Source organism: Streptomyces klenkii (genome assembly GCF_003626645.1).
Classification (GTDB): domain Bacteria; phylum Actinomycetota; class Actinomycetes; order Streptomycetales; family Streptomycetaceae; genus Streptomyces; species Streptomyces klenkii.
Genome location: NZ_RBAM01000002.1, coordinates 1 through 112,960, shown reverse-complemented (window position 1 = coordinate 112,960; position 112,960 = coordinate 1). Strand labels below are relative to the sequence as shown.

General features: G+C 71.9%; 105 protein-coding genes and 1 pseudogene (1 of these 106 cut by a window edge). 42 read left to right on the top strand and 64 right to left on the bottom strand.

The features are described 5' to 3' along the window. The 5 genes from D7231_RS03870 to D7231_RS03850 form a co-directional block, all read left to right on the top strand. On the top strand, positions 1-814 hold the 3' portion of the coding sequence (locus D7231_RS03870) for a class II fumarate hydratase (RefSeq protein WP_194962068.1). Its footprint begins 581 nt before the window's first position; the window shows 814 of its 1,395 coding nt (coding positions 582-1,395); the start codon falls outside the window, past its left edge; the stop codon is at positions 812-814. Between the two features lie 125 nt (positions 815-939). Next, entirely contained in the window at positions 940-1,644 is a 705-nt protein-coding gene (gene fomD, locus D7231_RS03865; protein WP_120753509.1) for a cytidylyl-2-hydroxypropylphosphonate hydrolase, read from the top strand. Between the two features lie 187 nt (positions 1,645-1,831). Then, positions 1,832-2,509: a class I SAM-dependent DNA methyltransferase gene (locus tag D7231_RS03860; protein WP_120753508.1), complete on the top strand. Its 678-nt coding sequence runs from the start codon at positions 1,832-1,834 to the stop codon at positions 2,507-2,509. 544 nt (positions 2,510-3,053) lie between these two features. Continuing rightward, on the top strand, positions 3,054-5,237 hold the full coding sequence (locus tag D7231_RS37380; RefSeq protein WP_391474058.1) for a SpoIIE family protein phosphatase: 2,184 nt from the start codon (positions 3,054-3,056) through the stop codon (positions 5,235-5,237). A gap of 204 nt (positions 5,238-5,441) precedes the next feature. After that, entirely contained in the window at positions 5,442-6,905 is a 1,464-nt protein-coding gene (locus D7231_RS03850; RefSeq protein ID WP_120753507.1) for a catalase, read from the top strand. A gap of 16 nt (positions 6,906-6,921) precedes the next feature. Here the strand turns inward: D7231_RS03850 and D7231_RS38090 are convergent, their stop codons facing one another. The 3 genes from D7231_RS38090 to D7231_RS03835 all read right to left on the bottom strand — a co-directional run bounded on the left by D7231_RS38090 (position 6,922) and on the right by D7231_RS03835 (position 14,194). Next, a complete protein-coding gene (locus D7231_RS38090) occupies positions 6,922-9,189 on the bottom strand; it encodes a protein kinase domain-containing protein (RefSeq protein ID WP_120753506.1) in 2,268 nt (755 codons plus the stop codon). An 8-nt stretch (positions 9,190-9,197) separates the two neighbouring features. Then, the gene (locus D7231_RS03840) at positions 9,198-11,834 is read right to left on the bottom strand and encodes a protein kinase domain-containing protein (RefSeq protein ID WP_147449684.1); all 2,637 of its coding nucleotides are present in this window, start codon (positions 11,832-11,834) and stop codon (positions 9,198-9,200) included. A 101-nt stretch (positions 11,835-11,935) separates the two neighbouring features. Continuing rightward, positions 11,936-14,194 (bottom strand): transglycosylase domain-containing protein, encoded by a 2,259-nt coding sequence (locus tag D7231_RS03835; protein ID WP_120753504.1) that lies wholly within the window; start codon positions 14,192-14,194, stop codon positions 11,936-11,938. 317 nt (positions 14,195-14,511) lie between these two features. On the opposite strand from D7231_RS03835, the gene D7231_RS03830 reads away from it, so the two are divergent. The 3 genes from D7231_RS03830 to D7231_RS03820 are packed head-to-tail and all read left to right on the top strand — an operon-like array spanning position 14,512 to position 18,226. Continuing rightward, positions 14,512-15,036, top strand: a complete 525-nt coding sequence (locus D7231_RS03830) for a PadR family transcriptional regulator (protein ID WP_120753503.1) — start codon at positions 14,512-14,514, stop codon at positions 15,034-15,036. Beyond that, the gene (locus D7231_RS03825; RefSeq protein ID WP_120753502.1) at positions 15,033-15,740 is read left to right on the top strand and encodes an ABC transporter ATP-binding protein; all 708 of its coding nucleotides are present in this window, start codon (positions 15,033-15,035) and stop codon (positions 15,738-15,740) included. Before D7231_RS03830 ends, D7231_RS03825 begins: the two co-directional genes overlap by 4 nt. Beyond that, a complete protein-coding gene (locus tag D7231_RS03820) occupies positions 15,737-18,226 on the top strand; it encodes an ABC transporter permease (RefSeq protein WP_241999557.1) in 2,490 nt (829 codons plus the stop codon). Before D7231_RS03825 ends, D7231_RS03820 begins: the two co-directional genes overlap by 4 nt. A gap of 55 nt (positions 18,227-18,281) precedes the next feature. Here D7231_RS03820 and D7231_RS03815 read toward each other — a convergent pair whose 3' ends face one another. Then, on the bottom strand, positions 18,282-19,232 hold the full coding sequence (locus D7231_RS03815) for a hydrogen peroxide-inducible genes activator (RefSeq protein WP_120753501.1): 951 nt from the start codon (positions 19,230-19,232) through the stop codon (positions 18,282-18,284). 165 nt (positions 19,233-19,397) lie between these two features. Here D7231_RS03815 and D7231_RS03810 point away from each other — a divergent pair, with 165 nt between their 5' ends. Continuing rightward, entirely contained in the window at positions 19,398-19,952 is a 555-nt protein-coding gene (locus tag D7231_RS03810; protein ID WP_120753500.1) for a peroxiredoxin, read from the top strand. A gap of 11 nt (positions 19,953-19,963) precedes the next feature. Next, entirely contained in the window at positions 19,964-20,503 is a 540-nt protein-coding gene (locus tag D7231_RS03805; protein ID WP_120753499.1) for an alkyl hydroperoxide reductase, read from the top strand. A gap of 61 nt (positions 20,504-20,564) precedes the next feature. Here the strand turns inward: D7231_RS03805 and D7231_RS03800 are convergent, their stop codons facing one another. The 4 genes from D7231_RS03800 to D7231_RS03785 all read right to left on the bottom strand — a co-directional run bounded on the left by D7231_RS03800 (position 20,565) and on the right by D7231_RS03785 (position 25,881). After that, positions 20,565-22,076, bottom strand: a complete 1,512-nt coding sequence (locus D7231_RS03800; protein ID WP_120753498.1) for an AI-2E family transporter — start codon at positions 22,074-22,076, stop codon at positions 20,565-20,567. A gap of 149 nt (positions 22,077-22,225) precedes the next feature. Continuing rightward, complete coding sequence (locus tag D7231_RS03795; RefSeq protein ID WP_120753497.1) at positions 22,226-22,948, bottom strand: aggregation-promoting factor C-terminal-like domain-containing protein; 723 nt, start codon at positions 22,946-22,948, stop codon at positions 22,226-22,228. Positions 22,949-23,381: 433 nt separating this feature from the next. Continuing rightward, a complete protein-coding gene (locus tag D7231_RS03790) occupies positions 23,382-24,704 on the bottom strand; it encodes an RNA 5'-3' helicase PhoH2 (protein WP_120753496.1) in 1,323 nt (440 codons plus the stop codon). Positions 24,705-25,119: 415 nt separating this feature from the next. Beyond that, positions 25,120-25,881, bottom strand: a complete 762-nt coding sequence (locus tag D7231_RS03785) for an isoprenyl transferase (protein WP_030367510.1) — start codon at positions 25,879-25,881, stop codon at positions 25,120-25,122. A 110-nt stretch (positions 25,882-25,991) separates the two neighbouring features. On the opposite strand from D7231_RS03785, the gene mgrA reads away from it, so the two are divergent. Continuing rightward, complete coding sequence (gene mgrA, locus D7231_RS03780) at positions 25,992-27,038, top strand: L-glyceraldehyde 3-phosphate reductase (protein WP_120753973.1); 1,047 nt, start codon at positions 25,992-25,994, stop codon at positions 27,036-27,038. A 328-nt stretch (positions 27,039-27,366) separates the two neighbouring features. Here the strand turns inward: mgrA and D7231_RS03775 are convergent, their stop codons facing one another. From D7231_RS03775 to D7231_RS03765, 3 genes are all read right to left on the bottom strand, one after another. After that, complete coding sequence (locus tag D7231_RS03775; protein ID WP_120753495.1) at positions 27,367-28,596, bottom strand: MFS transporter; 1,230 nt, start codon at positions 28,594-28,596, stop codon at positions 27,367-27,369. Between the two features lie 123 nt (positions 28,597-28,719). Continuing rightward, entirely contained in the window at positions 28,720-29,301 is a 582-nt protein-coding gene (locus D7231_RS03770; RefSeq protein WP_120753494.1) for a TetR/AcrR family transcriptional regulator, read from the bottom strand. 52 nt (positions 29,302-29,353) lie between these two features. After that, a complete protein-coding gene (locus tag D7231_RS03765) occupies positions 29,354-30,079 on the bottom strand; it encodes a prepilin peptidase (RefSeq protein ID WP_120753493.1) in 726 nt (241 codons plus the stop codon). Positions 30,080-30,139: 60 nt separating this feature from the next. On the opposite strand from D7231_RS03765, the gene D7231_RS03760 reads away from it, so the two are divergent. Then, positions 30,140-30,559, top strand: a complete 420-nt coding sequence (locus tag D7231_RS03760; protein WP_120753492.1) for a DUF192 domain-containing protein — start codon at positions 30,140-30,142, stop codon at positions 30,557-30,559. A 101-nt stretch (positions 30,560-30,660) separates the two neighbouring features. Here the strand turns inward: D7231_RS03760 and D7231_RS03755 are convergent, their stop codons facing one another. From D7231_RS03755 to D7231_RS03695, 13 genes are all read right to left on the bottom strand, one after another. Further along, the gene (locus D7231_RS03755) at positions 30,661-31,989 is read right to left on the bottom strand and encodes a hypothetical protein (RefSeq protein WP_120753491.1); all 1,329 of its coding nucleotides are present in this window, start codon (positions 31,987-31,989) and stop codon (positions 30,661-30,663) included. A gap of 223 nt (positions 31,990-32,212) precedes the next feature. Beyond that, a complete protein-coding gene (locus D7231_RS03750; RefSeq protein WP_120753490.1) occupies positions 32,213-33,406 on the bottom strand; it encodes an RNA-guided endonuclease InsQ/TnpB family protein in 1,194 nt (397 codons plus the stop codon). Between the two features lie 94 nt (positions 33,407-33,500). Continuing rightward, the gene (locus tag D7231_RS03745; protein ID WP_241999556.1) at positions 33,501-34,148 is read right to left on the bottom strand and encodes an OmpA family protein; all 648 of its coding nucleotides are present in this window, start codon (positions 34,146-34,148) and stop codon (positions 33,501-33,503) included. Positions 34,149-34,155: 7 nt separating this feature from the next. Continuing rightward, a complete protein-coding gene (locus D7231_RS03740) occupies positions 34,156-34,737 on the bottom strand; it encodes a hypothetical protein (protein WP_120753489.1) in 582 nt (193 codons plus the stop codon). Positions 34,738-34,850: 113 nt separating this feature from the next. Continuing rightward, positions 34,851-35,549 (bottom strand): pilus assembly protein TadG-related protein, encoded by a 699-nt coding sequence (locus D7231_RS03735; RefSeq protein ID WP_120753488.1) that lies wholly within the window; start codon positions 35,547-35,549, stop codon positions 34,851-34,853. An 89-nt stretch (positions 35,550-35,638) separates the two neighbouring features. Beyond that, on the bottom strand, positions 35,639-35,803 hold the full coding sequence (locus D7231_RS03730; RefSeq protein ID WP_120753487.1) for a Flp family type IVb pilin: 165 nt from the start codon (positions 35,801-35,803) through the stop codon (positions 35,639-35,641). Positions 35,804-35,988: 185 nt separating this feature from the next. Beyond that, positions 35,989-36,885, bottom strand: a complete 897-nt coding sequence (locus D7231_RS03725) for a DUF5936 domain-containing protein (RefSeq protein WP_120753486.1) — start codon at positions 36,883-36,885, stop codon at positions 35,989-35,991. A gap of 70 nt (positions 36,886-36,955) precedes the next feature. Next, positions 36,956-37,903, bottom strand: coding sequence for a type II secretion system F family protein (locus D7231_RS03720; protein ID WP_120753485.1), 948 nt, complete (start codon positions 37,901-37,903; stop codon positions 36,956-36,958). Positions 37,904-37,917: 14 nt separating this feature from the next. Then, a complete protein-coding gene (locus D7231_RS03715; RefSeq protein WP_120753484.1) occupies positions 37,918-39,261 on the bottom strand; it encodes a TadA family conjugal transfer-associated ATPase in 1,344 nt (447 codons plus the stop codon). Next, positions 39,258-39,746, bottom strand: a complete 489-nt coding sequence (locus D7231_RS03710) for a TadE/TadG family type IV pilus assembly protein (protein ID WP_241999555.1) — start codon at positions 39,744-39,746, stop codon at positions 39,258-39,260. Before D7231_RS03710 ends, D7231_RS03715 begins: the two co-directional genes overlap by 4 nt. Next, positions 39,743-41,431 carry a CpaE/TadZ family protein gene (locus D7231_RS03705; RefSeq protein ID WP_120753482.1) on the bottom strand — a complete coding sequence of 563 codons (1,689 nt, stop codon included), beginning with the start codon at positions 41,429-41,431 and terminating at the stop codon, positions 39,743-39,745. The genes D7231_RS03710 and D7231_RS03705 overlap by 4 nt, the downstream gene beginning before the upstream one ends. A gap of 21 nt (positions 41,432-41,452) precedes the next feature. Further along, positions 41,453-42,178 carry a Flp pilus assembly protein CpaB gene (cpaB, locus tag D7231_RS03700; protein WP_120753481.1) on the bottom strand — a complete coding sequence of 242 codons (726 nt, stop codon included), beginning with the start codon at positions 42,176-42,178 and terminating at the stop codon, positions 41,453-41,455. A gap of 70 nt (positions 42,179-42,248) precedes the next feature. Further along, complete coding sequence (locus tag D7231_RS03695; RefSeq protein WP_120753480.1) at positions 42,249-43,154, bottom strand: hypothetical protein; 906 nt, start codon at positions 43,152-43,154, stop codon at positions 42,249-42,251. Positions 43,155-43,522: 368 nt separating this feature from the next. On the opposite strand from D7231_RS03695, the gene D7231_RS03690 reads away from it, so the two are divergent. Further along, on the top strand, positions 43,523-45,232 hold the full coding sequence (locus tag D7231_RS03690) for a chitinase (protein WP_120753971.1): 1,710 nt from the start codon (positions 43,523-43,525) through the stop codon (positions 45,230-45,232). A gap of 96 nt (positions 45,233-45,328) precedes the next feature. On the opposite strand, the gene D7231_RS03685 is transcribed toward D7231_RS03690, so the two are convergent. Next, complete coding sequence (locus D7231_RS03685; protein ID WP_120753479.1) at positions 45,329-46,186, bottom strand: S1 family peptidase; 858 nt, start codon at positions 46,184-46,186, stop codon at positions 45,329-45,331. Between the two features lie 352 nt (positions 46,187-46,538). Here D7231_RS03685 and D7231_RS03680 point away from each other — a divergent pair, with 352 nt between their 5' ends. Further along, positions 46,539-47,846 carry a M14 family metallopeptidase gene (locus tag D7231_RS03680; protein WP_120753478.1) on the top strand — a complete coding sequence of 436 codons (1,308 nt, stop codon included), beginning with the start codon at positions 46,539-46,541 and terminating at the stop codon, positions 47,844-47,846. Between the two features lie 102 nt (positions 47,847-47,948). On the opposite strand, the gene D7231_RS03675 is transcribed toward D7231_RS03680, so the two are convergent. From D7231_RS03675 to D7231_RS03660, 4 genes are read right to left on the bottom strand one after another with little or no spacing between them, the layout of a single operon-like run. Next, positions 47,949-49,469, bottom strand: coding sequence for a GntP family permease (locus D7231_RS03675; protein WP_120753970.1), 1,521 nt, complete (start codon positions 49,467-49,469; stop codon positions 47,949-47,951). 51 nt (positions 49,470-49,520) lie between these two features. Continuing rightward, entirely contained in the window at positions 49,521-49,961 is a 441-nt protein-coding gene (locus D7231_RS03670) for a RidA family protein (protein WP_120753477.1), read from the bottom strand. Then, the gene (locus D7231_RS03665; protein ID WP_120753476.1) at positions 49,958-50,728 is read right to left on the bottom strand and encodes an IclR family transcriptional regulator; all 771 of its coding nucleotides are present in this window, start codon (positions 50,726-50,728) and stop codon (positions 49,958-49,960) included. Before D7231_RS03665 ends, D7231_RS03670 begins: the two co-directional genes overlap by 4 nt. Continuing rightward, on the bottom strand, positions 50,725-51,999 hold the full coding sequence (locus D7231_RS03660) for a sugar kinase (RefSeq protein ID WP_422396670.1): 1,275 nt from the start codon (positions 51,997-51,999) through the stop codon (positions 50,725-50,727). The genes D7231_RS03665 and D7231_RS03660 overlap by 4 nt, the downstream gene beginning before the upstream one ends. 191 nt (positions 52,000-52,190) lie before the next feature. Between D7231_RS03660 and D7231_RS03655 the strand changes: the two genes are divergently transcribed. The 5 genes from D7231_RS03655 (at position 52,191) to D7231_RS03635 (ending at position 57,361) form a co-directional block, all read left to right on the top strand. After that, positions 52,191-53,498 carry an alanine racemase gene (locus D7231_RS03655; protein ID WP_120753475.1) on the top strand — a complete coding sequence of 436 codons (1,308 nt, stop codon included), beginning with the start codon at positions 52,191-52,193 and terminating at the stop codon, positions 53,496-53,498. A gap of 140 nt (positions 53,499-53,638) precedes the next feature. After that, positions 53,639-55,243 carry an N-acyl-D-amino-acid deacylase family protein gene (locus D7231_RS03650; protein ID WP_120753968.1) on the top strand — a complete coding sequence of 535 codons (1,605 nt, stop codon included), beginning with the start codon at positions 53,639-53,641 and terminating at the stop codon, positions 55,241-55,243. A 76-nt stretch (positions 55,244-55,319) separates the two neighbouring features. Next, complete coding sequence (locus D7231_RS03645) at positions 55,320-56,531, top strand: pyridoxal phosphate-dependent aminotransferase (protein WP_120753967.1); 1,212 nt, start codon at positions 55,320-55,322, stop codon at positions 56,529-56,531. 109 nt (positions 56,532-56,640) lie between these two features. Continuing rightward, complete coding sequence (locus tag D7231_RS03640) at positions 56,641-57,060, top strand: SCO4983 family protein (RefSeq protein ID WP_120753474.1); 420 nt, start codon at positions 56,641-56,643, stop codon at positions 57,058-57,060. Between the two features lie 55 nt (positions 57,061-57,115). Continuing rightward, positions 57,116-57,361, top strand: coding sequence for a CopG family transcriptional regulator (locus tag D7231_RS03635; RefSeq protein ID WP_120753473.1), 246 nt, complete (start codon positions 57,116-57,118; stop codon positions 57,359-57,361). Here the strand turns inward: D7231_RS03635 and D7231_RS36920 are convergent. From D7231_RS36920 to D7231_RS03630, 3 genes are all read right to left on the bottom strand, one after another. Next, positions 57,358-57,516 (bottom strand): hypothetical protein, encoded by a 159-nt coding sequence (locus tag D7231_RS36920; protein ID WP_199739301.1) that lies wholly within the window; start codon positions 57,514-57,516, stop codon positions 57,358-57,360. The two genes, D7231_RS03635 and D7231_RS36920, sit on opposite strands and share 4 nt — an antisense overlap. 645 nt (positions 57,517-58,161) lie before the next feature. Continuing rightward, on the bottom strand, positions 58,162-58,365 hold the full coding sequence (locus D7231_RS36130) for a hypothetical protein (RefSeq protein WP_147449683.1): 204 nt from the start codon (positions 58,363-58,365) through the stop codon (positions 58,162-58,164). Continuing rightward, entirely contained in the window at positions 58,328-58,789 is a 462-nt protein-coding gene (locus tag D7231_RS03630; RefSeq protein WP_120753472.1) for an ATP-binding protein, read from the bottom strand. The genes D7231_RS36130 and D7231_RS03630 overlap by 38 nt, the downstream gene beginning before the upstream one ends. Positions 58,790-58,917: 128 nt before the next feature. Here D7231_RS03630 and D7231_RS03625 point away from each other — a divergent pair, with 128 nt between their 5' ends. Further along, positions 58,918-60,222, top strand: a complete 1,305-nt coding sequence (locus tag D7231_RS03625; protein ID WP_120753471.1) for an NsdA family TPR-like regulatory protein — start codon at positions 58,918-58,920, stop codon at positions 60,220-60,222. A gap of 8 nt (positions 60,223-60,230) precedes the next feature. Here D7231_RS03625 and D7231_RS03620 read toward each other — a convergent pair whose 3' ends face one another. The 5 genes from D7231_RS03620 to D7231_RS03600 form a co-directional block, all read right to left on the bottom strand. After that, positions 60,231-60,764, bottom strand: a complete 534-nt coding sequence (locus D7231_RS03620; RefSeq protein ID WP_120753470.1) for an NUDIX domain-containing protein — start codon at positions 60,762-60,764, stop codon at positions 60,231-60,233. A 107-nt stretch (positions 60,765-60,871) separates the two neighbouring features. Beyond that, positions 60,872-60,997 (bottom strand): hypothetical protein, encoded by a 126-nt coding sequence (locus tag D7231_RS38085; RefSeq protein ID WP_277875535.1) that lies wholly within the window; start codon positions 60,995-60,997, stop codon positions 60,872-60,874. Positions 60,998-61,214: 217 nt separating this feature from the next. Continuing rightward, entirely contained in the window at positions 61,215-62,135 is a 921-nt protein-coding gene (locus tag D7231_RS03610) for an FRG domain-containing protein (RefSeq protein WP_120753468.1), read from the bottom strand. Positions 62,136-62,508: 373 nt separating this feature from the next. Next, a complete protein-coding gene (gene msrA, locus D7231_RS03605) occupies positions 62,509-63,174 on the bottom strand; it encodes a peptide-methionine (S)-S-oxide reductase MsrA (protein ID WP_120753467.1) in 666 nt (221 codons plus the stop codon). 30 nt (positions 63,175-63,204) lie between these two features. Then, a complete protein-coding gene (locus tag D7231_RS03600) occupies positions 63,205-64,302 on the bottom strand; it encodes a hypothetical protein (RefSeq protein ID WP_120753466.1) in 1,098 nt (365 codons plus the stop codon). A 131-nt stretch (positions 64,303-64,433) separates the two neighbouring features. Here D7231_RS03600 and D7231_RS03595 point away from each other — a divergent pair, with 131 nt between their 5' ends. Then, entirely contained in the window at positions 64,434-65,579 is a 1,146-nt protein-coding gene (locus D7231_RS03595) for a cystathionine gamma-synthase (RefSeq protein WP_120753465.1), read from the top strand. A gap of 165 nt (positions 65,580-65,744) precedes the next feature. Here the strand turns inward: D7231_RS03595 and D7231_RS03590 are convergent, their stop codons facing one another. Next, complete coding sequence (locus tag D7231_RS03590) at positions 65,745-66,248, bottom strand: MarR family winged helix-turn-helix transcriptional regulator (protein ID WP_120753464.1); 504 nt, start codon at positions 66,246-66,248, stop codon at positions 65,745-65,747. A 318-nt stretch (positions 66,249-66,566) separates the two neighbouring features. On the opposite strand from D7231_RS03590, the gene ilvA reads away from it, so the two are divergent. From ilvA to D7231_RS03575, 3 genes are all read left to right on the top strand, one after another. Next, a complete protein-coding gene (gene ilvA / locus D7231_RS03585) occupies positions 66,567-67,802 on the top strand; it encodes a threonine ammonia-lyase (RefSeq protein WP_120753463.1) in 1,236 nt (411 codons plus the stop codon). A 192-nt stretch (positions 67,803-67,994) separates the two neighbouring features. After that, positions 67,995-69,062: an ATP-binding cassette domain-containing protein gene (locus D7231_RS03580; RefSeq protein WP_120753462.1), complete on the top strand. Its 1,068-nt coding sequence runs from the start codon at positions 67,995-67,997 to the stop codon at positions 69,060-69,062. After that, positions 69,059-69,919 (top strand): ABC transporter permease, encoded by an 861-nt coding sequence (locus D7231_RS03575; protein ID WP_120753461.1) that lies wholly within the window; start codon positions 69,059-69,061, stop codon positions 69,917-69,919. The genes D7231_RS03580 and D7231_RS03575 overlap by 4 nt, the downstream gene beginning before the upstream one ends. An 87-nt stretch (positions 69,920-70,006) precedes the next feature. Here D7231_RS03575 and greA read toward each other — a convergent pair whose 3' ends face one another. Both greA and D7231_RS03565 read right to left on the bottom strand, forming a co-directional pair. Beyond that, the gene (gene greA, locus D7231_RS03570; RefSeq protein ID WP_120753460.1) at positions 70,007-70,504 is read right to left on the bottom strand and encodes a transcription elongation factor GreA; all 498 of its coding nucleotides are present in this window, start codon (positions 70,502-70,504) and stop codon (positions 70,007-70,009) included. A 278-nt stretch (positions 70,505-70,782) separates the two neighbouring features. Then, entirely contained in the window at positions 70,783-71,193 is a 411-nt protein-coding gene (locus D7231_RS03565; protein WP_120753459.1) for a DUF4307 domain-containing protein, read from the bottom strand. 126 nt (positions 71,194-71,319) lie between these two features. Between D7231_RS03565 and mca the strand changes: the two genes are divergently transcribed. The 3 genes from mca to D7231_RS03550 all read left to right on the top strand — a co-directional run bounded on the left by mca (position 71,320) and on the right by D7231_RS03550 (position 74,586). Next, entirely contained in the window at positions 71,320-72,189 is an 870-nt protein-coding gene (gene mca, locus D7231_RS03560) for a mycothiol conjugate amidase Mca (RefSeq protein WP_120753458.1), read from the top strand. A gap of 4 nt (positions 72,190-72,193) precedes the next feature. Then, a complete protein-coding gene (locus tag D7231_RS03555; protein WP_120753457.1) occupies positions 72,194-72,421 on the top strand; it encodes a hypothetical protein in 228 nt (75 codons plus the stop codon). A 98-nt stretch (positions 72,422-72,519) separates the two neighbouring features. After that, on the top strand, positions 72,520-74,586 hold the full coding sequence (locus D7231_RS03550; protein ID WP_120753456.1) for a thioredoxin domain-containing protein: 2,067 nt from the start codon (positions 72,520-72,522) through the stop codon (positions 74,584-74,586). Between the two features lie 98 nt (positions 74,587-74,684). On the opposite strand, the gene trhA is transcribed toward D7231_RS03550, so the two are convergent. Next, complete coding sequence (trhA, locus tag D7231_RS03545) at positions 74,685-75,443, bottom strand: PAQR family membrane homeostasis protein TrhA (RefSeq protein WP_120753455.1); 759 nt, start codon at positions 75,441-75,443, stop codon at positions 74,685-74,687. A gap of 272 nt (positions 75,444-75,715) precedes the next feature. Here trhA and D7231_RS03540 point away from each other — a divergent pair, with 272 nt between their 5' ends. After that, complete coding sequence (locus D7231_RS03540) at positions 75,716-77,545, top strand: phosphoenolpyruvate carboxykinase (GTP) (protein WP_120753454.1); 1,830 nt, start codon at positions 75,716-75,718, stop codon at positions 77,543-77,545. 50 nt (positions 77,546-77,595) lie between these two features. Here the strand turns inward: D7231_RS03540 and D7231_RS03535 are convergent, their stop codons facing one another. Next, positions 77,596-79,068 carry an FAD-binding oxidoreductase gene (locus D7231_RS03535; protein WP_120753453.1) on the bottom strand — a complete coding sequence of 491 codons (1,473 nt, stop codon included), beginning with the start codon at positions 79,066-79,068 and terminating at the stop codon, positions 77,596-77,598. Positions 79,069-79,203: 135 nt separating this feature from the next. On the opposite strand from D7231_RS03535, the gene D7231_RS03530 reads away from it, so the two are divergent. Further along, complete coding sequence (locus D7231_RS03530) at positions 79,204-80,229, top strand: sulfotransferase family protein (RefSeq protein WP_120753452.1); 1,026 nt, start codon at positions 79,204-79,206, stop codon at positions 80,227-80,229. A 16-nt stretch (positions 80,230-80,245) separates the two neighbouring features. Here D7231_RS03530 and D7231_RS03525 read toward each other — a convergent pair whose 3' ends face one another. The 4 genes from D7231_RS03525 to D7231_RS03510 form a co-directional block, all read right to left on the bottom strand. Continuing rightward, positions 80,246-80,785 (bottom strand): GNAT family N-acetyltransferase, encoded by a 540-nt coding sequence (locus D7231_RS03525; protein WP_120753451.1) that lies wholly within the window; start codon positions 80,783-80,785, stop codon positions 80,246-80,248. Positions 80,786-80,808: 23 nt separating this feature from the next. Further along, entirely contained in the window at positions 80,809-81,336 is a 528-nt protein-coding gene (locus D7231_RS03520) for a hypothetical protein (RefSeq protein WP_120753450.1), read from the bottom strand. 88 nt (positions 81,337-81,424) lie between these two features. Next, entirely contained in the window at positions 81,425-81,937 is a 513-nt protein-coding gene (locus D7231_RS03515; protein WP_120753449.1) for a hypothetical protein, read from the bottom strand. 27 nt (positions 81,938-81,964) lie between these two features. Beyond that, on the bottom strand, positions 81,965-82,528 hold the full coding sequence (locus tag D7231_RS03510) for a class I SAM-dependent methyltransferase (protein ID WP_241999553.1): 564 nt from the start codon (positions 82,526-82,528) through the stop codon (positions 81,965-81,967). Between the two features lie 55 nt (positions 82,529-82,583). Here D7231_RS03510 and D7231_RS03505 point away from each other — a divergent pair, with 55 nt between their 5' ends. Then, on the top strand, positions 82,584-83,372 hold the full coding sequence (locus tag D7231_RS03505) for an AraC family transcriptional regulator (RefSeq protein WP_120753447.1): 789 nt from the start codon (positions 82,584-82,586) through the stop codon (positions 83,370-83,372). Here D7231_RS03505 and D7231_RS03500 read toward each other — a convergent pair. The 3 genes from D7231_RS03500 to D7231_RS03490 form a co-directional block, all read right to left on the bottom strand. Then, positions 83,369-84,625, bottom strand: coding sequence for a DUF2786 domain-containing protein (locus tag D7231_RS03500; protein ID WP_241999552.1), 1,257 nt, complete (start codon positions 84,623-84,625; stop codon positions 83,369-83,371). The genes D7231_RS03505 and D7231_RS03500 overlap by 4 nt on opposite strands. 262 nt (positions 84,626-84,887) lie before the next feature. After that, a complete protein-coding gene (locus tag D7231_RS03495; protein WP_147449682.1) occupies positions 84,888-85,928 on the bottom strand; it encodes a GNAT family N-acetyltransferase in 1,041 nt (346 codons plus the stop codon). 143 nt (positions 85,929-86,071) lie between these two features. Next, on the bottom strand, positions 86,072-87,346 hold the full coding sequence (locus D7231_RS03490) for a L,D-transpeptidase (protein WP_120753445.1): 1,275 nt from the start codon (positions 87,344-87,346) through the stop codon (positions 86,072-86,074). Positions 87,347-87,683: 337 nt separating this feature from the next. Here D7231_RS03490 and D7231_RS03485 point away from each other — a divergent pair, with 337 nt between their 5' ends. Further along, positions 87,684-87,968, top strand: coding sequence for a hypothetical protein (locus D7231_RS03485; RefSeq protein WP_120753444.1), 285 nt, complete (start codon positions 87,684-87,686; stop codon positions 87,966-87,968). Positions 87,969-88,036: 68 nt separating this feature from the next. Here the strand turns inward: D7231_RS03485 and hutH are convergent, their stop codons facing one another. The 5 genes from hutH to D7231_RS03460 form a co-directional block, all read right to left on the bottom strand. Beyond that, positions 88,037-89,581: a histidine ammonia-lyase gene (gene hutH / locus D7231_RS03480; RefSeq protein WP_194962712.1), complete on the bottom strand. Its 1,545-nt coding sequence runs from the start codon at positions 89,579-89,581 to the stop codon at positions 88,037-88,039. A 172-nt stretch (positions 89,582-89,753) separates the two neighbouring features. Further along, the gene (locus D7231_RS03475; protein WP_120753965.1) at positions 89,754-90,866 is read right to left on the bottom strand and encodes a GGDEF domain-containing protein; all 1,113 of its coding nucleotides are present in this window, start codon (positions 90,864-90,866) and stop codon (positions 89,754-89,756) included. Positions 90,867-91,074: 208 nt separating this feature from the next. Then, positions 91,075-92,886 carry a transglycosylase family protein gene (locus D7231_RS03470; RefSeq protein WP_120753964.1) on the bottom strand — a complete coding sequence of 604 codons (1,812 nt, stop codon included), beginning with the start codon at positions 92,884-92,886 and terminating at the stop codon, positions 91,075-91,077. A 125-nt stretch (positions 92,887-93,011) separates the two neighbouring features. Then, the gene (locus D7231_RS03465; protein ID WP_120753963.1) at positions 93,012-95,045 is read right to left on the bottom strand and encodes an FG-GAP-like repeat-containing protein; all 2,034 of its coding nucleotides are present in this window, start codon (positions 95,043-95,045) and stop codon (positions 93,012-93,014) included. 496 nt (positions 95,046-95,541) lie between these two features. Then, on the bottom strand, positions 95,542-95,841 hold the full coding sequence (locus D7231_RS03460; RefSeq protein ID WP_120753442.1) for a hypothetical protein: 300 nt from the start codon (positions 95,839-95,841) through the stop codon (positions 95,542-95,544). 144 nt (positions 95,842-95,985) lie between these two features. Here D7231_RS03460 and D7231_RS03455 point away from each other — a divergent pair, with 144 nt between their 5' ends. Continuing rightward, positions 95,986-96,981, top strand: coding sequence for a helix-turn-helix transcriptional regulator (locus D7231_RS03455; RefSeq protein ID WP_120753962.1), 996 nt, complete (start codon positions 95,986-95,988; stop codon positions 96,979-96,981). A gap of 48 nt (positions 96,982-97,029) precedes the next feature. Here the strand turns inward: D7231_RS03455 and D7231_RS03450 are convergent, their stop codons facing one another. The 3 genes and pseudogenes from D7231_RS03450 to D7231_RS03440 form a co-directional block, all read right to left on the bottom strand. Further along, a complete protein-coding gene (locus D7231_RS03450) occupies positions 97,030-97,824 on the bottom strand; it encodes an enoyl-CoA hydratase/isomerase family protein (RefSeq protein WP_120753441.1) in 795 nt (264 codons plus the stop codon). A gap of 862 nt (positions 97,825-98,686) precedes the next feature. After that, positions 98,687-99,775 (bottom strand): adenylate/guanylate cyclase domain-containing protein, encoded by a 1,089-nt coding sequence (locus D7231_RS03445; RefSeq protein WP_120753440.1) that lies wholly within the window; start codon positions 99,773-99,775, stop codon positions 98,687-98,689. A gap of 229 nt (positions 99,776-100,004) precedes the next feature. Continuing rightward, positions 100,005-100,859 (bottom strand): annotated as a pseudogene (locus D7231_RS03440) (biotin--[acetyl-CoA-carboxylase] ligase); the annotation flags it as partial. Between the two features lie 187 nt (positions 100,860-101,046). On the opposite strand from D7231_RS03440, the gene D7231_RS03435 reads away from it, so the two are divergent. From D7231_RS03435 to D7231_RS03420, 5 genes are all read left to right on the top strand, one after another. Then, on the top strand, positions 101,047-102,636 hold the full coding sequence (locus D7231_RS03435; protein WP_120753439.1) for an acyl-CoA carboxylase subunit beta: 1,590 nt from the start codon (positions 101,047-101,049) through the stop codon (positions 102,634-102,636). A 30-nt stretch (positions 102,637-102,666) separates the two neighbouring features. Beyond that, the gene (locus D7231_RS03430; protein ID WP_120753438.1) at positions 102,667-102,876 is read left to right on the top strand and encodes an acyl-CoA carboxylase epsilon subunit; all 210 of its coding nucleotides are present in this window, start codon (positions 102,667-102,669) and stop codon (positions 102,874-102,876) included. Positions 102,877-102,989: 113 nt separating this feature from the next. Further along, a complete protein-coding gene (mmpB, locus tag D7231_RS38080) occupies positions 102,990-103,118 on the top strand; it encodes a morphogenic membrane protein MmpB (RefSeq protein WP_267470921.1) in 129 nt (42 codons plus the stop codon). 133 nt (positions 103,119-103,251) lie between these two features. Further along, a complete protein-coding gene (locus D7231_RS03425) occupies positions 103,252-104,715 on the top strand; it encodes a peptidoglycan D,D-transpeptidase FtsI family protein (RefSeq protein ID WP_120753437.1) in 1,464 nt (487 codons plus the stop codon). Between the two features lie 38 nt (positions 104,716-104,753). Then, complete coding sequence (locus D7231_RS03420) at positions 104,754-105,359, top strand: nucleoside triphosphate pyrophosphatase (protein ID WP_120753960.1); 606 nt, start codon at positions 104,754-104,756, stop codon at positions 105,357-105,359. Positions 105,360-105,375: 16 nt separating this feature from the next. On the opposite strand, the gene D7231_RS03415 is transcribed toward D7231_RS03420, so the two are convergent. Next, on the bottom strand, positions 105,376-105,660 hold the full coding sequence (locus D7231_RS03415; RefSeq protein ID WP_147449681.1) for a hypothetical protein: 285 nt from the start codon (positions 105,658-105,660) through the stop codon (positions 105,376-105,378). A gap of 16 nt (positions 105,661-105,676) precedes the next feature. After that, complete coding sequence (locus D7231_RS03410) at positions 105,677-106,108, bottom strand: hypothetical protein (protein ID WP_120753435.1); 432 nt, start codon at positions 106,106-106,108, stop codon at positions 105,677-105,679. 124 nt (positions 106,109-106,232) lie between these two features. On the opposite strand from D7231_RS03410, the gene D7231_RS03405 reads away from it, so the two are divergent. Further along, a complete protein-coding gene (locus D7231_RS03405; protein WP_120753434.1) occupies positions 106,233-107,066 on the top strand; it encodes a helix-turn-helix domain-containing protein in 834 nt (277 codons plus the stop codon). Next, positions 107,063-107,248 (top strand): DUF397 domain-containing protein, encoded by a 186-nt coding sequence (locus D7231_RS03400; RefSeq protein ID WP_120753433.1) that lies wholly within the window; start codon positions 107,063-107,065, stop codon positions 107,246-107,248. Before D7231_RS03405 ends, D7231_RS03400 begins: the two co-directional genes overlap by 4 nt. Here the strand turns inward: D7231_RS03400 and D7231_RS03395 are convergent. From D7231_RS03395 to D7231_RS03380, 4 genes are all read right to left on the bottom strand, one after another. After that, positions 107,196-108,365, bottom strand: a complete 1,170-nt coding sequence (locus D7231_RS03395; protein ID WP_120753432.1) for a methyltransferase domain-containing protein — start codon at positions 108,363-108,365, stop codon at positions 107,196-107,198. The two genes, D7231_RS03400 and D7231_RS03395, sit on opposite strands and share 53 nt — an antisense overlap. Positions 108,366-108,746: 381 nt before the next feature. After that, positions 108,747-109,598, bottom strand: coding sequence for a helix-turn-helix domain-containing protein (locus tag D7231_RS03390; RefSeq protein WP_120753431.1), 852 nt, complete (start codon positions 109,596-109,598; stop codon positions 108,747-108,749). 15 nt (positions 109,599-109,613) lie between these two features. Further along, positions 109,614-110,135 carry a DUF6879 family protein gene (locus D7231_RS03385; protein ID WP_120753430.1) on the bottom strand — a complete coding sequence of 174 codons (522 nt, stop codon included), beginning with the start codon at positions 110,133-110,135 and terminating at the stop codon, positions 109,614-109,616. After that, positions 110,107-110,349, bottom strand: a complete 243-nt coding sequence (locus tag D7231_RS03380) for a macro domain-containing protein (protein ID WP_120753429.1) — start codon at positions 110,347-110,349, stop codon at positions 110,107-110,109. The genes D7231_RS03385 and D7231_RS03380 overlap by 29 nt, the downstream gene beginning before the upstream one ends. A 186-nt stretch (positions 110,350-110,535) precedes the next feature. Between D7231_RS03380 and D7231_RS03375 the strand changes: the two genes are divergently transcribed. After that, positions 110,536-111,102, top strand: a complete 567-nt coding sequence (locus D7231_RS03375) for a DJ-1/PfpI family protein (protein ID WP_120753428.1) — start codon at positions 110,536-110,538, stop codon at positions 111,100-111,102. 104 nt (positions 111,103-111,206) lie between these two features. Continuing rightward, complete coding sequence (locus tag D7231_RS03370; RefSeq protein WP_120753427.1) at positions 111,207-111,983, top strand: IclR family transcriptional regulator; 777 nt, start codon at positions 111,207-111,209, stop codon at positions 111,981-111,983. Here D7231_RS03370 and D7231_RS03365 read toward each other — a convergent pair. Next, positions 111,941-112,432 carry a hypothetical protein gene (locus D7231_RS03365; protein WP_120753426.1) on the bottom strand — a complete coding sequence of 164 codons (492 nt, stop codon included), beginning with the start codon at positions 112,430-112,432 and terminating at the stop codon, positions 111,941-111,943. The genes D7231_RS03370 and D7231_RS03365 overlap by 43 nt on opposite strands. 405 nt (positions 112,433-112,837) lie before the next feature. Here D7231_RS03365 and D7231_RS38075 point away from each other — a divergent pair. Continuing rightward, a partial coding sequence (locus tag D7231_RS38075; RefSeq protein ID WP_146166841.1) for a biotin carboxylase N-terminal domain-containing protein occupies positions 112,838-112,960 on the top strand: 123 nt, incomplete at its 3' end.

The window sequence follows — 112,960 nt, the reverse complement described above, 5'->3', positions numbered from 1 at the left end:
GGGCCAGGAGTTCGGCGGCTACGCCGCGCAGGTCCGCTACGGCGTCGAGCGGCTGCGCGCCTCCCTGCCGCGGCTGGCCGAACTCCCCCTGGGCGGCACGGCGGTCGGCACCGGCATCAACACGCCGCCCGGCTTCTCCGCCGCCGTCATCGCCGAGGTCGCCCGCACCACCGGGCTGCCGCTGACCGAGGCCCGCAACCACTTCGAGGCGCAGGGCGCCCGCGACGGCCTGGTGGAGACCAGCGGCCAGCTGCGCACCGTTGCCGTCGGCCTCACGAAGATCTCCAACGATCTGCGCTGGATGGGCTCGGGCCCGCGGGCCGGCCTCGCCGAGATCAGCCTGCCCGACCTCCAGCCCGGCTCCTCGATCATGCCGGGCAAGGTCAACCCGGTCATCTGCGAGGCCGTGCTGATGGTGGCCGCCCAGGTCACCGGCAACGACGCGACGGTCGCTACCGCGGGCGCCGCCGGCAACTTCGAGCTCAACGTGATGCTCCCGGTGATGGCGAAGAACGTCCTGGAGTCGGTGCGGCTGCTCGCCAACGTCTCCCGGCTGCTGGCCGACCGCACGGTCGACGGCATCACGGCCGACGTGGAGCGCGCCCGCGAGTACGCGGAGTCGTCCCCGTCCGTCGTCACGCCCCTCAACCGCTACATCGGCTACGAGGAGGCGGCGAAGGTGGCGAAGAAGTCCCTTGCGGAGCGCAAGACGATCCGCCGGGTCGTCCTCGAATCGGGTTACGTGGAGCGGGGCCTGCTGACCCTGGAGCAGCTGGACGAAGCGCTGGACGTCCTGCGCATGACGCGTCCGTAGGCGGGCGGGCGGCGGGAAGAGGGCGCCGCCTGTCAGCGGGGAGACGGCGCCGTGCGTCAGCGGGGAGAGGGACCGTGCGTCATACGTCACGGCGCACCCGCGGCCCCCGCGCCTAGGATCTCCGCATGACAGCGGACGCGGACGCAGAGACGGTGAACACGGCAGGCGCAAGTGCAAGCGCAAGCGCGCTCTGGGCGCCGGGGGAGCAGATCCTCTGGCGCTACCGGGGCAATGCCACCGACCGCGTCCACATCTGCCGCCCCGTCACCGTCGTCCAGGACACCGACGACCTGCTCGCCGTGTGGGTCGCGCCGGGCACCGCGTGCGTGCGCCCGCTGCTGGCCGACGGCACCCCGGTCCACCAGGAGCCGCTCGCCACGCGCTACACCAAGCCCCGCACCACGGGCGTCGCCCCGTGGTCCGGCACGGGCGTGCTGAAGCTCGCCCGGCCCGGCGAGCCGTGGTCGGTCTGGCTGTTCTGGGACCGTGACTGGCGCTTCAAGAACTGGTACGTGAACCTCGAGGAGCCGCTGGCCCGCTGGGCGGGCGGCGTGGACTCCGAGGACCACTTCCTCGACATCGCCGTCTACCCGGACCGCAGCTGGCAGTGGAAGGACGAGGACGAGTTCGCGCAGGCGCAGCAGGCGGGCCTCATGTCTCCCGGGCAGGCCGAGCGGGTGCGCGCCGCCGGCCGGGCCGCGGTCGAGCGGATCGAGGCCTGGGCCGCGCCGTTCGCCGCGGGCTGGGAGGACTGGCGGCCGGACCCGGCCTGGCCCGTACCCGCCCTGCCGGCCGACTGGGACCGTTCCCCGGCCCGGATCCGGGCATGATCGGCGGGGAACGGGCGGGGAATCGGCAGGAAGGCGGCCAACCGCTTGGCACCGGCCCGCCGGGCAACCGTAGGATCGGCCTCCGCGGTACTGCACGGCAGCACGGCACGAACACGGCACGAACAGAGCACGGCATGTGACGCTTGTTCAGGGAATACGGTCAACGGTCACAGGGAGGGCGGGCGCCGTGAGCGGTGACGGGAACCGGCGGGACTACGACGGCTACGCCCGCGCGGGGCTGGACCGCAGCGGTCAGGCGGAGGCCTTCGACGCGATCGGCCACCGCTACGACGAGGCCTTCCCGCACAAGGAGGGCCAGCTCGGCGCGGGCGCCTGGCTCGCGGCCGCGCTGCCGCCCGGCTCCCGCGTCCTCGACGCCGGCTGCGGCACCGGCCTGCCGACCGCGCGGCAACTGACCGACGCGGGCCACCGCGTCGTGGGCGTCGACCTCTCCCCCGGCATGCTGGAGCTGGCCCGGGGCAACGTCCCCAAGGCCGAGTTCCACCTGGCGGACCTGGCGGACCTGCGGGACGGCCGCCTCGGCACGTTCGACGGCGCGGCCGCGTTCTTCTCGCTGCTGATGCTGCCCCGCCCGGAGATCCCGCACGCGCTGCGGATGCTCCACGGGCTCCTGAGACCCGGCGGGTTGCTCGCCCTGTCGATGGTCGAGGCGGACGTCGACGACTACGCGATGCCGTTCCTGGGCAACACGATCCGGGTATCCGGATACCTGCGGGACGAACTGCGCCAGGTCGTGGGCGAAGCGGGTTTCGAAGTCGCCGGGGAGCACTCACTGGCGTACGCCCCGGCGAGTACGGACGTGCCACCCGAGATCCAGCTCTTCCTCAATCTGCGACGCGCCTGACCCACGGTGCACCCGCGCGAGCGGGCGCACGGTCCCGACGGATGGAACCCCAAGCGTGACGGAGCACACCGACTCCCACGGAAACCAGCGGATCGCCGCGGTGCGGCAGGCCGCTGCCCCGGACCCGGAACCGGGCCGCCCGCGGCCGGCCCCCGAGCCGGGGCCGCAGGGCGTGCCGCCCCAGCGGCGCGAGGACGCCCACGCGGGCACGCGCCCGGCCGCGGACGACCCCGCGGGCGCACCCGCCCGTGCGCGCGCACGGGCGGGCTCCCACCCTGAGCCCGGGGGTCTCCCGGACCAGGGCGCCCCGGCGGCTCCGGGCCCGGCGCCCTCGCCCACGGGATCCCGGGCCACCGGGCCCGACGCCGCGCAGCCCGGCGCCACCCGGTCCCCGGCCCCGGCCTCCCGGGCCACCGGCTCCCCGGCCGGCGAGCCCCGGGCCACCCGGTCGCGGGCCGCCGGATCCAAGGCCGAAGGGCCTCAGCCCGCGCGGTCCCGCAGGGGCACCCGATCGCGGGCCGCCGGGTCCCCGGACCGGGAGTCCTTGGACAGCGGGTCCCCGGCCGGCCGGGTCCCGGCCGCAGGCCCCCGCGGCGGCGGATCCCGTGCCCGTACGCCCGAGGCGGCCTCCGCCGCGCTGCCCGCCGTCACGGCTGAGCGGGCATCCGCCGTGGCCGCTGACAACGATGCCCGCGAGCCCGCGGCAGGCGCCCCGCAGCCGGAAGGAGCCACCGCGGCCGCCGACGGCGGCGACGGTGCCCGGGCCACCGCGCCCACAGGCCACCCGGCCGGGCCGGAGGGCACCGCGCCGACGGCGGCCGCCGAGCGCCCCGCCGTCACGGCCGGCGGCCCTGGCGGCGGAAGCGGCCCGGAGCCGCGGCCGAAGGGCGCTTCCACCGCCGCCACGGACACCGCCCACCGCCCGGCCACGGAGGCCGCCGGGGCCGCCGGTCACCCGGGCCCGGCAGGACCCGAGGGCGCCGGCCGCCCGGACGGCACCGGCCACGCCGCCGGAGGCGAGCGGCTGCGGTTCGTCGGGGCCGCCACCCGGCGGATCGCCCGCGGCATCGACCTGGACGAGATCGTGCTCGGCCTGTGCCGGGCCACCGTGCCGACCTTCGCCGACGCCATCCTCGTCTACCTGCGCGACCCGCTGCCGGTCGGCGACGAGCGGCCCGTCGGCCCCGTCGTGCTGCGCCTGCGCCGCACCGACCAGCTGCCCGAGCACGTGCGCGGCACGGGCGAGGGCGACGCCGCGGACCCCGAGGCGGAGCGCCCCGAGCCCGTGCCGGACCTGGCCGGCTGCGCCGCCGAGCGCTGCGAGGTGCGCATAGGGGGGCCGCTCGCGGAGGTGCTGCGGGGCGTCAGACCGGTCTTCGGGGACTCCTCCGCCGCGCGGGCGGCCCTTCCCGAGCTGCTCGGCGACGACCGGCCCGTCCCGGACCGGCAGCGCACGATCCTGGCGCCGCTGCGGGGGCGGCGCCGGGTGATCGGCGCCGCGGTGTTCGTCCGCCGCCCGGACCGGGCCGCGTTCGAGAACGACGACCTCCTGGTGGCGGCGCAGCTGGCGACGCACACCGCCCTGGGCGTCGACAAGGCCGTGCTGTACGGCCGCGAGGTCTACATCGCGGACGAGCTCCAGCGCACGATGCTGCCCGACTCGCTCCCCCAGCCGACCGGCGTCCGCCTCGCCAGCCGCTACCTGCCGGCCGCCGAGACGGCCCGCGTCGGCGGCGACTGGTATGACGCGATCCCCCTGCCGGGCAACCGCGTCGCCCTCGTCGTCGGCGACGTCATGGGCCACTCCATGACGTCCGCCGCGATCATGGGCCAGCTGCGCACGACCGCGCAGACCCTGGCGGGCCTCGACCTGCCCCCGGCCGAGGTGCTGCACCACCTGGACGAGCAGGCCCAGCGCCTGGGCTCGGACCGCATGGCCACCTGCATGTACGCGGTGTACGACCCGGTCGCGCACCGCATCGTGATCGCCAACGCGGGGCACCCGCCGCCGATACTGCTGCACCGCGGCGGCCGCGCGGAGGTCCTGCGCGTCCCGCCGGGCGCGCCGATCGGCGTGGGCGGGGTCGACTTCGAGGCCGTGGAGCTGGACGCGCCCGCGGGGGCGACGCTGCTGCTCTACACGGACGGCCTGGTGGAGTCGCGGATCAGGGACGTGTGGACGGGCATAGAGCAGCTGCGGGAGCGGCTGATCGAGACCGCCCGGCTGACCGGCCCGAACCCGCCGCCCCTGGAGCCCCTGTGCGACGAGGTGCTGGGCATGCTCGGCCCGGGCGACCGGGACGACGACATCGCCCTGCTCGCGGCCCGCTTCGAGGGCATCGCGCCCAGCGACGTCGCGTACTGGTTCCTGGACCCGCGCCCGCAGACGGCCCGCCAGGCGCGCCGGCTGGCCCGCCGCGCGCTCACCCGCTGGGGCCTGGAGGAGCTCACGGACGCCGTGGAGCTGCTGGTCAGCGAGGTGATCACGAACGCCGTGCGGTACGCCGAGCGGCCGATCACGCTGCGCCTGCTCCGTACGGACGTGCTGCGCTGCGAGGTGGGCGACGACGTGCCGCAGCTGCCGCGGCTGCGCCAGGCCCGGCCCTCGGACGAGGGCGGCCGCGGGCTGTACCTGGTGAACCGGCTGGCCCGGCGGTGGGGCGCGACCCGGCTGAGCACGGGCAAGGTGGTGTGGTTCGAGCTGGCGCTGCCGGCGCACGCCCGGTGAGGCGCCCGGCGCCGCCTTCGGAGCTTCGCCCGGCGGTTCGCTGGGCGATTCGCCCGGCGGTTCGCCCGGCGGTCACTCGTACGCGGTGAAATTCTGGACAGTGTCCAGACTCCGGTTGCCGACACCTCGTCGGCGGAGTTGACTGGCGGGGTGGAGGGCGGCACTGCCGCGCGCCCTCACCATCCCCGTACCGGGAGGCGTCCCATGACCGATTCGGCGCAGCAGACCCCGTACACCACGAACAACGTCGGCATCCCCGTCGAGAGCGACGAGCACTCGCTCACCATCGGTGACACCGGCCCCATCCTGCTCCAGGATCACTACCTGATCGAGAAGATGGCCCAGTTCAACCGGGAGCGGGTCCCCGAACGGGTGGTCCACGCCAAGGGCGGCGGCGCGTACGGCACGTTCCGCGTGACCAACGACGTCAGCCAGTACACCAAGGCGGACCTCTTCCAGCCGGGCCGCAGCACGGAGATGCTGGCCCGCTTCTCCACGGTCGCGGGCGAGCAGGGCAGCCCCGACACGTGGCGCGACCCGCGCGGCTTCGCCCTGAAGTTCTACACCGAGCACGGCAACTACGACCTGGTCGGTAACAACACCCCGGTCTTCTTCGTCCGCGACCCGCAGAAGTTCCAGGACTTCATCCGCTCGCAGAAGCGCCGCCCCGACAACGGCCTGCGCGACAACGACATGCAGTGGGACTTCTGGACCCTCTCCCCCGAGTCCGCCCACATGGTCACGTGGCTGATGGGCGACCGCGGCGTGCCGCGCACCTGGCGGAACATGAACGGCTACAGCTCGCACACCTACCTGTGGGTCAACGGCGGCGGCCAGCGGTTCTGGGTCAAATACCACATCAAGACGGACCAGGGCATCGAGTTCTTCACCCAGTCCGAGGCCGACCGGATGGCGGCCGAGGACGCCGACTTCCACCGGCGCGACCTCTTCGACTCGATCAAGGGCGGCAACGCCCCGTCCTGGACGATGTACGTCCAGGTGATGCCGTTCGACGACGCCCCGGACTACCGCTTCAACCCCTTCGACCTCACGAAGGTGTGGCCGCACGGCGACTATCCGCTGATCGAGGTCGGCCGGATGACGCTCGACCGCAACCCCGACGACTTCTTCGTCCACATCGAGCAGGCCGCCTTCGAGCCGTCGAACCTGGTGCCGGGCATCGGCCCGTCGCCCGACAAGATGCTGCTGGGCCGGCTCTTCTCCTACCCGGACACGCACCGCTACCGCATCGGCCCGAACTACACCCAGCTCCCGCCGAACCGCGCGCGCTCGTCCGTCAATTCGTACGCGAAGGACGGCCCGATGCGCTACGAACCGGCGAACGTCGCCCGCCCGTACGCCCCCAACTCCTACGGCGGCCCCGCCGCCGACACCGGCCGCTTCGGCGACATCGCGGGCTGGTACGCGGCGGGCGAGATGGTCCGCGAGGCGTACAAGCTGCACCGCGAGGACGACGACTGGGGCCAGGCGGGCACGATGGTCCGCAAGGTCCTCGACGACGCGGCGCGCGACCGCCTCGTCTCCAACGTGGCGGGCCACGTCAGCAACGGCGTGAGCAAGCCGGTGCAGGAGCGGGCGTTGCAGTACTGGCGCAACATCGACAAGGAACTGGGCGACCGCATCGCCACCAAGGTCAACGGCGGCTGACCGGCCCGGCCGTGGGCTAGGGGGCGTAGCCGGAGAGGACGGTGCCGTCGGGGTAGGCGAGGAAGACCGCCTGCCCCACGGCCAGGGCCTGAGGCGCCCGCCCGGACTTGGACCAGCTGTGGCCGTCGTACCTCTTGCCCTGGCCCAGCCGCGCTCCGCGGTCGGGGCTGTAGGCGTAGAGCTCGTCGTCCGTGGCGATCAGGGCGCGGTCCCCGCCGAGCACCGGCAGGCTGTCCTTGAGGCCTTCGGCCCACAGCTTGTCTCCGGAGGCGAAGTCGTAGCCCGCGAGCTCCCGGTCGCCCTGGACGACGAGCACGCCGCGGTCCCCGACCGCAGGGGCCGCGGTGACGCGGGTGCCGGGGGCCAGCACCGTACGCGGCTCCAGGGTGCGCGCGTCGAGGACCTTGACCCCGACGTCGCCGTTGAGGGCGCACAGGAGGGCGTCCTTGTACGCGAGGGGCATGGCGCACATGAGGCCGGGGCGGCGGGCCGCCTCCTTGCCGTCGCGGGTGCCGAAGGCGTACGTGGTGGTGTTCGACGACAGGTAGACCCTGTCGCCGTGCACGAGCAGGCCGCCGAGGTCGCCCTCCTGCTCTGTCTGCCACAGCTGCTGGTGACCGGCATCGGCGCGGTGGGCCGTGATGCGGGTGCCGGGCACGTCGCCGTCGGCGCTCCAGACGGCGTAGAGGACGCCGTCGGACAGCTCCATCGCGCTGAGGAAGGTGCCGGCCGGTGCCGCAAGCGACCAGCGCTGCCGGCCGCCCGCGGAGTCGACGGCGGTGATGCCGCGGCCCTGCGGAACGTACGCGGTGCCGTCGGCTACGGCGGGGGCGGGCATCTGGGCCTTAGCCCCGCCCTCGGCGGTGATGCTCCACAGCCGCTTGCCCGTCGCCGCGTCCAGTCCCGTGGCGCCGCCGGCGGCGGTGCCGCAGACCAGGGCGGGGCCGCTGAGGGCACAGGCGGTCGCCCCCTCGTCCAGCCGGGTGTTCCACGGCGACCAGCCCGCCGGGCGGGCGGCCCGGTCGCGGGCGGCGGCCCCGAACTCCCGGCTGTGCCCGGCATTGCCGTAGGCCGGGACGACGCGCGCGGTCCCGGTCCCTGGAGAGACCGGGCCTGCCGCTGCCGCAGCGGCGCCCCCGGAGGCGTCCTCGCCGCCGGTGAGCTGCGGGAGCGCAACCGCCGCCCCGACCGCGGCGGCGGCCAGGAACGCGCCGGCACCCGCGAGCAGGACCTTGCGGCGCGAGCGCCTCGGTGCAGGGGGTACGGGCATGCCGGGGGCGTGCCCCAGCTGCGTGGGAAAGTGCGGGACCCCCGGCGGATGCGCGGGCCGCTGCGGTGCGGAGCGTACGGCCGGGGCTCCGGCGCTTGAGGACCCCGGGCCCGCCTCGGCCCGTACGGCGGCTGCCGCCGCCTCCTCGTGCTCGGCGAGCAGGGCCCGTACGGCATCCGGCCAGGCGCAGGGCGGGCCGGACAGCTGCTCCGCCAGTTCCCGCGGCGTGGGGCGGTCGGCAGGGTCGAGGGCGAGGCACGCGGTGACGGTCTCGCGCAGGCCGTCGGGGAGGGCCGCGAGGGTGGCCGGGTCGGCCTCGGCGCGCGAGATGCGGTAGACGACGGCGGCGAGCTCCTGGTCCTCGAACGGGCCGCGGCCGGTCGCGGCGAAGCACAGCACGGCGCCGAGGCAGAAGACGTCGGTCGCCGCGACCACGGCGCGGCTGCCTTCGAGGTGTTCGGGCGCCATGAAGCCCGGCGTGCCGACGATGAGCCCGGCGGTGGTCAGGGCGGTGGCGTCGAAGGCCTGGGCGATGCCGAAGTCGATGAGCCGGGGGCCGTCCGCGGCGAGCAGGACGTTGCCCGGCTTGAGGTCGCGGTGCAGGACACGGGCGGCGTGCACGTCGGCCAGCGCCCGCGCGAGGCCGGCGCCCAGGGCACGCACGGCGCCGGCGGGCAGCGGGCCCGTCCGGGCGACGGCCTCGGCCAGCGAGGGGCCCGCGATGTACTCGGTCGCGAGCCAGGGCAGGGCGGCGTCGGCGTCGCCGTCCACGAGAGCGGCCGCGTACGGGCTGCGGACGGCGCGCGCGGCATCGATCTCCCGGCGGAAGCGGGTCCGGAACTCCGGTGTCAGGTCGAGGTCCTGACGGACCGTCTTGACGGCGACGAGCCCGGGGCCGGCGGCGCCGTCCGTGCGGCGCGCGAGGTACACCTCGCCCATGCCGCCCGCGCCCAGCGCGCTCAGCAGGCGGTACGGGCCGGCCGTGCGCGGCGGCCCGGTGAGTGGTTCCGGCACGTGTTCCCCTAGTGCGGCAGCTCGACCGAGCGGATGGTGCCCTGGTCGTAGACGATGTGGACGACGCCGCCGACGGGCAGGGCGACGGGCGGCCGGACGGACTTGGCGATGTCGACGCCGTTCTTCTTGTCGTAGGCGGGCTCGGAACGGTCGCCGGGGGCGCCCTCGACCGGTGTCCTGAGCGCCTTCCCGCCGGCGAGGGGCATCCGGTGGAGGGCGTCGTTGGAGGCGTACAGCACCTGGTCGCCCACGATCAGCGGCGTGGACACCAGCAGCTCGGGGTTGAGCCCCGGCGCTATCGGGACCGGGCGGAACGCCGTCGGGGCGGTGCCCGTGCGGTCGATGACGACCACTGCCGGGCCCTTGGCGTCCGTCCCGACGAACACCTTGTCGTTCACCGCCGTGATGTGCGGGGCGTTTCCGCTGTTCACGCCCGTCAGGGGCGTGTCCGTGCCCGGGGCGAGCGTGCGGGCGTCGAACCGGTGCATGGTCAGGTGGGTGCCGCCGCGGTCGCCGCTGCGCTCGCCGCACAGCACGGAGCCGCCCTGGACGAGGATTTCGCCGCAGCCGCCCGCCACGGGCTCGCTCTCGCCGCGTTCGGCGCCGGTCGCCGCGTCGTAGGCGCTCACGCCGCGTTCGGAGCGCGCGTAGACGGTGCCGTCCTTGGCCGCGACCGGTGCGAAGTCCTGCTGGAAGGCGCGGGCGAGCTGCACGCTGGCGAGGCGCTTGCGCCACAGTTCGCGGCCGTCGGAGAGGTCGTAGGCGTACAGGTCATAGCCCTGTCCGGAGACGTTGACGCCGACGAAGGCGCGGCCGTCCACGACGAGGGGCTCGCCTTTGAAGGCCCCCGCGCCTTCGGGGCTCTTCTCCCAGCGGACCTTTCCGCTCGCAACGTCCCGGGCCTGGATCCGGCCCCCGGCCGCGACGACGGCCGTGCCGGCGCGGACCGCGGGCGGCAGGCCGCCCCCGGGAATCATGATCAGGCCGGTGGGGCTGATCATGGCCGTGCTCCCGGTCTCCTCCGGCCTCTTGACCGGGTCGTACCGCCACAGCTGCTTGCCGTCCCCGGCACCGACGGCCTCGTAGGAGCCGTCCACGAGCCGGCAGACGAGGGCAGTGGCGTCGGCGGCGCAGCCGAGGGGGCCCTTGGAGAGCCGGCCGGACCACGCGTGCCAGCCCGCGGGGCGGGCGGCGGCGTCCGGGGCCGGGAGTGTGCCCGCCCTGTCGGGGCCGCCCGCTTCGTCGACACCGTCCTGCCCGGCCGCCGCAGGGGTCTTGTTGCCTGCCGCGGCAGCCTCGCCGTCGCCCGGGCTGCCGCCCCGGCCCTGAGAAACCCAGAAGACGGCCGCGCCCCCGACGAGGGCGGCAACGATCCCGGCGATCCCGAACGTGACCACGGCGCGGCCCCGCTTGCGGGCTGCGGGCTGCGGGGCGACGCCCATCGTCGGCAGCCCGTGCAACCCCCCTGCGGGGGCCGGCGGTGCCGTGCGCACATCAGGTCGGCCCGGCACCGCCGGATGCCCCTCCAGGGGATGATCGCCGTCGCGGCGGGAGGACGTACCCGGCACCGAACCCGCAAGGTCCGCCACCTCAAGCCCGCCGCCATGGCGGGCAACCCCCGCGGCGGCGACCGGCGGTGCCGCACCCGCCTCAGGCCCGTCCGGCACCGCCGGATGCCCCGCCGGGGGCTGATCGCCGTCGCGGCGGGAAGAGACGGCCGGCGCCATCGCATACCCCGCCAGGGGGTGCGCGGGCGGAGCCGCCGCCGCGGCCGCTTCCGCGCGGTCGTCGGCGATGCGTTCCCGTACGGCCGCCGGCCAGGCGAAGTCGCCCTGCGCCGGGGCGCCGAGGCGAGCCGTCAGCGCTTGGGTGCCGGGGCGCTCGGCGGGGTCGGGGCGGAGGCAGTCGGCGAGGATGCCCCGGAGGGGGTCCGGGACGGACGACAGGTCGGCCTTCGCCTGGAGGACGCGGTGGAGGACGGCGGCGAGCGGCCCGTCGCCGAAGGGGTCCTCGCCGGTCGCGGCGTAGCAGAGCACGGAGGCGAGGCAGAAGACGTCGGAGGCGGCGACGACGTGCCGGCCGCCCCTGACGTGCTCGGGGGACATGAAGGCGGGCGTGCCGACCATGAGCCCGGTGCCGGTCAGGGTGGTGGCGTCGGGGGTGCGGGCGATGCCGAAGTCGATGAGCCGGGGCCCGTCGGCGGCCAGCAGCACGTTGCCGGGCTTGAGGTCGCGGTGGAGCGCGGGCGCGGCGTGGACGGCGTGGAGAGCCCGTACGAGGTGGGCGCCAAGAGCCTGGACGGTCGCGGCCGGGAGCGGCCCGGCGAGACGTACGGCTTCGGCGAGCGTGGGCCCGGGCACGTACTCGGTGGCCAGCCAGGGCGGGTCGGCGTCGGCGTCGCCACCGGTCAGCCGGGCGACGTGGGGGCTGTCGACGGACCGGGCGACGGCGATCTCGCGCCGGAACCGGGCGCGGAAGCCCGGCTCCCCGGCGAGGTCGGCGCGGACGGTCTTGAGGGCGACCGTGCCCTCGGGTCCGCGGGCGAGGTGGACGTCGCCCATGCCGCCCGAGCCGAGCCGGGCGAGGAGCTCGTAGGGTCCGATCCGCCGCGGCGTCGTCTCCCGCAACGGTTCCAGCACGGCCACGCTCACGTCCCCCAGACGGCTCAGGTACCGAGGTACCGAAAAACCCCGGCCGCTCACCCTACACAGAGGGTGAGCGGCCGGGGCCCGTGGTTAACGGCTGGTCAGTTGTGGAGGGGGTCGCGGTTGCCGTTGGGCTCGAGGCCTCCGCCGCCGGTGGGCGGGATGCTCGGCGGCTTGCTGCTCGGGGTGACCGGCGGGACCGGGGGCCGCGAGGACGGGGGCGGCGACGACGCTCCGTGGGACGGGGTCCGCGAGGACGAGGACGACGGCGACTGCGAGGGCCGCGAGGGCGTCGCCGACGGGCTGTGGGACGGCGGCGCGGAGGGGGAGGACGAGGCGGGCGGGCCCGGGATGGCCGGAACCGTCGTGCTCATGTTGGTGTCGAGGTCGAACTCCTCGGCGTCCGAGCCCTGGAGCGCGTCGGCGGTGTAGGCGGCCCAGATCCGCGCCGGGTACGTGCCACCGTTGACGCGGCCGTTGCCGCCGGTGCCCTTGAGGGTGACCTGCTTGCCGCCCTCGCCCTCGCCGAACAGGCCGATGGCGGTGACCAAGTCGGGGGTGTAGCCGGTGAACCAGGCGGACTTGTTGTCGTCGGAGGTGCCGGTCTTGCCCGCGACCTGGCGGCCGACGCTCTGCACGACGGAGGCCGTACCGTCGTCGACCACGCCCTTGAGGACGGTGGTGACGCCGTCGGCGGTGTTGCGCGAGACCGCGTCGCCGCCGATCGGGTTGTCGAGCGTCAGCTCCTTGCCGTTCTGGGAAGCCGACTTGATGATCGAGGGCGTGACCTTCTTGCCGTGGTGGGCGAGGGTCGCGTAGACGCCGGCCATGTGCAGCGGGCTGTTGCCCATGGAGCCGAGCGACATGGCGGGCTTCTCCACGAAGTCCTTGACCTTGCCGTTCATGCCCATGTCGACGGCGGTCTTCTTCACCTCGGGCAGGCCGACGTCGATGGCCATCTGCGCGAAGACGGAGTTGACCGAGTCGTTCATGGCCTTCTGCACGGGGACCATGCCGTGCGAGTAGCCGTCCTCGTTCTCCGGGGCGAAGTGCTCGTCGGTGCCGACGACAGGGCGCTCGGAGGTCGAGTCGTAGAGGGTGCCCGCGTTGATGCGCACCTTGTTCTGGGTGGTCGACTTGTTCTCCAGCGCCGACGCGAAGATCAGCGGCTTGAAGGTCGAGGCGACCTGGTAGTCCTCGCGGGTGGCGTTGTTGGTCCAGTGCTGGAGGGCGTCGGTGCCGCCGTAGAGGGCGACGACCTTGCCGGTCTTCGGGTCGACGGAGGCGGCGCCGACCTGGACGTTCTTGTCGACCGCGCGGGCCTTGGGGTCGAGGTCGTCGAGGAGCTTGTCCTTGACGGCCTTCTCCAGGGCCTTCTGCTTCTTGTTGTCGACGCTGAGGGTGATCGTCCAGCCGCCGGCGTCGAGGTCGCTCTCGGGGCGGCCGTCCTTGACCAGCTTCTTGCGCATCTCGGCCTTGGCGGCCTCGATCAGATAGCCGTTCTGGCCGGTGAGGCCCTTGGCGGCCGGCGGCTTGCCGGGCTCCTTGAACTGCATCCCGGCGCGCTTGTCCTTGTCGAGCCACTTCTGCTCGACCATCTTGTCCAGGACGTAGTTCCAGCGGGCCTTGGCGTTCTCCTTGCCCGCCGGGGTGGCCACCGACCAGTCGTACTGGCTGGGGGCCTGGAGCAGCGCGGCGAGGTAGGCGCCCTCCTCCAGGGTGAGCTTGTCGACGTCCTTGTTGTAGTACGCGCGGGAGGCGGCCTGGATGCCGTAGGCGCCGCGGCCGTAGAAGCTGGTGTTCAGGTAGCCCGCGAGGATCTCGTCCTTGGACGTCTCCTTCTGCACCTTGAGGGAGATGACCAGTTCCTTCACCTTGCGGGTGACGGTCTGGCGCTGGTCCAGGTAGTAGTTCTTCACGTACTGCTGGGTGATGGTCGAACCACCCTGCTTGCCGCGGCCCATGACGGTGTTGAGGACGCCTCGGGCGGTGCCCATGACGTCGACGCCGGGGTCGGTGTAGAAGTTCTTGTTCTCGGCGGCGACGACGGCGCGCTGGACGTCCACCGGGATCTTGGAGAGCGGGACTTCCTGCCGGTTCACGTCACCGCTGCGCGCGATGATCTTGCCGTCGGCGTCCTTGAAGATGTTGCTCTGCAGCTTGGCCTGGCTGTTGCCCTTGGGGATGTCCACGTAGAGGTAGAGCGCCACGCAGGCTCCCGCCCCGAGGGCGATGAGCGCCACGAAGTAGGCGAGCAGCTTCTTCCACGTGAAGAAGCGGCGTATGCCGGTCTTCTTGGCCTTCTTGCCCTTTGCTGTGCGGGTGCTCTTCTGCGCCCGTCGCGCTTCCGCTCGGCCCATCTCTCCCGTAGCTCCAGTCTTTCCGCCCCCAACCCAGCTCATGAAGCTAACACCGCAACTGTCACCAAACGCCCATTGATCAAGGCTTTGGGGCACGTGACATACAGCACCCCGGCTGGCGGGAACCGGGCGCGGCTCAGCGCGGGAAACCGTACAGGGCTTCGATCATGAACCTTCAACAGCGGGCGTTCTGCGCACGGTCGACCGGTGCGTACGGCAGGCAGGGGACGGCCGCCCCGTCGGCGAGGGGTGAAATCAAGCCAGCTACTCATGGCACGTATACATGCGGTGTATACACACGGTGTACAGTCCCGCTCATGTCCATCGGTCACACTCTGCTCGCGCTCCTGGAGTCCGGTCCGCGCCACGGCTACGACCTCAAGCGCGCCTTCGACGCCCGCTTCGGCCACGACCGGCCGCTCCACTACGGCCAGGTGTACGCGACCATGTCGCGCCTCCTGAAGAACGGCCTGGTGGAGGTGGACGGGATCGAGCACGGCGACGGTCCCGAACGCAAGCGCTACGCCATCACCGACGCCGGCATCACGGACGTGGGGCGCTGGCTCGCCGAGCCCGAGAAGCCCGAGCCGTATTTGCAGTCCGTCCTCTACACCAAGGTCGTCGTGGCCCTGCTGACCGGGCGCGACGCGGACTCCCTGCTGGACGCCCAGCGCGCCGAGCACCTGCGGCTGATGCGCGAGCTCACCCGGCGCAAGGTGAGCGGCGACCTCGCGGACCAGCTGATCTGCGACCACGCCCTCTTCCATCTGGAAGCGGACCTGCGGTGGCTGGAAATCACCGCTGCCCGCCTCGACCAACTGGCCGCGGCGGTGCGCCCGTGACCCCCTCCCCCGCGCCCCCGTCCGGCTCCCTGCTCGCCGCGTCCGGGCTGCACAAGGTGTACGGCCCGACGACCGCGCTGGCCGGTGCGGACTTCTCGGTCCACCCGGGCGAGGTCGTCGCCGTCATGGGCCCGTCGGGCTCCGGCAAGTCGACCCTGCTGCACTGCCTGGCCGGAATCGTTCGCCCCGACGCCGGCACGGTCCGCTACGGGGCGCGCGACCTGTCCGCCCTCCCGGACGCCGAGCGCAGCGCCCTGCGGCGCACCGAGTTCGGCTTCGTCTTCCAGTTCGGCCGGCTGGTGCCGGAGCTGACCTGCCTGGAGAACGTGGCGCTGCCGCTCCGGCTGAACGGCGTCCGGCGCAAGGAGGCCGAGGCGCGGGCCGTGCACCAACTGGAGCAGCTGGAGGTCGCCGACGCCCGCGGCAAGCGGCCCGGCGAGATATCCGGCGGCCAGAGCCAGCGCGTCGCCGTCGCCCGCGCCCTCGTGACCACCCCGCGCGTGATCTTCGCGGACGAGCCGACCGGCGCCCTGGACTCCCTCAACGGCGAGCGCGTCATGCAGCTGCTGACCGGGGCCGCGCGCGACACGCGCGCCGCGGTCGTCCTGGTCACCCATGAAGCGCGCGTCGCCGCGTACTCGGACCGCGAGGTCGTCGTACGCGACGGGCGGGCGCGCGACATGGCGGGGGTGGGGCTGTCGTGAACGGACGGGACGACGCACGAGACGACGCACGCGACGGCGCGCGAGACGACGAGCACGGCCACGAGAACGACCACGAACACGAGGGCGCGCCTCCGCGCCCCGGCCACGGCCCCGCCGACCGGCCCACCGGGCCCACCGGCGCCGCGGCCTGGCTCCGCGACCTGCGCATGGGCGCGCGCTTCACGATCGCCGGCGGCCGCGAGGGGCTGCTGCGCGCGCTGCTCACCGCGCTCGCCGTCGGCCTCGGCGTGGCCGTCCTGGCGATCGCGGCGTCCGTGCCGCACCTGCTGGACGAGCGCGAGCGGCGCACGACGGCCCGCCAGGTGAACACGCCGCTGGAGTTCGAACAGCCGGGCCACGAGCTGCAAAAGGGCAGCGGCACCCTGGTGTACCGCGACGCGAGCACCGAGTTCCGCAACCGGAAGGTCGGCGGCGCGCTGCTGCACCCCGAAGGCCCCGGCGCCCCGCTGCCGCCCGGCGTGACGGACCCGCCCCGGCCGGGCGAGATGGTCGTCTCCCCCGCCCTCGGCAGGCTCCTGGACGCAGGCGACGGGAAGCTCCTGCGCGAGCGGCTCCCCTACCGGACCGCGGGCACCATCGCGCCCGCGGGCCTCATCGGCCCCAGCGAACTCTTCTTCTACGCGGGCGACGACAAGCTCGCACCGGGCGACGGCGCCGTGCGCATCGACCGCTTCGGCGACGGGGAGCCCGGCCCGCCCGCGGACGGCGGGGTCGTCATCCTGGTCGTCCTCGGGTGCGTGATCCTGATGCTGCCGGCCGGCGTCTTCATCTCGGCCGCCGTCCGGTTCGGCGGCGAGGGCCGGGACCGGCGGCTGGCGGCCCTGCGGCTGGTCGGCGCGGACGGCGCCACGACCCGGCGGATCGCGGCGGGCGAGGCCCTGTGCGGCGCGCTGCTCGGCCTGCTCGCCGGTGCCGGGATCTTCCTCTTCGCCCGCGGGTTCGCCCCGCACCTCACGATCCGCGACGTGACCCTCTTCGCGTCGGACGTCACCCCGGCCCCCGTCCAGGCCGCGCTGATCGCCGTCGCCGTGCCCGCACTGACCGTCGTGGTGACCCTGTCCGCGCTGCGCCGCGTCGCCATCGAGCCGCTCGGCGTCGTCCGCGGGGCGCCCGCCCGGCGGCGCAGGCTGTGGTGGCGGCTGCTGATCCCCGCCGTGGGCCTGGCGCTGCTGGTCCCGAGCACGGTGACAGTCGCCTGGAGCCCCTACTACGGGCCGATCGAGACGGCCATGGTCGCCATGGGCGCGGCGCTCCTGCTGATCGGCGTCGCCGTCGCCCTGCCGTGGCTGGTCGAGGCGTGCGTCGCCCGGCTCCGCGGCGGGCCGCTGCCCTGGCAGTTGGCGACGCGGCGGCTCCAGGCCGGCAGCGGGCCGGCCGCGCGGGCGGTCAGCGGCATCACCGTCGCCGTGGCCGGGGCGATCGCCGTCCAGATGATGCTCTCCGGCATGCAGAGCGGCCACGACCGGCCCGGCGGCAGCGTCGCGAGCTGGTCCCGGCTGAAGGCCTCGTACCGCCCGGGCACGCCCGAGGAGATCAACGCGTACACGAAGGCGTTCCGGGCGACACCCGGCGTGCAGGACGCCGTCGCGTTCGTGGAGCAGTACGCGACCGTCCCCGGCAAGGAGCACAGCGTCACCACGGTGCACGTCGCCGACTGCACCGTCCTGCGCACGCTGGCCAGGACCGGCTCCTGCCGCGAGGGCGACGTCTTCGTGGCCGCGGAGAAGGACGGCGACGTCGACACCGCCCACCGCTTCCCGCCGGGCACCGCGCTGGAGATGGACGGCTTCGAGCGGGCGAAGGAACGGGGAACGCCCGCCTACCGGTGGACGGTTCCGGCCTCCGCGCGGATCGTGGAGACCCTCCCCGGGCCGACCGGCGACCACCAGTTCGGCATCCTGGCCACTACCTCGGCCATCGACGCCCGGGCGATCCCGGACGCCAGGACGACCGTGCTGGCCCGGGTGGACCCCGGCGACCGCGACGACTCCATCGAGCGGTTCCGCAACACCGCCGCCGCCATCGACCCGGGCATGCGGGTCTGGCGCCTGGGCGGCGTGGTGAAGGAGAACCACCTCGCCGCCGTCGAGGAGGGGATGACGATCGGCGCCGTCTGCGTCCTCGCGCTGATCGCGCTGAGCATGCTCGTCGGCACGCTGGAGCAACTGCGCGAGCGCAGGCGCGCCTTGTCCGTGCTCGTCGCCTGCGGTACGAGCCGCGCGACGATCGGCTGGTCGGTGCTGTGGCAGACCGCGGTGCCCGTGGTGCTGGGGATGGCGCTGGCCGTCGGGGCCGGGCTCGGCCTGGGGCGGCTGCTGCTCGCGCTGGTCCACGAGCGGGTACGGGACTGGTTCGCGTTCGTCCCGCTGGTCTGCGCGGGGGCGGGGATGATCGTCCTGGTCACCGTGGCGTGCCTGCCCGCGCTGTGGCGGCTGACGCGGCCGGAAGAGCTGCGGACAGAATAAACATTTCTCTCCCACTCGGGTCCCGGCCGCAGGCCGGGACCCGAGTGCTGCCCGCTCACGGTGCCGTGACGCGTACGGGCAGCTTCCGCAGCTCCTTGCGAAGCGCCTCGGCGAACTGCCCGAACTCCCCCTGCCGCGCGGCGCCCGTGCGCATCGCCAGGGCGATCCTCCGCGAGGGCACCGGATCCGCGAACGACCCGGTGGCGAGCTGGGCGTTGCGCTCGGTCTCGACGCGCAGGGCGGTGCGCGGCAGCAGGGTGACGCCCATGCCGCCGCCGACGAGCTGGACGAGCGTGGAGAGCCCGGCCGCGCTGGTCGTGCCCAGGGCGCCGGACGTGCGGCCGACTTCGCGGCAGATGTCCAGGGCCTGGTCGCGCAGGCAGTGGCCCTCGTCGAGGAGGAGCAGGTCGAGCTCGCGCAGCGCCTCGCGCGGGATGTCGCCCCGCCCGGCCAGCCAGTGGTCGCGGGGCATGACGAGCACGAAGTCCTCGTCGAAGAGGGGCAGTTCGGTGACGCCGGGCACGCCGAGCGGCACGGCGAGCAGCAGCAGGTCGAGCCGGCCCTGGGTGAGCCCGTCGAGCAGCGAGGACGTCTGCTCCTCGTGGACCTGGAGGTCGAGGTCCGGGTAGGCGTCGTGGACCAGGCGCAGGACGGCCGGCAGGAGGTACGGCGCGACGGTCGGGATCACGCCGAGGCGCAGGACGCCGGTGAAGGGCGCGCGGGCCGCGTCGGCCTCCTCCATGAGCGCGGCGACGGCGTCGAGGACGGTGCGGGCGCGGACGGCGAGCCGCTCGCCCGCGGGACTGAGCAGCACCTTTCTCGTCGTACGCTCGACGAGCTGCACGTCGAGGACCTCCTCCAGGGCGGAGACGGCCCCGGAGAGCGCGGGCTGGCTCATGCCGAGGGCCGTGGCGGCGTCGCGGAAGTGCAGGTGTTCGGCGACGGCGGCGAAGGCCCGGAGCTGGGCGAGGCTGGGCTGGCGGGGACGGCCGCTCCCCGGGCTCATGGCAGCAGCGGCTGCCGGTGCGGATGACATTTGATAAGCACCTCCGATCAACATCACCCAGTCTAGCTATTTCCGTTATCAATGGTCCCTGTGGCAGGGTTGCTCATGTCCAACCCCGAAGGAAACTCCTGTCACGGAGCTTCCTGCTCGCTGCAAGGAGAGCGCGTGCTCACTGTTGGTGACAAGTTCCCCGAGTTCGACCTGACCGCTTGTGTGGACCTCGACGCGGACAAGGCTTTCGCGCAGATCGACAACAAGACGCACGAGGGCAAGTGGAAGGTCGTCTTCTTCTGGCCCAAGGACTTCACCTTCGTCTGCCCGACCGAGATCGCCGCGTTCGGCCAGCTGAACGACGAGTTCGCCGACCGTGACGCCCAGATCCTCGGCGTCTCCGGCGACTCCGAGTTCGTCCACCACGCCTGGCGCAAGGACCACAAGGACCTGCGCGACCTGCCCTTCCCGATGCTGGCCGACGCCAAGCACGAGCTCATGCAGGCCTGCGGCGTCGAGGGCGAGGACGGCTACGCCCAGCGCGCCGTCTTCATCGTGGACCCGAACAACGAGATCCAGTTCGTCATGGTGACCGCCGGTTCCGTCGGCCGTAACCCCAAGGAGGTCCTCCGGGTCCTCGACGCCCTGCAGACGGACGAGCTGTGCCCCTGCAACTGGTCCAAGGGCGAGGAGACGCTCGACGCGGTCAAGCTCCTCTCCGGCGAGTGAGCTGATCTCCCATGGCGCTCGATGAGCTGAAGTCCGCAATACCGGACTACGCCAAGGACCTGAAGCTGAACCTCGGCTCGGTCATCGGCAACTCCGACCTCCCGCAGCAGCAGCTGTGGGGCACCGTCCTCTCCTGCGCGATCGCGACCCGCTCGCCGATCGTGCTGCGCGAGCTGGAGCCGGTGGCCAAGGCCAACCTGTCGCCCGAGGCGTACACGGCCGCCAAGGCCGCCGCCGCCATCATGGCGATGAACAACGTCTACTACCGCACCCGGCACCTGCTGTCGGACCCGGAGTACGGCAACCTGCGCGCGGGCCTGCGGATGAACGTCATCGGCAACCCGGGCGTGGACAAGGTCGACTTCGAGCTGTGGTCGCTGGCCGTCTCGGCCATCAACGGCTGCGGCCTGTGCCTCGACTCGCACGAGCAGGTCCTCCGCAAGGCGGGCGTCTCGCGCGAGACGATCCAGGAGGCGTTCAAGATCGCCGCGGTCCTGCAGGCCGCCGGCGCCACGCTGGACGCCGAGCAGGTCCTGGCGGACAACGCCTGACCCGCACCTCGCACGTGAGCGGGCCCCGGACGTCGGTGACGTCCGGGGCCCGCTCGCGTGCTCAGCCCGTGGGCTCCGCCGGGGGCGGCGGCCCGTCCGGCGGCGCCGCGGCCAGGGCCTTGTCCCTGGTGTACGCGCGGAGATAGCCGACGACCGTATTGGTGACGGCGACCAGCGGGACGGCGACCACCGCGCCGCCGATGCCCGCCACCAGCGAGCCCGCGACCACCGACAGGACCACCGCGAGCGGGTGGACGCGCACCGCGCGGCCGAGGATGAACGGCTGGAGGACGTGGCCCTCGATCTGCTGCACCGCGAGCACCACGATCAGCACCATCAGGGCCGTGAACACGTCCTTCGTCACCAGCGCCACGACCACCGCGAGCGCGCCGGAGACCACGGCGCCGACCAGCGGCACGAAGGCGAACAGGAAGATGAAGACGGCCAGCGGCACCGCGAGCGGCACCTTGAGGAAGAACAGCCCGATGCCGATGAAGATCGCGTCGATCAGGGCCACTATCACCGTGCCGCGCACGTAGGCCGTCAGCGTCGCCCAGGCCCGCGGGCCCGCGCCCGCCACGCCCTCGCGCGCCGCCGCCGGGAACAGCTTCAGCAGCCAGCCCCAGATCCGCGGCCCGTCGTAGAGCAGGAACAGCGTGCTGAACATCGCCAGCAGGATGCCGGTCAGCACCTCCAGGATCACCTGAACGCCCTCTATGCCGGCGGAGGTGATGTCCTTGGTGTTGGCGCCGATGGCCGTGCTGAGGTTGTCGGCAATGTTGTTGATCTGCGTCTCGGTGACGTGGAACGGGCTGGTCAGCAGCCAGTGCTTCAGGTCCTTGATGCCCTGCTGCACCTGCCCGGACAGGTCGTCGAGGTTGTCCGTCACCTGCCACACCACGAACCAGCCGACCAGGCCCATGACGACGAAGCCGGAGATGAAGGTCATGGCCGTGGCGAGCCCCCGCGGCACGCCACGTCTCTTCAGCCAGGCGACGGTGGGCTGGAGCAGCGCGGTGATCAGCAGGCCGACGACGAAGGACAGCACCACCAGGCGAACGGCGCTGATCACCCGCATCAGCACCCAGAGGGTGCCGGCCAGGATCAGCAACCGCCAGCCGACCTCGGCCGCGACCCGCACGCCCCAGGGGACGGCGGCGACGGGGTCGGGACGGGCGGGGACGGCGGGGGCGTAGCCGGGAGGCGGCGGTACGTGGTCGCCTGCGGCGGGCGCTGCGCCATGGACATGGCTGGCGGCGGACGCTGACCCGGCGGCCTGCGGCTCGCCCGGCCGGCCGGGCATGCCGACACCGGCGCCGGCGCCTCCGGCGTGACCGGAGCTGTCGGCGCCACCGGGGCTGCCCGCGCCGCCGTGGCCGTCCGCGCTGCCGGAACGTATCGGCAAGGAGGTTCGTACGGAATCGGCGGCTCCGAGCGGCTCGGGGGCACCGCCGGCACCGGCGGCGGCGCCTTCCGGCGCACCCTCCGCCTCGGCCGAGCGCTCCTCGAGCCGCCGGGCGAGGCGGGTCAGACCCGCCCCTACGCCGCCGACCCATCGTGGCAATCTGGACATTTCTCTTCCTCTACCCCCACTCCCCCGTGGCCAGGGTGAACGTTACCCGTGCCGCGTCGCCGGGAAGGACGGGACGAGCCCCCGGTCTGCTGGAGACCGGGGGCTCGCTGATGCGGGTGGTGACCGGCGTTACGGCCGGGCGCCGCGCCCTAGTACCACTGGTTGGCCTGCCAGAACGACCAGGCGCCGCAGGGGCTGCCGTAGCGCTCGTTCATATAGCCGAGGCCCCACTTGATCTGGGTGGCGGGGTTGGTCCGCCAGTCGGCGCCGGCCGAGGCCATCTTGGTGCCGGGCAGAGCCTGGACGAGACCGTACGCGCCGGAGGAGGCGTTGGTCGCGGTGTAGTCCCAGGTGCTCTCGTTGTTCACGATGTTGCTGAAGCACTGGAACTGGTCGCCGGGGACCATGGAGCGGGCCATCGCCTGGACCTCGGCGGTGGAGTAGGAGCCCTTGACGGCGAAGGACGACGCGTCGCGCGTGGCGGAGCGGCTGGAGACCTGCTCCTTGTCCTCCTTCTCGCGCTCCTTGGCCTTCTCCTCGGCCTCCTTCTTCTTGGCCGCCTCGTCCGCGGCTTCCTTCTTCGCGGAGGCGTCCTCGGCGGCCTGCTTGCGCGCGGCCTCCTCGGCGTCCTTCTTGGCCGCGGTCTCGGCGGCCTCGGACTGCGTGTCCGCCTGCTGGGTCAGGGAAGCGGCCTGTGCCCGGACGTTCTGTCCTGCGGGGATGTCCGCGAGGAGCGTCGTGTCCGCTGCGGTCGCCTCGACCCGGTCGGTCGTGCCCTGGTCATGGCCTGCAGCGACACCTACGACGGCGCCGACGGTGGTGACCGCGGTGGCGGATGCCACGGCGAATCCCCGGACCGAAATCCGGCTCACACGTTTTCCTTCCAGCATCGCCCGCACGGGTGACCTCGCGAGCGCGATCGTGCCCCTGGCGCTGGCCTCCGTAACGGTCACGGGAGGCGCGGGCCCGTGGGGCCTCCCGCGAGGGAGGTCCGCGTGACGCTCGGGCGGCATACGGCGGCGCTTTTCAGTTCTACGAGCTGGTTGTGCACTACCCCCGGAGGGGCTCCAAGTGCCGTATGCGGGGCCTGACAGGAGGCAGACTCTGCCGGAACGGGAGGCCCGGAGGCAATTCCGGGTTACGTGGGAAAGGTCACACCTCGTTTATGCCGGGGCATTTACGGAAAGCCCGGCGCACGGCAGTGGCGCGCGGCTAAGCTCCTTGGCTTTGCCGCGCGCCACCCCTGAAGACCACGTCACCGTAAGGGACGCGGCACCGCATCGGGAACGGAAGGCACCGGATCCGTCAGATCCTGCCGTCCTCCAGCATTTCGGTCACCAGCGCCGCGATCGGCGAACGCTCCGAACGCGTGAGCGTGACGTGCGAGAAGAGCGGGTGTCCCTTCAGCTTCTCGACGACGGCGACCACGCCGTCGTACCGCCCCACGCGGAGGTTGTCGCGCTGGGCCACGTCATGGGTGAGCACCACCCGCGAGTTGGCGCCGATCCGGGACAGAACGGTCAGCAGGACGTTCCGTTCGAGCGACTGCGCCTCGTCCACGATCACGAAGGCGTCGTGGAGGGAACGGCCGCGGATGTGGGTGAGCGGCAGCACCTCCAGCATGCCGCGCTCGACGACCTCGTCGATGACCTCGGAGCTCGTCACCGCGGAGAGGGTGTCGAAGACGGCCTGGGCCCAGGGGCTCATCTTCTCCGCCTCGCTGCCCGGCAGATAGCCCAACTCCTGCCCGCCGACCGCGTACAGCGGCCGGAAGACCATCACCTTGCGGTGCTGCCGGCGCTCCAGGACGGACTCCAGGCCCGCGCACAGCGCCAGCGCGGACTTGCCCGTGCCGGCCCGGCCGCCCATCGACACGATCCCGATGTCGGGGTCGAGCAGCAGGTCGAGCGCGACGCGCTGCTCGGCGCTGCGGCCGTGGATGCCGAACGCCTCGCGGTCGCCGCGCACCAGCCGCACCGAGCCGTCGGCGGCGACCCGGCCGAGCGCCTTGCCGCGCTCGGACTGGAGCACGAGGCCGGTGTGCACGGGCAGTTCCGCCGCCTGCTCGATGTGGGCGACCTCGGCGGCGAAGAGCTCGTCGACCTGCTCGGCGGTGACGGTGAGCTCCGCCATGCCGGTCCACCCGGAGTCGGTGATGGCGAGCTCCGCGCGGTACTCCTCCGCGAGCAGACCGACGGCCGAGGCCTTGATCCGCAGCGGCAGGTCCTTGGAGACGACCGTGACGTCGTACCCCTCGGCCTGGAGGTTGCGGGCGACCGCGAGGATGCGCGAGTCGTTGTCACCGAGGCGGAAGCCGGCGGGCAGTATGCCCGTATCCGAGTGGTTGAGCTCGACCCTGAGCGTCCCGCCCAGATCGCCGATCGGAATCGGGGAATCCAGTCGGCCGAATTGCACCCGGTACGTATCCAGCAGACGCAGCGCCTGCCGCGCGAAGTAACCGAGCTCCGGATGGTGCCTCTTGGCCTCCAACTCCGTGACCACCACCACGGGCAGCACGACCTCGTGCTCCTCGAAGCGGGACATGGCGCCTGGGTCGGCCAGCAGGACGCTGGTGTCGAGGACGTAGGTGCGCCGGTCGTTCTCACGGCGCTTCTTGCTGGTCACCACGGGTGGACGAACCCCCTCGGGGAGGTCGGGGCGCGACGGCGTCGCCGGGGATTGGGCCGGGGAGCAAGCCCTTCGAGGGCCGGACTGCGGCCCTCCGCGGGCGGAGCCGCGCGGCCGCACAGAGCCGCTCGGTCCGCACGGTCGTCGTCCGTGTGCAAAGGGCCTCCCGGGCGGGCGGCCCCATGCCGCCCGCTGGCAGAGCGACGGTCTTAGGACAGACCGCCGGCCTGGAGGGGATATTCCCGCTGGACCGCTTGACCATGCAACGGCATATGCGGTGACGTGGTGAGCCACCGCTCCGTCAGGAGCCGTACCTAACGCCCTCAGGAGCCGTAGCGCCGGTGCCGCGCCGCGCAGCACCTTGCGGGGGATAACCCCCGCGCCCCCGGCCGGATCCGTTCGCGCTGCAAACGCCTCAGGAGCCGTAGCGCCGGTGCCGGGCGGCGTAATCGCGCAATGCGCGCAGGAAGTCGACCTTCCGGAAAGCGGGCCAGAAGACCTCGCAGAAGTAATACTCCGAGTGCGCGCTCTGCCAGAGCATGAAACCCGACAGCCGCTGCTCACCGCTGGTGCGGATGATGAGGTCCGGGTCGGGCTGGCCGCGCGTGTACAGGTGCTTGGTGATGTGCTCGACATCGACCGTTTCGGCCAGTTCCTCGAACGACGTCCCGTTCTCCGCCGCTTCGAGCACCAGCGACCGCACCGCGTCCGCGATCTCCTGCCGGCCGCCGTAGCCGACGGCCACGTTGACCAGTATTCCGCGGGTGCCGATCGTGTCCTGCTCGGCCTCCTTCAGCACCTGCTGGGTGCGGGCCGGCAGCAGGTCCATCGTGCCCACGTGGTGGACGCGCCAGCGGCCGTCCGCCGCCAGGCCGCGCACCGTGTTCTCGATGATGCCGAGCAGCGGGTTGAGCTCCACGGCCGGGCGGTCGAGGTTGTCGGTGGAGAGCATCCAGAGGGTGACGACCTCGACGTCGGTCTCGGCGCACCAGCCGAGCAGCTCGGAGATCTTGTCGGCGCCCGCCTGGTGACCCTGCTCGGTGGTGCGTCCGTCGGCGCGCGCCCAGCGGCGGTTGCCGTCGAGGATGACGCCGATGTGCTTGGGCACCTGCGCATGGTCGAGGCGGCCTTCCACCCGGCGTGCGTAGAGCCTGTACACCAGGTCGCGCAACTTCACGTTTCCAGCCCCTCCAAGCCACGGCGGTCGCCCCGAGGGCGCCACATTACTGCCCGCGTGTCACGGGAACCCAACTCGGTCTGTCACAAGACCGTGATAGTCAGATGCACATGACCGATTCCACACATTCCGCTCACTATCGAGCGGCCGATAACCGCTACGACACGATGGAGTACCGGCGCACGGGCCGCAGCGGCCTCAAGTTGCCGGCCGTCTCCCTGGGACTGTGGCACAACTTCGGTGACGACCGCAGCCTGGAGTCGCAGCGTGCCATTCTGCGCCGCGCCTTCGATCTCGGGGTCACGCACTTCGACCTGGCCAACAACTACGGGCCGCCGCCCGGCTCCGCCGAGCTGAACTTCGGCAAGATCTTCGCACAGGACTTCCGCCCGTACCGCGACGAGATCCTGGTCTCGACCAAGGCCGGCTATCTGATGCACCCCGGGCCGTACGGCGAGTGGGGCTCGCGGAAATACCTGCTGTCGTCGCTGGACGCGTCGCTGCGCCGGACGGGTCTCGACCACGTCGACATCTTCTATTCGCACCGGTTCGACCCGGAGACCCCGCTGGAGGAGACGATGGGCGCGCTCGCGTCCGCCGTCCAGCAGGGCAAGGCGCTCTACGCGGGCGTGTCCTCGTACAGCGCCGAGCAGACCGCCGAGGCGGCCCGGCTGCTGCGCGGCATGGGCGTGCCGGCCCTCATCCACCAGCCGTCGTACTCGATGATCAACCGCTGGACCGAGGACGACGCGCTCCTGGACACCCTGGAGGCGGAGGGCATGGGCTGCATCGCCTTCGCGCCGCTCGCGCAGGGCCTGCTGACCGACAAGTACCTGCACGGCATCCCGGAGGGCTCGCGCGCCTCGCAGGGCAAGTCCCTGGACCCGGCGCTGCTGACCGAGGACGTGGTGGGCCGGCTGCGGGGCCTGAACGCGATCGCCGGGCGGCGCGGGCAGTCGCTCGCGCAGCTGGCCCTGAGCTGGGTGCTGCGCGACCCGCGGATGACCTCGGCGCTGATCGGCGCGTCGAGCGTGGCCCAGCTGGAGGCGAACGTGGCCGCGCTGGGGGCTCCGAAGCTGACCGAGGAGGAGCTGGCGGAGATCGATGCCCTCGCGGTAAGCACCGAGGGCGTCAACATCTGGGCCCGCCGCGGCTGAGCCCGGGCCGGAGGGTCCGGGTCACACGGATCGTCACCCAGGGTGATGAAGGGGAAAGAAAACGGGCCGGTCCGTGGGGGGGATACGGACCGGCCCGAGGGGGGGTTTCCACCTTAACCGGTCTGAGGCGGTGCTCGTTGCACCGACGAGGGTGACGACCCGCGCGATGCTGACACTGGGTGACTTTTTGATCATGAACGGGCGGGTCCGGGCCGATCCGCCCGAAGGCCCCGGGGGCCCGCCAGCACTGGGCCTACGGCGTAGAACCGGCCATTCCGCGGTCGGCTCCGGAAGGCGCTTGGGCACACTTCGATAACGTCCGGAAAAATCACGGCCGACTTGACGCGGCGATGGGCCCGGGCGCGTCGGAGGGCCGTCCGGGGGACGCGGGGAGCCGTTCGGGGGAGGCTGGGGCGGCAGCTGTCTTCCGGCGGGCGAGGTCGGGGACGAGGGTGACGAGCCCGACGACGGCCAGGGCGGCGCCGAGCCACAGCGGGGCGCGCAGGCCGAAGCCGTCGACGGCCAGGCCGCCGACCGAGGAGCCGATGACGATCCCGAGGGTGATGCACGAGGAGTGGATCGCGTTGACCAGCGGCCCGGCGTTGCCGGCGCGCTGGACGCGGGTGACCATCGCGGGGTTCATGGTGACGCCGACCAGCCCCATGCCCACCGTGAACGCCACCGCCGGGACGGGCAGGTGCGCGGTGAGGGCGAAACCGGCGAGGAAGAGGGCGTTGAGCGCGAGGCCCCACAGCAGGACGGGGACGGCGTGGCGGTCGGCGAGGCGGCCCACGACCCAGTTGCCGGCGACGGTGGCGGCCCCGTAGGCGATGAGCAGGACAGGGACGGCGCCCGCGGAGAAGCCGGTGAGCCCGGTGAGGACCGGGTTGAGGTAGCTGAACGCGGAGAACGTCGCTCCGATGACGAACGTGCTGGTCGAGAGCGTGAGCCAGAGCTTGCGGCGCTTGAAGACGGCCAGCTCCCGGCGGAGACCCCCGCTCTCGGCGGCGCGCTCCACGGCGGGGATGCCGGCGGCGGTGCACAGCGCGGCGAGGGCGGCGAGCGCGGAGATGGCCCAGAAGGCGGCGCGCCAGCCGAAGTGCTCGCCGACGAGCGTGGACAGCGGGAGGCCCAGCAGCGTGCCGAGCATGAGGCCGTTCAGGGCGGCGGCGACGGCGCGGCCGCGCAGCTCGGGGCGGGTGAGCTGGACGCACAGGGAGAGGGAGACGCCGAAGAAGGCCTGCGAGGCGACGCCCGTGACGATCCGGGCGGCCAGCATGGCGCCGTACGTGGTGGCGGTCGCGGCCAGGAGGTTGCCGGCGAGGAAGACGGCGAACAGCACCATCAGGGCGGTCTTCGGCCGCAGGCGCATGACGGCGACGGTGAGGAAGGGCCCGCCGAAGGCCATGGCGAGGGCGAAGGCGGTGATGAGGTAGCCGATCTCCGGAATGGTGGCGCCGAGCCCGTCGGCCATTTGGGGCATCAGTCCGGCGACGACGAATTCGCTGGTCACCATGGCGAAGATGCCGAGGGCGAGGAGATGGACGGCGCGGGGCATGGGTGAGGGTGCTCCTTACGGGAGAAGTTTTAGATCAACCAGTACAAAACTGAGACATGCGGCTACCCGGCAACACGGAGCCCGGGAGACGTGAAGGAAGGGCGGACGGAAGGAAGAAAGGGATCAGAGGGCGTCGAGGGTGGTGCGGACGATGCCCTCCAGGGCGTCACGCCCGACGCCGGCCCGGGCCGAGACGCGCAGGCCGCCGATGGCCGCGATGACGAAGTGCGCGAGCGCGCCGGCGTCCTTGGCCCGGTCGATGTCGCCGTCCCGCTGCCCGGACTCGATCGCGGCCTTCAGCAGCTCGAACCGCCGCTGATAGTCGCGCTCCAGCACCCGGGCCACGTCGGCATCCTTGGCCGCGAGCTCGATACAGGAGTTGACGACCAGACAGCCGCGGCCGTCCTCCGCGTAGAGCACTTCCTCCTCGACGATGGCGTCGAGGAGCGTCCGGAGCTTGTCGCGGACGGGGAGCCCGCTGTCCAGGACGGCCTCGATGTTCTCGTTCTTGTGCTCCATATAGCGGAGCAGGGCGCGCCGGAAGAGGTCGTGCTTGCTCTTGAAGGCGTTGTAGATGCTGCTCCGGCCCAGCCCTGTGGCTTCGCACAGGTCCTGGGTGGAGGTCGCCTCGTACCCGGCGGTCCAGAACGCCTCAAGCGCGGCGTCGACCGCCCGCTCCTCGTCGAACTTCCTCGGTCGGGCCATGATCCGACCGTAGCAGTTTTGGATTGAACGATCCAATAGTTAGGCCGGGCCCTCACCCACTGCACGCCCCGCCGGTCAGCACCCCCACCCAAGCACCCGCGATCATGAACGGGCCGAAGGCCAGGGCGGCCCCACGCCCCGCCCTGCGCGTCGCCAGCAGCGCCATCCCGTACAGAGACCCCAGCAACAGCCCCGCGAAGGCTCCCAGGAACAGCACCTGCCAGCCGTACCAGCCGAGCGCGCACCCCAGCCCCACCGCCAGCTTCACATCACCGAACCCCATCCCGGCCGGGTGTATGAGGAACAGCGCGAAGTACCCGCCGCCCAGGGCCGCCCCGCCGAGCAGCGCCCCCGGCCACGACCCGGCCGCCCCGGGTATGAGGGCGGCCGCGCCGAGCAGCACGGCCGTCCCCGCGGCCAGAGGCAGCGTCAGAACATCCGGCAGCCGCTGCACCGAGCGGTCGACGACGGCCAGCAGCACGGCCGTCGGCGCGGCCAGCAGCCACACCGCGAGCTCGGGCCGGGCCCCGACCACCGCCGCGAGCGCCCCGCACACCAGGGCCGTCACCACCGCGGGCAGCAGCGCCCCCGGGCCGTACCCCTCCCCGCACACCCCGCACCGCGCCCGGCCCAGCCACCCCGCGACCGCGTGCCCGCACGGGCCCGCCGACCGCCAGGGCTCCTCGGGCCCGACGCTCAGCCGATACCCGGCAAGGGGCACCAACTGCCCGGCCACGCCCCCGTAAACGCCCCCGGCCGCAACCAACAACGTCTCCATGACCTTGAGATTACGGACATCCGCACACCCCTGCCCGGGCCTGTGGATAAAGTCCGGAGCATGCCCCGCGCGAAGGACGGCACGGCCCGCCTCCATGTCCCGGAAGGCCCCCCAATCCCCCTGGAGATCGCCGCGTCCTACCGTTCCCGCACCCGGGGCCTCCTGGGCCGCGACACCATCGACGGCGCCCTGCTCCTCACACCGGCCGCGAGCGTGCACACCTTCCGGATGCGCTTCGCCATCGACGTGGCCTATCTGGACCGGAACTTGAAGGTCCTGGCGGTCCGCACCATGCAACCGGGCCGACTGGGCCTGCCACGCCCGCGAGCCCGCCACGTACTGGAGTCAGCGGCGAACACGATGACCAACTGGGGCCTGCGCCCAGGAATCAGCGTCCGCTTCGAACACGAAGGGCAAGGACCCGCAGACGGCGACGGGCAGGAGGGGCGGGGGCGCAGGGGCAGGGGTCCGGGACGCTGACGTGTATTTGCGGGCCCGATGCGCATGAGGGCGCGAAAGGAACGCGGGGAACGGGCCCGTAAATATACGGTCCCGGACCCCTGCCCCGGAGCCCCCGCCCCTCACCCGCCATGCCGGCGCGCACGGCGCCGCGCCACCAGCGTCCAGCCCGCGAGCCCGGCCAGGAGGGCCGAGCCCGTACCGACACCCGCGTATCCGACGACCCGCAGCGCCCCGTCCCGCCCTTCACCCCCGGACGGGACGACACCGGAAACCGGCTTCGAAGCCGGAGCGGCCTCACGAGCCGCCGCCACATCGACGTCAAGCGTCACAGGCACAGCCGCCGAGGCGGCCCCCGCCCCCACCCCCGCACCGGCCCGCGGGCTCAGACTGGCCTGGAGGTAGTACCACCCGGCGAACCGCATCCCCCGCACGGCGTCCCCCACCGCCACGCCACCCCCGTACGCGGCCGGAGGCGTGGCCAGAGAGACCGCCGCGGGCTTGCCCTGGTACCCGGTGGTCCGGTTCATCACATAGCCCCGCGCGGTGTTGTTCAGCCCCAGACGCACCCCGCCGGACACGTACGGCGTGGCTCCGCCGCTCGGGGCCGCGCCGAACCGGGCGCGGGCGAAGAGCTGGCGGCCCGCCGTGACGGCGACGCGGTAGAAGTGGGTCTCGCCGGGGCGGAGCTCGTCCTTCCAGGAGCCGGCGCCCACCTCCGCCGCGTCGTTGAACCCGGACCCGCCGGTGACGGCCTTGCCGGGCCCGTCCGGCATCCGCGGCGCCTGCGAGGCCCAACTACCACCCGAGGAGGACGGACCACCCTGACCATCCGATCGCCCCAAACCCCCCGGACCACCTGAACCACCCGAACCACCCGCCCCCTCCTCCCCCGGCGGCGCCGTAACGTACTGAAGCTCCACCGGCACCGCCGCACCGTCACCCCCCGCCGCATCCCCCCGCTCCAGCACGAACCGGTACGTGCCCGCGGCGGCGCAGGCACTGCCCGGCCGGGGCGCCCGCTCCGCGTAGTCGGCGACGGGATAGGCGCCGCCGGCCGACAGGAACGTGCGGTGCCGGCCGCCACCGCACGACGTCCCGTCCAGCGCCTCCAGGGCCACGTCGATGCCGTCCCTGGGGCCCATGGCGCTGCCCGGCTTCGGGGCGGCCACGGCGGAGACGTACGCGTTCGACGTGCCGTCCAGCTCGACCGTGTAGTGCTTGCGCTCACCGGGCCGGACGGAGTCCTTGTACGTGTGCGGGCCCGGTTCCAGCAGCGGCCCGCCGTCCCTGGCCAGGGCCCCCTCGATCACCTGGGCGCCCGGGGCCATCGCGTACCCGGTGAGGGCCCCGGCCTCTCCGGCCGCCCCTGCCCTTGCGGTCACTGCCATGAGCAGCCCCAGGACCGTCACGCCGACGACCCCGCCCCTCGCCTTCCCGCGGCCCCTCATCCCACGCCTCCCTCACCACTCCCCCGGCATCCGCGCCGCCCCATCCTGCCGTGCTGTGCGCGGAGTTCGCGACCATCCGGTCAAAGGCACGCAGGTCGTCGAGGGCCCGCCGGACGGTGCGGACCATCAGCCGGGGGCGGTGGAAGACGTCGTCCCTGTTGACTGCTCCCCTCCCTGGAAGGGAGGGGATTCCTTCCTTCAGGGCTGGGCGGGGATTCCTGGCTCAGGCTGCCCGGCGGGGCTGCGCCCCGCCGGGTCTTACACCCTCGGCACCAGCAGGGCTCAGACCCGCCCTGACGAGCATCACACGTGCGGAGTTCTTGTCCCTCGGGGAAGAGACTCCGCATGCGGTGCAGGTGTAAATGCGCTCACCCAGCGGCAGTGCGTGCTTGGCTCTCGCTCCGCAGTGCGCGCAGTCCATCGTGGTGTGCGCAGGATGGATCAGGTGCACGGCACGACCATGCTTGCGAGCCATCTCGACCAGGGCCGCCTTGGTAGCGCCAATGGCGGCATCGGCGGCCTTACGAGCCATAGTGGACCTGGAGAGGAACTTTAGGCGGAAGTCCTCCACAGCCATGACATCATGATCCCGCGCCACGGCCTTGGCCCACTTCCGGGCAGTGTCCTGCCGCTGCCGGGCCACCTTCTTGTGCAGCTTCGCCGTCTGCCGCTTCGCCTCCCGGTAGCCCTTCGACCCGGGCTGCCCCTTTCGGGGCTTGCGCCGAGCCATCATCCGCTGGTAATGGGCGAGCTTGGCGGCAGCGTTCTTTCCATGCTCGGCGTGGGGAAGGTCGTGAGTGTCACTGGTGGTGGTCGCCGTCTCCTTTACACCCCAGTCCACACCGATCACCCGCCCTGTACGGGGCAGGGGCTCAGCACTGGCGGGCACGACGAAACTGGCGTACCAGTGGCCGAGGCTGTCCTGATACACGCGCACGCTGGATGCGTCGGCAGGGAGCTCCCTCGACCACACCACCATCAGAGCGATACCGCCCGCGAGGCACAGATGTCCATCCTTGAGGCGGAAGCCACGCCGGGTGTAGTTCAGCGTTGGCAGGGCCTCCCGTTTCTTCTTCCACTTCGGCATCCCGGCACGGCGGTGCACCGGCAGCCGGGCCTTGACGTCCTTCACGGCTTTGGCACGGGACCTGCCGAAATCCCGGATGATCTGCTGCTGCGGAACACTGCTGCCCGCACGCAGCCACTGCGTGCGGGCGCGGGCCTCGGTCAACATTGAGTCCAATCGCGCCGGACCGCACTTCTCCCCGTCAGCATGGGCCTTCTGCGACCGGGCCACACACTCGTTCCAGATCCACCGGCAGCGCCCCCACTCGGCAAGCAGGGCAGTACGTGCAGCGGACGACACGCGAAGCCGGTACGTGTACCGGGCACACCCCGCATCCTCCACTGGCGCCATGCCTCCATGATGACCATGCGATCAAGCCGAATCTCCGCCTTCCCGACAAACCCCGCACACGGTCAGCCACTTGTGCTAGTGGATCCCGTATCCCCTACCCCCGCCGCGGGAAGCTGACCTCCACCCTCCGGTTCTTCCGGCGCCCTTCCTCCGTGGAGTTGTCGGCGATGGGGAACTGCTCGCCGTACCCCCGGATCTGGTACGCGACCGAGGACGAGCCGATCTTCTCGGCGAGCTGCCGCTGCACGGCGTTGGCCCGTTCCTTCGACAGCGTGAGGCCGTGCCCGGCGGAGCCGAGGTCGTCGGTGAAGCCGAAGACGCGCAGGGTGCCCGCCTTCTGCTTCTTCGCCTCCGCCGCGATCGCGCTGATGCGCTTGCCGGCCTCGCGGTTGAGCTGCGCGCTGTCCTTGTCGAAGAGGACCTCGGCCTGGAGGGCGAAGGTGACGTCCACGTTGGTGTCCTCGCGGCGCTCGTCGCCGCCTTCCGTCTCGACGACGGACTTGATGTCGAGGACCCGCCCGGCCGCGAGCTTCGCACCGGAGCGCAGCTTCAGGTCCGGATCGGCACCATCGATCTTCACGGGCGGGGTGGTGTTCGCCGGGCCGCCGGGACCGGAGCGCCCCTGGACAGCGGCGGACGGGGCGGCGGCAGCGGACGGGGCGGCGGGCGCGACGCCCACCGTAAGGAGCGTGGTCAGCGTGGCGGCGAGTGCGGTGCCGCAGCAGGCCCGGAGCGTCGGCACGGCGCGCTCACCCCGAGATCTTCACGTGGACGGACGGCATGGTGGGGAGCTGGAAGTCCACCTCGTTGACGTCGGCCGGGGGCGCGGGGAACTGCGCGAAGACCGGGCGGCTCTCGTTGGGCTTGACGTTGGTCAGGCCCGTGCTGCACAGGCACTCGCCGTCGGTGTCACGGAGGACCAGGTAGCGCTTCTTGCCCGAGGCGTCGACAAGTGAGGCTCCCGAGACGGAGGAGCGGGACTTCATCTCCGTCTCCTTCGACAGCCAGTGGATGGCATTGAACGGCCGGGAACCTCCGTTGGTGAGCGTGCCGTTGACCGTTACGAATCCGCCCTCGTCCCGGACGACCGAGGTGATGGCCACGGCTATCCCGTCCGGGCCCTTCATCTCGCCGATGGCGCCGGACGGCGGCTGGTCCTGGGGGCGGTTCTTGGCCTCGCCGGGCGGCGCGGACGCCTTGCCGGACGCGCGAGCGCCCGCACCGCCCCCTCCGCCGTCGTCGCCGCAGCCGGCCGCGGTCAGGGCCATGACGGCCGCGAGCACGGCCGCCGCGGCGCCCCTGCGGGCCTTCGTCGTGTGCCGCATCGTCATGGTCATGTTCCTTCGTTCGTCAGGAGGACGTTCGCCAGGAGGACGTTCGTCGGGCGGGCTCCGGAAACCGCCGGTCCCGGTCCCGGCCCCGGCCCCAGTCCCGGTCACCGGGTTCACGCGCCGTCCGCCAGCCGTACGGTGAAGAGCGTCGCCGCCCTCACCGGGGCCCCGGGCCGGCCCGGCTCGATGCGTACGGTCTCGCCGTCGCAGACGATCTCGACGGCGGGCTTCCCCTCCGCCGCCCCGCCGGACGGACTCGCGGACGGCCCCGGACCGCCGGGGGACGACGACGGCGGGGCGGACGAGGCAGGCGGGGAGGACGGGGCAGGCGGCAGCGCCCAGCACCGCGGCTCGACGACCGCCCGTGCCGTAGCGGTCGCGTGCCGGCTCTCCGTCCCCGGGACGACGGACTTCCCGACCGCCGCGGCGGACTCGACCGTGACCGTGAACGAGGCCGGTAGCGGGCCCCCGGAGACGACACAACGCCCCTGGACGTTCGCGCCGTTGGCCTGGGCGTAGGGCTCGGCCCGGCCGCAGGCCGCCTCCGGATCACCCAGGCGGCCGGCCAGCCAGTCGGCCCACGGGCCGCCCGCGCCGACAGCCGTCAGCAGGCCCGTACGGAGCTGGTCGCGGTACGTCTGCGCGGCGGCGAGGGCCGCGGCGTCGGCGGCGGTCTGGGCGCCGTTCTTCGTGGCGCCCGCCCGGCCGACGGCGAAGAAGGCCAGGGCGAGGAAGAGGAGCGCGGTAATGGCGGTGAGGTAGATAGGGAACGCCTGCCCCCGGTCGCGCCCGCCACGGTGGGCCCGCCCCACCGGCCCACCGCTCAGCCCACCGGCCCACCGCCCCACCGGCCCCGGCCCCCCGATCAGCCGACCGTCCCGCCGCCCCGACGACCCCCCGCTCAGCCCCCCGTCACCTCGCTGATCTTGTCGGAGATGGCGCTCGCGATCGCGCTCCCGAAGTCCGTCCGGGTCAGCACCAGAACGATCGCCACCACCACGGCGATGATGCCGAGGTACTCGATCGCGGTCTGCCCCCGGTCGTTTCCCAAGAAGCGCTTTCCCATCACGTTTCCCTCCGTCGGCGGCCGGCCCCGTCCGGGCAGGCGGGCGAGCACAAGAAAAGTACGCCGGAACAGCCGTAGCGGAACAGACCATCCGCCACCATTCACCCTCTGTTAAAGGCAGTTGGGGCAGCTGGAACCACTTCCGCCCCACCCGCACCGGGGCCACCTTCCAGGACACCCCCGGGTCACCTCCCCATCAGATCGCCGAAGTCCGTGCCCGACCCCAGGAAGAACCCCGCCACCAGCAGGATCATCGTGGCCGGGACCATGAACGTCGTGATCACCACGGTCGCCTTCGGCACCGCGCGCGCCGCCCGGCGGCGGGCCAGCTGGGCGTCGACGCGGCGCATATCGCCGGCGATGGCGATCAGGGTGTCGACGATGGGGGCGCCCAGCTCCTCGCCCTGCTGCAACGCCGTGACGAACTGCGCCACCTGCTCGGAGTCGTTGCGCCGGCGCAGCTCCTCGAACGCCTGCCGGCGGCTGACGCCCATGTCCATCTGGCGCAGCGTGATGCGCAGTTCGTCCGCCCACGGACCCTCGTAGCGCTCGGCGACGCGCTCCAGGGCCTGCCGGAAGCCGAGGCCCGCGCTGACCACCACCGCGAGGACGTCGAGGAAGTCCGGGAGCGTCCGTTCGATCGCGGCCTTGCGCTCGCGGACGGCGGCCCGGATGCCGACTTCGTTCCAGAAGAGCCCGAAGGCCACGAGCAGCAGGGCGAGGAGGAACTGCCCGTCCGCCGCCATCACCAGCGCGCCGCCGAAGCCGAGGGCCCCGTAGACGGCGCGGCGGGCCGCGTACCGGTCGACGGTCAGGCCGCCGGGGTTGCCCGCGCGGTCGATCCGGCTGCGGACCTTGGCCACCCGCTTGCCGCCCATCATCCGCAGCACCAGCGGCGCGTAGCGCATCCCGAGCCGGTCCACGGCCGAGCCGACGACCGTCGTACGGGTCGAGCCGACCTCCAGGGCCAGCGCCAGGTCGTCCGGCAGCCTGGCCTCGCTGCGGCAGAGCACGACGCCCGCGACGAGGCCCGCCACGGACAGTGCGGCCAGCAGCCCCAGCAGGATTCCCACCAGTCCCATGTCCCTATCCGTTCCGCTCCGCCCCGTTCCGCCCCGGCGCCCGCCCCACGCCCAACCCCAATCCCCGCCCTCAGACGTCGATCCGGGACAAGCGGCGGATGACGAAGAACCCGAGCCCGTACAGCACAAAAGCGGTGACCACGGCCGCCTGGCCCAGGAACGACGACGTCATCCGGTCGATGGAGCCGGGCGCGATGCGGTCCGTGAGCAGCAGGGTGCCGAGGCCCATCAGCGGGACGACGTACGCCGTGACGGTCACCTGGGACAGCTGGGTACGGACCTCGCGCCGGGTCTCCTTGCGCTCCTCCAGCGTCCGCGTGAGGTTGCGCAGCGAGCTGACGACCGTGCCGCCGGCCCGGTTGGACAGCACCAGGGTGGTCACGAGGACGACCAGCTCGCGGGAGGGCAGCCGGTCGGCCAGCTCGCCCAGCGCGTCGTCGACGGAGTGCCCCACGGCGAGCCGGTCGGCGACCTTGGCGAGTTCCTCGCCGGCCGGGGCGTCCATCTCCTCGGCGGCCATGCCGAGGGCGGTGCGCAGGGCGAGCCCGGCCTGGGTGGCGTTGGCGAGGATGCGCGAGAGCTCGGGGAGCTGGTTGATGAACTTCTCGATGCGTTTGCGGCGCTGGCGGGCGAGGAAGCCGGACGCGCTCCACACGGTGATGGCGGCGGCCAGAGGGCCGAAGAACGGCGCGAGAGCGCCGGCCGCGACCAGCCACAGCCCGGCCGCGGCGGCCAGCGTGCCGGCGGCGAATTCGGCGGGCGTGACGTCCAGGCCGGTCGCGGCGAGCCGCCGCTCCAGCCTGCGCCCCGCCCGCGTGGCGCGCAGCCGCCGGTCCAGGCGCGCTAAGCGCCGGGAGCGCCCGCCCGGCGGCAGGGCGGGCGCGTCGGAGAGCCGCTCGGCCAGGGCGCGGCGCTGCGCCTTCCCTGATGCGTACAACTGCACGCCCACGATGGCCAGGACACCGGCCAGCAGGGTGGCTCCGACAGTCAGCGCGACAAGCTGCCCGAGATCATCCATGATCCCCCTCCCCCCTACCGCTGTCCCGCTTCGCGGACCGTCAGCTCGGCGGGGAACGCCGCGACGCCGAAGGCCGGCGGCACGGACTCCCCGGCGAGCCGCAGCCGGTCCGCGACCCGCTCCGGCACCGGGAAGCGGCGGAAGCCGCCGCGCACGATCCGGTCGGCGTCCACCGGCAGGGCCTCGAAGCGGCTGACGGTGGCCAGGCGGTAGTCCTCGTGGCCGTGGGAGTCGAGCAGGGCGACCTCCGCGACGCGGCGGGAGCCGTCGGCCTGCCGGGTGAGCTGGATGACGCAGTCCACGGCGCTGTTGATCTGGTCCCGCAGCGCCTCGTAGGGGACCTTGACCTCCGACATCGAGGCGAGCGTCTGGAGCCGCATCAGCGCGTCCTCCGCGCTGTTGGCGTGCACGGTGGCCAGCGAGCCGTCGTGGCCGGTGGACATCGCCTGGAGCATGTCGAGGGTCTCGCCGCCGCGCACCTCCCCGACGATGATGCGGTCGGGGCGCATGCGCAGCGAGTTGCGGACGAGGTCGCGGATGGTGATCCGGCCCTTACCTTCGACGTTGGGCGGCCGCGATTCGAGGCGGATGACGTGCGCCTGCTGGAGCTGGAGTTCGGCGGCGTCCTCGACGGTGATGATGCGCTCGCCCTCCGGGATCAGCCCCGAGAGGGCGTTGAGCAGCGTCGTCTTGCCGGAGCCGGTCGGCCCCGACACCACCACGTTGAACTTCGCCCGGACGAGCGCGGACAGCAGCATCAGCATCTGCTCGTCCAGCGTGCCCATGCCGATGAGCTCGGTCAGGGTGTACGCGCGCGGGAAGCGGCGGATGGTCAGTGTCGCGCCGTTGAGGGCGAGGGGCGGGATGATGACATTGACGCGCTCGCCGCTCGGCAGCCGGGCGTCGACCATCGGGTTCGACTCGTCCACGCGGCGGTTGACGGTGGAGACGATGCGCTCGATGGTCTGCATCAGCTGCTCGTTCGACGCGAACCGTACGGGTACGGGCTCGACCCGGCCCGCGCGCTCGATGAAGATCTGGTCGGGCCCGTTGACCATGATCTCGGTGATGGAGGGGTCCTCCAGGAGCGGTTCGAGGACGCCCAGGCCGAGCGCCTCGTCCACGACACGGCGGATGAGCCGGTCCCGTTCCGCGGTGGACAGGACCGGTCCCTCGCGGCTGATGATGTGGCCCAGGACGCGCTCCAGCCGCGTACGGCGCTCGGAGGCGGCGAGCGCCGACATCTCGGCGAGGTCGATCTCTTCGAGCAGCTTCGCCCGGTAGACGGGGACGAGGTGGCCCGACTCCCTGCCGTCGGCGGCGGGCTCGGGGGCGGTGATACGGGCCCGCAGGCTCATGGGGTGCTCCTCAGGGGCGGGTAGAGGCCGGTGCCGGGGTCCGCCGGGCAGGGCATCGTGGCCCGGCGGGTCACGGACCGCTCGCCGAGCAGGGGCAGCACGGTGGGGATCACGACCGTGACCTCGGCCGTGGTCTGCGGGGCGCCGGCCGCGCACGGGGCCGCGGCGGGCGCTCCGGCCGTCCGCAGCCACCCGCTCATGGCGGCCCGCCCGGCCGCGGCCGGCGACATGCGAGGGTCGTCGAGCGACGCGGTCCGCGCCGCGGCCCGGGCCGCGCTGCCGGCCTGCTGCGCGGCGTACGCGGCGAGCCCCAGCTGGATCGCGGCGAGCCCGACGAGCAGGAGCACCGGCAGGAACCCGATGAGCTCGATGGAGAGGGACCCGCGGTCACGGCGGCGGACGACACCGGAAGGACGCGCCGCCCCGGCCCGCCCGGCTGCGATCCGGCCGCTCGCATCGCGTCCCGCACGCCGCCGCAGGCTCACCGCTCCTCCTCCGCCGCCCCCGCCGAACCCGTCACCGTCCACGGCCAGTTCACCAGGCCCGGGAACAGGGCGGGCACCTGCAAGGAGACCTCCGCGCGGACGACGCCCGTGCCCTGCCCGCCGCACTCCGGGCCGCCGCGCCACGCCCCCGGCAGGTCCGCGCGCGCCGCCGCCGCGCAGTCGCCCCCGACGGCGGCCGCCCGCGCGCCCTTGTCCGCCGCGTTTCCCGCGAGCGCGTACGTGTAGCCGACCAGCACGCACTGCCACACCGCCACCAGCACCACGAGGATCAGCGGGAGGATGCCCAGGAACTCCACGGCGACCTGCCCCCGGTCACCGCCCCCGCGCCGCCGGAAGCGCCCCATCGGCACCGGGGCGAGCTGATCGGCCCCCGTGCCGCCGCCGGTGCCCGCGCCGCCGCTCCCTATGGCCCGCCGGCGCCGTGCGCCTCCGGTGAGCGACCTGCTCGCGTGGGCGGCGGCACCGCGTAAGGGCCCGGCGCCCGCGCCCGGGGCGGTGATCAGCCCGAGCTCTCCCGCGAGGGCCCACAGGGCCTGCCGGACCCCCGAGCGGGCGTCGAGGTCCTGCATCCGCCCGGAGTCGACGGCGGGTTGCAGCTCCTTGTAGCCCGCCGGGACCGTGGTCCGGGCGGTCCGCGTGCCCGTGGTGCGCTCCACCAGGGCGGGCTGGATCTCGCTGTGCCGGGTGTGCCGGTTGAGGACGGTCACGGTGTCGGCGGCCTTGCGGATCTGGAGCCGGTCCCACAGCCGCACCATGCGTTTCGCGGCCCGTACGGACACCACGTCCGGCGTCGTCACCAGCAGCGCCGCGTCGGCCGTCTCCACGACGGCGGCGCCCGCGGCCGTCATCTGCGTGCCGCAGTCGGCGATGACCAGCTCGTACCGGCTGCGCAGCGCGGCCGCGATCTGCCGGGCCGCCAGGTCGCCGACCTCCTCGCCTCGCTCCCCCTCGGCGGGCGCCAGCAGCAGCCCGAGGCCCGTCGGGTGCGGGAAGACGGCGTCCTGGAGGACCCGCGGCGAGATGTCGCTGATGCCCGCCAGGTCGGCGATCGACCGGCGGAACTGCACGTCCAGGTACGAGGCGATGTCGCCCGACTGGAGGTCCAGGTCGACGAGGGCGACGCTGCGCCCGGCGGCGCACGCGGCGAGGGCGAGCTGGACGGCGGTGACGGTCGTGCCGACGCCGCCCTTGGCGCCGACCACGGCGAGCAGCGTCCCGCCCGCCCCGCCGCCGGGCGCTTCGCCGCCGCTGCCCAGGTGGCGGCGGACGCCGGTCGCCCAGTGGGCGGCGGCCTGGACGCGCGCACCGACCTCTTCGTACGACAGCGGCAGGCCGGCGAGGCCGCGCGCGCCCACGTCCATGGCGGCGGCGTAGAGCGCGGGCCCCTGGTCGGCGGTCACGAGCACGACGCCGGTCGCCGGGAAGCGCAGGGCGACTTCGCGGATGACTTCCAGCGCGGGCAGGGGGCCGAGCCGCTCGTGGACGAGCACGACCTCGGGGAGCTCGTCGACGGAGGCCGCCGCGAGCACGGCGAGCGTGTCGAGCAGGCGGGCCGAGTCCCCGACGGCCGGCAGCGGTTCGACGCCGGGCAGCTGGCCGAGCAGGCCGCCGATGGCGCGGGCGGCGTCCGGGTCGCCGACGGCCGGGAGGATCCTGATGGTCACCGTTCTCCCCTCTCCCCTGCTCTACTTGTCGCCGTCGAGCGTGTAGGTGCGGTCGCTGCCGCTGACCGCGTCGTCGCCGCCGGGGGCGACCAGCGCGAGCCGGACGTGGGAGGCGAAGGACTCCGCGTACGCCACCCGCTGGGCGTCTTTGGTGTCCAGCGCGAAGGTGATCGGCACGGCTTCGCCGCCGCGCCGCACGCCGGTCGCGCCGCCGCTGCCGCCGTCACGGTCGAAGGGGGTCAGCTTGCCGACCTGGATGACCTGGGCGTTGGTGACGATGACCTTGGACACCGGCTTGCCGCCCTGGTCCTTGCCGTCGAAGGTGGCGTAGACGTTGACCTTCGCCCCGGCGTAGATCTTGCCCGCGACGCCCGTCGCCGCGTCGATCATGATGGCGATCTCCTGCTGTCCGGGCCGCAGCTCCGGCCGGGCGACGGCCATGTCCTGCTGGAGCAGCGATCCCTTACGGAGGGGAGTGACGGAAATCTTGCCGTCGAGGTAGCGCAGGTCGGTGACGGCCGTGGAGGGCAGCCAGCGGCGGGGCATCGAGACCTTCTCGAAGCGGTCCTTGGCGTTCTCCAGGTGCTGGTAGGCCGGGATGTCGGCCTTCAGCCGGTACGCGGTGGCCTCGGGGCCGAGCTTGGACTCGGCGTCGTGGACGACCGCGAAGACTCCGGCGAACGCGCCGAGGGCGCAGAGCACCGACAGGAGCAGGAGGATGATCCCGCGACGCTGGCGTGAATTCATGGGGCGGCGAACCTCGTTCGGGGACGTGACCGGGCGGGCGCGGCGGGCCGGGCGGAGCCGACGGCGGTGCTCAGCGGCGGGCCGGGGCGGCGGAGGCGGCCGGGCGGCCGCGGCGCAGCGGCGGCGGGGCCTGCCCCCGGCCCTGCGCGCCGGCGCGCGGCAGGGGGCCGGTGCAGAACGCACAGCGGTCGCCGATGAGTTCGAGCCCGCACCAGTGGCACTCCTCCCGCCGGACGGACGCCACGAGCTGGTAGAGCACGGACGGGTCCGGGATGGCCGCCGCGAACTCGACGGCCCGCCGGGTGCCCCACCAGCGCCGGGACTCCTCGGGCAGCGCGGTCTCCTGCGCGCCCTGGACGTGCCAGCGGGGGGCGAGGGTCCCCAGCACCCAGTCGTCGCCGCGGACGGGCTTGCCGCGGGCCACGGTCATCCAGGTGGCGAAGCCGGGGCCGGCCGGAACCTCGCCGCGGCCGACGCGGACGAGCCGCGGGCCGGGGTTGACGAGGACGGCGAAGCGCGCGCCGGGCAGGGCGGACGCGAGATGCGTCCCGAGCCCGACCTCGACGCGGTCGAGCCGGGTGACGCTGGAGAGGAGGGCGCCCGCGTAGACGTAGTGCGCGAGCAGGCGGGCGGCGGAGGCGAGCACGCCGGGGCTCAGGTCGGAGATCGACAACTGCCGTAACTGGCGGGCCAGCACGCCCACGGCGAGCGGCGGCAGCGCGACGGGCAGCAGCGCGATCCGCTCGCTCTCCAGCACGGCCCGCACGGTGTGCAGCCGCCGCACGTACGGCCCCGGGAGCGAGTCGGGGTAGAGGACGACGACGTGACCGCACCGGTCGAGCAGGGCGGACGCCCGGGCGACGGCGGTCTCCAGCGGCTCCTCGGCGGGCGGCCGGAGGACGGCGGCGTCGGGAACCGGCCCGTCGGTCGGTGAGATCACCAGGTCGGGGCTGGTGACTGCTATCGCAAGGGGCACGTCGGCTTCCCGTTCCCTCCGGTGCCGCGGGGCTGCGGCGGATGCAGCTCGACACTGGCTGCCCTGTGCCGGCGCCTCCGCACTTTATCCATGAACGGAGCGGCTGAGAACCGGTCTTCGGAGAACCCTTGACGGATGCATTGGCCTAGACCATCTTTACGCCACACGATGGCTTCCGCACCCCCCTTCCCTACCCACCGGCACGGCTTCAACTCCTCTCCCACCAGAGGCCTCTCCGGGTTTCTCCGAAACCCCACGACCCACCGGAGGAAGCAGTGGTTCCCCATCGGCAGACCGCACTTCACCGCGGCAGACGCCGCATACCCGCCCTGACCGCCGCGGCTCTCCTCCTGGCCGCCCTCCCCGCCCTGGGCTCCGGGCCCGCCGCGCACGCGGCCGGTGGCGGGGCCCCGGCCGGGGCGGCCGCCACCGACAGCAACGGAACCGGGCCGGCCGCCACCGGCGGCAACCGAACCGGGCCGGCCACCGCCGACGGCAACCTCACCAAGAACCCCGGCTTCGAGGCCGGTCTGGCCGGCTGGACGTGTTCCGGCGGCAGCGGCGCCGCCGTCGCCTCTCCCGTGCACACCGGGAGCGGTGCGCTCAAGGCGGTGCCCGCCGGGGCGGACAACGCCCGGTGTGCGCAGACCGTCGCCGTACGGCCCGGTTCCTCGTACACGCTGAGCGCGTGGGTGCAGGGCTCCTACGTGTATCTCGGCGCCGACGGCACGGGGACGACGGACGTCTCCACCTGGACGCCGTCCGCGGGGTCCTGGCAGCAGCTCACCACCACGTTCACCACGGGTCCCGCCACCACCTCCGTCACCGTCTACACCCATGGGTGGTACGGGCAGCCCGCCTACTTCGCCGACGACATCACCCTGACGGGGCCGGGCGGCGGCGACCCCGGGGATCCGGTGCCGGGTGCTCCCGGCGGACTCAGGACAGGGGCCGTGACCGCCTCGTCCGTGGCCCTGTCCTGGGACGCGGTGCCCGGCGCCACGGGCTACAACGTCTACCGGGACGGCACCAAGGTGCTCTCGGCGGAGGCGGCTTCGGCGACCGTGACGGGGCTCGCGGCGTCGACCTCGTACCGCTTCGAGGTCTCGGCCACCAACGCCGCCGGAGAATCCCCGAAGTCGGCAGCGGTGACGGCCACAACGAGCCCGGGCGGCGGCGACCCGGGGCCGGGGCCCTCGGTACCCAAGCACGCCGTCACCGGGTATTGGCAGAACTTCAACAACGGCGCCACGGTCCAGAAGATCAGTGACGTGCAGAGCCAGTACGACATCATCGCCGTCGCCTTCGCCGACGCCACCGCCACGCCCGGCGCGGTCGACTTCCGGCTCGACCCCGCGCTGAACTACACCGAAGCGCAGTTCAAAGCCGACATCGCCGCCAAACGGGCGGCAGGGAAGAGCGTCGTCATCTCCATCGGCGGCGAGCGCGGCACGGTCACCGTCAACGACGTCTCCTCCGCGGCGCACTTCGCGGACAGCGTCTACGCCCTGATGCGGGAGTACGGGTTCGACGGCGTCGACATCGACCTGGAGAACGGGCTGAACCCGACGTACATGACGCAGGCGCTGCGCGCGCTGTCGGCGAAGGCGGGCAGCGGGCTCGTCATCACCATGGCGCCGCAGACGATCGACATGCAGTCGACGTCGGCGGGCTATTTCCGGACCGCGCTCAACATCAAGGACATCCTGACCGTCGTCAACATGCAGTACTACAACTCGGGTTCCATGAACGGCTGCGACGGAAAGGTCTACGCGCAGGGGTCGGTCGACTTCCTCACCGCGCTCGCCTGCATCCAGCTCGAAGGCGGCCTCGACCCCTCGCAGGTCGGCCTGGGGCTGCCGGCCTCGCCACGGGCGGCGGGCAGCGGCTACGTGTCCCCCTCGGTGGTCATCAGCGCGCTGGACTGCCTGGCCAAGGGCACGAGCTGCGGGTCGTTCAAGCCGTCGCGCACGTACCCCGGGATCCGTGGCGCCATGACGTGGTCCACGAACTGGGACGCGGCCAACGGCAGTTCCTGGTCGGGCGCGGTCGGGCCGCACGTGCACGGGCTGCCGTAGGGCCACCGCAGGGCCACCGCAGGGCCACCGCGCACCCGCCCGCTGCCGGACCGGCCCGGAGGCCCGCCCGGCAGCAGGGCGTGGGTCAGCGGAACGTCACGGCTTGGGCAGCTCGCAGCCCGGGAGGCTCAGGTCCAGCTTGTTTCCGGTGGCGAAGCACTTGGCGATGCCGTACGTCTCCTGGGCGTAGTTGATGCCCTGCCGCACGGTCACCTGGCCGTTCTCGTCGACCTCGCACGGGTTGTTCATCGTGCAGCGCTCGCCGCTCTCGTTGCCGGTGTTGTTGATCGCGATGACCTTCCCGGTGTTCGCGTCGACCACCGGCGAGCCGGACGTGCCGCCTATCGTGTTGCACGACGAGGTGTAGCGGAGCGAGTCCTTCCAGGTCCAGTCGGCCTCGCGGAGGCTGTGGACGAACCCGTCGGCGTTGCAGCTGTAGATCCGCTTCCAGAAGCCGGAGACGACCTTGATGGCCGTGCCGGCGACGGGGTGGTCGGGCGACAGGCTCAGCGCGCTGATCCCGTAGCGCTGCTTGATCTGCGCGTACGTCGTGTTCAGCTCGTAGAGGGTGACATCCGTGTCCGTCATCGTGGCGTATGAGACTTTTGTGGCACGCAGTGTGGCAACCTTGCCCGCACTGGAGTTCAGCAGGCTGAAGGTCCGCGTGGAGGGCTGGTCGGTGATGACCTCGCCGGGCCCGGGCATGCCGGTCTCCAGGCAGTGTCCGTTGGTCATGACGAGGCCCGGGTCGTTGTCGGACGAGCCCGGGAGGCGGATCAGGGAGCCTGAACAGTTGCTGAGCGCCACGGTGCCCGCGAAGTCGACCGCCTTGGGCCTGGCCTTGGCGGCGCCCGCGGCGCCGTCCGGGGAAGCCGCGGTGGCGGTGCCCGCACCGGCCACGGTCGCTCCGGTGAGGAGCAGCGTGGCGAGCGCACCGACGAGAGGTCTTCTCATGGGGGGTGGTTCCTCTCTGAGCCGAGCCGAAGCCCTGTTCGGTTTTGACATGCGCATTGTTGGTGCCGGTGGGGGCGGGCGCAATCAACAGGACCGAAGTCACCGAAGTGGCGCGCAACTTGGCCGGATTCCCCCGCCTCCCTTACGTTGACCCGTCCATGACAGAGCTCGACACTGACCACGCACCCCCTGTACCCCGTTTTCCCTCCCTCGCGACACCCCCCACGTCGCGGCATCCCCCGCGTCGCAGCACGCCCTCGCGACACCCCTTCACGCGACATCCCTCCACGCGACACCCCGTCCACGCGACACCCCCCACCCGTCGCACGACCGGAACCCCCCAGGAGACCGCATGCGACCGCGTTCGCGCGGCAGATGGGCGACCGCCCTCGCCGCCGTGCTCACCCTGGCCCTGGCCGTCCCCGCCGCCTCGCGCGGTGCCGAGGAGGCCCACGGGACCCACGAGTACGAGGTCACCGGCCCTCGTACCGCCGCCCAGCGCACCGCCGTCGCCGCGACCGGCGTCTCCGTCGACGCCGTGCGGGGCGCCTCGATCGTCGTCACGGCCGACGACACCCAGGCCGAGCGCATCCGCCGGATGGGCTACAAGGTCAGCCGGCTGCCCGGCCCGCCGGACCGCTCGGGCGGGCGGGCCACCGAGCCGTACGACTTCCCGCCGGAGGACGCGAAGTACCACAACTACAAGGAGGCCATGGCGGAGATCGACGCCGACGTCGCCGCCCACCCGTCGATCATGAGCAAGAAGGTCATCGGCAAGTCCTACGAGGGCCGCGACATCGTCGCCGTCAAGATCAGCGACAACGTCGCCACGGACGAGGACGAGCCCGAGGTCCTCTTCACCGCGCACCAGCACGCGCGCGAGCACCTCACCGTCGAGATGGCCCTCTACCTGCTCAAGGAGTTCGGCTCCAAGTACGGCAGCGACCCGCGCGTCACCAAGATGGTCGACTCGCGCGAGATCTGGGTCGTGCCCGACGTCAACCCCGACGGGGGCGAATACGACATCGCCACCGGCTCGTACCGCGGCTGGCGCAAGAACCGCCAGCCCAACGCCGCCTCCGCCTACCGCGGCACCGACCTCAACCGCAACTGGAACTACAAGTGGGGCTGCTGCGGCGGCTCCTCCGGCAGCCCCGGCTCCGAGACCTACCGCGGCGCGGCGGGCGAGTCCGCGCCCGAGGTGAAGGTCGTCGCCGACTTCGTCCGCAGCCGGATCGTCGGCGGCAAGCAGCAGATCAAGTCGGGCATCGACTTCCACACGTACAGCGAGCTGGTCATGTGGCCCTTCGGCTACACCTACGACGACACCGGGCCCGGGATGAGCCAGGACGAGCACGACGTCTACGCGACGCTCGGCAAGTCCATGGCCGCCAGCAACGGCTACAAGCCGGAGCAGTCCAGCGACCTCTACACCACCGACGGGACCATCGACGACTGGCTCTGGGGCGACCAGCGGATCTTCTCGTACACCTTCGAGATGTATCCGAACGAGAGCGGCGCGGGCGGCGGCTTCTACCCGCCCGACGAGGTGATCGACCGGGAGGTCGTGCGCAACCGCGAAGCGGTGCTGCAACTGCTGGAGGCCTCGGACTGCATGTACCGGGTCATCGGCAAGGAAGCGCAGTACTGCACGAAGTAGGCCGCGGTACGGCGCTCCCGCTCCTTGAACGAGCAGTACGGCGCTCCCGCTCCTTGAAATGAACGGCCCCGCCGGGCCGGGTGCAGGTCCGGCGGGGCAGCGTCACGGCACCACCGCGCTCAGCGCCGCCGCCACCGCGAACCCCGCCACCGACAGCACCGACTCCAGGACCGTCCACGACGCCAGCGTCTCCCGCTCCGGTATGCCGAAGTACGTGGAGACCATCCAGAAGCCGCCGTCGTTGACGTGGGAGGCGAAGACCGAGCCCGCCGAGATCGCCACGACGACCAGGGCCGACTGCGCCTGCGAGTGGCCGCCGCCGGAGCCGCCGGCCAGCAGCGGGGCGACGATGCCCGCCGTCGTCACGATCGCAACCGTCGCCGAGCCCTGCGCCACCCGCAGGGCGACCGCGATCAGCCACGCCAGCACGACGACCGGCAGCCCGGCCCCGGCGAACGCGTCGGCCAGCGCCCGGGCCACGCCGCTCCCCTTGAGGACCGCGCCGAAGACTCCGCCCGCGCCGACGACGAGCAGGATGTTGCCCACCGGCTTGAGCGAGGCGGTCGAGACGGCCTCCAGCGACGTACGGGACCAGCCGCGCCGCAGACCCAGCAGCCAGTACGCCAGCAGCAGGGCGATCGTCAACGCCACGAACGGGTGACCGAAGAACTCCACCACCGAGCGGCCCGTGCTCGGCGCGAACACCACCGAGGAGAACGTCGCGAGGAGGATGAGCAGCAGGGGCGTGCCGATGACGGCGAGCAGGGCGCCGAGCGCGACCGGCTGCTCGGGAGCGGGGCCTGGACCTGGGCCTTGACCTGGGCCTGACGAGCCCTTCTGAGCCGCCGTTGCTGCCGTCGTTGCCGCCGCCCTCTTCGCCTCCTCGGCCGCCGCCGCCATCTCCTCGGGTACGGGGACGAAGACGCGGCGGCCTATCCACGCCGCGTACGCCCACGCCGCCAGGACCGCCGGCACGCCCGCCGCCGCGCCCATCAGGATCACCAGGCCGAGGTCCACGTGCAGCAGCCCGGCCGCGGCGACCGGGCCCGGGTGCGGCGGCAGGAAGGCGTGCGTCATGGAGAGGCCGGCCAGCAGCGGCAGCGCGTACAGCAGAATCGATTTGCCGCTGCGCCGGGCGGCCGCGTACACGATCGGCGCGAGGACGAAGATGCCGACGTCGAAGAAGACCGGTATGCCGAAGACCACGCCGGTCACGCCCATCGCGAGGGGCGCGCGGTGCTCGCCGAAGAGGGCGCGGAGCCGGCCGCTGAGGGCCTCCGCGCCGCCGGAGGCCTCCAGGACCGAGCCGAGCATCGTGCCGAGCCCGACGATGACGGCGATGTGGCCGAGGGTGCCGCCCATGCCGGCCTCGACGAGCGAGACGGCGCCGGACTTCTGGACCGTGCCGAAGAGCTCGGTCACGGACAGCCCGGCGCCGAGGCCGACGGCGATCGAGACGGCCAGCAGGGCCACGAAGGGCTGCAGCCTGGCCTTGATGATGAGGAAGAGGAGCAGGGCGATTCCGAGGGCGGCGACGGTCAGCAGACCGGCGGTGCCCGGGACGAGGGCGAGCAGCCCTCCGGTGCGGCGCTCGGCCGCGTACGTGACGGATACGGCGGACACGGCGGCAACATCGGGCACGACGGGCACCCCCCGGCCTCGTGACGGCGGCCGTCAGCCGAGGACGGCGAGTGCGTCGATCTCGACGAGCAGGCCGGCGGGGAGGCCGACGTAGACGGTCGTACGGGCGGCGGGGACGGACGTCAGCCCGGCGAAGTACGCGTCGTAGAGCTCGTTGAACTCGGCGAAGTGGGCGGTGTCGGTGAGGTAGATCCGCATCATGATCACGTCCTCCCAGGTCGCGCCGCCCTCCTCCAGGACCGCCTTGACGTTGGCGAGGGTCTGGAGGGTCTGGGCGCGCAGGGTGTCCCCGGCGGGCGTCGGCGGCCGCCCCTCGGCCGCGGGCAGGAAGCCGACCTGGCCGGCGACCTGGAGGATGTTGCCCTTCCGCACGCCGTGCGAGAACTTCGCGGGCGGGGTGGTGTGCGTGGCGGGGGTGAGGGCTGTCTTCACAAGCTTCTCGGTCGTGTCAGTCGTGTCAGTTATGTCAGTCATGAGTTCGCTTTCTGGAGGGGTGGCGGTGTCGTACCGGAGTACTCCGCGCTGATGGCGTCCGCGGTGCGGCGCAGCAGCGGGAGGAGTTCGAGGAGTTCGCCCGTGCCGACGACGACGTTCGGCGCGGAGACCGAGCAGGCGGCGACGGTGCGGCCGTCGGTGCCGCGGACGGGTGCGCCGATGCAGTTGATGGACTCCTCGTGGCCGCCGAAGTCGGTGGCCCAGCCCTGTTCCCGCACGGTCGCGAGCTCCTTGAGGTACGCGGCGGCGTTCGGCGTCGAACGGGCGGTGTAGGCGGGGTAGTCGAGGCGCTCGGCGACGGCGCGCCGCTCGGGTTCGGGCAGGTCGGCGAGGAGCAGTTTGGCGACGGCGGCGACGGTGATCGCGACGGGCTTGCCGATGCGCGAGTACATCCGTACGGGGTAGCGGCTCTCGACCTTGTCGATGTAGAGGACCTCGCCGTCCTCGTACACGGCGAGGTGCACGGTGTGCCCGCAGCGCTCGTTGAGCGCGGCGAGGTGCGGGTGGGCGATCTCGCGGACGTCGAGGTTCTCGGCGGCCTGCTGGGCGAGGGCGAACAGGCGGGTGCCGAGGCGGTAGCGCTGGTCCTGCTGCCGGTAGACCATGCCGTGCTCGTGGAGGGTGCGCAGGAGGCGCAGCGCGGTCGACTTGTGGACGCCGAGACGGGCCGCCACCTGCTCCAGGTTGGCCGGCCCCTCGGCGAGGAGCGGCAGGATCCGCAGGGCGCGGTCGACGGTCTGGCTCATGGGGTGCGTTCCTTCGCGCTGGCGGGGGCGGGGGCGGGCTCGCCGGGGGCGGTTACGGGCTCGGGCTCGGGCTCGGCTGTGGGCGCGGTCGTGGGCTCGGCCGGCGGCTCGGCCTCGGGCTCGGTCCAGCCCGGGCCGAGTCGCAGTCTCCCCCACGCCGCGGGGGCGAGGGCGGCGAGCCGGTCGGCGTGCTCGCGGCGGGGCGGGGCGGCGAGGTCGCCGGGGGCGGTGAGGGCGGCGGCGGCCATGAGGTGGCCGTGGCGCAGGCACTGTTCGATGCCGAGCCCGCGGAGCGTGCCGGAAAGGAAGCCGGCGGCGAAGGCGTCCCCGGCGCCGACGGGAGCGACGACGTCGACGGAGGGGGCGGGGACGGAGAGGACCGCGTCGGCGCGTACATCTCGTATATCTCGTATATCTCGTACATACGCCGTCGCCCCCGCCGCGCCCTGTTTCACGACGAGGATCCGCGGTTCGGGGAGGGCGGCGCGGATCGCGGCGGGGCCGTGGAGGCCCCAGGCGGCCTCGGCCTCGTCCTCGCCGACGAAGACGAGGTCGCTGCGGCGGGCGAGGGAGGCCAGGACAGCGGGCCCGTCGGGGGCGTTCCGCCACAGCGCCACGCGGTAGTTGACGTCGAAGGAGACGAGGGGGCGGCCGGGGCGATGCTCGGTGAGGGCGCGGAGGAGGGCGAGGCAGCCGGCGGAGAGGGCGGCGGTGATGCCGGTGAGGTGCAGTACGCGGCCGGACCAGACGGTCGTGCGGCTGACCAGGGCCGGCGACATGGCGGAGGCGGCGGATCCGGCGCGGTAGTAGAGGACTTCGGAGAGGGCTTCGGAAGGGGCTTGGGAGGCGGCTTCGGAGAGGGGCGTCCCGCCAGCTTCAGGCGGCGGGGCGGGCAGGCCCACGGACCGTTCCCCGGCCGTACGGAAGTACACGCCCGTCGGCCGGGCCGGGTCGCGCCGGACGGCGGAGACGTCCACGCCGTACGCGGCGATCGCGGCCACCAGGTGGTCGCCGAAGGCGTCCGCGCCGACCCGGCTCACCCATGCCGCCCGGTGCCCGGCGGCGGCCAGGGCGCAGGCGACGTTGGACTCGGCGCCGCCGATGCCCCGGGCGAAGAGCGCCGCGTCGGCGAGCCGCTCCCGTTCCGCCGCGGGCCGGAAGGCGGCCATCGACTCGCCGAGGCACACGACGTCGGGGCGCGGAGCCGCGCCCGGGGCCGCCGCGCCGGGGCCGGCGTCCGGGGTGCCCCGCGGGGCGGCGGCTGCGGTCACGGTCGGCCCTCGCTTCTCGCTGCTCACGCTCGGTCCGGCGGTTTGTACGCGTCCTGTCACGGTCGTTCCCGGGGCGTGAGACGACCGTTGACCCGGTACTTGGCGGGATGTTAGACAGCAGCCAGCGCAGTACGCAACGGTCGTTGCACAGAGTGCAACAACAGCACACCCCAGACACCCCGGGAGGCTCCATGGCCACCGCCGACGCAACCACCGGCACCGACGGGACCGCCGACGCCGTAGCCCGGCTCGCGGACACCCGCGTCGACCACCGCTTCAAGGGCCTGCCCCCGGACGCCGAGGGCCTGACCGTAGGCGCCCTGGCCGCCGAGCGCCGCTCGCTGTTCACGGGCGGCTTCACCACGCCCGTGCTCGCCCTGTCGGCGGAGGCCCTCGACCACAACCTCGCCCTCATGGAGCGCTGGTCCGCCGGGCGCGGCCTGGCCTTCGCCCCGCACGGCAAGACCACGATGGCGCCGCAGCTGCTGGAGCGGCAGATCGCGCACGGCGCGTGGGGGATCACCGCGGCGACCGTCTCCCAGGTCCGCGTCTACCGCGCGCACGGGATCCGCCGCGTCTTCCTCGCCAACGAGGTCGTGGACGCCGCGGCCCTGCGCTGGCTCGCCGCCGAGCTGGACGCCGACCCGGACTTCCGGCTCTTCACCTACGTCGACTCCGTCCGCGGCGTCGAGCTGATGGACGCCGCCCTCCGCGCGGCCGGTGCCCGCCGCCCCCTCGACGTCGTCGTCGAACTGGGCGCCGAGGGCGGCCGTACGGGCGCCCGCACCGAGGCTGACTGCACGGCCGTCGCCGACGCCGTGGCCGCCGTGAGCACCCTGCGGCTGGCGGGCGTCGGCGGCTACGAGGCGGAGATCCCGGGCGCGGACGGCGACCTCGTCCGCGCGTGGCTGCGCCGGCTGACCGCGCTGGCCGCCGAGTTCGACGAGGCGGGCCGGTTCGCGGGCGTGGCGGAGGTCGTCGTCAGCGCGGGCGGCAGCGCGTGGTTCGACGCGGTCGCCGAGGTCTTCGCGGAGCTGCCGGCGCTGTCGGTGCCCGTGCTGAAGCTGCTGCGGTCGGGGGCGTACATCACCCACGACGACGGGGCGTACCGGAAGAAGACCCCCTTCAACCGGCACCCCGAGGAGGGCGAACTCCGCCCGGCGTTCCGCCTCTGGGCCCAGGTCGTCTCCCGCCCCGAACCGGGCCGCGCCTACCTCAACGCAGGCAAGCGGGACGTGCCGTACGACCTGGACCTGCCGGTCGTACGGGCCGTGCGGTCCGCGCGGGACGGCTCCGTGCGGGGCGGCGAGGGCATGACCGTGATCGGCCTCGCCGACCAGCACGCGTTCGTGGAACTCGCGGAGGGCGCGGAGGTCGAGGTCGGCGACTGGGTGGGCCTGGGGCTGTCGCACCCGTGCACGGTGTTCGACAAGTGGCAGCTGATCCCCCTGGCCACGGAGAACGGCACGGTCACGGACTACATCCGCACGTTCTTCTGACGGCCACGGCCGACCTTCTGACGGTCACGGCCGACGCGTTCTCCCGCCGCGGCCGGTCACCGCCGCGGCGCTCAACCCCACCGGACGTGCCCGGCGGTGCCGGGTCGTCCTCGACCCAGGGAGCGCAATCGATGGACACCGTGGACACCGTGTTCCGCAACGCCCGCGTCGTCGACGGCTCCGGCGGCCCCTCCTACCGGGCCGACGTCGCGCTGGCCGCGGGCCGCATCGCGGAGATCCGGCGTCCGGGGGACGGCCCCCGCCCCACCGCCCGCCGCGTCGTGGAGGCGGACGGCCTCGCCCTGTCCCCCGGCTTCATCGACATGCACGCGCACAGCGACCTCGCCCTCCTCCGCGACCCCGCCCACACCGCGAAGGCCGCCCAGGGCGTCACCCTGGAGGTCATCGGCCAGGACGGCCTGTCGTACGCGCCGGTCGACGACCGCACCCTCGCCGCCGTGCGCACCCAGATCACCGGCTGGAACGGCGACGGCGCCGACATCGACTTCACGTGGCGCACGGTCGCCGAGTACCTGGGCCGTCTGGACCAGGGCATCGCCGTCAACGCCGCCTATCTCCTCCCCCAGGGAACGCTCCGCGCGCTCGTCGTCGGCTGGGAGGACCGCCCCGCGACCCCGGCCGAGACCGGGCGCATGAAGCGGCTCGTCGCGGAAGGGCTGGCGCAGGGCGCGGTCGGGCTGTCGTCCGGGCTGACGTACACGCCCGGCATGTACGCGACGGACGCCGAGCTCACGGAGCTCTGCCGCGTCGTCGCCGCGTACGACGGCTACTACTGCCCGCACCACCGTTCGTACGGGAAGGGCGCCCTCGCCGCGTACGAGGAGATGATCGCGCTGACCCGCCGCGCCGGCTGCGCCCTGCACCTGGCCCACGCGACCATGAACTTCGGCGTGAACGAGGGCCGCGCCCCCGAGCTGCTGGCCCTGCTCGACGCGGCACTCGCCTCGGGCGCGGACATCTCCCTCGACACGTACCCGTACACCCCCGGCTGCACCACGCTCGCCGCGATGCTGCCGAGCTGGGCGGGCGCGGGCGGCCCGGAGGCGGTCCTGGCGCGGCTGCGCGACGACGCGACGGCCGAGCGCATCCGGTACGCGATGGAGACCGAGGGCGCGGACGGCTGCCACGGCGTACCGATCGACTGGGAGGCGATCGAGATCTCGGGCGTCGCGCACCCGCACCTCGCCGCGGACCACGTCGGCCGCACCGTCGCCCGCGCCGCCCGCGAGCGCGGCGAGGAGCCGTGGACGACGGCGCGCCGCCTGCTGATCGCGGACCGCCTGGGGCCGACGATCCTCCAGCACGTGGGCCACGAGGAGAACGTCCGCACGATCATGCGGCACCGCGTGCACACGGGCGGCAGCGACGGCATCCTGCACGGCGCGAAGCCCCATCCGCGCGCTTACGGAACGTTCCCGCACTATCTCGGCCGGTACGTGCGCGAGCTCGGCGTGCTCTCCCTGGAGGAGTGCGTGGCGCATCTCACGTCGCGCCCCGCGGCGCGGCTGAGGCTGCCCGACCGGGGTCTCGTACGGGTCGGGCAGCGCGCGGACCTCGTCCTCTTCGATCCGGAGACGGTGGCCGCCGGTGCCACTTTCGAAGCCCCGCGAACGCTTCCGACCGGCATTCCTTATGTCCTGATTGCCGGACGCTTTGTGATGGAAGACGGCCGCCGGACGGACGTCCTCGCCGGCCGGGCCGTCCGGCGCACCGCACGGCCGTGATCAGCGGCTTCGGGGCGGCGACGGCGCACCCGGAAACGGCGCGCGCCCCGTCCTGCGCACCCGTATGGTGGCCGTCATGCAGGTGATCCAGTCAACGAAGCTCGCCAACGTCTGCTACGAAATCCGTGGCCCGGTGCTCGAGGAGGCCATGCGGCTGGAAGCGGCAGGTGAGCGCGTCCTCAAGCTGAACACCGGCAACCCCGCGATCTTCGGGTTCGAGTGCCCCCCGGAGATCCTCGAGGACATGCTGCGCAACGTCGGGAGCGCGCACGGCTACGGCGACGCCAAGGGCCTGCTCTCCGCCCGCCGCGCGGTGGTGCAGCACTACGAGACGAAGGGCATCGAGCTCTCCGTCGAGGACGTCTACCTCGGCAACGGCGTCTCCGAGCTGATCCAGATGTCGATGCAGGCGCTGCTGGACGACGGCGACGAGGTCCTCGTCCCCGCGCCGGACTACCCGCTGTGGACGGCCTCGGTCTCCCTGGCCGGCGGCACCGCCGTGCACTACCGCTGCGACGAGCAGTCGGACTGGATGCCGGACCTCGCCGACATCGAACGCAAGATCACCGACCGCACCAAGGCCCTCGTCATCATCAACCCGAACAACCCCACGGGTGCGGTCTACGACGACGAGATGCTGCGCGGCCTGACCGAGATCGCCCGCCGCCACAACCTGATCGTCTGCTCCGACGAGATCTACGACAAGATCCTCTACGACGGCGTCACGCACACCCCGACCGCCGCCATCGCCCCCGACCTGCTGACCCTCACCTTCAACGGCCTCTCCAAGTCCTACCGGGTGGCGGGCTACCGCAGCGGCTGGATGGCGGTCTGCGGCCCGAAGTCCCACGCCGACAGCTACATCGAGGGCCTGACGATCCTCGCCAACATGCGCCTGTGCGCCAACATGCCGGCGCAGCACGCGGTGGCCACGGCTCTCGGCGGCCGGCAGTCGATCAACGACCTGGTGCTGCCGGGCGGCCGGCTGCTGGAGCAGCGCGACGTCGCGCACGAGCTGCTGACGCAGATCCCGGGCGTGACGTGCGTGAAGCCGAAGGGCGCGCTGTACGCCTTCCCGCGCCTCGACCCGAAGGTCTACAAGATCAAGGACGACCGGCAGATGGTGCTGGACCTGCTCCGCGCCGAGAAGATCATGGTCGTCCACGGCACGGGCTTCAACTGGCCCGAGCCGGACCACTTCCGCCTGGTCACGCTGCCGAGCGCGAAGGACCTGGCGGACGCGGTGACCCGCATCGGAAACTTCCTGGACGGCTACAGCCAGCCGTAGCCGCACCGATCCGGCCGACCACATCCGACCGACCACACCTGTAGACAAGACAACTTTAGACGCCGTCTAAGTTAGGATGGCCTTCTGAGGCATTCCCAGGAGGCCATCCATGTACGAGCCGATCCGGACGCAATCGGTCCACACCATGGCCGCACAGCGCTGCGGCATGCGCGGCCTGCACCGCTCCCGCGAGGAAGAGCTGGACATCCGGCTCGCCTGGCATCTGACCGCACTGCTGACCCTGACCGACGAGCTCCGCGCCCTCACGCCGTCCCGCGCCCTGGACGACGCCGCGGACCGCCTCGCCGACCGCATCACCCACATGCGCGGCCACGCCCCCCTCCGCGCGGCCCCCACGGCGAGCCGCGCCACGCCCGCCCACATCACCGCCCTCCACCAGCGGGCACACCAGTTGGCCGGCCAGGCCCTGGTAGTCGCCACAACCGGCGGCGACACAGCCGGCGAAACCCTCGCGGCGGAGCGCTTGGCGACACACGCGGCGGCGCTGGGGATCACGGCTGCCGGGTGATCCCCGCCGCGCCCAGGAGCCGATTCCTCGCGGCGACGGCGGCAGGATAGGCGTCATGAGCGAGCCCACCGGCAAGTACTCGATCACCATGCCACGCGACATCGCGGAAGCCGCTCGCGCCCGCAGCGGCCCTTCCGGCCTGTCCTCCTACGTCGCCGCCGCCGTCGCCCGTCAGATCGAACGCGACAACCTCAACGAACTCATCCAGGTCGCCGAGGCCGAGCACGGTCCCATCACGGATGAGGAGATCCAAGCCCTGCGTGGGCAATGCGGCGCACGCGTCACCGTCATCAAGATCTAGCGGCTTTGCACCCACCACAACACGAAGCCGGCGACCCCGGTACCGCATGCGTACGACGCGCCGCGCAGAAAGTTCGTGACGATGAGTTGAACGTAGCCGCGCCACTGGTTGTCCAGGCGCTCAGAAGCCGGCGGGCGATCCTCCGTGGACTGCATGTGGAGCTCCTCTCGTTAACGTCGGAAGCGGCAGCGGTTCCACGTGAGGAGCCTCATCAGCCGGCGCTGTCGTCACGTCCGGGTCGCGTCATCGACGTCGGACCCCCGGCGTTGAACCCATCCGCCCCAGGACCTTTCCCATGAACTGGACTGGCGCCAGAGGGCGTTCGCAGCACTGACACACGGCGACCGCCCCGGTACCATCGGCACCGGGGATCTTGAAGGTCTCCGTCGGACCACCCCCGCGCCCGCCAGGTAACGGGGTGGTCCGGTTTTGCATGCGGTTGTTGCGCGCGGCCCTGCCCAAGCCGCGTTCACGTTGAGCAGGGCCGCGGACGGCGGGTCTCCTGCACGACCTTCCCTCGGACGTCGAGGGAGCCGCAGCGCCCACAGCGGACCGGCGAGATCACCGTGCGCACTGCCCCCGAGGGAACCAGAGGGCGAAGGCTGCCGGACCCACCCAGGTGGGCAGCTTCCACCCCGCCTACGGGGGCTCGCGCCCTTCCCGTTGTCGCTGGGCTACACGATCACGGATCCGCCGCAACGCGGCTTCGCTTTCCTCCGGCGCCACCGGAGGTAGGCGCAGGCGCAAGTCTTTCAGCGCCTCGTCCAGCCTCTGCTCCAAGAGGCGCGGCCGGGCTGCCGTCATCGCCTCAGCTGACGCCAGTACAGCGACGTCTGAACCTCGTCCGTTGACTGCAGACGCACAGGAGATCCGGCCTTGAAGACCAGCACCAACTCCTTGCCGCGTGACGTCTCCAGATTGCGGATGGCCTTGATCTCTCGGATGTCGCCGCAGATGCTCACCATGTCATCGGGCTGCAGCTGTGACGCACTGATGCGTGCCACTGTGATCTCCTTTCACGGCCGGTACTGCCAGCACCGCCCAAACTGATTTGCCGACGCCCACCCGGTTGCTCACGCCCCAGGTGATCGACAGCGCGCCGACCAGAGCCAGCCCGCGTCCTCCCTCTGCACGCTGGGAGCGGCCAGAAGGCCACTGCTCGGAGGCGTCATCGACCCTGATCCGGAGGGCGCCGGTCTCAAGCTGGAACCGGGTCTCGATCTCCCGGCCCGGCGAAACCCGCCCATGCACCACCGCGTTGGTGAGAAGCTCCGAGAGGACCAGGAGCGCGGCGTCCTCGACCGACGCCAGATCCCAGACCTCAAGTGCCCTGCTCAGCACCGCACGCGCCAGGCCTACGCAGCGGGGGTGGCGAGGCCAACGCCGCACCACCTCTTGACCGTTCACATGTATCTGTCTCCCCGACATGCGCCCCAGAGTTCCAAGCAAGTGGGCGCGCCATAAGGCCCAATGGATTACCCACGGTGGGTAGCATCGCGTGAGGGAGAACCGCAGCGATGATCAGCGCAAGCCGACCGCCAGCTGGAGCGCCGCGTATGTCGAACCCATCCGAAGTCCCTGACCTGCCCGCCAGGTTGCTTTCCGACCCCGAGATGGTCGCCGCCTGCCACGAACGGGATTTCGCAAAGGTCTTCGTGCTGGTGAGGCGAGCCGGGCTGTACCCGGCCGTGATCGCACAGCGGATCGGTCAGACACCGAGCCGGGTCGGGGAAGTGATCTCCCGAAAGCGCACCTTCCGGGACATGCACGTCATCGAGCGGATCGCGGACGGCCTACGGATCCCCGGGGCCATGCTCGGCTTGGCGAGCCGGGAATGGGAAGTCCAGCCGGCGACGGGCCCCGTTCCGCAGCAAGCCACGCCGGGCCCCGCGCCCATGCCGACCAGCACGATTCCCGGTACGGATCTGGACAGCATTCTTGCCGTCGCCACCGGCCCGCGGCTCAGCCCGTCCACACTCCGCGCGCTCCACTCCTCCATCGAGGACTACTGGCGGCGCGACGACGAGCACGGTGGCGAGGTACTGCGCCCTGCTGTGGTGGGCCAGCTTCGCTACGTCGTTGAACTGATCAAGGACGCTGCCGACGACCAGTACCGTCGCGGCCTCTACGGAATCGCCGCTGAGCTTGCCCGGCTCACCGGCTGGACGTACTTCGACGCCCGGCAGTACAGCCAGGCCCGCACCTACTTCACCGAGGCGCTGCAGCTCGCGAAAGCCGTTGACGAGCGCCGGTTCATGGCCAATGTCCTGGCGTGCATGAGCCTGCAGGCCACCTATGAGGACCGTCCGGCGGACGCCGTGGCGCTGTCCACCGCCGCGCAGGACGCGGCCCGCGGGCACGGCGGTACGCCCCGGGTCATGTCGATGCTGTCCATGCGGGAAGCCTTCGCACACGCCTCTCTGAACAACCGCGCCGCCACCCACGCCGCACTCGCCGAGGCCCATCGCCAGTTCGAGCAGATCTCGTCCGGCGACCCGGACCCGGCATGGGTGGCGTACTTCGATGAGCCCAAGCTGATCGTGGACACCGGCATCGCTCATGGCCGGCTTGGCGACGCCCGAACCGCCGAGCCCCTGATCGCGGACGCGTTGCAGCGCGAGGACGCCCGTAACCAGCGCGGCCGCGCCTTCCACGCCTACTGGCTCGCCGCCACCCAGCTCCAGCGCGGCAACGTCGACCAGGCATGCAGCACGGCCGCTCTCGCCCTGGAGACAGCTGCCTCCGTCGGATCCGAGCGCGTCATGGGGCATCTGCGGGACTTCCAGGCGCAGCTCACCCCGTACAGCCGACAGCCCGAAGCCGCGACCTTTCAGACACGGCTCCGGGCTGCCCTGCAGTGATCAGGTGATCAGCGGATCGCTTCGTCCATCAGCACGTACAGCACGCCCACCAGCGAGCCACTGCTGACGATCTCCCGCCGGTCGATCATGCCGCGGACCTTGTCCAACGGGACCCACTCGATCCGGTCGGACTCGTTCTTCTCGGTCGGCGGGCCGATGTACGTGGCGCTGTCAGCGCGGAACACGTAGTGCTGCGAGTCCGTGATCCCGTTGGCGGGCTCCGCGTACACCAGCGGTCTCACCGACTCGGGACGCCAGCCCGTCTCCTCCTCGACCTCCCGGACGGCCGCTTCCTCAGGGGTCTCGCCCACCTCGATCAGCCCCATGGGCAGTTCCCAGGCCCACGAGTCCGTGATGAACCGGTGCCGCCACATCATGAGGAGCTCGCGCTGCTCGTTCACCACGGCCGCCACGGCGAGGTGCCGCAGCCGGACCACGTGGTGCTCCCACCGCCGGCCGTCCGGCTGCTCAACGTCGACCAGGCACAAGTTCACCCACTCGTTCGTATAGATCTGCCGCTCGCCATGGGTCTTCCACTGCATGTGAGTTGCCCTCCGTCGCCAACTGCACCCAGCATCCCAGAGGGGTATCCCAGGTGGGTAAGTACCGGCCGACAGGGGAGTTGGCGCGCGGGAGCGTTGCCCTGAGTTCAGGGTTGCTGGAAGAAGTGGGGCTCCGGCCACGTGGCGACGGGGTCGCCGACTGACGTGTAGATCTCCAGCAGGGGGAGGCTGCTGTCTTCTGCGAAGATCGCGGTGCCTGCGTTCTCCGGCACTCGTACCAGGCACCCACAGTCACATACGCCCGCCACCCGGGTATACGGGGCCTGAGCCGCGAGTGACCGCCGCGGAAGCAAGAACGTGTACATCGTCTCGAACAGCTCCCAGTATCGCGCGAGCATGAGGAGTTGTGGCCTCGTGCAGTGGCTGGCCATGATCGGTGGTAACTGCGGCTCGGGAAATCTATTGACCCAGATTGCACTGCCGCGTTCCTCAATTTTCTGCTTTCAGGGCTCCCGCCCGGAAAGCCTCTGCGAAGCCTTCAATGTCGGGAAATAGGGACTCCCAGTTTCGATTGAATGTCCCTTCGAGATGCTCCCGCATTTTCCTCTTCACTGCAGGGGGAACGATGATGACTGTGAATGGGAGGCGCTTTATAGTTCGTTTATTAGGGAGAGTGGCGGCGAACAGGGCTGAAAGATTAGACCGCCCAGGCGGTCGAACTGGCTGCGGGAAAGGCATCCCGTCTATTCCGGCAATGTCAGGAGTTTTAGGTATGGAGCCGGAAATGAAGAATCCTTCCTGTGCCTGCATGCGCGAGTCTTTGAACGTCGGGTGTAGCGTAAATGGGCGGTGATCTGACCTGGACTTGTCGAGGGCTCCCATCAAGGTTGAGGGCTCGGCGGCCGCACCAGGAATCTCTTCGTCGGAGTATGTGAAGGTTCTGTACGGAGGGTACTTAGAAACCTCGAATGCTAGCAGGGCTCCCGCCACGTCTTGCGGCAAATCTGCCCTTGGGAGGCAGGCGAACCAGAGGGCTGTCAGGGGGTTGCTGGTGACGTCTAGAAGTCGAGTGGGAACGCCGTGGTGTTGGAGGGCTGCGAGTAGATGGAATTGGGTGGGCTTGCTTACCTCAAGGCCTATGCCCCACCTTCTGGCCTTCTCTAGTATGAATTTCTCTTGTTCCTCCACCTGGCTCTCGCTAGGCGGCCGAAATGTGCTGCCGGTGCCCTCTGTAAGTCGTCGAATAAGCGACGCGGCGACCCTGTATCGAGAGTCGGGTACTCCTCGCCAGGCATAGCGTTGCTCGGTCCCGAGTATGCCTATTCGGTATACGGCCTGCATCAGCTCTTCAGGGGAGTTGGCCTGGAACGCCCACCCGTTGCTGAGCCACCTTGGGTCGTCCTTGTACATGCCGGGCCTCCGGTGGCCCGCTACCAGCTTGTGGTGCGGGAGGTTCAGCAGAAACGGCTTGAACCCTTATTTTCTCCCACAAGCTTGCATCTCGCGAAGTGGCTGCTTCCAGGGGTCTTCTGATGTCTTGAGCCCTTGATTGACTGCCAGTCGGGCACCTCGCGCTCCAATGGTGCATCGGACCTTGCTGCGCCTAGGCTGTGTCTGATGGCTCTTAGCGCCGCTGCCTCGCTGGAGCGGATGCCTCCCTGTGAGGCGGTAGGCAGCTCACGAGGTGTGGTGCGTGACACGGTCAGCTCCCCTGGCGGCAGTCACAAGAGCCGTCAGACAGGCTTAGCCGCGGTTTGCCTGCACTGGGACTACGCCCAGGGATTCAGCTCCCGTTGTCAGTCTTCGCTACCCCGATCGGGCAGCTCACGCCGGTCCCGCCGGTGCCGCAGTAGCCGTTAATGTTGCGCGCAAGATACTGCTGGTGGTACGGCTCTGCGTACCAGAAGGGGCCCGCCGGGAGGATTTCCGTGGTGATGGGGCCGTAGCCCGAGCCGTTGAGGACCGGCTGGTACGCGTCCCGGGAGGATTCGGCGGCCGACTGCTGCGCCGGTGAGTGGGTGTAGATCGCGGAGCGGTACTGCGTGCCGCGGTCGTTGCCCTGGCGGAAGCCCTGGGTGGGGTTGTGGGATTCCCAGAAGAGCTTCAGGAGGGCCTCGTACGACACCTTCGCGGGGTCGAAGACGACACGGACGACCTCCGTGTGGCCTGTAAGGCCGCTGCACACCTCTTCGTACGCCGGGTGCGGCGTGTGGCCGCCCTGGTAGCCGACGAGGGTCGTCCAGACGCCCTCCGCCTGCCAGAACTTGCGCTCCGCGCCCCAGAAGCAGCCGAGGGCGAAGTCCGCCACCTCCAGGCCCGCCGGGTAGGGGCCGCCCAGGGGCGTGCCCAGGACCGTGTGGCGCTCCTGGAGGGGGAATTCCGGCTCCGGGCGGCCCTTCAGGGCCTCCTCGGGGGAGGGGAGGCGGGGTTCTCGGGTGGGGAAGAGCATTTCAGGCCTCCAGTGCGCGCGGCGGGACTGCTACAGCCAACGGTTCGCCGGCCCCTGCGATTCCCCGCCCGCCATCGCCACCGCCCGGTACGCCGCGTACGCCGCGACCGGATCCGCCTCGTACGACCACGGCACCGCACCGATGTGCCCGTCGACGCGGCGCAGCTGTTCCAGGGCCTCCGGATAGCGCTCGGCGTTGACCAGGAACCACACCAGCAGGTGCCGGACGTGCGGCAGCACGGGGTGGTCGGACGGGGCGTGGAGCACCGCGAACTGCGCCGCCTCGACGGCGCGGGTGACCACCTCGCTGCGGTAGAGGCCCTGGACGAGGTTCACGTCCGGCAGGTGGTCGTGGACGGCGAACAGCGGCAGCGCCGGCAGCAGACTGCCCTTCGCCGCGCCCGCGGCCGCCCGCTGGGCGAAGGCGTCGGCCTGCTCGCGGGAGCCGTGCCACTTCGCGCTCCAGTAGCGCAGCGCCGCCAGGTGGGCGCCCATGTGCTGGGGCGCGCGGGAGACGACCCGCTCCCACACCGACTGGAACTCCGCCTCGCCCGCGCCCATGCCGCGCGCCACGCCCAGCTCGACGATCAGCGGCACCACGTCCTCCGGGGCCAGCCGGGCGGCTTCCGCGCAGACCGTGCGGGCCTCCTCCAGGATCATGCGGTAGTCCTGCGAGGACGGGTCGCGCAGGGCCTGCTGGACGAGGAACTCGGCCTGCACGGCCGCGCCGCCCGCGTCCTCCGGGGCCACCACCCGCCAGTGCCGCAGCCACAGGCCGCCCGTGCCCGGCGCCTCGGCCAGCTCGCGGACCGCCGCGCCCGCCAGCGTCTGCACGCGCTGCCAGCGCTGCTCCGCGTCGTGGGTGCGCGAGAGCAGCTCGGCGGCCGGCTTCCAGTCCTGCGAGCGGCGGGCCTCGTCCACGGCGCTCAGCAGCTCGGGGTCGGGGCCGGGCAGGCGGACGTCCAGCTGCTCGGGCGGCAGGAAGCCGTGAGCGGCGGCCGCGGCGCCGGGGCCGCCGGCCGGCCCCGCGCCGAGCAGCTCCGCGCGGGCCCGCCAGCGGCGCAGCGCGGGCCCGGCGGCGACGGCGGCGATGGCGACGACGGCCAGCAGGATGAGCAGAAACTCCATGAGCGGTCCTGAACGTGGGTGGGGCAGCGTAGGGCTATGTGAGGAACAACGCGCGGCATCCGCGGATCGTTCATCCTCCGGTTACAAGTGAACACGGGTGTTCGGGTGTGCGGAGTACTAGGCTCGGGAAAATGAGCGATCAGCATGCCTTCGAAACCCTGGCCATCCACGCCGGGCAGGAGCCGGACCCGCTGACCGGGGCCGTCGTGCCGCCGATCTACCAGGTGTCCACTTACAAGCAGGACGGGGTGGGCGGCCTGCGCGGCGGCTACGAGTACAGCCGCAGCGCCAACCCCACGCGCACCGCTCTTGAGGAGAACCTGGCGGCGCTGGAGGGCGGTGTCCGCGGCCTGGCCTTCGCGTCCGGCCTGGCCGCCGAGGACACCCTGCTGCGTACGCTCCTGGCGCCCGGTGACCACGTGGTCATCCCGAACGACGCCTACGGCGGCACGTTCCGCCTCTTCGCCAAGGTGATCAGCCGCTGGGGCGTGGAGTGGTCGGTCGCCGACACCTCCGACCCGGCCGCCGTGCGCGCCGCCCTGCGGCCCTCGACCAAGGTGATCTGGGTCGAGACCCCGTCGAACCCGCTGCTGGGCATCAGCGACATCGCCGCCCTCGCCGAGGTCGCGCACTCGGCCGGGATCCGCCTGGTCATCGACAACACCTTCGCGAGCCCGTACCTCCAGCAGCCGCTCGCGCTCGGCGCGGACGTCGTCGTGCACTCCACGACCAAGTACATGGGCGGCCACTCCGACGTCGTGGGCGGCGCGCTGATCACCGCGGACGCGGCCCTCGCCGAGGAGCTCGCCTACCACCAGAACGCGATGGGCGCCGTCGCCGGCCCCTTCGACTCCTGGCTGACGCTGCGCGGCATCAAGACCCTCGCCGTGCGCATGGACCGGCACAGCGCCAACGCCGAGCGCGTGGCCGAGCTGCTCGTCTCCCACCCCAAGGTCACCCAGGTCTACTACCCGGGCCTGCCCGAGCACCCGCTGCACGAGGTGGCCGCCAAGCAGATGAAGTCCTTCGGCGGGATGGTGTCCTTCCGCGTGGCCGGCGGGCAGGAGCAGGCCGTCGAGATCTGCAACCGCACCGAGGTGTTCACCCTCGGCGAGTCCCTCGGCGGCGTGGAGTCGCTCATCGAGCACCCGGGCCTGATGACGCACGCGTCGACCGCCGGGTCGCAGCTGGAGGTCCCCGCGGACCTGGTCCGCCTGTCGGTGGGCATCGAGTCCGTCGACGACCTGCTCGCGGACCTCACGCAGGCGCTGGGCTAGTTCTCCGATCCGCTCCTACGGCGGGCGGGCCGCGAATAAGCGGCCCGCCCGCCGTATGCGTTTCACGGCGCATTCCGCATGTCCGTATTTACGGCGTACGCGTACGTACGGACACCGCGTAGATGCGGACATGCGGAATGCGCGTACGTACGGAAACGGAAGCCGTCAGGCCGTCGTCGGCGTCACCGGCGGCAGCGCGTTGTGCACCTCGGAGAGCGCGGTGTTGAAGCGCGTGAGCAGCGAGCAGAACGCGTCCCGCTCGTCCTCGCTCCAGCCGTCCGTCACCAGCGCCATCAGCGCGCGCCGCGAGGCCCGCACCTCCTCCAGGCGGGCCTTGCCGCGCGGGGAGAGCTGGAGGACGACGGCGCGGCCGTCCTCGGGGTGGGAGGTGCGCTTGACCAGGCCGGTGTCGACCAGCGGCGCCACCTGGCGGGTGACGGTCGAGGAGTCGATGCCCATGCCGGCGGCGAGCGCCTTGACGCCCATCGGGCCTTCCTGGTCGAGGCGGTTGAGCAGCAGATAAGCGGCGCGGTCCATCGAGTTGCGGACCTGTCCCACGCCGCCGAGCCGCGTCTGTTCGGCGCGGCGTGCGAAGACGGCAACCTGGTGCTGGAGCGCGTCGAGGACACCTGGGGCGAGGTCGGTCGTCATGTCCGAAGGGGTGGGCATGGCCTGGGGCTCACTTCGTGCGTCGGGCAGGGAAGATTGGGGGACAGAGTACGCGGCCGGGAGGGCCCCTGGGCCGGTGGCGGACAATCCGCTGGAGCGGTGCCTCACAATCCGCTCGGTATGCATGGATATGCACTGCGATGCCCACCGGAATCAGCTGTGCGATATGCGTTGGCCACGACGGTCGTTACATAAGGTCGTTACGTAAACGAGGCGCAAGCGAGCCGAAACCGAGCCGAATCGAGCCGCGGGGCCATCGCGAGCAGAGCCCTCCGGCAGCCGCACGCGCCCCGCCCGCCCGGCTGCCACACTGGCCTCATGGCTGTACGCGCAGCGGGCCGGCCCGTCCTGCCCGCTGTCACCCTCGACGACGTCCTGCGCGCCCGGACGGTCCTCTCGGGCGTCACCCGCGTCACCGCCCTGGAGGGCAGCCGCCACCTCTCCCGCCTGATCGGCGGCCCCGTCCGCCTCAAGTGCGAGAACCTCCAGCGGACCGGATCCTTCAAGGTCCGCGGCGCGTACACGCGCATCGCCGGGCTGTCGCAGGGGGAGCGCGCGGCGGGGGTCGTGGCCGCCAGCGCGGGCAACCATGCGCAGGGCGTGGCCCTGGCGGCCGCGCTCCTGGGCGTGCGCGCCACGGTGTTCATGCCGGTGAGCGCGCCCCTGCCGAAGGTCGCAGCGACCCGCGCGTACGGCGCCGAGGTGCGCCTGCGCGGGCAGGTGCTGGACGAGGCGCTGTCCGAGGCCCGCCGCTGCGCCCGCGCGACGGGCGCCGTCTTCGTCCACCCCTTCGACCACCCGGACGTCATCACCGGTCAGGGCACCGTCGGCCTGGAGATCCTCCAGCAGTGCCCCGAGGTGCGCACGATCGTGGTGGCCGTGGGCGGCGGCGGGCTCGCGGCCGGGATCGCGACCGCGGTCAAGGCGCTGCGGCCGGACGTCCGGATCGTGGGCGTGCAGGCGGCGGGCGCGGCCGCGTACCCGCCGTCGCTGGCCGCCGGGCACCCCGTGGCGCTCGCGAAGCCGGTGACGATGGCCGACGGCATCCTGGTGGGCCGCCCCGGGGACGTGCCTTTCGGCATCGTCCGGGAGCTGGTCGACGCGGTCCGTACGGTCTCCGAGGACGCCCTGGCCGGGGCGCTGCTGCTGTGCCTGGAGCGCGCCAAGATGGTCGTGGAGCCGGCCGGAGCGGCCCCGGTGGCGGCGCTGCTGGCCGATCCCGACTCGTTCGAGGGACCTCTCGTCGCCGTGTTGTCGGGCGGCAACGTCGACCCGCTGCTGCTCCAGCGCGTCCTGCGGCACGGGATGGCGGCGGCCGGCCGCTACTTGAGCCTGCGGCTGCGGCTGACCGACCGCCCGGGCGCGCTCGCCGCGCTCCTGGAGGTGCTCTCCGCGGCCGACGCCAACGTCCTGGACATCGGCCACGTCCGCACCGACCCGAGGCTCGGCCTGGCCGAGGCGGAAGTGGAGCTGCACCTGGAGACGAAGGGGCCCGCGCACTGCGAGGAGGTGGCGGCGGCCCTGCGGGAGGCGGGGTACCGGACGGCCGGCTGAGAGGGCTGCGGACTCGCAGGCCCGATGACCGTACGGGGAAGGGGGATTGCCCTGCGCCGCCCTCCGCGCTTGTTCGGCATTGCCCGGTATTGCTCCCTGTTGTCTGCACAAGCGGGGAACAACATTCACAGGGCAGGATCACACCACCGAACGTAAAATCAGGTAATACGTCACCCAGCGGGGAGAACTTCCATGCCAGGTGCCATTTACGCCGAAGGCCTGGTGAAGACCTTCGGCGACGTCAGAGCTCTGGACGGCGTCGATCTCGACGTACCGGAAGGAACCGTTCTAGGACTGCTCGGCCCCAACGGCGCCGGCAAGACCACAGCGGTACGCGTCCTCACCACGCTCATCCAACCCGACAGCGGCTCCGCCTCCGTGGCGGGCATCGACGTCCTCAAGAAGCCCGACCAGGTACGGCGCTCCATCGGCCTCTCGGGCCAGTTCGCCGCCGTCGACGAATACCTGACGGGGCGTGAGAACCTGCGGATGGTCGGCCAGCTCTACCAGATGTCCGCCCGCGACGCGAAGACACGGGCCGGCGAGCTGCTGGAGCGCTTCGACCTCGGCGACGCCGCCGACCGCATCGCCAAGACCTACTCCGGCGGCATGCGCCGCCGCCTCGACCTCGCCGCGGCCCTCGTCGTCAGCCCGCCCGTGATGTTCATGGACGAGCCCACCACCGGCCTCGACCCGCGCAACCGGCAGGGCCTGTGGGAGGTCATCCAGGAGCTGGTGGCCGGCGGCACGACCCTCCTGCTCACCACGCAGTACCTGGAGGAGGCCGACCACCTCGCGCACGACATCTGCGTGGTCGACCACGGCAGGGTCATCGCCCGCGGCACCTCCGACCAGCTCAAGGCCCGTACGGGCGGCGAGCGCGTCGAGGTCGTCGTGCGCGACCCCGAGCACATCGCCCCCGCCGACGCGGTCCTGCGCGGCTTCGGCAAGGGCACGTCCACGGTCGAGAAACACACCCGCAGAGTGACCATGCCGGTCTCCGGCGGCGCGAAGCTGCTCGCCGAGGTCATCCGGGAGCTCGACGGCCGCGGGATCGAGATCGACGACATCGCCCTGCGCCGGCCGACCCTGGACGACGTCTTCATCTCGCTCACCGGGCACGCCGCGGAGGCGGACACCGACGAGACGGACGAGACCGACGAGACGGGCGGGACGAACAAGACCGACGAGACCAGCAAGCCGGACAAGACCGGCGGGACGTCCGGGGAGCCCGGCGCACAGCAGGAGGTCACGTCATGAGCGTCATCGGCAGCCCCGCCTCCAGAGCCGCCGCCCTCCGCGTCCACGGCGGCCTCGGCCGCTCCGTGCGCGACTCCCTCGTCGTCGCCAAGCGCAACCTGATCCGGATGATCCGCATCCCCGAGGTGGTCATCTTCGGGCTCATCCAGCCGATCATGTTCGTGGTGCTGTTCAGCTACGTCTTCGGCGGCTCGATCGCCGTCGGCGGCAGCACGGACCCGTCCACGTACCGCCAGTTCCTCATGGCGGGCATCTTCGCCCAGACGGTCACCTTCGCCACGGCGGGCGCCGGGGCGGGCATCGCCGACGACATGCACAAGGGGCTGATCGACCGCTTCCGGTCCCTGCCCATGGCCCGCGGCGCCGTCCTCACCGGCCGCACGCTCGCCGACCTCGTCCAGACCGCGCTCACGCTCGTCGTGCTGGCGGTCGTCGCGGTCATCGTGGGCTGGCGGATCCACGAGGGCGTCCTCAAGGCCGTGGCGGGCTTCGCGCTGCTGCTCCTGCTCGGCTACGCCTTCTCCTGGATCGGCGCGCTGATCGGGCTGTCCGTGCGCACCCCGGAGGCGGCCACCTCGGGCGGGCTGATCTGGCTCTTCCCGCTCACCTTCATCTCCAACGCGTTCGTGCCCGCCGACAACATGCCGATGGTGCTGCGCAACATCGCGGAGTGGAACCCCTTCAGCGCGACCGTGCAGGCGGCGCGGCAGCTCTTCGGCAACCTGCCGGAGGGCTATCCCGTGCCGGCGGCGTGGCCGATGCAGCACCCGGTGTGGGCGTCGCTGATCTGGTCGGTGCTGATCATCGTGCTGTTCCGGACGCTGGCGGTGCGGAAGTTCCGCTCGGCAACGGCCTGACTACGACAACGGCCTGAGCACGCCGAAGGCCCGGCCACCCCCCGCAGGGGACGGCCGGGCCTTCGGCAGGCATGCGCCCGGGGCCGGTCAGCCGCTGTACGGCTTGGCCTCCAGGATGCGGACCATGGCCTTCTTGCCGTTCGGCAGCTCGTACTGGGCGTCCTCGCCGATCTTCTTGCCGTTGACGCCGGAGCCCAGCGGGGACTGCGGCGAGTACGTCTCGATGTCCGAGCTGGCGTACTCGCGGGAGGCGAGGAGGAACTCCATGGTGTCGTCCACGTCACCGTCGAAGGCGATGGTCACCACCATGCCGGGCGCGACGACGCCGGTGGCCGCCGGGGCCTCGCCGACCTTCGCGTTCTCCAGCAGCTGGGTGAGCTGGCGCACGCGGAGCTCCTGCTTGCCCTGCTCCTCCTTGGCCGCGTGGTACCCGCCGTTCTCTCGCAGGTCACCCTCCTCGCGCGCGGCCGCGATCTTGGTCGCGATCTCGGTGCGAGCGGGACCAGACAGGTACTCCAGCTCGGCCTTGAGCTGGTCGTACGCCTCCTGAGTCAGCCAGGTGACGTTGTCGCTGGTCTGGGTCACAGGTGCTCCTCGTCGGTACTGGGGAAATGCTTGGGATACATCGCGATAACAAATGAACGCCCTACTCAGAAGGGTGCACCTTCAAAGCGGGGCGAAACCACGAGCCTAACAATTGGGTCCGGAGAGGGGGAAGAAGCAAACGGGAGAAATCGCGCAAGAATCGCGTCAACGCAGGTCAGCGAGGCCTGCGCGGACCGTACCGGATCAGCTGCGGCGCGTCAGCGCCCCTGGACGCCGGGCGGGCGGCACGGCAGGCGATACGGCGGGCGGTACGGGCGTCAGCGCCCCGACCGCGTCTGGCAGCCCTCCAGCTCCGTGGCCGCCGCGTGCTGCGTCGTACGGATCGTGACGGACTCGGTGAAGTGCTCCTCGCGGCGGTCCAGCGTGACGTCCTTGCGGCCGACCTCGGAGCCGTCGGCGCCGAGCGAGCGCAGCGTGCACACGCCGGTCTGGTCCTTGTCCTTGCGGATCTCCAGGACCGCCTGCACGGCGCTGTCCGAGACCGTCTTCGAGCGGATGAGCTGGCCGCTGACGTCCGTCTTGGTGATGTAGTGGATCCCGGACCAGGCGATCACGCCCAGCAGCCCGGCGCCCAGCACCGCCCCGACGATCTTGAGCTTGCGGTCCGCGCGCGCGTCCGCCGAGCGGCCGTAGCGACCGTCGGGCAGCCCCTCGCGTGCCGCAGCCATGATCTTTCCTCCGGGTCGGTGCCGCTCGGGAGAACTCGGAATGAAACGACTCCCGCTTCGGTCACTATAGGAGGCGCCCCGACACACCGATAAGACGGGCCATGACCAGTGACTGAGGATCGAGCCTTGACTGAGCAGCTGCGACTGATGGCCGTGCATGCCCACCCCGACGACGAGTCGAGCAAGGGCGCGGCCACGATGGCCAAGTACGTGTCCGAGGGGGTGGACGTGCTGGTGGCCACCTGCACGGGCGGCGAGCGCGGCTCCATCCTCAACCCCAAGCTCCAGGGCGACCCGTACATCGAGAAGAACATCCACGAGGTCCGCGCCAAGGAGATGGCCGAGGCGCGCGACATCCTGGGCGTCAAGCAGGAGTGGCTGGGATTCGTCGACTCCGGCCTGCCGGAGGGCGACCCGCTGCCGCCGCTGCCGGAGGGCTGCTTCGCCCTCCAGGACGTGGACGAGGCGGCCGGGCGGCTGGTGAAGCTCATCCGCGAGTTCCGTCCGCACGTGGTCACCACGTACGACGAGAACGGCGGCTACCCGCACCCCGACCACATCATGACGCACAAGATCTCGATGGTGGCCTTCGAGGCGGCCGGCGACGCCTCCCGCTACCCCGAGGCCGGCGAGCCGTGGCAGCCGCTGAAGCTCTACTACAACCAGGGCTTCAACCGGCCGCGCACCCAGGCGCTGCACGAGGCGCTGCTGGAGCGCGGCATGGAGTCCCCGTACGGGGAGTGGCTGGAGCGCTGGCACACCATGGGCCGCGAGCGCACGCTGACCACCTACGTTCCGTGCGGTGACTTCTTCGAGATCCGCGATAAGGCGCTGATCGCGCACGCCACGCAGATCGACCCGGACGGCGGCTGGTTCCGCGTGCCGCTGGACCTCCAGCGGGAGATCTGGCCGACCGAGGAGTACGAGCTGGCGAAGTCCGTCGTCGGCACGTCCCTCCCCGAGGACGACCTCTTCGCGGGCATCCGCAACAATTGACCCCATGATGAGCTCCCTCGCCGCCGCCCAGCTGGTGCCGCTCGCCGAAGAACTCGACAAGAACAAGGTCACCCCGGGTGTCCTCGGCTTCATCGTCTTCGCCGTCATCGGCGTGGCGGTGTGGTTCCTGATGAAGAGCATGAACAAGCACATGAAGCGGGTGGACTTCGAGGAGTCCCCGGACGCCGAGGCCGCCGCCGCGGCTCCGGCCGCCGCCCCGAAGTCCTCCTGACGACCGGGGGCCGGCCCGGCACCGCCGGACCGGCCCGGGACTGACACGGCCCCACGGCCACCCGCCCGGGAGGGCGCACCGTGCGCAAGGATGGGCCCATGCCCAACCGCCTGGCGCACGAGACGTCCCCCTACCTCCTCCAGCACGCCGACAACCCGGTCGACTGGTGGCCGTGGTCGCCCGAGGCCTTCGCCGAGGCCCGGCGCCGGAACGTGCCGGTGCTGCTGAGCGTCGGCTATTCCAGCTGCCACTGGTGCCACGTGATGGCGCACGAGTCCTTCGAGGACGACGCGACCGCCGCGCTCCTCAACGAGCACTTCGTCGCCGTCAAGGTCGACCGCGAGGAGCGGCCCGACGTCGACGCCGTGTACATGGAGGCCGTGCAGGCCGCGACGGGCCGGGGCGGCTGGCCCATGACGGTATTCCTGACGCCGGAGGCCGAGCCGTTCTACTTCGGCACGTACTTCCCACCCGCGCCGCGGCACGGCATGCCGGGCTTCCCGCAGGTCCTGGAGGGCGTGCGGGCCGCGTGGCGGGACCGCCGCGACGAGGTCGGGCAGGTCGCGGGCCGCATCGTGCGCGACCTCTCCGAGCGCACGCTCGCCCTCGGCGTCCCTGCGGACAAGGAAGCGCCCGCGCAGCCGCCCGCCGCCGAGGACCTGGGCGCGGCGCTGCTGGGGCTGACCCGCGAGTTCGACGCGGTGCGCGGCGGCTTCGGCGGGGCCCCGAAGTTCCCGCCGTCCATGGCGCTGGAGTTCCTGCTGCGCCACCACGCCCGTACGGGCTCCGAGGGCGCCCTGGAGATGGTGCAGGCGACCTGCGAGGCGATGGCCCGGGGCGGCATCTACGACCAGCTGGGCGGCGGCTTCGCGCGCTACTCCGTCGACGCGGAGTGGGTGGTGCCGCACTTCGAGAAGATGCTCTACGACAACGCCCTGCTCTGCCGCGCCTACGCGCACCTGTGGCGGGCCACGGGCTCGGAGCTCGCCCGCCGGGTGGCGCTGGAGACCGCCGGCTTCCTGGTCCGCGAGATGCGCACCGAGCAGGGCGGCTTCGCCTCGGCCCTGGACGCGGACAGCGACGACGGGACGGGCCGCCACGCCGAGGGCGCGTACTACGTGTGGACGCCGCAGCAGCTGCGCGAGGTGCTCGGCGAGGAGGACGCGCTGCTCGCGGCGGCCCACTTCGGCGTCACCGAGGAGGGCACCTTCGAGGAGGGCGCCTCCGTCCTCCAGCTCCCGGACTCCGAGCAGCTCCTGGACGCCGGCAAGCTCGACTCGGTGCGCCGCAGGCTGCTCGCGGCGCGCGAGCAGCGGCCCCGGCCCGGCCGCGACGACAAGGTGGTGGCCGCCTGGAACGGGCTGGCGATCGCCGCGCTGGCCGAAACGGGCGCCTTCTTCGACCGGCCGGACCTCGTCCAGGCCGCCACGGACGCCGCCGACCTGCTCGTCCGTACGCACATGGACTGGCACGCCCGGCTCTTCCGCACCTCCCTCGACGGCACGGCAGGCGCCCACGCGGGCGTCCTGGAGGACTACGCGGACGTCGCCGAGGGCTTCCTCGCGCTGAGTGCCGTCACCGGCGAGGGCGTGTGGGTGGACTTCGCGGGCCTCCTCCTGGACACGGTTCTCACCCGCTTCTCCGGCCCGGACGGCTCCCTCTTCGACACCGCCGACGACGCCGAGGCCCTCATCCGGCGCCCCCAGGACCCGACGGACAACGCCGCGCCGTCCGGCTGGACCGCCGCCTGCGGCGCGCTGCTGACGTACGCCGCGTACACCGGAAGCACCCTGCACCGCGAGGCCGCCGAGCGGGCGCTCGGCGTCGTCCGGGCGCTGGGCCCGAAGGCGCCGCGCTTCATCAGCTGGGGCCTGGCGGTGGCCGAGGCGCTGCTCGACGGGCCGCGCGAGGCCGCCGTGGTGGGCCTGCCCGAGGACCCGGCGACGGCCGTCCTGCACCGCACCGCCCTGCTGTCCACGGCGCCCGGCCTGGCCGTCGCCGTCGGCGCCCCGCCGTCGGCCTCCGACCCCGCTGCCGTGGAGGTGCCGCTGCTGGCGAACCGGCCGCTGGCGGACGGGCGGGCGGTCGCGTACGTCTGCCGGGGCTTCGTGTGCGACGCGCCGACGACGGACCCGGCGGAGCTGGCGGAGAAGCTGCGCGGGTGACGCCCGGCCCGTACGGGCGTACGGACACGAGAAACGGCCGCGACCCGTGGGTGGGTCGCGGCCGTTCGTTCGCGGCCGTCGCCGTGGGCAGCGGCGCCTCAGGTGTGGGTGTACGCCACCAACGAGATGCCGACGTAGTGCACGGTGAACGCCGCCAGCGTGAGCGAGTGGAAGACCTCGTGGAAGCCGAACCAGCGCGGTGACGGATTCGGCCGCTTGATGCCGTAGATGACGCCGCCCACGCTGTAGAGCAGCCCCCCGATGACCACCAGGACGAGGACGGCGATGCCGCCCTTGCGCAGGAAGTCGGGCAGGAAGAAGACCGCTGCCCAGCCCATGGCGATGTAGCAGGGGATGTAGAGCCAGCGCGGGGCGCCGAGCCAGAAGACGCGGAAGGCGATGCCCGTCGCCGCGGCCGCCCACACGGCCCACAGGAGCACCTGCCCCCGGCCGCCGGGGACCAGCAGCATCGTCAGCGGAGTGTACGTACCGGCGATGATCAGGAAGATGTTCGCGTGGTCGAGGCGGCGCAGCACGGCGTTGACGCGCGGGCTCCAGTTGCCCCGGTGGTAGAGGGCGCTGACGCCGAAGAGCGATCCCGCGGTGAGGACGTAGACCGCGCAGGCGATCCGGCCGCGGGTGCTGTCGGCGAGGGCGGTCAGGAAGACGCCGGCGATCAGCACGGCGGGGAACATGCCCGCGTGCAGCCAGCCGCGGAGGCGCGGCTTGACCGGGATCGGCGGCTCGGCGGGCGGGGAGGCGGCGGAATGGGCAGCATCGGCGGGGAGGGCTGCTGCTGCCGCGGCGCCGGCGGGCGCGGTGAGCGCGGGAGGCGCTGCGTCGGGCGCGGGAGTCATGCACGTCATGCTACCTACGCCACCGTAAGTTACGGATCAGTATCACGTGGCGATGGTCACGGGAGCGCCCCCTGGACAGAACGTAAACGGAGTCGGATGATCAAATGAGTGCGGGCGGCACCGGATGAGCGGTCACGAAGCGTCTGGGTCGCAGCCCCCAAGGGGCAGACAACGACGAAGCGGGCTTTTCCGTGCGCCGAGCGCCGGGAGGGCCCGTTCAACCCTCAATCTCTACGCCGGGGCAGCGTGGTTTCCGGCGGGACGGAGCGATCGTGGCGCGCAGCAGTGCGGCTCCCACCACCCCCACCCAGCACCAGGAGCTGATCTCCTGGGTCGACGAGATCGCCGCCCTCACTCAGCCGGACCGCGTGGTCTGGTGCGACGGATCCGAGGCGGAGTACGAGCGCCTGTGCGAGGAGCTCGTCGCCAAGGGCACCTTCAAGAAGCTCGACCCGGTCAAGCGCCCCAACTCGTACTACGCCGCCTCCGACCCCACTGACGTGGCGCGCGTCGAGGACCGCACGTTCATCTGTTCCGAGCGGGAGGAGGACGCCGGCCCGACCAACCACTGGAAGGCCCCCGCCGAGATGCGCGAGGTCTTCCAGGGCAAGGACGACCAGGGCGGCATCTTCCGCGGCTCCATGCGCGGCCGCACCATGTACGTCGTGCCCTTCTGCATGGGCCCGGTCGGCTCCCCGCTGTCCGCCATCGGCGTCGAGATCACCGACTCGGCCTACGTCGCCGTCTCCATGCGCACCATGACCCGCATGGGTCAGGCCGTCCTCGACGAGCTCGGCACCGACGGCTTCTTCGTCAAGGCCGTCCACACCCTCGGCGCGCCGCTCGCCGAGGGCGAGGCCGACGTCGCCTGGCCCTGCAACCCCACCAAGTACATCTCGCACTTCCCCGAGGACCGCGAGATCTGGTCCTACGGCTCCGGCTACGGCGGCAACGCCCTGCTCGGCAAGAAGTGCTACGCGCTGCGCATCGCGTCCGTGATGGCCCGCGACGAGGGCTGGCTCGCCGAGCACATGCTCATCCTCAAGCTCACCCCGCCCCAGGGCGAGTCCAAGTACGTCGCCGCGGCCTTCCCGTCCGCCTGCGGCAAGACCAACCTCGCCATGCTGGAGCCCACCGTCTCCGGCTGGACGGTGGAGACCATCGGCGACGACATCGCCTGGATGCGCTTCGGCGAGGACGGCCGCCTCTACGCCATCAACCCCGAGGCCGGCTTCTTCGGCGTCGCCCCCGGCACCGGCGAGCACACCAACGCCAACGCCATGAAGACCCTCTGGGGCAACTCCGTCTTCACCAACGTCGCCCTCACCGACGACGGCGACGTGTGGTGGGAGGGCATGACCGAGGAGCAGCCCGCCCACCTGACGGACTGGAAGGGCAACGACTGGACCCCGGCCTCGGACACCCCGGCCGCCCACCCCAACGCCCGCTTCACCGTGCCCGCCTCGCAGTGCCCGATCATCGCGCCCGAGTGGGAGGACCCCAAGGGCGTGCCGATCTCGGCGATCCTCTTCGGCGGCCGCCGCGCCTCCGCCGTCCCGCTGGTGACCGAGTCCTTCGACTGGCAGCACGGCGTCTTCCTCGGCGCCAACGTCGCCTCCGAGAAGACCGCCGCCGCCGAGGGCAAGGTCGGCGAGCTGCGCCGCGACCCGTTCGCCATGCTGCCGTTCTGCGGCTACAACATGGGCGACTACATGGGCCACTGGATCAAGGTCGGCCAGGACCGGGACGCGTCCCTGCTCCCGAAGATCTTCTACGTCAACTGGTTCCGCAAGGACGCGGACGGCCGCTTCGTGTGGCCGGGCTTCGGTGACAACAGCCGCGTCCTGAAGTGGATCGTCGACCGCCTCGACGGCCGCGCCGACGGCGTCGAGACCCCCATCGGCATCCTGCCGACCCGCGAGGCCCTCGACACCCGGGGCCTGGACATCTCCGACGAGGACCTCGACCTGCTGCTCACGGTGGACGAGGACGTGTGGCGCGAAGAGGCCGCGCTCATCCCCGAGCACCTGAACACGTTCGGCGAGCACACGCCGAAGGAGCTGTGGGACGAGTACCGGGCGCTGGTGCGGCGCCTCGGCTGACGGATGACGGCCCCCGGCTTCGGTCCGGGGGCCGTGCGTGAACGCTCCCGCTACGGGGTGGGGGCGATGCCCTGCGGGTACGTGAACAGCCGCGCGGGGTCGACGGTCCTCTTGACCGTCTGAAGCCTCGCGTAGTTCCCGCCGTAGTAGGCGGTCTGCCAGTTCCTGAGCCCCGGGTCGGGGAAGTTCTGGTAGGCGTCCGTGCCCAGGTGCCTGCTCAGCGAGCGGTAGAGCGCTTGCAGCTGCTGCCTGTTGGCGTCGGGCACCGGCGCCGGGTCCGCGTCCGACCAGTGCGCGGCCAGGTCCACGATGACGGTGGCGTCACGGTGGACGTACGCGGTGTCCGCGGGGCGCAGCGCCGCGTCCGCGCCGCCCATCGCGAAGAAGGAGACGGCCGCCCGGGAATCCGGTGACGCGGCCTTCCAGCTGCCGAGCGAGTCGACGAGCTCGTCGACGACGGACGCGCCGAGGTCCTTTCCGGCCACGATCGAGCCGGCGGCGTACGGGTCTCCCGGCGGGGTCTCGTGGAAGCGGCGCATGCACTCCCAGATGCCGGCCGTGCCGGTGGCGCTCCGCCGCGGCCGCAGCCGGGTGACGAGTGTGCGCAGGGTCTGCTCGGGGTGCTCGGAGCGCTCGGAGCCGAAGCAGAGCCCCTGGGCGTAGACGCGCCGCTCTCCGGCCGTCCGGAGGCCGAACTGGCAGGTGAGGCTCTTCCGGTAGCGGGGCTCCGCGATCAGTTCGGCGAGCCTCTTCAGGGCGGGTGCCGCGTCCTTCCAGGCCCATGACAGGTCGTACCAGGCCGTCGCGCGGCGGACCGGGTGCAGGGTGAACGTGAACGAGGTGTTGATCCCGAAGTTGCCGCCCGCCCCTCCGCGGCACGCCCAGAACAGCTCGGAGTTGCTGTTCTCGTCGCAGCGCGCGGTGTACGCGTCGCCCGTCACGACGGTGGTGCCGGTGAGGCTGTCGCAGGTCAGGCCGTAGGCGCGGGTGGCCGGGCCGATGCCGCCGCCCAGCACCAGGCCGCCGACGCCGACCTCCGGGCACCGCCCGCCGGGCAGCAGCAGGCCCGTGTCCTTCAGCGCCGCGTACACGTCGAGTTCGCGGGCGCCGGCCCCGACGGTGAGGGTCGTGCCGTTCACCGTCACGTCGCGCATGCCGCCCAGGTGGACCAGGAGGCCGCCGTCCGACGTCGAGTAGCCGGCGTAGCTGTGGCCGCCGCCGCGCGGGACGACGCCGATGGCGTGCCGGCCCGCCCATTCGACCGTCGCGAGCACTTCCTCGTGGCTGCGCGGGCAGGCGATGGCCGCCGGGACGCGGTGGGAGTAGGAGTGGTTGGCCGGCATGTTCAGCGGCGCGAACCGGGGGTCACCGGGGAAGTACAGCCGCCCGCCGAGCAGTCGCTTCAGACCGCCCCAGTCGCGGCCCTCGCTCCCTCCCGCCGCCGCGGCCCTCCCGGCCGGCGCCCATAACCCCGCGGCGAGCCCCGCCCCCGCTCCCGCGCGCAGCACGGTGCGTCTGTCCACAGCCTTCACGATGGTGCCCCTCTCGTGTCGGAGACGGGGCAGCACGGTACGCGTGGGAAAGGAGGACTGGAAGACGCGGCCGGGGCGTCGCCCCGGGTGCGGCATGCCGGGAGGGGATCGGGGGTAGGCGGGGGTATGCGTAGTGTGACCTTTGTTGTCGGGTCCGGGCGGTGCGGGTCTACTGCTCTGTCCCGGATCGTGCATGCTCATCCGGACGTGCTCAGTCTCAATGAGTTCTGGGCATCGGTCGGTTCGCGGGCGCTGCCCGGCCGGGCGGTTGACGGGGCCGAGTTCTGGCGGCTGGTCGCGGATCCTCATCCCGCGTTCGATTCCATGGTGCGGAGCGGGATGCCGATCCCCGAGTTCCTCCATCCCCGGGCGGCGCGGCGCGGGGAAGAGGGTGCGGGGATTCCGGCCCTGTCGCTCATGGCGCTGCCGCATCTCACGGACGACCCGGACGGGCTCCTCGAAGAGCTCAAGGGGACGGTGACCACGTGGCCTCGCCGCACGGCCCCCGAGCACCACGCAGAGCTGTTCGACGTGCTGTGCGCGCGGTTCGGGCGGGCGGCCGTCGTCGAGCGGTCCGGCTACTCGGGGCACAGGGTCCCGCAATTGCACGCGGCTTTCCCCGGGGCGAAGTTCGTGCACATGTTCCGCGACGGTCCGGACTGTGCGCTTTCCATGAGCCGGCATGCGGGGTTCCGGCTCATCCTCCTCCAGCGCGAGATCCTGGCCCGGACGGGTGCCGCGCCTGCCGGCCCGCTGACCGGGGAACAGGTGCGGTCCCTGCCCCCGGAGCTGGCGGGTCTGCTGGACGTCCCCTTCGATCCGGCGCTGGTCCTGGACCGGCACCTACCCCTGGCGGAGTTCGGGGCGTTGTGGTCGCAGCTCGTCACCGAGGCGGTGGACCACCTCAGCCGGTTGCCTCAGGAACAGTGGGTGTCACTCGCTTACGAGGACCTGCTCGACGCACCGCGCCGCGAACTCAGCCGCATTGCGGCGTTCTTCGGCGTCGAACCGCTCCCGCAATGGCTCGACACCGGGTGCGCAATGCTCGACGCGCGCCACCGGGGCACCGCGCTGCGGCTTCCGCCCGGCGAACTCGCCACGCTGCGCCGGCAGTGCGCACCGGGCGTCCAAGCTCTCAAAGCATCCGGCTGAGCGGAAGGCTCCCGCCTCAGAGGCTCTTCTCCAGGAGGGTCACCGTGTACGTGCCGCCCAGGCCGCCGTCCTTCGCCCGCTGTTCGCCGACGACCGTGTAGCCCGCGGCCTCGTAGTAGTCGCGCAGCCGCGCGTTGCTGCTCAGGCAGTCCAGCCGACACAGGGTCCGGCCGGCCGCGGCGATACGGCGTTCGGCCTCGGCGAGCAGGTGGCGGCCGGTGCCGGGCGCGGCGGTGCGGCGGTCGGTCATGAGGCGGTGAACGTAGCCGGCGACCGGCGGCTGGGCACCCCAGGCCGCCGGGTCGTCCCACCACAGCTCCCAGGCCCCGGCGACGGGACCGCCGGAGCCGACGCCGGGACCGCCGGGGCCGGGGTCGCGGGTGGCGATCCAGACCTCGCCGTCCGCAAGGCGCGCCCGGAAGTGGTCCTCGCCGAGCTCTCCCGGCTTCCACTGGTCGATGCCGCGACCGATCTGCCAGCGCGCGGCGTCGTCGCGGAGCCGGGTGAGTTCGGTCAGGTCGTGTTCGCCCGCGCGGCGGAAGGTGAGGCCGTTCATGACGGGGCACTTTACGGTGCGGCTCAGCGGAGGAAGAGGGGGAGGTCCTCCACGGAGCCCGGGCCCGTGAAGAAGGCCCCGGTCGCCGCGAGTTCTTCTTCGAGGCGCGGGTGACGTGCCTCGATCTCCCGCGCCAGGGACTGCCCCCGCCGCACGGTGCGTGCCGTGGCCAGGAGGAGTTCCTGCCACTGTTCGCCCTGTTCGGCGAGTGCGTAGACGCCGGACAGCAGGTCGGCCATGCCGGCGGGCCGGGCGAGGTCCGCCGGGTCCCGGCCCGCCACCGGGAAGAGCTCCCAGCCGTCGGCGCGCGCGGCGAGGCGGAGGGCGCCGGCCCAGTTGGTGATGCGGCCGATGCGGACGTACAGGAAGTCCCCGGTGTGGGGCAGCAAGCTGCCGCCGTGCAGCGGGTTGGTTGCGGCGACCAGGTCGGCGAGGATGCGCCGCTCCGTGTCGTTCATCTCCCCGTCGCCTTTCTGCCGGGCCCCGATCGCGGCGTCGAGCCAGTCGGCGGCGGCGGTCAGGCGGGCGGAGAAGTCGGCGTCGTGCGGCATACCCGCCAGTGTGGCCCCCGCCACCAGCGGCCCCGCGCGCCGTCCCCTGTGCGGCACGCGCCGAACAATCGGCCCCAGCCTCAGGCCCTCAGTCCTCCACTCCCAAATCCCGCCTCATCACCCGCTGCATTTCCGTCAGCCGCGGCTTCGCCTCCTTGAGCGCGACGAGGACTGCCTCCGGAGTCTCGCCCTCCAGGGCGCGGCCGCGGTCGATCCGCTTCGCCGCCGCGTCCGCCGCCGCGAGCACGCGGTTGACGTCGCGCGACGCGATCATGACCGCTTCCGGGACGATCATCAGCGCCTCGGCGTACCGGTCACGGTGGTCGAGCCGGGCCTCTTCCAGCTGAGCGCGGTCCTGGTCGGTGCAGACGCCGTCGCGCAGGCGGTGCAGCGTGTCCTTGAGGAGCGTGTGAAACTGCCGCGAGGCACGGTTCATGGCCGTGTACGCGGCCCGGCGCTCCTCGAAGCGGCGCCTCTCCGCCTCGGCCGCGGCCGCCGCCTCGCGCTGACGCGTCGTCATCTGCTGGGACAGCAAGGGGGCGAAGAGGGTGCCGAGGACACCGACGACGGCGGTGATCATGGCGGCTATGACGGCGTTCATGCACCGACCCTAGCCCCGCCCCCACCGTCACTTCCGTGCCACGAAGCGGAAACTCCCCTTCCCCACCGTCACCGTGCAGTCCTCGAAGCCCGCCAGCCGCAGCCGGGCCTCCAGGGTCTCCGGTGGCACCGGGACGCACGTGTCGCCGATGTGGATCAGCCGGAAGCTGCGGCTGCTGAGGGCGTCGCAGCCGGCGAAGACGCCGCCGGGGCGCAGCACGCGGTAGGCCTCGGCGAAGAGGCTGTTCTGGGCGGTCAGGGTCGGGACGTGGTGGAGCATCGTGAAGCAGGCGACCGAGTCGAAGCGCCCGTCCGGCAGCGGGATGTCGGCGCCGTCCCCGTAGATGACGTCGACGCGGTCGCCGAAGAGCAGCCGCAGCCGGGCCGCGTACGACGCGTCCGACTCCACGACGCTCAGCCTCCCGGCCTTCCGCACGAGGACCCGCGTCGTCGCCCCGTAACCCGGCCCGATCTCCAGGCAGTCCTCGCCCAGCGGGACGTCTTCCAGGGCCCAGGGCAGGAGTTCGTCCCGGGTCGCGCGGAACCATCGGTCGGAGGAGCACAGGCGGCGGTGGATGAGGTTCATCGGCATGCGTCGAGGCTAGGAAGAGGAGGGTGGTGTCGGATACGGGCCAGGAGGTCAACTCATGTCGCCAAACGGACAGTCGCAGCCGCTCCCCCGCCTCATCAATCCGCCCGGCGCCGCCGTGGCCGTCGCCAGCTTCCCCCTCGACGACGGCGAGTGGTTCGCGAGCCACCAGCACCCGGCGCACCAGCTCGCCTGGGCGCCCCACGGCGTCCTGGCCGTGCGCGCCTCCGGCCGTACGTGGGTGCTGCCGTCCACCGTCGCGCTGTGGATCCCCGCGGGCACCCCGCACTCCACGGGCGCGACCTCGGCCGCGCTCCTCCGCAGCCTCTACTTCTGGCCGGACCGCTGCCCGCTGACCTGGGACGAGCCCCAAGTCGTGCCGGTTTCCGGCCTCTTAAGGGAGCTGATCACCTACCTGGCGCAGGCTCCGGAGGCCCTCCCCGCGGAGCCCCGGCAGCGCGCCGAGGACGTCGTCCTCGACCTCCTCCGCCCGGTCTCCGTGACGACCGTCCGCGCCCCGCTGCCCGCCGACCCCCGCGCCCGCCGCATCGCGGAGGCCCTCCGCGCGGACCCCTCGGACGGGCGCACGCTCGCGGAGTGGGGCGCGGTCGTGGGCGCGAGCGCCCGGACGCTCGCGCGGGCCTTCGTCACCGGTACGGGCATGACGTACGGGCAGTGGCGCACGCAGCTGCGGCTCCAGGCCGCGATGCCGATGCTGGCGGCGGGCGCGACGGTCTCGGCCGTGGCGCGGCGCGTCGGCTACGGGTCGCCGAGCGCGTTCGTGGCGGCGTTCCGCAGGGGTGTGGGGGTGCCGCCGGGGACGTACTTCGCGCCCGCGGACCGCTAGCGCTCCCCCAGCTCCGCCGCGTCCGCCGCCTCCGCGCCCCGCGCCCAGCCGTCCGCGTCGCGCCCCCGCAGCCGGTGCGACGTGGTCTGCGGGAAGAGCCGCTCGGCGGTCTCGCCGACGGCGAGGTCACGCGCGGCGAGCACGGGCAGCACCTCGGGCCGCGCCTCCTGCGCGACGGCCTCGGCGGTCGCGTCCCGCACCGCCGCCGCGAGCCGTTCGCCGATCCGGGACGCGTAGGCGATCAGGAAGGACTCGCGGAAGTCGCGGGTACGGCGCGAGCGCCCGCCCGCGTGATGCGCGTCGGCGGCCCGGTTCATGGCGGTGGTGGCCTGGACCAGCAGGGACGTGTACATGAGCTCCACCAGCTCCAGGTCGGCGTCGAAGCCGACGACGGTGGAGAAGCAGTGGTCGGCGGACCAGACCGCCTGGCAGTGGTTCGCGCCGGCCACCGCGTCCAGCAGCAGCGCCTTCGCCGACTCGTACGGGCCCTCGACGCCGATCCGGCAGGCCCCGGGCCCGTCGGCGGCGGCCCCGTCCGCGTGGGCGGCCAGCAGCGCCTCGTCCATGGAGTGCCGGGCCATGAGCTCCTGGGCCTTGGCGGAGAGGGCCTCGGCCTCCTCGGGGAAGTCCGTGGACTCGGCCTTGGCCAGCAGCCCGCGGATCCGGCCCAGGACGCGCGGCTCGACGGGCGCGCCCGGCCGGGCGTACGCGGCGCCGGGCAGCGGCCCGACCGCGCCCGTCCGCGGCAGCAGGGCGGCCAGCCGCAGCGCGCCGAGCGCGCACGCGACCGTCTCGAAGCGGCTGAGGCGCTCGCGCTGCGCGAAGCCTTCCAGGAAGGCCTCGTCGTCGTCCCACCACACCCGCGCCTGAAGGTCGTGCAGCTGCGCGGTCCAGCGCGCGCCGAGGGTGTCGGAGGCGTAGCGCCGCGCCTCGGCGGCCACCGCCGCGACGGCGAACCGCACCTCGACCGGGCCGAGTTCCCGCCGCGCGATCCGGATCACGTCGGCCGGCTGCCAGCCGCGCTCCCAGCAGCCGCGTACGGTCGCGGAGGCGGTGCGCACGACGGCGCGGCTGAGGGCCTCCCAGCCGGCGGGGGCGGAGGCCAGGGCCGAGGCGGCGGCGTAGAGGGCGTCGTCGAGGGTGTCCGGGCCGTGCGCGCGGAGAGAGGCGAGCGCCTCCTCGACGGTGTCCAGCAGGGCGGCGTCCTCCTGCCGGTCCTGCCGACGGCCCTGCTGCTTGCTGCGTTCGGCCACGGGACTCTCTTCCTTGCATGACGCATGACGGACCACCGCGTCGGACGACGGGTTCACCGCGATACGGCGCCGGTTCGGCGCCGGTACGGTCCATTGTCCGTGACGCCCGCTGCACCAGGTGTTACCGCCCAGGTCAGCGGGCGGAGGCTACCATTCCGCAGGCGGTCCGGGGGAGTCCCCGGGAGGCGAGGCCGCAGCCGTCCGAGAAGTGGACGAACAAGGCGCGAAGATCGTTCCGGAACCGGGCGCTACAACACCGTCGCTACTTCACCTTCGCCTGGAAGATCCCCACGGACCGCTCCGGCCGGTAGCCGAGCAGCTTGTTGACGGCCCGCATCGGGCCGTTGTCGTCGGCGACGTGCGTGCAGATCTCCCGTACGGGCGTCTCCTGCGCGCGCAGGAGCTGCACCATGCGGAGCTTGACGGCCCGTCCGAGGCCGAGGCCGCGGTGGGCGGGGGCGACGGCGGTCTCGTACTGCTGGGCGCGCAGGTCGCCCGGGGAGCGCACGCCCACCTCGGTGAGGGCGGCGTACGTGCCGTCGGGCGCGGCGACGGTGACGGTGAACAGGTGCCCGCCGCGCTCCACGAAGCCGCGCTGGGCCGCGGTGATGCTCTCCGCGTCCCACCGCATGGGCTGCTGGTCCAGCTCGCCCATGGGGGCGTCGGCCATGGCGTTGCGGACCCCGGCGAAGAGGGCGGCGTTCGCGGCGGGAACGACCCCCGTCCACTCCACGAAGCGGTATCCGTCGGGAAGCTCGGGAGCCCCGATCTCATCACCGGCCTCATCACCGGCCTCGCCACCGTCCTCGTCTGCGATCCGCTGCACGTACAGCACGAGCTGCAACCCGCATTCGAACCCGCGCTCCTTGGCGAACTGCTCGCCCACGCTGCCGATTTCCAGCTCCAGGCTCACCGAGTCCCGCCGCTCGCGCTCCAGGACCGCCCGTATCTCGTGCCACAGCAGGCTGCCGACGCCGCGGCGCCGCTGGTCGGGCCGGACGGCGAGCCGCCCGATCCAGGCGGTCCTGCGGTTCACGTCGTCCTCGAAGAGCCGGATCAGGGCGACCCCGGCGTAGCCGTCCCCGTCCCCGCCGGGCGCCGGCACGGCCAGCCGGACGATCCGGCTGCGCGCCGCGGGCACCCGCAGCTGCCCGGCCGTCTCCACCCGCCCCGGCCCGGGCACGCCCGCCGGCATGTCGTGGCGGTGGGCGGCGGTGACGACGGCGTGCCAGGCGTCGATCTCGGTCTCGGAAGGGGTGCTGCTCAGGCGCTCGACGACGCCCGGTCGCGGAAGGTCGCTCATCCTGCGCACGGTACGGATCACGCTGCCGCTTGTCGTGCGGATTTACGGCTCCCACCGTCAAGCCGCACAGAACCGAAAAGGCGGTGGCCCCCACTCCCGTGGGGGCCACCGCCCTGGAAATACCGCTTACCTGCCCGGAGGGGTCACGCGCCCGTGGCGCTGCCCGCCACCCACGCGCTCCAGTCCATGTTCCAGCCGTTGAGGCCGTTCTCCGGGGCGATGGTCTTGTCGGGCGAGTTCTTCACCTCGACGACGTCACCGACCTGGGAGTTGGAGAAGAACCAGGCACCGGAGGTGTTGGGGTCGTCGGCGCCCTGCTTGTCCTGGAGGCCGATGCAGCCGTGGCTGGTGTTCGCGGTTCCGAAGATGCCGCTGCCCCAGTAGTTGCCGTGGATGAACGTGCCCGACGTGGACAGCCGCATGGCGTGCGGCACGTCCTTGATGTCGTACTCGCCCTTGCCGTCGCCCTTGGTGAAGCCGACGGTGGAGCCGTCCATCCGGGTCTCCTTGAACTTCTCGGAGATCACCATCTTGCCGTTGTACGTGGGGTTCTCGGGGCTGCCGGCCGAGATCGGGATGGTCTTGATGGTCTTGCCGTCCCGGACGACCGTCATCTGGTGGGTCTTGGTGTCGACCGTGGAGACCTGGGAGTGACCGACCTTGAAGGAGATGGTCTTCTGCTGGACGCCCTTGACGCCCGGGGCACCCTCGACGCCGTCGAGCGCGAGCTTCAGGGTGACCTCGGAGTTGGCCTTCCAGTAGTCCTGCGGGCGGAAGTCGATGCGCTGGTCACCGAACCAGTGGCCCACGACCTTCTGGCCGCTGCTCGAATTCACCTCGATGTGCGACTGGACGGCCTTGCGGTCCTTGATCGGCTTGTCGAAGTTGATCGACACGGGCATGCCGACGCCGACGGTCGAGCCGTCCTCCGGCGTGAACGAGCCGATGAAGCTGTTGGTGGGCGAGACGGTGGTGAACGAGGAGTTCTCCGTGGCCTTGCGGTTGGCGGAGTCCACGGCCTCGACGACGATCTTGTACTTGGTCGAGCGCTCGAGCTGCGCCTTGGGCTGCCACGACGTCTTGTCGGGCGATATCGTGCCCTCGACCGGAGCGCCCTTGTCCGTCGTCATCTTGACACTCGTGAGAGTGCCGTCACTGACGGTGACCTTGGCGTTGTCCGCCGTGATGCCCGCGTTGGTCGAGCCGTCCTTCTGGGCGATCTTGATCTGCGCCTTGGAGGCTTCCTTCGCGGCCGCGGCATCGACCTTGTTCTGCTCCTTGCCGCTGCTGCTGGAGCTGCTCTTGCCGCCGTCGTCATCGCCGCCGCAGGCGGCGAGGGTCAGAACACCGCCGAGCACAGCGGCCGCGGCCGCGAGGGCCTTGCGGCGCTTGCCGTACGTCATCACACGCTTCTCCATTGCTCCTGCGGCCCCTATCCCCGAGCCGAACCGTGGGGCAGCACGATTCCCGGCTACTACTTCAAGGAACGCCTGCACCGGTTCGTCCGTTCCACACCCCTGGAGAATGTGGGGAAGGCCACGCCTGCCTGCTCACCTCGGAGGGGCGCCATGATAGCGGGGCGGCCGGTGACGGCGGGGCGGTCCGCGGCGCGCGGGGCGGCGGTGACCGACGGAAACCCCACGGCTTCCTCCCGGCCGTTCGTATCACTACCATCGGGTCACTGACATCGAGTCAGCCCGGGGGAGGCGGCCGCGCCGCGCCCCCAATCTCCGCCGCACCAAGGGGGATTCGTCCGTGACCGCACACCGACCGCTGCTGACCGCCGTCGCCGCAGGGTCGCTCCTGTGTGCGGTGTGGTTCATGCCGACCGCGAACGCGACGACCGAGCGGGCGGAGCGCCCCGCGCCGCGCCCGGCGCCCTCCGCGCAGCCCGCGCAGGCCGCTGAGCAGCACCTTTCCCTCGCCGACTCGGGCAGCGTGGACACCACTCCCTACGTATTCGGGGGAGTTGCGTTCGTGGCGGCGGGCGGCGCGCTGGTGACGGCCGCCGTGCGCAGGACGCGCACGGCGAACCGCTGACCAATTTTTACCTTCTTTACTTAAGGCTTTACCTCAGGAGTCACGGGCGGCTACGAGCGGCCACGCGCTTACGCCAGCGGACCGGTTACGGGTTCAACCGCTTCGACGAGCTTCCCGGCCCGTACGAACTCCTCCGCGCGCGCCAGGTCCGGCGCGAGGAAGCGGTCCCCGCCGGGGCCTTCCACACCCGCCGCGCGTACGGCCTTGAGGACGGCCTGCGTGGCGGGCGAGGGGGTGAGGCCCTCGCGCAGTTCGACGCCGCGGGTCGCGGCGACGAGCTCCACGGCGATGACGCGCGCGAGGGCGGCCACGGCCGTACGGAGCTTGCGGGCGGCCGACCAGCCCATGGAGACGTGGTCCTCCTGCATGGCGGAGGAGGGGATGGAGTCCACCGAAGCGGGGACGGCCAGCCGCTTCATCTCGCTGACGAGCGCGGCCTGCGTGTACTGCGCGATCATCAGGCCGGAGTCGACGCCGGCGTCGCCCGCGAGGAACGGCGGCAGGCCGTGCGAGCGGTTCTTGTCGAGCAGCCGGTCGGTGCGCCGCTCCGCGATGGAGGCGAGGTCGGCGGCGGCGATGGCGAGGAAGTCCAGGACGTAGGCGACGGGCGCGCCGTGGAAGTTGCCGTTGGACTCGACGCGACCGTCGGGCAGGACCACCGGGTTGTCGACGGCGGAGGCGAGCTCGCGGTCGGCGACGAGGCGGGCGTGCGCGAGGGTGTCGCGGCCGGCGCCGGCGACCTGCGGGGCGCAGCGGATGGAGTACGCGTCCTGGACGCGCGGCGCGTCGTCCTGGTGGTGCCCGGTCAGTCCGGAGCCGGCGAGGACGCGCAGCATGTTGTCGGCGCTGGCGCCCTGGCCCGGGTGGGGCCGGATGGCGTGCAGCTCGGGCGCGAGGACCTTCTCGGTGCCGAGCAGGGCCTCCAGCGACAGGGCGGCGGTGATGTCGGCCGAGGTCAGCAGCCTGCCGAGGTCGGCGCAGGCCATGACGAGCATGCCGAGCATGCCGTCGGTGCCGTTGAGGAGGGCCAGGCCCTCCTTCTCGCGCAGCTCGACGGGCTCGATGCCGTGCTCGGCGAGGAGCTGCCCGGCCGGGCGGACGACGCCGTCGGGGCCCTCCGCGTCGCCCTCGCCCATGAGCGTGAGCGCGCAGTGGGAGAGCGGCGCGAGGTCGCCGGAGCAGCCCAGCGAGCCGTACTCGTGCACGACGGGGGTGATGCCGGCGTTGAGGATGGCCGCCATGGTCTCCACCACGAGCGGGCGCACGCCGGTGCGGCCCGAGGCGAGGGTCTTCAGGCGCAGGAACATCAGGGCGCGGACGACCTCGCGCTCGACGCGCGGGCCCATGCCGGCGGCGTGCGAGCGCACGATGTTGCGCTGGAGCTGGGCGCGCAGCTCGGGGCTGATGTGGCGGACGGCGAGGGCTCCGAAGCCGGTGGAGACGCCGTAGACGGGGTCGGGCTTGGCGGCGAGGTCGTCGATGACGCGGCGCGACTGCGCCACCGCGGCCAGCGCCTCGTCCGATACGACGACGCGCGCGGCGCCTCGTGCCACGGCGATCACGTCTTCCGCGGTCGTCCCGGCTGTCCCCACCACCACAGTGTGCATATCCATATTCAGGCACCCTAGAGACTGAATCGCTGCCTGTACATAGCCGATGGGTTGCCTGTCAGGTACAACGCGTAGGGACCCGTTCCGCATGCCGGATCCGGGCCCGTACCCGCCGCGACGGCCGTGCTGCCCGGCACGACGGCCGTGCCGTCCCTCACAGCAGCCGTGCCGCCCCTCACGGCCGCCGCCCCCGGAACCGCCGCCGCTCGGCCACGGGCGCGGCCGGCGGGTGGTCGGCGAGCTGGACCACGGGGTCGGCCGGTCCCCCGGCCCGCCCGGCGACGACCGGCCCGGTCGCCCGCGCCGCCTTCGCCCGGTACTGCGCGGCGTCGGCGAGCCGGAACAGCCGCCGCGCGGTGGCCACCGGACCGATGGGGTCGCCCGTCGACGCGATGCCGCACGAGACGCCCTCGCCCAGATCCAACGCGGCGGCCCGGTCGCACAGTTCGGCGGCGACGCGGACCACTTTGTCCGCCTCCGGACCCACCGTCAGCAGGCAGAACTCGTCCCCGCCCAGCCGCGCCGCCAGCGCCCCCGGGAGTATCGCGCCGCACAGCGACAGCACGGAGCCGAACCTCTCCAGCAGACGGTCACCGACCGCATGCCCCAGAGTGTCGTTGACGCGCTTGAGCCCGTTGAGATCACACACCACGAGACTGACGACGACCCCGTCCGCGAGGTGCCGCTCGACGGCCTCGTCGAGCCGCGCGTCGACCGCGCGCCGGTTGGCGAGCCCGGTCAGCGGATCGGTGAAGGCCAGTCGCCGGACCTCCTCCAGCCGCTCGGTCTGCGCGATCCCCGCGGCCGCCACGGCCGCCAGGACGGTCGCGAAATCGGCGTCCGCACGGTCGAAGGCGTCCGCTCCCGGCGGCCGGGCCACGTACAGCTCGCCCCAGGCCCGCCCGTGCAGGACGACCGGCGCGACGACGCAGCAGCCCCGGCCGCGGCGGCGCAGCGCCGCCACCCGCTCATGCCGGTACGCGCCCTGCCCGCCACCGGCCTCCGCGGCCCCGTCCATGCTCTCGACCCACGCGCGGGGCTCGGTGCCGCCGCCCGCCCACTCCTCGTGCAGGAACTCCGCGATCTCGGGAAAGTCGTGCACCGGATACGACTCGTCCTCCGGGAAGCGCTCCTCGCCCGCGGTCAGCTCCCCCGCGTTGACCAGGACGCGCAGCCGCCCGCGCTCGCGCTCCCACACGGACACGGCGGCGAAGCTGCCGCCCAGGGCGGTCATCACGCGCTCCGCCGCGGCGGACACCGTGTCCAGCGGGGTACGCGCCGCCGCCATCGCCTGCGCCAGCTCCACCACGGCGCGCAACCGACCGTCGCACTCCCCGCCTGCTGCCACCCGAGCCTCACATTCCGTTGCTGAGCGCAGATTCTGCACTCCAGCCTAAGAATGTCGACCCCATTCCGCCCCATGACGGCGTTAGCGCCCTCCTGTCACTTCTTTCTCAGAGGTGACAGGAGGGCGCTACGGCGCCTGCACGCGGGGATCAGGCGAGGTCGCTCCGGAACCAGTTCCAGCTGTCCTCGCTGGTCCAGGCCTTGGTAAGGCGGTCGAGCGCGCCCTTCGTACCGGCCGTGGTCCACAGCGCGGTGCGGTTGGTGCCGTCGGAGTCCTGGCCGTTGTTGTAGAGGACACCGACGTCGGCCTTGCCGTCGCCGTCGAAGTCACCCACGGTGACCTTGCTCCGGCCGCCGTTCCAGCTGCCCGTGCCCGAGTCCACGCTCTCCCAGGTCCGGTTCGGCTTGTCGAAGCCCTTGCCGTTGCCGGCGAACGTCCACAGGGCGGTGTGGTTCACGCCCTTGCCGTCCTCGCCGTTGTCGTAGAGGACGCCGACGTCGGCCTTGCCGTCGCCGTTGAAGTCGCCCGCGACGACCTTGCTGCGGTCCCAGTTCCAGCTGCCGGTTCCGGAGTCGATGCTGTCCCACGCCTTCGCGGCGTCACCGAAGCCGCTGCCCGTGGACGGGATGGCCCACAGGGCGGTGCGGTTCTTCCCGTCGCTCTCCTGGCCGCCGTTGTAGAGCACCCCGACATCCGCCTTGCCGTCGCCGTTGAAGTCACCGGCGACGACCTTGCTGCGATCGCCGTTCCAGCTCGTGCCGCTCGACCAGCGCTTCTCCGGCTTGGCGAAGCCGCTGCCGTCGCTCGTGAAGGTCCACAGCGCCGTGTGGTTGACGCCCTTGGCGTCCTCGCCCTCGGTGTACAGGACGCCGACGTCGGCCTTGCCGTCGCCGTTGAAGTCACCGGCCACGGGCTTGCTGCGGTCCCAGTTCCAGCTGCCAGTTCCGGAGTCGATGCTGTCCCACGCCTTCACCGGCTCGCGGAAGCCCTGGCCCGTGCTGGTGAAGGACCACAGGGCGGTGCGGTTCTTCCCGTCGGCCTCCTGGCCGCCGTTGTAGAGCACGCCGACATCCGCCTTGCCGTCGCCGTTGAAGTCACCGGCGACGACCTTGCTGCGATCGCCGTTCCAGCTCGTCGGGCTCGTCCAGTGCTTGACCGGCTTGCTGAAGCCGCTGCCGTTGCTCGTGAAGGTCCACAGGGCGGAGCGGTAGCCTCCCTTGCCGTCCTCGCCCTCGTTGTAGAGGACGGCGATGTCGGCCTTGCCGTCCCCGTTGAAGTCGCCCGTGGCGCCGCCCGCGGTGGACTTGTTCGCGACGAAGAAGGGAACGGACGCCGATTCCTTGCCGGTCTGACCGTCTTCGCCGGCCGCCGTGACGGTGAGCGCGTGCGGGCCGTCGGACAGGCGGGCGGTGTCGAGCGTCAGGTCGTACGAGGGGCCGGAACCCTTGGCGGTCCCCACGGCCTTGCCGTCGACGAGGAAGGTCGCACTGACGGGCTTGCCGACGGCGACGGAGACGGAGGCGCTCAGCGTCACCGATCCGGTGGCGATGGTGCCGCCGGCCGGGCCGGTGACCTTGGAGACCGGCGGCGTGGGGTCCGGGTAGGGGTCGGCGTGGTCCGTCGCGAGGCCGGTGCCGGGCGCGCAGCCCCAGGCGCCCGGGCCCTGGCCCTTGAGCACCTTCTCGGCGATCAGGATCTGCTGCTGCTTGGTGGCCTGGTGGGCGTAGGGCGCGTACTGGGCGCCGCCGTACGCCCGCCAGGTGTCGGCGGAGAACTGCAGGCCGCCGTAGTAGCCGTTGCCGGTGTTGATGCTCCAGTCGCCACCGCTCTCGCACTGGGCGACCTTGTCCCAGGTGGCGACGGAGGCCGCGGAGGCGGGGGACGAGACGAGCAGGGGACTGGCGAGGGCGATCGCGGTGAGCGCGAGGGTCAGGGTCTGCCGGCGGGCGGGGCGGGACATGGGAAGGTCCGTTTCGGTGGCGGTACGGGCGAGGAGGGGGAGCACGCCGCGGGCGGCGGACCGGAGGAAGGTCCGGTCCGCCGCCGCGGTCCGTGGAGGGGAGGCGCGACGGCCTCTACCGGGCGTCAGCCGAGCTTGCTGGCCTTCCAGTTCCAGCTGCCCGTACCGGAGTCGATGCTGTCCCAGACCTTGGCGGGGGCGCCGAAGCCGGAGCCGGTGCTGGTGAACTTCCAGACGGCCGTGCTGTTGCGCCCGTCCTCGGTCCGGCCCTGGTTGTAGAGGACGCCCAGGTCGGTCTTGCCGTCGCCGTCGTAGTCGCCGGCGACCAGCTTGCTGGCCTCGGAGTTCCAGCTGTCGGAGCCGTTGTCCCAGAGCTTGACGGGCTTGCTGAAGCCGTTGCCGGTGCTGGTGAACTTCCAGATGGCCGTGCTGTTGCGCCCGTCCTCGGTCTGGCCCTGGTTGTAGAGGACCGACAGGTCGGCCTTTCCGTCGCCGTCGAAGTCACCGACGACGGGCTTGGAGCGGTTCCAGTTCCAGCTGCCGGAGCCCGAGTCGACGCTCTCCCACACGCGGCTGGGCTTGTCGAAGCCCTTGCCGTTGCCGGCGAACGTCCACAGGGCCGTGTGGTTCACGCCCTTGTCGTCCTCGCCGTTGTCGTAGAGGACACCGACGTCGGCCTTGCCGTCGCCGTTGAAGTCACCGGCGACGACCTTGCTGCGGTCCCAGTTCCAGCTGCCCGTACCGGCGTCCACGCTCTCCCACGTACGCACCGGCTTGTCGAGACCCTTGCCGTTGCCGGCGAACATCCACAGGGCCGTGTGGTTGACGCCCTTCTCGTCCTCGCCGCCGTTGTAAAGGATGCCGACGTCGGTCTTCCCGTCGCCGTTGAAGTCGCCCGCGGTGACCTTGGAACGGTTCCAGTTCCAGCTGCCGGAGCCCGAGTCGACGCTCTCCCACGTGCGCACCGGCTTGTCGAAGCCCTTGCCGTTGCTCTTGAAGGTCCACAGGGCCGTGTGGTTGACGCCCTTCTCGTCCTCGCCGCCGTTGTAGAGGATGCCGATGTCGGCCTTGCCGTCGCCGTCGAAGTCACCCGCGGTGACCTTCGAACGGCTCCAGTTCCAGCTGCCGGAACCGGCGTCCACGTTGTCCCACACCTTGATGGGGTTGCTGAAGGACTTGCCCTCGCTGTAGTAGACCCACAGGCCCGTGCGGTTGCTGCCGTCGGACTGCTGACCGTAGTTGTACAGCACGGCGATGTCGGCCTTGCCGTCGCCGTTGAAGTCGGCCTTGTAGGTGGAGTTCGACTCGCCGTTGGTGGTGATGATCTCGGCACGGGTGGTGCCGGTGGTACCCGCGGTGTCGGTGGCCTCGACGGTCAGGATGTGCTTGCCGTCCGGCACGCTCGCGGAGTCGAAGGCGAAGCCGTACGGGGCCTTGGTCACCTTGTCGCTGACCGGCTCGCCGTCCACGTAGTACTGCACGGACGCCACCGGGTACGTGCCCTGCGACGCCGAGGCGCTCAGCTGGGCCACGCCGGAGACGGTCTTGCCGGGCAGGCCCTTGAGCGAGACGGACGGCGGGTTGGCCTCCTGGAACTTGGGCGAGATGTAGCCGCTGATGCGCTGGCCCCAGGGCGCGCTGCCCACGGCGTAGCGCGTGGTGCTGGCCTTGGTGACGCGGCCGGGGTAGCCGCCCTGGTTGCCGCCGGTGATGGTGACCTGGCCGTCGGAGACGTCCGTGACCATGGCGACGTGGTCGGCGTAACCGTTGCGGTAGTTGTAGACGACCGCGTCGCCCACGTGCGGGGTGTCCGAGAGCGTGCCGTACTTCTGGCCGTACTCGTAGAAGCTCGCGGCGCCGTCGGTGAGCATGGACGTGCCCCGGATGTTGGCCTTGGCCCACACCCAGCCGACGAAGTCCGCGCACCAGGCGTGGTCCTGGCCACCGTGCCCGTCGCAGCTGTTGCTCTGGCTCTGGCCGTTCTCGTACCCGCCACTGCCGCAGGGGCCCTTGCCGAGCTCGCCGAGCGCGGCGGAGGCGAGCATCTCCTGCGGGGAGGCGGCGTGGGCGGCGGGCGCCCCGGTCAGGCCGGTGAAGGCGGCGACGGCGAGCAGGGAGGCGACGCCGGTGGCGGCGGACTTACGGGTGATTCGGGACATGACGAAGAGACCTTTCGGGGCGCCCGGACAGGACGCGACCAGGGGAAGCGGGGAGCCGGGAGGGGCGTCGACGCCGGAGAAGGCGGAGCCGCCTCGCACGAGGGGGTGGGGACTGCCGGACCTGATCCGCGAAGGGACCGGTCTACGGCGCCGCGGCGCGGGGCCGGAGCGGACGGGCTACTGCCAGATCATGTCGCCGGCGGAGGCGGCGGAGGCGGTCTGGGCGATGCGGGAACGGATCATGACGGGTGCTGTCCTTCGGAACGGTTCATGGAGCTGTCTGGAACCGGTCCACGTCCCGCGGTGGCGTCGGCCGGTCGTGCCCGCCGGGTGGTGTTCCCTGCTGGCAAGAACTAGCTTCGCCGCAGGTCAGGCATGGTGGAAGCCTTTTCGTATGGCCGGAATCGGCCGTGGACGGAACGGGCCAGGAAGGCCGCTTCCGGCGCTGGGGCGGCCGCTTCCGGACACGGCCTCCGCGTCCCTTCACGGACAGCGGCTACGCCCATTCGCAGAGGGCGGCGACGAGCGGCACCCCGGCACGCTCCAGCGCCCAGCCCCGGAACGCCGGGATCTTCGCGAGCACGCGCCCGCACACGAGGGCGGCCCGGGCCTCCGCCTGGTGCAGGTCCCCGGCGAGGACGTAGACGCCCAGGACGGGGCCCGCCGGGGCGCGCAGCCGGTCGACGACGTGCTCGATCCCCTCCTCCGGCCGCGCCAGGCGGCGCACCGCCTCACCGGCGGCCTCGGGGAACTCGGCACCCTCGGGCGCCCGGAGGAATACGTGAACGAGGTACATCCTCCGACCCTCCCAAATCCGCACCCCGCCCGGCCAGGCAAACCGTCAGGGCGGTTTATGCCATGGCCGGTTGCGGCCTGTCCCGGCGTCGGAGATGATCACTTACTTCGCGCAATGCGGGGATATAAATGGGGGATGAACAACGTGCTGCAAGCACTGGGGATGGACACGGCGGCGGAACAGGTCTACCGGGCGATGCTCGCCCACCCGCAGGCCGGCGTGGCGGAGCTGGGCACCCGCCTGGGACTCTCCGGCAGCGATGTCCGGAAGGCGCTGGACGCCCTGATGGATCTCACGCTCGTCCGCCCGTCCGCCGAGCGGCAGGGGCAGGTGCGCGCCGTCTCCCCGGAGATCGGCATGGAGATCCTCGTCGCGCGCCAGCAGGCCGACCTGGCCGCCCAGCAGCAGCGCGTGGAGTCCTCGCGCATCGCCGCCGCCCAGCTGATCGCCGAATACGCCGAGCTTCGGCCCGCCACGGCACAGCAGGGCGTGGAGCAGCTGACGGGCCTGGACCGGATCCGGGACCGGCTGGCCCTCCTGACCCGGGAGACCGCCACCGAGGTCATGACCTTCGCCCCTGACGGGGCGCACACGCCCGAGAGCATCGCCGCCGCCCGGCCGCTGAACCAGCAGCTCCTGGACCGCGGCGTGCGGCTCCGCACGATCTACCTCGACAGCGTCCGCAACAGCCCGGAGACCGTCGCGTACGTCGACTGGCTCACGGAACGGGGAGGTCAGGTCCGTACCGTCCCGTCCCTCCCGATCCGCATGATCATCAGCGACCGTTCCAGTGCGGTCCTCCCCGTCAGCGGCGACAACCCCTCGGCGGACGCCCTGCTGCTCACCGGCCACGGGACGCTCACCGCCCTCTGTGCGCTGTTCGAGAGCGTGTGGGCGTCCGCGCAGCCGCTCGGCCGCTCCAAGGCGCGGGACGAGCGGGGCCTGACCGGCCAGGAGTCCACGGTCGTCCGCCTGCTCGCCGCCGGGCACACCGACGAAGCGATAGCCAAGCGGCTCGGCGTGTCCTCCCGCACGGCGCGGCGCATCGCCACCGACCTCATGGAGCGGCTCGGCGCGCACAGCCGGTTCGAAGCCGGGGTCAAAGCGGTACGCCGGGGCTGGCTCCCCGCACACGACTAGCCGGGGGCCCGCCCCCCGCCGCGAACGGCGGAGGGCTGAGGGCACCCCTCAGAACCCCGGCCAGTCCGGCTTGCGCTTCTCGTTGAAGGCGGCCACGCCCTCGGCGCGGTCGCCGGAGAAGGCCACGGAGCGCCAGGCGGCGTCCTCGACCTCCAGGCCGGCGCGCAGGTCGAGGCCGTGCCCCAGCCGCAAGGCGCGCTTCGCGGCGCGAAGGCCGACGGGCGAATTGCCGGCGATCCGCGCAGCAAGCGCAAGCGCCGCGTCCCGGTCCTCCCCCTCACCGACCAACCGGTCAACCAATCCCAGCCGCTCAGCCTCCACGGCCTCGACCCGCCGAGCACTGAAAATCAACTCGGCAGCACGCGCGGCCCCCACCCGTCGCGGCAGAAGCTGCGTACCGCCGCCACCGGGAATCACCCCCACGGACACCTCGGGCAGCCCCACCACGGCCGTAGCGTCGGCGACGATGACGTCGCACGACAGGGCCAGCTCGAACCCGCCCCCGAGCGCGTAGCCGTGCACGGCGGCGATGGTGGGCATCGGCAGCTCAAGCACACCGGTGTAAGCAGCACGGGCAAGAGGCCGCTGCCGCCCGAGCTCGGCATCGCTCAAGGAGTTCCGCTCCTTGAGATCAGCCCCCACACAAAATGCACGCTCGTGCGTAGAAGTAAGAACGACAACCCGCACGGATTCGTCCGCGGCAAGGGCCCCGGTGGCCTCGGCAAGACGTCCGGCCAGCTCGCTGGAGACGGCGTTCATGGCCTTGGGCCGGTCCAGGACGAGCTCAGCGACGTGCCCGTGCCGCCGGACCGCGATCCACTCTCCGAAACGCTGCTCGCTCATTGCCTTCACCCTCCGGGTACGGGTTAACGCTCGTAAACACACGCTCCCCAGATCATGCCTTGAGCCCACCCACCGGGGCCATACCCGAACCCTCAGCGCAACTTCGAACGCCCCCCACCCGGCCGCCCACTCCGAGCCCGCCGCCGCGCCCGCTCCGGAAGCGGCGAAAGCTCCCGCCCCATCCACCACGAGGCCCGCGCCCACGCCTGCTTAACCATCAGGGCCCGCAAAGGGGCGGGAATGCCATCGACGTGCCGCCGGCACAACGGCGCACCACAATGCAGCGGAGAAGCCTCGGTACCCGGCTCCGGATACGTCATGGTTTTGGGAGGCAGATAGGTACATCCACAGCCCACGCAGACGAAGACCGGACGCATCTGACCCTCGGGTGTGCTCATCCTGAGACCTTTCCGGTTCCGGAGCACTGCGAGCAGGGCGAAATGAACGAATGCGCTACGGGCACCTGGTTGCCGTGCTCGTCCAGCTCGACCGAGTGCTGTGTCTTATCCGTCAGGCCGTCACCGCTACAGGCGTAGCAGGTCTGTTCCTGCTCTCCGGACATGCCGCATGCCCCCTCTCGGCGGTACGAACCGAGGCTACCGAAGGCAAGGCGGGCAAGGCGGGCGAACGGCGGGAGGTGGTGGGGGCGCAGGGGTGGGGGTCCGGGGCGCTGACGTGTATTTGTGGGCCCAATACCGGGGCGCCCTCGACATTCGCGGCAACGGGCCCGTAAATATACGGCCCCGGACCCCCACCCCGGAGCCCCCGCCACCGGCACCCCCACCGCACCGGCACCCGAACCGGCCCGCGCACGCCGACGCACCCCGCGGGCCGCGGCACCGCACCCGCAGCCGGCCGACCGTCAGCCGCCCCTCCGGCTCAGGAGCCACGGTTCCACCATGCCCAGCCCCCGCACAGGCCGCTGCCACATCGGCTGGAGCGCGAACCGGTACCCGTTCCCGGCCCCCTCCTCCACCTCCGCCTCCGACTTCGGCGCGTCCCCGCTCCGCGTCAGCTCCTCCGCCAGCGCCTGGTCGACCAGCACCGCGTCCTTCGGCGCTATCGACGTCAGCCGGGACGCCAGGTTCACCGTCGTGCCGAAGACGTCGCCCATCCGCGTCGTCACCGTCCCGAACGCGATCCCGACCCGCAGCTCGGGCATCGTCTCGTCGTGCGTCATGGTCTCGATGAGCCGCAGCCCGATCTCGGCCGCGGTCCCGGCGTCATCCGCCGAGTACAGAACCTCATCGCCCAGCGTCTTGATCAGCCGCCCCCCATGCGCAGCCACCAGATCCGCCGCCGTCGTCTCGAAGGCCTCGACGAGCTCCCCGAGCTCTTCCTCCTCCAGACGCCGCGTCAGCCGCGTGAACCCGACCAGATCGGCAAACCCGACGGCCAACCGCCGATCGACCATCTCCGCATCATCCTGCGCCTGGACGACCCGCCCCGTGGCCGCCGCCAACTGCCGCCGCCACACGTAGATCAGGAACTCTTCCAGCTCCGGCAGCAGCAGCTCCACCAGCGGGTACGTGATCTCCGTCCGCGTCATGCCCGGTTCCTGGGGCTCCGTCAGCCCTTCCAGGAACGAGTCGATCTGCCAGTCGGCGAGCCGCGACGTCGTCTGCCCGGTCGACCGGGCCACCTGCACCGCCATCGGCTCGCTGAGCAGCCCCGCCTCCACCAGACCCGCGAGCCGCCGCAGCGCCAGCACGTCCGCTTCGGTCAGCGCCCGCGCCTGCCCGATGTCGGCGAAGCCCATGGCCCGCCAGAACCGGGAGGCGAGGTCCATGGAGACGCCCGCCGCGCGGGCGGCCTGGAAGGGGGTGTAGCGACGCTCCGCACCGAGGATCAGCGCTTCGAGGCGCAGCGCGATGGGGTCTCCGCCCTCGTCGCCGCCGTCGTACTCCTCGACGCCACCAGTGGCGGCACCCTCGACCCCGTCGGCGGTCACCGCCCGCCCCCTGTCCGATCCGTGCGCACTGCCCTGCCGATCACTGCTCGCTTAGGTTCCGGGCACAACGATACGACAGGTGTGCCGTAGCTCACTCTTCCGACGGGGCGGACGGTCCGCCGACCCCTCCCTCCGAGCCACCGGAGCCACCGGAACCGCCGGAACCGGCAGATCCACCTGACCCGGAAGATCCGGCAGATCCGGTAGACCCGGCAGATCCGCCGGCCCCGGCAGGCCGCACATGAACAATGTCCCCCGCCCCGACCGGCCGCTGCACCCCGTCCCCCGTGGCCAGCACCAGCCGCCCGTCCCCGTCGACGGCCACGGCCTCCCCGACCAGCTCGCCGCCGCCCGGCAGTTCGGCCCGCACGCTGCGCCCGAGCGTCGCGCACCCCGCCGCGTACGCCTCTTGCAGCCGGCTCGCCACCGGATCGCCCGCCGCGTCCCGCCACAGGCCGTACCACTCCTCCAGCGACCGCAGTACGGCGCGCAGCAGCGGATCGCGGTCGAGGACCTGCGCCCCGGCCAGGGCGAGGGATCCCGCCGTGGGAACGGGCAGCTCGTCCTCCCGCAGCGAAACGTTCAGGCCGATTCCCACCACGACGGCGTCCCCGACCCGCTCGGCGAGGATCCCGCCGGCCTTGCGCTCATTTCCCTCCACGCTCACCAGCAGGTCGTTGGGCCACTTGAGCGCGGTGTCGACCCCGGCGGCCCGGGACAGCGCGGAGGCGGTCGCGACCCCGGCGAGGAGCGGCAGCCACCCCCACCGCTCGACGGGCACGCCCGCGCCGGGCCGCAGCAGCACGGAGAAGAAGAGCCCGGACCGCGCCGGCGCGGTCCACGTGCGGTCCAGCCGCCCGCGTCCGGAGGACTGCTCCTCGGCGACGAGCACGGCCCCCTCGGCCGCCCCGGCGCCGGAGGACGCGGCGGCAACAAGATCCGTGTTGGTCGACCCGGTGTGCGCGACGACCTCCACGGAGGTCCACAGCGAGCCGGGCCGGAGGAGCCCGCGCCGCAGCGCGGTGACGTTGAGCGGCGGCCGGTCGAGATCGGACCAGCGGCTTCCAGCAGAAGGAGGCGTCATGGGGCCCACCATAGGAGAGGAAGCGGAAGCAATCCGGTGTGGCCAACGCCGCACTGCCACGGCGGATCCGCGCGGATACGCTACGGACCGGTAGCAAGCCAGGCAGCAAGGCAACAGGTCCCGAACCGTACGTCCCAGACCGTACGTCCCGTCAGCCCACCTCTGGACGAGCAGGAGCCGCATCCCGATGTCCGAGCCGGAACACGACATCCACACCACCGCGGGCAAGCTCGCGGATCTGCAACGCCGCATCGAGGAGGCCACGCACGCCGGCTCCGCCCGTGCCGTGGAGAAGCAGCACGCCAAGGGCAAGCTGACCGCCCGCGAGCGGATCGAACTCCTCCTGGACGAGGGTTCCTTCGTCGAGCTCGACGAATTCGCCCGCCACCGCTCGACGAACTTCGGCATCGAGAAGAACCGCCCGTACGGCGACGGCGTCGTGACCGGCTACGGCACGGTCGACGGCCGCACCGTCTGCGTCTACTCGCAGGACTTCACGGTCTTCGGCGGCTCGCTCGGCGAGGTCTACGGCGAGAAGATCGGCAAGGCCATGGACTTCGCGCTGAAGACCGGCTGCCCGATCGTCGGCATCAACGACGGCGGCGGTGCCCGCATCCAGGAGGGCGTGGTCGCCCTCGGTCTCTTCGGCGAGATCTTCCGCCGGAACGTGCACGCCTCGGGCGTCGTCCCGCAGATCTCCCTGGTCGTCGGCCCGTGCGCGGGCGGCGCGGTCTACTCCCCCGCGATCACCGACTTCACGGTCATGGTCGACCAGACGTCGCACATGTTCATCACGGGCCCGGACGTGATCAAAACCGTCACGGGCGAGGACGTCGGCTTCGAGGAGCTGGGCGGCGCCCGCACGCACAACACCACCTCGGGCGTGGCGCACCACATGGCCGGGGACGAGAAGGACGCCATCGAGTACGTGAAGGCGCTCCTGTCCTACCTCCCCTCGAACAACCTCTCCGAGCCCCCGGCCTTCCCCGAGGAGGCCGACCTGGAGATCTCGCCGGCCGACGGCGAGCTCGACACCCTCATCCCGGACTCGGCCAACCAGCCGTACGACATGCACACCGCGATTGAGCACGTGCTGGACGACGGCGAGTTCCTGGAGACCCAGGCCCTGTTCGCGCCGAACATCATCACCGGCTTCGGGCGTGTCGAGGGCCGGCCGGTCGGCATCGTCGCCAACCAGCCCCTCCAGTTCGCCGGCTGCCTCGACATCAACGCGAGCGAGAAGGCCTCTCGCTTCGTCCGCACGTGCGACGCGTTCAACGTGCCGGTGCTCACCTTCGTCGACGTGCCGGGCTTCCTGCCGGGCACGGACCAGGAGTACAACGGCATCATCCGCCGCGGCGCCAAGCTGATCTACGCGTACGCGGAGGCGACCGTCCCGCTGATCACGGTGATCACGCGGAAGGCGTTCGGCGGTGCGTACGACGTGATGGGCTCCAAGCACCTCGGCGCCGACCTCAACCTCGCCTGGCCCACGGCGCAGATCGCCGTCATGGGCGCCCAGGGCGCGGTCAACATCCTGCACCGCCGCACGATCGCCGCGGCGGAGACGGACGAGGAGCGGGAGGAGCTGCGCGCGAAGCTGATCGCGGATTACGAGGACACGCTGCTCAACCCGTACGCGGCCGCCGAGCGGGGCTACGTGGACGCGGTGATCATGCCGCACGAGACGCGCCGGCACATCGTGCGGGGCCTGCGGGCGCTGCGCGACAAGCGCGAGGCGCTGCCGCCGAAGAAGCACGGCAACATCCCCCTCTAGATCCTTCCAGGTCCCTTCAGGAGGCGTCCGGTGATCAAGGTAGTACGGGGCAATCCGACCCCCGAGGAGCTCGCCGCCGCCCTGGCGGTGGTCCGGGCCCGCGCGGCGGCGGGCAGCGCCGCCGCGCCCGCGGCGGGCGAGGCCCGCCCGGAGTGGTCGGCGCCGGCGCGGCGCCTGGCGGCGGCCCGGATGGCACAGCCGGGCCCCAGGGCGTGGCGTACGACGTACTGGCCGTCATAGCCGGCCCCCCGGGGCGTCCGCCGGCCGCGGCCGGCGGACGCCCGCGAGGAAAGTCCCCGAGCTGAGTACGGGTACTCAGGCGGTAACGCCCCGCTCGCGCCACGATGGATCCGATGCTGTGGTCAGACCCGTCGAACGAACCCCCCGAGGAGCTGCGCGAGGCGCAGGCGATGCTCCGCCGGGCCGGTCTCGTCATCGCGATCGGCATGATCGCGGCCTTCGTCCTCCTCGGCCTGCACTGATCCGCGCCGCCCGGCACAGACCCCCGCACACGCCGGCCACAGGAAACCCACAGTTACAGGGGCCCTGCAACCAAATCCTCCCCACCCGCATCATCGCTAGTGAAATGCCGCGAACCGGGGAGTGCGTCACACCATGAACAAGCCCGTGCGCCACATATCCGTCTTTGTCGGAGTGCTGATCCTGGCGCTGCTGGTGCAGGCGACCTGGGTGCAGTTCGTCCGCAGCGACGAGCTGTCCAGCCACAAGGACAACAAGCGGGTGAAGATCGCCTCCTTCGCCCAGCCGCGCGGCAACATCATCGTCGGCGGCCAGCCCATCACGGGCTCCGAGGAGACCACGGGCGACTACAAGTACAAGCGCACGTTCAAGGACGGCGAGATGTACGCCCCGGTGACCGGCTACTCCTCCCAGCTCTACGGCAACAGCCAGCTCGAATTCGTCAACAACAAGCTGCTCAGCGGCACCGACGACAAGCTGTTCCTCCAGCGCACCACCGACATGCTCACCGGCAAGAAGCCCCGCGGCGGCGACGTGGTGACGACGATCGACCCCAAGGCGCAGGAAGCGGCGTACAAGGGGCTCGGCAAGTACAAGGGCGCAGTGGTCGCCCTGGACCCGCGGACGGGCAAGATCCTCGCCCTCGCCTCCACGCCCTCCTACGACCCGTCCGTGTTCTCGGGCAACACGCTGAAGGACCAGGAGGCGTACAAGAAGCTGGAGGCCGACAAGGACAAGCCGCTGGTCAACCGGGCGATCAAGGAGCGCTACCCCCCGGGTTCCACCTTCAAGATCCTCACCGCCGCGGCCGCCCTCGAACACGGCATCGTCACGGACATCAACGCCAAGGGCAATGCCCCCGTCCCGTACCCGCTGCCGCTGAGCACCACCAAGGTCCGTAACGACGTCCAGACGGACGAGTGCGTCAACGGCTCCCTGATGGCCGGCCTCCAGTGGTCCTGCAACAACGTCTTCCTCGACCTGGCCGACAAGCTGGGCAAGGACAAGATGCGGGAGACCGCGGAGAAATTCGGCTTCAACAACAAGGACCTCTTCATCCCCAACGGCACCGTCGAGAGCATCTACCCCAAGAACCTCGACCGCCCGCAGACCGCCCTCACCGGCATGGGCCAGGGCAGCCTCGACAGCACCCCGCTCCAGATCGCGATGATGACGGCCGCCCTCGCCAACGACGGCAAGCTCATGAAGCCGTACCTCGTCGAGGAGCTGCGCGACCCGAACCTCAACACGCTGGAGAAGCACAAGCCCGAGCAGATGTCGCAGGCCGTCTCCGCCGACACGGCGAAGAAGGTCCAGCAGATGATGGAGAACACCGCCAAGAACGGCACCGGCAAGGCCGCCCTCATCGACGGCGTCACCGTCGGCGCCAAGACCGGCACGGCGCAGCACGGCGTCAACAACGAGAAGCTCCCGTACGCCTGGTTCGTCTCCTACGCCAAGCAGGCCGACGGCTCCCCCGTCGCCGTCGCCGTCTTCATCGACCCGGACGGCTCGGGCATCGACCGCGACGACATCCACGGCGGCGCGCTCGCGGGCCCGATCGCGAAGAAGGTCATGGAAGCGATCGTCAAGAAGTGAGGCCGGGACCGGGCGGCGGACTGTCTACGATGGCGGGCATGACCGCTCAGCGCCGCCGTCTCGTCCTCGGCTCCCAGTCCCCCGCCCGCCTCGGCCTGCTCAAGGCCGCCGGGCTCGACCCCGAGGTGATCGTCAGCGGCGTCGACGAGGACGCTCTGACGGCGGCCACGCCCGGTGAGCTCGCCCGGGTCCTCGCCGAGGCCAAGGCCGACGCGGTCGCCGCCCGGCCGGAAGCGGCCGGGGCGCTGGTCATCGGCTGCGACTCCGTCCTGGAGCTGGACGGCCAGGCCCTGGGCAAGCCCGCGGACGCCGAGGACGCCACCGCCCGCTGGAAGTCGATGCGCGGCCGGTCCGGGATCCTCCGGACCGGCCACTGCATCATCGACACGGCCACGGGCCGCCGGGTATCGGCGACCGCCTCCACGACCGTGCGCTTCGGCGAGCCCTCCGACGCCGAGATCGCCGCGTACGTCGCGACGGGTGAGCCGCTGTACGTCGCGGGCGCCTTCACCCTCGACGGCCGCTCCGCCCCCTTCATCGAGGGCATCGAGGGCGACCACGGGAACGTCGTCGGCCTCTCCCTGCCCCTCCTGCGCAAGCTCCTCGCGGAGGTCGGGGTCCCCATCACGGACCTGTGGGTCTAGGTCCGGCAGCAGCTCGCTACATCGGCAGCAGGCCGGTCACCGGCGCGAGGATCCCGAGCACCGGGTCGAGCGCCTGCGTGGCCTGCCCCACCTGGTTGAGCTGGTTCAGCTTGCCCAGCTGGTTCGTCGCGTCCGGATAGATGCTCGTCGGCGGGTGCGCGTCCATGCCGTCCGGCGGAGCGATGACGCCTCCGGCGTGGGTGACGGGCGGTTGCGGCATGGGAGCGGCCGAAGCGGCGGTGGCGGTCAGGGTGAGAGCGGCGCCGGTGAGAGCGGCGGCAGCAACAATGCGCTTCATCATGACCGCCACAACGAGGTCATGGCGCCTCGGTCACCATTCCTTCCGCCACTCGGGGGGTGCTCCCCAGAAATGCACGGGCCGTACTGAGCAGAAGAAGCGTGTGCACGAGCCGCGGCCCGTCCGGTGCGGGCCGCCACCACCATGAGAGCGGCCATGTGGCTCCGTACAGCGCGGGAATGAGTACGTAGTCGAGCCGCTCGACGCCTGCCGGCCAGGAACGGTGCGATGCGCTTCCGGCCTTCAGAAGGAAGTACATGGCCTTGCCGTTGTTCGCTTCCGCGATGATCGGACCGGGCTGACCACGGGTGAGCATGGCCATGGCATGGGCCAGCCGCCGGCCGTTGTCGCCGCGGACACGGACGGCGTCGAAGTGGACTCCGGTTTTACGGAGTTGGTGACCGGCAGCCGGCAGCCACTCGATTTCGGTCACGTGGGCTTGCTGATTCATGTGACGAGCATCACTGAGGCCCGCTAGGTTTTCCATCACGGAGCGTGCACTGGCGTTAACAGTGGGCTCCAGTCGAACGCGCCTTGAGTGCAGTGGAGTCGAGTAGAAGGCGGGGGGCCGAGGAATGGCGAGCCAGGAGAACAAGGACCGGGCGTCAACGGCGGCGCAACTCACGTCCGAGATCGTGCGGTTGCTGCGGAAGCGGGCGGGCATGACACAGGAGGAGCTGGGCGCGGAGATCGACTACACGGGGTCGGCGATCAGCGCCTTGGAGACAGGCGCACAGCCCGCCACCGAGCAGATGCTGGACGGCCTGGAGAAGTCCATCGGCTGCGGGATGGGCATCTTCACGGCGGCGAAGAAGTACGTGCGGCTGGACAAGTACCCGAGGCACTTCAGGGACTTCGCCCGCCTGGAGCAACAAGCACTGACACTCTGCACGTACGAGAACTTCATGGTGGACGGACTGTTTCAGACCGAAGAGTACGCGCGGGCACTCACCAGCGGCGGCTACCCGCCCCTGCCTGAGTCCATGGTGGAGGAAATCGTCGCAGCCAGAATGGCACGCAAGGCGGTGTTCGACCGCGAGCCAATGGCCTTGATCGAGATGGTCCTGGAAGAATCGGTACTACGCCGCCCGTTCGGGAGCTGGGACATCATGCGTGGACAGTTGAAGCATCTCATCGACTGCTCGCAGCGGCCCAACGTGAGCATTCAAGTGCTGCCCATGGACCGCGGACTGCGGGGACAGCACGCTGGCGCCTGGGGGCCGATGAAACTCGTACAGACCCCGGAACACCGCATGATGGTCTACTTGGAGGGACAGGGCACCAGCAATCTGCTCAGCGAACCGGCCGAGGTGACCCAGCGCTTCCACCGCTACGCCAAGATCCGCGCACAGGCACTCGGCCCCGACGAATCGCTGAGCCTCATCGAGCGGTTGGCGGGAGAACTATGAGAACAGCCTTGCAGTGGCACAAGTCCAGCTACAGCGACCCCGGCGGCGGAAACTGCCTGGAAATGGGGTGCCGCCCAGACCGATCCCCCGTCCACATACGCGACTCCAAGAACCCCACCGGCCCCACCCTCACCGTAGATCCCCGCACCTGGTCGGCGTTCCTCGGCTACGCGACGCGATGACGTTGCTAGGGTCGTCCAGCCAGACCCGCTCGCCCTCGCAATCGACGGCAAGGCCCGCGCGGTCGCGGCCGGGGCGGCCGTACCGCTCCCATCGCCGGTAGGCCGCTTCGACCTCGTCCCAGAGCCGCCGGGGCCCGTACTGCTCGACCTCGTAGTCGGCCTGGTCGCCGGGGACGTACTCGGCCGTGGCCCAGGACTTCTTGTCGTGGGAGAAGAGCCAGAGGGTGGATTCGCCGCTGCCGTCGTCGGCCTTGCCGACGAAGTGCCACGCGTCGCGCACGGCCAGGTCGACGTAGAACAAGGCGTCAGGATCGTCGGTGACGCGCAGCGGGCTTACCGTGGTGCGGCCGGGGACGCCGTCGTCCTCGTGGTGGAGGAAGTCTCGCAGGCGCCCTCCGCCACCGGGGCGGCTGCGGGTGTGCATGAAGGCCGGGTTGCCGGTGAAGCGGCCTTCGGCGCGCCCGTCGGAGACGTCAAGGACGGCGAAGCTGTAGTGGAACAGGCCGCCGCCCCACGGTGCGACGATCCGCCCGCGCGGGGCCTGCGCCACCCAGGCGTAGGGAATCTCGGGCACGGTGTACGTGGCGAGGATCCGGTCGTACGGCGCGCCCTGGAGCAGGCGATCTTCGGCGTTGCCGCACAGGACCCGGGGGGTGAAGCCGGCTCGGGCGAGGTTGTTCTCGGCTTGCTCGGCGATGCCCGGGTCCACGTCCATGGTGGTGACCCGGCCGGATCCGAGGCGGTGACAGAGCCAGGCCGCGTTGTAGCCGGTACCGGCTCCGGCCTCGAAGACGGTCTGGCCTTCGCGAACGTCCAGCAAGCCGAGCATGTCGAGCATGACGGTCGGCATGGAGCTGGAGGACGTGGGACGCTGGTAGGCGTCTTCGCCGAGGTCCACGCCCTCGTTGACCTGGGTGATGAGCGGCAGGTCGGCATAGACGGCCCGAGCCCAGCGCTCGGGGTTCCCGGAACGGTCGAACGTGTGGCCGCCGGCCTCGAAGGTGTCGGGAAGGAAGAGTTCCCGCGGCACGCCTTGGACCGCAGCCCGCCAGGGGGACTCCGGCGGCAGGGAGCCCTTGTTGGTGAGGATCTGGACCAGGCGTGCCGGGGTACTCATCTACGCGCTCACTTCTTCTTCGGCGGTTCGGTGACGGGCTTGTTCCACTGCCCGTCACTCTCGCGGGGGGACTGCTGCTTGTCTCCTTCTTCTCCGCCCTTGTCGTCACCGTGCTTTCCCACGAGGCGTCTCCTTCTGCCAGGCTGCCGTAGAGCCCCGAGCCGGGCCTGCTGCCTGCCCTTCGGGGGTTCGCCGATACGGTGCAGGTGTCGTAGGGGTGCCCGCAAGAGGACAGAGCGGCTCGTACCTCAACTGTCTTCAACAGTTGAGGAACACGGGCCCGCAGTAGGGCGCATGGAGCCCCCTCCCCGGCCGTCACCGTGGCCCCACCCGGGCTGGGGCGTCCTGGCCCCAACGGAGTTCTACAGAATTCCACGCCGACTACCCCAGGGCGTCCACGGCCGCCGTGATGAGGGCGCGCGCTTCGGCGCCGTACACGGCAAGTTCTGCGAACTCGCCGAAGGCCTTGACGTATTGGGCCACCTCGGTGGGAGCAGTCACGTTCACCTGCGCCGTCAGCAGCTCGACCTGTGCGATCACATCGTCGTACACGCTGAATGTCTCGATCATCCACATACGACGTGGGGCGGAGAACGGGATCACGCCGAGCGAAACGGATGGGTAGGCCATCACGGACAGCAGATAACCGAGTTGTCCTGCCATCGTCGCCGCGTCGCCCACACGGTGCCGCAGGACGGTCTCCTCCACCAGGAGCGCGAAGCGGTGGTCACCCTCACGCACCACGTGCGACCGGGCCAATCGCGCGTCAACGGCCTCGGCGACATCATTGGGGATCCGGTGGAAGTCCGTGATCGCGCTCATCAGGGCCGTGGCGTAAGCATGCGTCTGGAGCACGCCGGGAACGACGTTGGAGCAGTAGATGCGAAAGGCCCGGGTGCGCTCGAACAGCGGTACGTACGACTCCTGGAGCCTGCGCAAGCCGGTGCGCTGCACCCGCCTCCACTCCACGTACATGGTGTCGGCGGAGCGGGATGCGGCGATCAGGTCGGCGGCCGAGCCGTCCGCACCGCATGCGGCGCACCATGCGCGGATATCGGCGTCCGACGGCGGGGTGACGGCGTTTTCCAGGCGCGAAGCTTTCGAGGAGTACCAGCCGGCACGCCGGGCCACTTCCTTGGCCGTGAGCCCGGCGTCCCGGCGGACCTCCCGCAGCCGGTCGCCGACGGCCTTCCGCGCCGCCTGGACGCTGGACGAGGGAGGTGGTGTGGGCATCTCTGACCGCGCGGGCTAGACCCGGTACTCCTCGTGGGGCGTGGCCCTCTCCCATACGGCTTCGAACGCGGCCGCGCACAGCTTCACCGCGCCGGCCCGTTCGTCCACCTCCGGCCCGGCGGAGCCGCCGTCGCCCGTGAAGTGGTTCCACATGACGACTCGCTGGTCGAACAGCCAGAAGTCATTGCCGGGAAGAGCGAGATCCGATGCGCTGCGGCGTGGCAGCCAGCGGACCTGTTCTCCCGCCGCGACGTTCTGATAAGTGCAGTCGTGCTCATATCTGATGTAGTCGCTCACCGGTTCGGACACGATTCGTGCGCGGCGGAACGTGACGCCACGCGCCGCGGCGTCACGCACCATCGTATGGAAGTCGTTCCACCAGGTGTCCGGCTCGGGGGACGGGCGCCGGCCGGCACGCCACGCCTCGAATGCGGCCGCTTCCTCACCGATGCCGTAGGAGTCGCGCATTTCGAGGTGCACGGCTGAATGCCGGGTGTCCGCCAGGAGGTCAGCGAACTCCGAGTCGGTCTGCGACATCGCAAGCCTCCCTGATGGCGGGCACCATACGGATCGGCAGCCTCACCACCGCTTCGCTGTCCGGGATGGGGCCGGACTGCCGGCACTTCGCCAGCAGGGCCTCCCCCGCCTTCCAGCCCTGGACGACGATTTCCTGAGCTTCGTCGTCCACCCAAGCCGTCGGGCACTGGGTGCCGTTCGTGTTCGGGTCCTTCGCGATGAAGAGCAGTGCCATGACGGCCTCCGTCGGTCTGCCGGTTCTACAGACGTCTACGAAACTTGGCCTGCGGCACCCATGACGTCAAGGGCGCACGGGAGTGCGCCGGCGGAAGCCCACCGCCTGGGCAAGTTTCCTTGGGCATGTCAAGGCGCATATTCCGGTATAGCCAACGACTCCACCCCGAGGAGCGAGGAGCCAGCCATGCCGAGGATCCTGATCACGACCGGTGACGCCGCCGAGGACCTGGAGGTCCTCTACCCCTACCAGCGCCTGCTGGAGGAGGGCTACGAGGTGGACATCGCCGCGCCCACCGTGAAGCAGCTCCAGTTCGTCGTGCACGACTTCGTCGCGAGCTTCGACACGTACACGGAGAAGCTCGGCCACAGCTGGCCCGCGGACGTCGCGCTGGCGGACGTGAACCCGGCCGACTACGCCGCGGTCGTCATCCCCGGCGGCCGCGCGCCGGAGTTCCTGCGGCTGGATCCGGACTTCCAGCGGATCATCAAGTGGTTCTTCGCGCGGAACAAGCCCATCGCGCACATCTGCCACGCCGTGACCGCCCTGACCCCGCTGGGCGTCCTCAAGGGCCGCCGTACGGCGGCCTGGCCCGCGTGCCGGCCGGACGTCCAGCTCGCGGGCGGCACGTTCGTGGACGCGGAGGCCGTCGTGGACGGCAACATGGTGTCGGCCCGGGCCTGGAACGACCAGCCGGCGTGGATGCGCGCCTTCGTGGAGCTGCTGCGGGAGCAGGCCCCCGTCAAGGGCTAGGTCACGAGCTCGGCCAAGAGCCGGGTCGCTGTGCGAGGCTGGTAGGTCCGGCAGGCCCGACAGGCCCGTCCGCCGACCTCGCCCGAAGGGAACCCCGTACACCCATGTCCCAGTCCGTGGACCGCGCCCTGGACGTGCTGGACGCCGTCTCAGAGGCCGGCGCCCCCGTGCCGGCGAAGGTGCTGGCCAGGCAGCTCGGCTACAGCCTCTCCACGGTGTACGAGATCCTCGGCACGCTCACCGCTCGCGGGCATTTGGTCCGTACGCCCGGCGGGTACGCGCTCGGCTATCGCGTACCCGCCCTGCACCAGGCGTTCCAGCGGCAGATGCAGCTGGACGACGCGGTGCACGCGCTGCTGCTGCGGGCGCGGCGGGAGGCGGGTGCGGACACGTACTTCAGCACGTACCGGGACGGGGCCATCGCCGTCCTCGCGGGGAACGCGGCGGTGCCGTCCACCGGCGGGTTCACCGTGGGCCGGGACCTGGACGGGCATGCCACCGCCCACGGCAAGGTGCTGCTGTCCGCTCTGCCGCGGGCGGCGCGGATGCGCTACCTGACCGGTACGGGGATGCGGGCGATCACGCCGCGGACGATCACGTCCCCGGCCCGGCTGGACGCGGAGCTGCTGCGCGTGCGGCGGGAGGGGGTCGCAGTAGAGGTCGAGGAGTGCGCGCCGGGAGTGGCGTGCGTGGCGGTGCCCGTGCCAGCCGCGGCGGGAGGCCGCGCCATGACGGCCGTATCGGCCGCCGTGCCCCTGGAGGACTTCCACCGCCGGCGCGCGCAGCTGACGGGCACGCTGCGCCACGTGGCGGCGGAGGCGGCGAAGTTGGCCGCGCGTCACCGCGGCGCGGGGGCGGCCTCCACGCCTTCCGGCGGCTGACCCGGGCCCCGGCCCCGGCGTCGGCCCCCGTCCCGGGCCCGGTCCGCCTCCGCCGGGTCGTAGGCCAGCAGCGTGCACACGAGCAGCGCGAGGACGGCCATGACGGCCGCGAACGCGCCCCAGCCGACGAGGGCGACGCAGAACGCGCCCAGGAGCCCGTGTACGACGCCGCAGGTGACCAGCAGGATCCGGGCGGCCGTACGGGGCGGGCGGTCGCGCAGGGCCGCACGCAGGGCGACGAAGGCGCAGCCGAGCAGGTAGAGGGCGAAGAGCCCGCCGGCGATCCACGCGGCGAGGGACATCAGCTCCGGATCGCTCCCCGCGAGGGACATCCGCTGGCGGCGGACGACGACGCCGAGGATCCAGTTGATGAGGGCGATGCCGAGTCCCTCGGCGGCGAGGGCGAGCGCGGCGAGGCCGGCGACGGACCGGCGCAAGCGGGTGGTCATGGGTCACCCCCTGAGACCTTCGGGTTACCGCGGGTACGGCGCCATAAGGGACGCTACTCACGGGTAGATCCCAGGGCAAGGGGTCCGGCCGAGGCCGTCCCGGGACCGGGACCGCGGCGCTCCGCCCCGCGGCACGGAAACCCGGACCCGCAAACTTTGGCCCACCCGTTCGTAGGGACTCGACAAAGAATGCTGTTTCCCGCCCGGCGCCGCGGTTGGAGAGCTCCGCCACAGTCAAAGGTCGGCGGAGACCCTCATACCCGGCGTACCGTGGGAGAACTGGGGACTTTGGCGCGCACACGGCCTCCGGTTCACGCTCCGTGTGGGCAAGCTCACCTCGGGAGTCGGCTCGGCACAGAGTGTCGCCAGTACCTAAACTCACCTTGTTTCAAGGAGGGAGCCATCGTGCGCAAGGTGCTCATCGCCAACCGTGGCGAAATCGCTGTCCGCGTTGCTCGCGCGTGCCGGGATGCCGGGATTGCCAGTGTGGCGGTCTACGCGGATCCGGACCGTGACGCGTTGCATGTC

Bases quoted from the DNA above. Each gene is read 5' to 3' on its own strand.
- D7231_RS03720 (WP_120753485.1), bottom strand. From the start codon at position 37,903: ATGGATGATCTCGGGCAGCTTGTCGCGCTGACTGTCGGAGCCACCCTG.
- D7231_RS03525 (WP_120753451.1), bottom strand. From the start codon at position 80,785: ATGAACGGCCTCACCTTCCGCCGCGCGGGCGAACACGACCTGACCGAA.
- D7231_RS03715 (WP_120753484.1), bottom strand. From the start codon at position 39,261: ATGAGCCTGCGGGCCCGTATCACCGCCCCCGAGCCCGCCGCCGACGGC.
- D7231_RS03565 (WP_120753459.1), bottom strand. From the start codon at position 71,193: ATGGCTGCGGCACGCGAGGGGCTGCCCGACGGTCGCTACGGCCGCTCG.
- D7231_RS03685 (WP_120753479.1), bottom strand. From the start codon at position 46,186: ATGAGAAGACCTCTCGTCGGTGCGCTCGCCACGCTGCTCCTCACCGGA.
- D7231_RS03465 (WP_120753963.1), bottom strand. From the start codon at position 95,045: ATGTCCCGAATCACCCGTAAGTCCGCCGCCACCGGCGTCGCCTCCCTG.
- D7231_RS03595 (WP_120753465.1), top strand. From the start codon at position 64,434: ATGAGCGATCAGCATGCCTTCGAAACCCTGGCCATCCACGCCGGGCAG.
- D7231_RS03640 (WP_120753474.1), top strand. From the start codon at position 56,641: ATGTACGAGCCGATCCGGACGCAATCGGTCCACACCATGGCCGCACAG.
- D7231_RS03400 (WP_120753433.1), top strand. From the start codon at position 107,063: ATGAGAACAGCCTTGCAGTGGCACAAGTCCAGCTACAGCGACCCCGGC.
- D7231_RS03365 (WP_120753426.1), bottom strand. From the start codon at position 112,432: ATGACCACCCGCTTGCGCCGGTCCGTCGCCGGCCTCGCCGCGCTCGCC.
- D7231_RS03830 (WP_120753503.1), top strand. From the start codon at position 14,512: ATGTCCATCGGTCACACTCTGCTCGCGCTCCTGGAGTCCGGTCCGCGC.
- D7231_RS03805 (WP_120753499.1), top strand. From the start codon at position 19,964: ATGGCGCTCGATGAGCTGAAGTCCGCAATACCGGACTACGCCAAGGAC.
- D7231_RS03730 (WP_120753487.1), bottom strand. From the start codon at position 35,803: ATGGGAAAGCGCTTCTTGGGAAACGACCGGGGGCAGACCGCGATCGAG.
- D7231_RS36920 (WP_199739301.1), bottom strand. From the start codon at position 57,516: ATGCAGTCCACGGAGGATCGCCCGCCGGCTTCTGAGCGCCTGGACAAC.
- D7231_RS03435 (WP_120753439.1), top strand. From the start codon at position 101,047: ATGTCCGAGCCGGAACACGACATCCACACCACCGCGGGCAAGCTCGCG.
- D7231_RS03655 (WP_120753475.1), top strand. From the start codon at position 52,191: ATGGCCACCGCCGACGCAACCACCGGCACCGACGGGACCGCCGACGCC.
- fomD (WP_120753509.1), top strand. From the start codon at position 940: ATGACAGCGGACGCGGACGCAGAGACGGTGAACACGGCAGGCGCAAGT.
- D7231_RS03815 (WP_120753501.1), bottom strand. From the start codon at position 19,232: ATGAGCCCGGGGAGCGGCCGTCCCCGCCAGCCCAGCCTCGCCCAGCTC.
- D7231_RS03380 (WP_120753429.1), bottom strand. From the start codon at position 110,349: ATGGCACTGCTCTTCATCGCGAAGGACCCGAACACGAACGGCACCCAG.
- D7231_RS03370 (WP_120753427.1), top strand. From the start codon at position 111,207: ATGTCCCAGTCCGTGGACCGCGCCCTGGACGTGCTGGACGCCGTCTCA.
- D7231_RS03385 (WP_120753430.1), bottom strand. From the start codon at position 110,135: ATGTCGCAGACCGACTCGGAGTTCGCTGACCTCCTGGCGGACACCCGG.
- D7231_RS03515 (WP_120753449.1), bottom strand. From the start codon at position 81,937: ATGAACGCCGTCATAGCCGCCATGATCACCGCCGTCGTCGGTGTCCTC.
- D7231_RS03750 (WP_120753490.1), bottom strand. From the start codon at position 33,406: ATGGCGCCAGTGGAGGATGCGGGGTGTGCCCGGTACACGTACCGGCTT.
- D7231_RS03760 (WP_120753492.1), top strand. From the start codon at position 30,140: ATGCCCCGCGCGAAGGACGGCACGGCCCGCCTCCATGTCCCGGAAGGC.
- ilvA (WP_120753463.1), top strand. From the start codon at position 66,567: ATGGCTGTACGCGCAGCGGGCCGGCCCGTCCTGCCCGCTGTCACCCTC.
- D7231_RS03645 (WP_120753967.1), top strand. From the start codon at position 55,320: ATGCAGGTGATCCAGTCAACGAAGCTCGCCAACGTCTGCTACGAAATC.
- D7231_RS03495 (WP_147449682.1), bottom strand. From the start codon at position 85,928: ATGAGCGACCTTCCGCGACCGGGCGTCGTCGAGCGCCTGAGCAGCACC.
- mmpB (WP_267470921.1), top strand. From the start codon at position 102,990: ATGCTGTGGTCAGACCCGTCGAACGAACCCCCCGAGGAGCTGCGCGAG.
- D7231_RS03835 (WP_120753504.1), bottom strand. From the start codon at position 14,194: ATGGGCCGAGCGGAAGCGCGACGGGCGCAGAAGAGCACCCGCACAGCA.
- D7231_RS03520 (WP_120753450.1), bottom strand. From the start codon at position 81,336: ATGCCGCACGACGCCGACTTCTCCGCCCGCCTGACCGCCGCCGCCGAC.
- D7231_RS03395 (WP_120753432.1), bottom strand. From the start codon at position 108,365: ATGAGTACCCCGGCACGCCTGGTCCAGATCCTCACCAACAAGGGCTCC.
- D7231_RS03635 (WP_120753473.1), top strand. From the start codon at position 57,116: ATGAGCGAGCCCACCGGCAAGTACTCGATCACCATGCCACGCGACATC.
- D7231_RS03600 (WP_120753466.1), bottom strand. From the start codon at position 64,302: ATGGAGTTTCTGCTCATCCTGCTGGCCGTCGTCGCCATCGCCGCCGTC.
- D7231_RS03590 (WP_120753464.1), bottom strand. From the start codon at position 66,248: ATGCCCACCCCTTCGGACATGACGACCGACCTCGCCCCAGGTGTCCTC.
- D7231_RS03765 (WP_120753493.1), bottom strand. From the start codon at position 30,079: ATGGAGACGTTGTTGGTTGCGGCCGGGGGCGTTTACGGGGGCGTGGCC.
- hutH (WP_194962712.1), bottom strand. From the start codon at position 89,581: ATGGATATGCACACTGTGGTGGTGGGGACAGCCGGGACGACCGCGGAA.
- D7231_RS03630 (WP_120753472.1), bottom strand. From the start codon at position 58,789: ATGTCGGGGAGACAGATACATGTGAACGGTCAAGAGGTGGTGCGGCGT.
- D7231_RS03680 (WP_120753478.1), top strand. From the start codon at position 46,539: ATGCGACCGCGTTCGCGCGGCAGATGGGCGACCGCCCTCGCCGCCGTG.
- D7231_RS03800 (WP_120753498.1), bottom strand. From the start codon at position 22,076: ATGTCCAGATTGCCACGATGGGTCGGCGGCGTAGGGGCGGGTCTGACC.
- D7231_RS03420 (WP_120753960.1), top strand. From the start codon at position 104,754: ATGACCGCTCAGCGCCGCCGTCTCGTCCTCGGCTCCCAGTCCCCCGCC.
- D7231_RS03405 (WP_120753434.1), top strand. From the start codon at position 106,233: ATGGCGAGCCAGGAGAACAAGGACCGGGCGTCAACGGCGGCGCAACTC.
- D7231_RS03460 (WP_120753442.1), bottom strand. From the start codon at position 95,841: ATGTACCTCGTTCACGTATTCCTCCGGGCGCCCGAGGGTGCCGAGTTC.
- D7231_RS03755 (WP_120753491.1), bottom strand. From the start codon at position 31,989: ATGAGGGGCCGCGGGAAGGCGAGGGGCGGGGTCGTCGGCGTGACGGTC.
- D7231_RS03625 (WP_120753471.1), top strand. From the start codon at position 58,918: ATGTCGAACCCATCCGAAGTCCCTGACCTGCCCGCCAGGTTGCTTTCC.
- D7231_RS03425 (WP_120753437.1), top strand. From the start codon at position 103,252: ATGAACAAGCCCGTGCGCCACATATCCGTCTTTGTCGGAGTGCTGATC.
- D7231_RS03740 (WP_120753489.1), bottom strand. From the start codon at position 34,737: ATGACGATGCGGCACACGACGAAGGCCCGCAGGGGCGCCGCGGCGGCC.
- D7231_RS03770 (WP_120753494.1), bottom strand. From the start codon at position 29,301: ATGGCCCGACCGAGGAAGTTCGACGAGGAGCGGGCGGTCGACGCCGCG.
- D7231_RS03620 (WP_120753470.1), bottom strand. From the start codon at position 60,764: ATGCAGTGGAAGACCCATGGCGAGCGGCAGATCTATACGAACGAGTGG.
- D7231_RS03505 (WP_120753447.1), top strand. From the start codon at position 82,584: ATGTCGCCAAACGGACAGTCGCAGCCGCTCCCCCGCCTCATCAATCCG.
- D7231_RS03775 (WP_120753495.1), bottom strand. From the start codon at position 28,596: ATGCCCCGCGCCGTCCATCTCCTCGCCCTCGGCATCTTCGCCATGGTG.
- msrA (WP_120753467.1), bottom strand. From the start codon at position 63,174: ATGCTCTTCCCCACCCGAGAACCCCGCCTCCCCTCCCCCGAGGAGGCC.
- D7231_RS03725 (WP_120753486.1), bottom strand. From the start codon at position 36,885: ATGGGACTGGTGGGAATCCTGCTGGGGCTGCTGGCCGCACTGTCCGTG.
- D7231_RS03610 (WP_120753468.1), bottom strand. From the start codon at position 62,135: ATGTACAAGGACGACCCAAGGTGGCTCAGCAACGGGTGGGCGTTCCAG.
- D7231_RS03490 (WP_120753445.1), bottom strand. From the start codon at position 87,346: ATGGAGAAGCGTGTGATGACGTACGGCAAGCGCCGCAAGGCCCTCGCG.
- D7231_RS03475 (WP_120753965.1), bottom strand. From the start codon at position 90,866: ATGGCGGCGGCGCGTACCCCGCTGGACACGGTGTCCGCCGCGGCGGAG.
- D7231_RS03470 (WP_120753964.1), bottom strand. From the start codon at position 92,886: ATGTCCCGCCCCGCCCGCCGGCAGACCCTGACCCTCGCGCTCACCGCG.
- D7231_RS03550 (WP_120753456.1), top strand. From the start codon at position 72,520: ATGCCCAACCGCCTGGCGCACGAGACGTCCCCCTACCTCCTCCAGCAC.
- mgrA (WP_120753973.1), top strand. From the start codon at position 25,992: ATGACCGATTCCACACATTCCGCTCACTATCGAGCGGCCGATAACCGC.
- D7231_RS03390 (WP_120753431.1), bottom strand. From the start codon at position 109,598: ATGCCCACACCACCTCCCTCGTCCAGCGTCCAGGCGGCGCGGAAGGCC.
- D7231_RS03530 (WP_120753452.1), top strand. From the start codon at position 79,204: ATGCGTAGTGTGACCTTTGTTGTCGGGTCCGGGCGGTGCGGGTCTACT.
- D7231_RS03665 (WP_120753476.1), bottom strand. From the start codon at position 50,728: ATGAGCCAGACCGTCGACCGCGCCCTGCGGATCCTGCCGCTCCTCGCC.
- D7231_RS03850 (WP_120753507.1), top strand. From the start codon at position 5,442: ATGACCGATTCGGCGCAGCAGACCCCGTACACCACGAACAACGTCGGC.
- D7231_RS03375 (WP_120753428.1), top strand. From the start codon at position 110,536: ATGCCGAGGATCCTGATCACGACCGGTGACGCCGCCGAGGACCTGGAG.
- cpaB (WP_120753481.1), bottom strand. From the start codon at position 42,178: ATGAATTCACGCCAGCGTCGCGGGATCATCCTCCTGCTCCTGTCGGTG.
- D7231_RS03580 (WP_120753462.1), top strand. From the start codon at position 67,995: ATGCCAGGTGCCATTTACGCCGAAGGCCTGGTGAAGACCTTCGGCGAC.
- D7231_RS03450 (WP_120753441.1), bottom strand. From the start codon at position 97,824: ATGAGCGAGCAGCGTTTCGGAGAGTGGATCGCGGTCCGGCGGCACGGG.
- D7231_RS03555 (WP_120753457.1), top strand. From the start codon at position 72,194: ATGATGAGCTCCCTCGCCGCCGCCCAGCTGGTGCCGCTCGCCGAAGAA.
- D7231_RS03415 (WP_147449681.1), bottom strand. From the start codon at position 105,660: ATGATGAAGCGCATTGTTGCTGCCGCCGCTCTCACCGGCGCCGCTCTC.
- trhA (WP_120753455.1), bottom strand. From the start codon at position 75,443: ATGACTCCCGCGCCCGACGCAGCGCCTCCCGCGCTCACCGCGCCCGCC.
- D7231_RS03410 (WP_120753435.1), bottom strand. From the start codon at position 106,108: ATGAATCAGCAAGCCCACGTGACCGAAATCGAGTGGCTGCCGGCTGCC.
- D7231_RS03510 (WP_241999553.1), bottom strand. From the start codon at position 82,528: ATGCCGATGAACCTCATCCACCGCCGCCTGTGCTCCTCCGACCGATGG.
- D7231_RS03575 (WP_120753461.1), top strand. From the start codon at position 69,059: ATGAGCGTCATCGGCAGCCCCGCCTCCAGAGCCGCCGCCCTCCGCGTC.
- D7231_RS03670 (WP_120753477.1), bottom strand. From the start codon at position 49,961: ATGACTGACATAACTGACACGACTGACACGACCGAGAAGCTTGTGAAG.